Annotated in this window: 93 protein-coding genes, 1 tRNA gene and 6 pseudogenes (1 of these 100 cut by a window edge); 45 read left to right on the top strand and 55 right to left on the bottom strand. The window is 71.2% G+C overall.

The window, feature by feature from the left end:
* Positions 1-318: 318 nt before the first annotated feature.
* The gene (locus tag AB0C03_RS16635) at positions 319-1,668 is read right to left on the bottom strand and encodes a MurL-like N-terminal domain-containing (protein WP_030337759.1); all 1,350 of its coding nucleotides are present in this window, start codon (positions 1,666-1,668) and stop codon (positions 319-321) included.
* An 82-nt stretch (positions 1,669-1,750) separates the two neighbouring features.
* On the opposite strand from AB0C03_RS16635, the gene murD reads away from it, so the two are divergent.
* A complete protein-coding gene (gene murD, locus AB0C03_RS16640) occupies positions 1,751-3,097 on the top strand; it encodes a UDP-N-acetylmuramoyl-L-alanine--D-glutamate ligase (RefSeq protein ID WP_210865349.1) in 1,347 nt (448 codons plus the stop codon).
* 1 nt (position 3,098) lies between these two features.
* Here murD and AB0C03_RS16645 read toward each other — a convergent pair whose 3' ends face one another.
* The 3 genes from AB0C03_RS16645 to AB0C03_RS16655 all read right to left on the bottom strand — a co-directional run bounded on the left by AB0C03_RS16645 (position 3,099) and on the right by AB0C03_RS16655 (position 5,078).
* Positions 3,099-3,611 (bottom strand): DUF6114 domain-containing protein, encoded by a 513-nt coding sequence (locus AB0C03_RS16645; protein WP_247675225.1) that lies wholly within the window; start codon positions 3,609-3,611, stop codon positions 3,099-3,101.
* A gap of 1 nt (position 3,612) precedes the next feature.
* Positions 3,613-4,242, bottom strand: a complete 630-nt coding sequence (locus AB0C03_RS16650; protein WP_030337762.1) for a DUF6230 family protein — start codon at positions 4,240-4,242, stop codon at positions 3,613-3,615.
* Positions 4,243-4,427: 185 nt separating this feature from the next.
* Complete coding sequence (locus AB0C03_RS16655; RefSeq protein ID WP_357637528.1) at positions 4,428-5,078, bottom strand: TetR/AcrR family transcriptional regulator; 651 nt, start codon at positions 5,076-5,078, stop codon at positions 4,428-4,430.
* Positions 5,079-5,587: 509 nt separating this feature from the next.
* Between AB0C03_RS16655 and AB0C03_RS16660 the strand changes: the two genes are divergently transcribed.
* Positions 5,588-6,271, top strand: a complete 684-nt coding sequence (locus tag AB0C03_RS16660) for a hypothetical protein (RefSeq protein ID WP_030337764.1) — start codon at positions 5,588-5,590, stop codon at positions 6,269-6,271.
* A 63-nt stretch (positions 6,272-6,334) separates the two neighbouring features.
* On the opposite strand, the gene AB0C03_RS16665 is transcribed toward AB0C03_RS16660, so the two are convergent.
* The gene (locus AB0C03_RS16665; protein ID WP_357637531.1) at positions 6,335-7,303 is read right to left on the bottom strand and encodes a hypothetical protein; all 969 of its coding nucleotides are present in this window, start codon (positions 7,301-7,303) and stop codon (positions 6,335-6,337) included.
* Positions 7,304-7,391: 88 nt separating this feature from the next.
* Between AB0C03_RS16665 and AB0C03_RS16670 the strand changes: the two genes are divergently transcribed.
* Entirely contained in the window at positions 7,392-8,264 is an 873-nt protein-coding gene (locus AB0C03_RS16670; RefSeq protein ID WP_357637534.1) for a phospholipase D-like domain-containing protein, read from the top strand.
* 30 nt (positions 8,265-8,294) lie between these two features.
* Positions 8,295-9,290: a hypothetical protein gene (locus tag AB0C03_RS16675; protein WP_357637536.1), complete on the top strand. Its 996-nt coding sequence runs from the start codon at positions 8,295-8,297 to the stop codon at positions 9,288-9,290.
* A gap of 115 nt (positions 9,291-9,405) precedes the next feature.
* On the opposite strand, the gene AB0C03_RS16680 is transcribed toward AB0C03_RS16675, so the two are convergent.
* The gene (locus tag AB0C03_RS16680; protein WP_357637539.1) at positions 9,406-10,302 is read right to left on the bottom strand and encodes a glutamate cyclase domain-containing protein; all 897 of its coding nucleotides are present in this window, start codon (positions 10,300-10,302) and stop codon (positions 9,406-9,408) included.
* Between the two features lie 239 nt (positions 10,303-10,541).
* Here AB0C03_RS16680 and AB0C03_RS16685 point away from each other — a divergent pair, with 239 nt between their 5' ends.
* Both AB0C03_RS16685 and AB0C03_RS16690 read left to right on the top strand, forming a co-directional pair.
* On the top strand, positions 10,542-11,840 hold the full coding sequence (locus AB0C03_RS16685) for an aspartate aminotransferase family protein (RefSeq protein ID WP_030337768.1): 1,299 nt from the start codon (positions 10,542-10,544) through the stop codon (positions 11,838-11,840).
* Entirely contained in the window at positions 11,837-13,324 is a 1,488-nt protein-coding gene (locus AB0C03_RS16690; protein WP_030337769.1) for a CoA-acylating methylmalonate-semialdehyde dehydrogenase, read from the top strand. The genes AB0C03_RS16685 and AB0C03_RS16690 overlap by 4 nt, the downstream gene beginning before the upstream one ends.
* Here AB0C03_RS16690 and AB0C03_RS16695 read toward each other — a convergent pair.
* Positions 13,296-14,753: an acyltransferase family protein gene (locus AB0C03_RS16695; RefSeq protein WP_357637543.1), complete on the bottom strand. Its 1,458-nt coding sequence runs from the start codon at positions 14,751-14,753 to the stop codon at positions 13,296-13,298. The two genes, AB0C03_RS16690 and AB0C03_RS16695, sit on opposite strands and share 29 nt — an antisense overlap.
* A 190-nt stretch (positions 14,754-14,943) precedes the next feature.
* On the opposite strand from AB0C03_RS16695, the gene ngcE (AB0C03_RS16700) reads away from it, so the two are divergent.
* The 3 genes from ngcE (AB0C03_RS16700) (at position 14,944) to AB0C03_RS16710 (ending at position 18,228) form a co-directional block, all read left to right on the top strand.
* A complete protein-coding gene (gene ngcE, locus AB0C03_RS16700) occupies positions 14,944-16,359 on the top strand; it encodes an N-acetylglucosamine/diacetylchitobiose ABC transporter substrate-binding protein (protein WP_030337771.1) in 1,416 nt (471 codons plus the stop codon).
* A gap of 64 nt (positions 16,360-16,423) precedes the next feature.
* On the top strand, positions 16,424-17,332 hold the full coding sequence (locus tag AB0C03_RS16705) for a carbohydrate ABC transporter permease (protein WP_030337772.1): 909 nt from the start codon (positions 16,424-16,426) through the stop codon (positions 17,330-17,332).
* Positions 17,329-18,228, top strand: coding sequence for a carbohydrate ABC transporter permease (locus AB0C03_RS16710; RefSeq protein WP_030337773.1), 900 nt, complete (start codon positions 17,329-17,331; stop codon positions 18,226-18,228). Before AB0C03_RS16705 ends, AB0C03_RS16710 begins: the two co-directional genes overlap by 4 nt.
* Before the next feature lie 78 nt (positions 18,229-18,306).
* On the opposite strand, the gene AB0C03_RS16715 is transcribed toward AB0C03_RS16710, so the two are convergent.
* The gene (locus AB0C03_RS16715; protein WP_357637547.1) at positions 18,307-19,293 is read right to left on the bottom strand and encodes an N-acetylglucosamine kinase; all 987 of its coding nucleotides are present in this window, start codon (positions 19,291-19,293) and stop codon (positions 18,307-18,309) included.
* Between the two features lie 206 nt (positions 19,294-19,499).
* Here AB0C03_RS16715 and AB0C03_RS16720 point away from each other — a divergent pair.
* From AB0C03_RS16720 to AB0C03_RS16740, 5 genes and pseudogenes are all read left to right on the top strand, one after another.
* Positions 19,500-20,438: pseudogene (locus AB0C03_RS16720) on the top strand (MurR/RpiR family transcriptional regulator); the annotation flags it as partial.
* A gap of 68 nt (positions 20,439-20,506) precedes the next feature.
* Positions 20,507-21,256, top strand: coding sequence for a sugar isomerase domain-containing protein (locus AB0C03_RS16725; protein WP_030337776.1), 750 nt, complete (start codon positions 20,507-20,509; stop codon positions 21,254-21,256).
* Between the two features lie 26 nt (positions 21,257-21,282).
* Positions 21,283-22,719, top strand: coding sequence for an N-acetylglucosamine/diacetylchitobiose ABC transporter substrate-binding protein (ngcE, locus tag AB0C03_RS16730; RefSeq protein ID WP_210857892.1), 1,437 nt, complete (start codon positions 21,283-21,285; stop codon positions 22,717-22,719).
* 18 nt (positions 22,720-22,737) lie between these two features.
* Positions 22,738-23,646 (top strand): carbohydrate ABC transporter permease, encoded by a 909-nt coding sequence (locus tag AB0C03_RS16735; RefSeq protein ID WP_030337778.1) that lies wholly within the window; start codon positions 22,738-22,740, stop codon positions 23,644-23,646.
* Entirely contained in the window at positions 23,646-24,572 is a 927-nt protein-coding gene (locus tag AB0C03_RS16740; protein WP_030337779.1) for a carbohydrate ABC transporter permease, read from the top strand. Before AB0C03_RS16735 ends, AB0C03_RS16740 begins: the two co-directional genes overlap by 1 nt.
* Positions 24,573-24,578: 6 nt before the next feature.
* On the opposite strand, the gene AB0C03_RS16745 is transcribed toward AB0C03_RS16740, so the two are convergent.
* Together AB0C03_RS16745 and AB0C03_RS16750 are read right to left on the bottom strand one after the other, a co-directional pair.
* Positions 24,579-26,270 (bottom strand): ABC transporter ATP-binding protein, encoded by a 1,692-nt coding sequence (locus AB0C03_RS16745; protein ID WP_245233777.1) that lies wholly within the window; start codon positions 26,268-26,270, stop codon positions 24,579-24,581.
* Between the two features lie 50 nt (positions 26,271-26,320).
* Positions 26,321-28,150: an ABC transporter ATP-binding protein gene (locus tag AB0C03_RS16750; protein WP_357637552.1), complete on the bottom strand. Its 1,830-nt coding sequence runs from the start codon at positions 28,148-28,150 to the stop codon at positions 26,321-26,323.
* Between the two features lie 66 nt (positions 28,151-28,216).
* Here AB0C03_RS16750 and AB0C03_RS16755 point away from each other — a divergent pair, with 66 nt between their 5' ends.
* Both AB0C03_RS16755 and AB0C03_RS16760 read left to right on the top strand, forming a co-directional pair.
* Positions 28,217-29,926 carry a bifunctional 3'-5' exonuclease/DNA polymerase gene (locus AB0C03_RS16755; RefSeq protein ID WP_357637962.1) on the top strand — a complete coding sequence of 570 codons (1,710 nt, stop codon included), beginning with the start codon at positions 28,217-28,219 and terminating at the stop codon, positions 29,924-29,926.
* A 245-nt stretch (positions 29,927-30,171) separates the two neighbouring features.
* Positions 30,172-30,765: a nucleotidyltransferase family protein gene (locus AB0C03_RS16760; protein WP_030337783.1), complete on the top strand. Its 594-nt coding sequence runs from the start codon at positions 30,172-30,174 to the stop codon at positions 30,763-30,765.
* A gap of 145 nt (positions 30,766-30,910) precedes the next feature.
* Here AB0C03_RS16760 and AB0C03_RS16765 read toward each other — a convergent pair whose 3' ends face one another.
* From AB0C03_RS16765 to AB0C03_RS16820, 12 genes are all read right to left on the bottom strand, one after another.
* Positions 30,911-32,320: a GH1 family beta-glucosidase gene (locus AB0C03_RS16765; protein WP_030337784.1), complete on the bottom strand. Its 1,410-nt coding sequence runs from the start codon at positions 32,318-32,320 to the stop codon at positions 30,911-30,913.
* The gene (gene yicI, locus AB0C03_RS16770) at positions 32,317-34,548 is read right to left on the bottom strand and encodes an alpha-xylosidase (RefSeq protein WP_030337785.1); all 2,232 of its coding nucleotides are present in this window, start codon (positions 34,546-34,548) and stop codon (positions 32,317-32,319) included. The genes AB0C03_RS16765 and yicI overlap by 4 nt, the downstream gene beginning before the upstream one ends.
* Positions 34,545-35,432 carry a carbohydrate ABC transporter permease gene (locus tag AB0C03_RS16775; RefSeq protein WP_030337786.1) on the bottom strand — a complete coding sequence of 296 codons (888 nt, stop codon included), beginning with the start codon at positions 35,430-35,432 and terminating at the stop codon, positions 34,545-34,547. Before AB0C03_RS16775 ends, yicI begins: the two co-directional genes overlap by 4 nt.
* Before the next feature lies 1 nt (position 35,433).
* Positions 35,434-36,402, bottom strand: coding sequence for a carbohydrate ABC transporter permease (locus AB0C03_RS16780; protein WP_357637557.1), 969 nt, complete (start codon positions 36,400-36,402; stop codon positions 35,434-35,436).
* Positions 36,403-36,469: 67 nt separating this feature from the next.
* Positions 36,470-37,774, bottom strand: a complete 1,305-nt coding sequence (locus tag AB0C03_RS16785; RefSeq protein WP_030337788.1) for an ABC transporter substrate-binding protein — start codon at positions 37,772-37,774, stop codon at positions 36,470-36,472.
* 84 nt (positions 37,775-37,858) lie between these two features.
* Positions 37,859-38,908, bottom strand: a complete 1,050-nt coding sequence (locus tag AB0C03_RS16790; protein WP_245233779.1) for a LacI family DNA-binding transcriptional regulator — start codon at positions 38,906-38,908, stop codon at positions 37,859-37,861.
* A gap of 342 nt (positions 38,909-39,250) precedes the next feature.
* Positions 39,251-40,159 (bottom strand): amidohydrolase family protein, encoded by a 909-nt coding sequence (locus tag AB0C03_RS16795; protein WP_030328734.1) that lies wholly within the window; start codon positions 40,157-40,159, stop codon positions 39,251-39,253.
* Positions 40,156-40,965, bottom strand: a complete 810-nt coding sequence (locus tag AB0C03_RS16800) for a metal-dependent hydrolase (RefSeq protein WP_030328731.1) — start codon at positions 40,963-40,965, stop codon at positions 40,156-40,158. Before AB0C03_RS16800 ends, AB0C03_RS16795 begins: the two co-directional genes overlap by 4 nt.
* Before the next feature lie 103 nt (positions 40,966-41,068).
* Entirely contained in the window at positions 41,069-42,694 is a 1,626-nt protein-coding gene (locus AB0C03_RS16805) for a serine/threonine-protein kinase (RefSeq protein ID WP_357637562.1), read from the bottom strand.
* Positions 42,695-42,813: 119 nt separating this feature from the next.
* The gene (locus AB0C03_RS16810) at positions 42,814-44,472 is read right to left on the bottom strand and encodes a serine/threonine-protein kinase (RefSeq protein ID WP_357637565.1); all 1,659 of its coding nucleotides are present in this window, start codon (positions 44,470-44,472) and stop codon (positions 42,814-42,816) included.
* An 83-nt stretch (positions 44,473-44,555) separates the two neighbouring features.
* Positions 44,556-45,890 carry a glycosyltransferase family 4 protein gene (locus AB0C03_RS16815; RefSeq protein ID WP_036410767.1) on the bottom strand — a complete coding sequence of 445 codons (1,335 nt, stop codon included), beginning with the start codon at positions 45,888-45,890 and terminating at the stop codon, positions 44,556-44,558.
* A 137-nt stretch (positions 45,891-46,027) separates the two neighbouring features.
* Positions 46,028-47,971: an amylo-alpha-1,6-glucosidase gene (locus AB0C03_RS16820; RefSeq protein WP_357637568.1), complete on the bottom strand. Its 1,944-nt coding sequence runs from the start codon at positions 47,969-47,971 to the stop codon at positions 46,028-46,030.
* A 42-nt stretch (positions 47,972-48,013) separates the two neighbouring features.
* On the opposite strand from AB0C03_RS16820, the gene AB0C03_RS16825 reads away from it, so the two are divergent.
* The gene (locus AB0C03_RS16825) at positions 48,014-50,719 is read left to right on the top strand and encodes an MGH1-like glycoside hydrolase domain-containing protein (protein WP_030328720.1); all 2,706 of its coding nucleotides are present in this window, start codon (positions 48,014-48,016) and stop codon (positions 50,717-50,719) included.
* A gap of 407 nt (positions 50,720-51,126) precedes the next feature.
* Here AB0C03_RS16825 and AB0C03_RS16830 read toward each other — a convergent pair whose 3' ends face one another.
* From AB0C03_RS16830 to AB0C03_RS16840, 3 genes are all read right to left on the bottom strand, one after another.
* Positions 51,127-52,017: a hypothetical protein gene (locus tag AB0C03_RS16830; RefSeq protein WP_357637572.1), complete on the bottom strand. Its 891-nt coding sequence runs from the start codon at positions 52,015-52,017 to the stop codon at positions 51,127-51,129.
* A gap of 164 nt (positions 52,018-52,181) precedes the next feature.
* The gene (locus AB0C03_RS16835) at positions 52,182-52,571 is read right to left on the bottom strand and encodes a hypothetical protein (RefSeq protein WP_210865336.1); all 390 of its coding nucleotides are present in this window, start codon (positions 52,569-52,571) and stop codon (positions 52,182-52,184) included.
* A 27-nt stretch (positions 52,572-52,598) separates the two neighbouring features.
* The gene (locus tag AB0C03_RS16840; RefSeq protein WP_210865335.1) at positions 52,599-52,982 is read right to left on the bottom strand and encodes a DoxX family protein; all 384 of its coding nucleotides are present in this window, start codon (positions 52,980-52,982) and stop codon (positions 52,599-52,601) included.
* Between the two features lie 91 nt (positions 52,983-53,073).
* On the opposite strand from AB0C03_RS16840, the gene AB0C03_RS16845 reads away from it, so the two are divergent.
* Positions 53,074-54,057 carry an RNA polymerase sigma-70 factor gene (locus AB0C03_RS16845; RefSeq protein ID WP_374224260.1) on the top strand — a complete coding sequence of 328 codons (984 nt, stop codon included), beginning with the start codon at positions 53,074-53,076 and terminating at the stop codon, positions 54,055-54,057.
* A 12-nt stretch (positions 54,058-54,069) separates the two neighbouring features.
* Here the strand turns inward: AB0C03_RS16845 and AB0C03_RS16850 are convergent, their stop codons facing one another.
* On the bottom strand, positions 54,070-55,272 hold the full coding sequence (locus AB0C03_RS16850; RefSeq protein ID WP_357637576.1) for a low temperature requirement protein A: 1,203 nt from the start codon (positions 55,270-55,272) through the stop codon (positions 54,070-54,072).
* A gap of 179 nt (positions 55,273-55,451) precedes the next feature.
* On the opposite strand from AB0C03_RS16850, the gene AB0C03_RS16855 reads away from it, so the two are divergent.
* Both AB0C03_RS16855 and AB0C03_RS16860 read left to right on the top strand, forming a co-directional pair.
* Entirely contained in the window at positions 55,452-56,030 is a 579-nt protein-coding gene (locus AB0C03_RS16855) for a TetR/AcrR family transcriptional regulator (RefSeq protein ID WP_030328705.1), read from the top strand.
* A 97-nt stretch (positions 56,031-56,127) separates the two neighbouring features.
* A complete protein-coding gene (locus AB0C03_RS16860) occupies positions 56,128-56,838 on the top strand; it encodes an HAD family hydrolase (protein ID WP_030328703.1) in 711 nt (236 codons plus the stop codon).
* Positions 56,839-57,089: 251 nt separating this feature from the next.
* Here the strand turns inward: AB0C03_RS16860 and AB0C03_RS16865 are convergent, their stop codons facing one another.
* Positions 57,090-57,251: a hypothetical protein gene (locus tag AB0C03_RS16865; protein WP_156057313.1), complete on the bottom strand. Its 162-nt coding sequence runs from the start codon at positions 57,249-57,251 to the stop codon at positions 57,090-57,092.
* Between AB0C03_RS16865 and AB0C03_RS16870 the strand changes: the two genes are divergently transcribed.
* Entirely contained in the window at positions 57,250-58,035 is a 786-nt protein-coding gene (locus tag AB0C03_RS16870) for a L,D-transpeptidase family protein (protein ID WP_167337271.1), read from the top strand. The two genes, AB0C03_RS16865 and AB0C03_RS16870, sit on opposite strands and share 2 nt — an antisense overlap.
* Positions 58,036-58,049: 14 nt before the next feature.
* On the opposite strand, the gene AB0C03_RS16875 is transcribed toward AB0C03_RS16870, so the two are convergent.
* The 4 genes from AB0C03_RS16875 to AB0C03_RS16890 form a co-directional block, all read right to left on the bottom strand.
* Positions 58,050-58,325, bottom strand: coding sequence for a hypothetical protein (locus AB0C03_RS16875; protein WP_030328699.1), 276 nt, complete (start codon positions 58,323-58,325; stop codon positions 58,050-58,052).
* Between the two features lie 47 nt (positions 58,326-58,372).
* On the bottom strand, positions 58,373-58,804 hold the full coding sequence (locus AB0C03_RS16880) for a RusA family crossover junction endodeoxyribonuclease (protein WP_030328697.1): 432 nt from the start codon (positions 58,802-58,804) through the stop codon (positions 58,373-58,375).
* A 185-nt stretch (positions 58,805-58,989) separates the two neighbouring features.
* A complete protein-coding gene (locus AB0C03_RS16885; protein ID WP_210865332.1) occupies positions 58,990-59,694 on the bottom strand; it encodes a VOC family protein in 705 nt (234 codons plus the stop codon).
* Positions 59,695-59,811: 117 nt separating this feature from the next.
* Entirely contained in the window at positions 59,812-59,994 is a 183-nt protein-coding gene (locus AB0C03_RS16890) for a DUF397 domain-containing protein (RefSeq protein ID WP_030328693.1), read from the bottom strand.
* Between the two features lie 366 nt (positions 59,995-60,360).
* Between AB0C03_RS16890 and AB0C03_RS16895 the strand changes: the two genes are divergently transcribed.
* The 5 genes from AB0C03_RS16895 (at position 60,361) to malQ (ending at position 66,969) form a co-directional block, all read left to right on the top strand.
* On the top strand, positions 60,361-61,647 hold the full coding sequence (locus AB0C03_RS16895) for an ABC transporter substrate-binding protein (RefSeq protein WP_030328691.1): 1,287 nt from the start codon (positions 60,361-60,363) through the stop codon (positions 61,645-61,647).
* Positions 61,648-61,702: 55 nt separating this feature from the next.
* A complete protein-coding gene (locus AB0C03_RS16900; RefSeq protein ID WP_307857794.1) occupies positions 61,703-62,698 on the top strand; it encodes a carbohydrate ABC transporter permease in 996 nt (331 codons plus the stop codon).
* 1 nt (position 62,699) lies between these two features.
* Positions 62,700-63,536, top strand: a complete 837-nt coding sequence (locus AB0C03_RS16905) for a carbohydrate ABC transporter permease (RefSeq protein ID WP_030328686.1) — start codon at positions 62,700-62,702, stop codon at positions 63,534-63,536.
* A gap of 10 nt (positions 63,537-63,546) precedes the next feature.
* Positions 63,547-64,755, top strand: a complete 1,209-nt coding sequence (locus AB0C03_RS16910; protein WP_357637585.1) for an ABC transporter ATP-binding protein — start codon at positions 63,547-63,549, stop codon at positions 64,753-64,755.
* Between the two features lie 162 nt (positions 64,756-64,917).
* Positions 64,918-66,969: a 4-alpha-glucanotransferase gene (gene malQ / locus AB0C03_RS16915; protein WP_357637588.1), complete on the top strand. Its 2,052-nt coding sequence runs from the start codon at positions 64,918-64,920 to the stop codon at positions 66,967-66,969.
* On the opposite strand, the gene AB0C03_RS16920 is transcribed toward malQ, so the two are convergent.
* Complete coding sequence (locus tag AB0C03_RS16920) at positions 66,921-68,030, bottom strand: winged helix DNA-binding domain-containing protein (protein ID WP_357637591.1); 1,110 nt, start codon at positions 68,028-68,030, stop codon at positions 66,921-66,923. The two genes, malQ and AB0C03_RS16920, sit on opposite strands and share 49 nt — an antisense overlap.
* 138 nt (positions 68,031-68,168) lie before the next feature.
* On the opposite strand from AB0C03_RS16920, the gene AB0C03_RS16925 reads away from it, so the two are divergent.
* The 3 genes from AB0C03_RS16925 to AB0C03_RS16935 all read left to right on the top strand — a co-directional run bounded on the left by AB0C03_RS16925 (position 68,169) and on the right by AB0C03_RS16935 (position 69,749).
* Entirely contained in the window at positions 68,169-68,561 is a 393-nt protein-coding gene (locus AB0C03_RS16925; protein WP_030328678.1) for a hypothetical protein, read from the top strand.
* 64 nt (positions 68,562-68,625) lie between these two features.
* A complete protein-coding gene (locus tag AB0C03_RS16930; protein WP_030328676.1) occupies positions 68,626-69,384 on the top strand; it encodes a HipA family kinase in 759 nt (252 codons plus the stop codon).
* Positions 69,381-69,749 carry a DUF3037 domain-containing protein gene (locus AB0C03_RS16935; RefSeq protein WP_357637594.1) on the top strand — a complete coding sequence of 123 codons (369 nt, stop codon included), beginning with the start codon at positions 69,381-69,383 and terminating at the stop codon, positions 69,747-69,749. The genes AB0C03_RS16930 and AB0C03_RS16935 overlap by 4 nt, the downstream gene beginning before the upstream one ends.
* Positions 69,750-70,037: 288 nt before the next feature.
* Here AB0C03_RS16935 and AB0C03_RS16940 read toward each other — a convergent pair whose 3' ends face one another.
* On the bottom strand, positions 70,038-71,960 hold the full coding sequence (locus AB0C03_RS16940) for an anthranilate synthase family protein (RefSeq protein WP_210865328.1): 1,923 nt from the start codon (positions 71,958-71,960) through the stop codon (positions 70,038-70,040).
* Positions 71,961-72,164: 204 nt separating this feature from the next.
* Between AB0C03_RS16940 and AB0C03_RS16945 the strand changes: the two genes are divergently transcribed.
* The 3 genes from AB0C03_RS16945 to AB0C03_RS16955 all read left to right on the top strand — a co-directional run bounded on the left by AB0C03_RS16945 (position 72,165) and on the right by AB0C03_RS16955 (position 76,639).
* Entirely contained in the window at positions 72,165-73,577 is a 1,413-nt protein-coding gene (locus tag AB0C03_RS16945; protein ID WP_030328670.1) for an FGGY family carbohydrate kinase, read from the top strand.
* Between the two features lie 99 nt (positions 73,578-73,676).
* On the top strand, positions 73,677-76,220 hold the full coding sequence (locus AB0C03_RS16950; RefSeq protein ID WP_210865327.1) for a sensor histidine kinase: 2,544 nt from the start codon (positions 73,677-73,679) through the stop codon (positions 76,218-76,220).
* Positions 76,217-76,639, top strand: a complete 423-nt coding sequence (locus AB0C03_RS16955; RefSeq protein ID WP_030328666.1) for a roadblock/LC7 domain-containing protein — start codon at positions 76,217-76,219, stop codon at positions 76,637-76,639. Before AB0C03_RS16950 ends, AB0C03_RS16955 begins: the two co-directional genes overlap by 4 nt.
* 79 nt (positions 76,640-76,718) lie before the next feature.
* On the opposite strand, the gene AB0C03_RS16960 is transcribed toward AB0C03_RS16955, so the two are convergent.
* Complete coding sequence (locus AB0C03_RS16960) at positions 76,719-78,062, bottom strand: GH1 family beta-glucosidase (protein ID WP_030328664.1); 1,344 nt, start codon at positions 78,060-78,062, stop codon at positions 76,719-76,721.
* Positions 78,063-78,904: 842 nt separating this feature from the next.
* On the opposite strand from AB0C03_RS16960, the gene AB0C03_RS16965 reads away from it, so the two are divergent.
* Entirely contained in the window at positions 78,905-81,811 is a 2,907-nt protein-coding gene (locus AB0C03_RS16965) for a glycoside hydrolase family 48 protein (RefSeq protein WP_210865325.1), read from the top strand.
* Positions 81,812-82,144: 333 nt separating this feature from the next.
* On the opposite strand, the gene AB0C03_RS16970 is transcribed toward AB0C03_RS16965, so the two are convergent.
* Complete coding sequence (locus AB0C03_RS16970) at positions 82,145-82,753, bottom strand: DUF3159 domain-containing protein (protein WP_387217959.1); 609 nt, start codon at positions 82,751-82,753, stop codon at positions 82,145-82,147.
* A 230-nt stretch (positions 82,754-82,983) separates the two neighbouring features.
* On the opposite strand from AB0C03_RS16970, the gene AB0C03_RS16975 reads away from it, so the two are divergent.
* Entirely contained in the window at positions 82,984-83,871 is an 888-nt protein-coding gene (locus tag AB0C03_RS16975) for a phosphatase PAP2 family protein (RefSeq protein ID WP_030328658.1), read from the top strand.
* Between the two features lie 8 nt (positions 83,872-83,879).
* Positions 83,880-84,548: a maleylpyruvate isomerase N-terminal domain-containing protein gene (locus AB0C03_RS16980; protein WP_357637601.1), complete on the top strand. Its 669-nt coding sequence runs from the start codon at positions 83,880-83,882 to the stop codon at positions 84,546-84,548.
* A gap of 36 nt (positions 84,549-84,584) precedes the next feature.
* On the opposite strand, the gene AB0C03_RS16985 is transcribed toward AB0C03_RS16980, so the two are convergent.
* Positions 84,585-85,448 carry a DUF1028 domain-containing protein gene (locus AB0C03_RS16985; protein ID WP_357637604.1) on the bottom strand — a complete coding sequence of 288 codons (864 nt, stop codon included), beginning with the start codon at positions 85,446-85,448 and terminating at the stop codon, positions 84,585-84,587.
* 47 nt (positions 85,449-85,495) lie between these two features.
* Positions 85,496-86,716 carry a low temperature requirement protein A gene (locus AB0C03_RS16990; RefSeq protein ID WP_357637607.1) on the bottom strand — a complete coding sequence of 407 codons (1,221 nt, stop codon included), beginning with the start codon at positions 86,714-86,716 and terminating at the stop codon, positions 85,496-85,498.
* Between the two features lie 154 nt (positions 86,717-86,870).
* On the opposite strand from AB0C03_RS16990, the gene AB0C03_RS16995 reads away from it, so the two are divergent.
* Positions 86,871-87,854, top strand: coding sequence for an LLM class F420-dependent oxidoreductase (locus AB0C03_RS16995; RefSeq protein WP_030328654.1), 984 nt, complete (start codon positions 86,871-86,873; stop codon positions 87,852-87,854).
* Positions 87,851-88,645 (top strand): SDR family oxidoreductase, encoded by a 795-nt coding sequence (locus AB0C03_RS17000; RefSeq protein ID WP_357637610.1) that lies wholly within the window; start codon positions 87,851-87,853, stop codon positions 88,643-88,645. Before AB0C03_RS16995 ends, AB0C03_RS17000 begins: the two co-directional genes overlap by 4 nt.
* A gap of 16 nt (positions 88,646-88,661) precedes the next feature.
* Here AB0C03_RS17000 and AB0C03_RS17005 read toward each other — a convergent pair whose 3' ends face one another.
* The 5 genes from AB0C03_RS17005 to AB0C03_RS17025 all read right to left on the bottom strand — a co-directional run bounded on the left by AB0C03_RS17005 (position 88,662) and on the right by AB0C03_RS17025 (position 98,875).
* Entirely contained in the window at positions 88,662-90,950 is a 2,289-nt protein-coding gene (locus tag AB0C03_RS17005; protein ID WP_357637612.1) for a transglutaminaseTgpA domain-containing protein, read from the bottom strand.
* Entirely contained in the window at positions 90,944-92,116 is a 1,173-nt protein-coding gene (locus AB0C03_RS17010) for a DUF58 domain-containing protein (RefSeq protein WP_357637615.1), read from the bottom strand. The genes AB0C03_RS17005 and AB0C03_RS17010 overlap by 7 nt, the downstream gene beginning before the upstream one ends.
* Positions 92,117-92,130: 14 nt before the next feature.
* The gene (locus tag AB0C03_RS17015; protein ID WP_030328647.1) at positions 92,131-93,126 is read right to left on the bottom strand and encodes an AAA family ATPase; all 996 of its coding nucleotides are present in this window, start codon (positions 93,124-93,126) and stop codon (positions 92,131-92,133) included.
* A 27-nt stretch (positions 93,127-93,153) separates the two neighbouring features.
* Positions 93,154-95,778 (bottom strand): fibronectin type III domain-containing protein, encoded by a 2,625-nt coding sequence (locus AB0C03_RS17020; protein WP_357637618.1) that lies wholly within the window; start codon positions 95,776-95,778, stop codon positions 93,154-93,156.
* 241 nt (positions 95,779-96,019) lie between these two features.
* Positions 96,020-98,875, bottom strand: coding sequence for a tetratricopeptide repeat protein (locus tag AB0C03_RS17025; protein WP_357637621.1), 2,856 nt, complete (start codon positions 98,873-98,875; stop codon positions 96,020-96,022).
* Between the two features lie 231 nt (positions 98,876-99,106).
* Here AB0C03_RS17025 and AB0C03_RS17030 point away from each other — a divergent pair.
* The 3 genes from AB0C03_RS17030 to AB0C03_RS17040 all read left to right on the top strand — a co-directional run bounded on the left by AB0C03_RS17030 (position 99,107) and on the right by AB0C03_RS17040 (position 100,828).
* Positions 99,107-99,193: transfer RNA gene (locus AB0C03_RS17030), tRNA-Leu, on the top strand.
* A gap of 139 nt (positions 99,194-99,332) precedes the next feature.
* Positions 99,333-99,809, top strand: coding sequence for a hypothetical protein (locus tag AB0C03_RS17035; RefSeq protein WP_355030174.1), 477 nt, complete (start codon positions 99,333-99,335; stop codon positions 99,807-99,809).
* Positions 99,806-100,828: a tyrosine-type recombinase/integrase gene (locus AB0C03_RS17040; protein WP_357637626.1), complete on the top strand. Its 1,023-nt coding sequence runs from the start codon at positions 99,806-99,808 to the stop codon at positions 100,826-100,828. Before AB0C03_RS17035 ends, AB0C03_RS17040 begins: the two co-directional genes overlap by 4 nt.
* 9 nt (positions 100,829-100,837) lie before the next feature.
* Here AB0C03_RS17040 and AB0C03_RS17045 read toward each other — a convergent pair whose 3' ends face one another.
* From AB0C03_RS17045 to AB0C03_RS17065, 5 genes and pseudogenes are all read right to left on the bottom strand, one after another.
* On the bottom strand, positions 100,838-101,845 hold the full coding sequence (locus tag AB0C03_RS17045; protein ID WP_156057309.1) for an MmcQ/YjbR family DNA-binding protein: 1,008 nt from the start codon (positions 101,843-101,845) through the stop codon (positions 100,838-100,840).
* 2 nt (positions 101,846-101,847) lie between these two features.
* Positions 101,848-102,177 (bottom strand): PrgI family protein, encoded by a 330-nt coding sequence (locus tag AB0C03_RS17050; RefSeq protein ID WP_156057307.1) that lies wholly within the window; start codon positions 102,175-102,177, stop codon positions 101,848-101,850.
* 441 nt (positions 102,178-102,618) lie between these two features.
* Positions 102,619-103,479: a hypothetical protein gene (locus tag AB0C03_RS17055; RefSeq protein WP_210858167.1), complete on the bottom strand. Its 861-nt coding sequence runs from the start codon at positions 103,477-103,479 to the stop codon at positions 102,619-102,621.
* 319 nt (positions 103,480-103,798) lie between these two features.
* Positions 103,799-104,056: a transposase gene (locus tag AB0C03_RS17060; RefSeq protein WP_357637630.1), complete on the bottom strand. Its 258-nt coding sequence runs from the start codon at positions 104,054-104,056 to the stop codon at positions 103,799-103,801.
* 73 nt (positions 104,057-104,129) lie between these two features.
* Positions 104,130-104,525 (bottom strand): annotated as a pseudogene (locus tag AB0C03_RS17065) (IS701 family transposase); the annotation flags it as partial.
* A gap of 80 nt (positions 104,526-104,605) precedes the next feature.
* On the opposite strand from AB0C03_RS17065, the gene AB0C03_RS17070 reads away from it, so the two are divergent.
* A complete protein-coding gene (locus AB0C03_RS17070; RefSeq protein ID WP_167337270.1) occupies positions 104,606-105,064 on the top strand; it encodes a hypothetical protein in 459 nt (152 codons plus the stop codon).
* A 415-nt stretch (positions 105,065-105,479) separates the two neighbouring features.
* Here AB0C03_RS17070 and AB0C03_RS32335 read toward each other — a convergent pair.
* The 7 genes and pseudogenes from AB0C03_RS32335 to AB0C03_RS17100 all read right to left on the bottom strand — a co-directional run.
* Positions 105,480-105,608, bottom strand: a pseudogene (locus AB0C03_RS32335) (IS5/IS1182 family transposase); the annotation flags it as partial.
* A pseudogene (locus AB0C03_RS32340) lies at positions 105,601-105,807 on the bottom strand (IS5/IS1182 family transposase); the annotation flags it as partial. The pseudogenes AB0C03_RS32340 and AB0C03_RS32335, both read right to left, overlap by 8 nt.
* 910 nt (positions 105,808-106,717) lie before the next feature.
* Entirely contained in the window at positions 106,718-107,326 is a 609-nt protein-coding gene (locus AB0C03_RS17080) for a TetR family transcriptional regulator (protein WP_030328628.1), read from the bottom strand.
* Positions 107,327-107,573: 247 nt separating this feature from the next.
* On the bottom strand, positions 107,574-107,921 hold the full coding sequence (locus AB0C03_RS17085) for a hypothetical protein (RefSeq protein ID WP_156057305.1): 348 nt from the start codon (positions 107,919-107,921) through the stop codon (positions 107,574-107,576).
* Positions 107,922-108,272: 351 nt separating this feature from the next.
* A complete protein-coding gene (locus AB0C03_RS17090) occupies positions 108,273-108,509 on the bottom strand; it encodes a hypothetical protein (protein ID WP_030328623.1) in 237 nt (78 codons plus the stop codon).
* Positions 108,510-108,522: 13 nt separating this feature from the next.
* The gene (locus AB0C03_RS17095) at positions 108,523-109,200 is read right to left on the bottom strand and encodes a hypothetical protein (RefSeq protein WP_357637636.1); all 678 of its coding nucleotides are present in this window, start codon (positions 109,198-109,200) and stop codon (positions 108,523-108,525) included.
* Between the two features lie 817 nt (positions 109,201-110,017).
* A complete protein-coding gene (locus AB0C03_RS17100; RefSeq protein ID WP_357637639.1) occupies positions 110,018-110,353 on the bottom strand; it encodes a hypothetical protein in 336 nt (111 codons plus the stop codon).
* A 192-nt stretch (positions 110,354-110,545) separates the two neighbouring features.
* Between AB0C03_RS17100 and AB0C03_RS17105 the strand changes: the two are divergent.
* Together AB0C03_RS17105 and AB0C03_RS17110 are read left to right on the top strand one after the other, a co-directional pair.
* Positions 110,546-110,780, top strand: a pseudogene (locus tag AB0C03_RS17105) (hypothetical protein); the annotation flags it as partial.
* Between the two features lie 151 nt (positions 110,781-110,931).
* Entirely contained in the window at positions 110,932-111,831 is a 900-nt protein-coding gene (locus AB0C03_RS17110) for a 2-hydroxyacid dehydrogenase (protein WP_081883702.1), read from the top strand.
* 299 nt (positions 111,832-112,130) lie between these two features.
* Here the strand turns inward: AB0C03_RS17110 and AB0C03_RS32345 are convergent.
* Positions 112,131-112,410, bottom strand: a pseudogene (locus AB0C03_RS32345) (hypothetical protein); the annotation flags it as partial.
* A gap of 66 nt (positions 112,411-112,476) precedes the next feature.
* Between AB0C03_RS32345 and AB0C03_RS17120 the strand changes: the two are divergent.
* Complete coding sequence (locus AB0C03_RS17120) at positions 112,477-115,176, top strand: ATP-binding protein (RefSeq protein WP_357637643.1); 2,700 nt, start codon at positions 112,477-112,479, stop codon at positions 115,174-115,176.
* A gap of 3 nt (positions 115,177-115,179) precedes the next feature.
* Positions 115,180-115,343, top strand: partial view of an alpha/beta hydrolase gene (locus AB0C03_RS17125; protein WP_357637645.1) — the 5' end (the start) only. The gene runs 715 nt beyond the window's last position; the window shows 164 of its 879 coding nt (coding positions 1-164); the start codon lies at positions 115,180-115,182; its stop codon lies beyond the right edge, outside the window.

The raw sequence follows: 115,343 nt of genomic DNA on the forward strand, positions 1-115,343 counted from the left end.
CGGCCCTGGGTCCGGCCCGGCCCTGGGTCCGGCCCGGCCCTGGGTCCGGCCCGGCCCTGGGTCCGGCCCGGCCCTGGGTCCGGCCCGGCCCTGGGCCGGCCCTGGTCCGCTCGACCATGGGCCGCCCTGACGTGCTGGGCTTGGCGTGTCCCGGCCGGGGCTCGGCCTGCCTCGCTCGATTCGTTTACGACATCAGCTCCAAAGGCGCAGCGACACACACACTCCACCGGCCAGCCGCCGCGATCATGCGAACCACGGCGGGGGGAGGGCTCGCAACACCGGCGCGGGGCCGGAGCGCGGGCCTGAACGTCTAGCGCGTCACATAAGTTGGTTCAGGGCTTTTGCGTAGGTGGGGGGGATGTGGTTGGGGCCGCCGGGGGTGAAGACGTCGGACGTGGCCACCGCGGACCAGGCCGTCGCCGGCACCGCGTCCACCAGGGCCTGGATCACCGGGGCGTCGCGCCACTGGTCCTGCTCGGCGAGCAGGCCGAGGGCCACCACCGACTCCTCGACCTCGCCCACGCACTCGAACGGCTTGTGCCCGTCCACGCCCAGCAGCTCGCGGTAGCCGGGGATCTGCGACTCGTCGGCCAGCAGGTCACCGCCGAAGATGTGGGTGACCCGTTCCCGTGGCATGAACGGCGCCATGGCCAGGAAGACGAACCGGCACTTCGGGCAGTCACGGCACCAGCGCTCACTCGCGTCGCGTAGCTTGAACGCCTGGTTGCAGCTGGTCACCACGTCGTCGTACCGGGTGAACTCGGCGAACAGCCGGGCGATGTGCAGCTCGGACAGCGACCGCAGCAGCGAGAAGTACGGTTCGGTCAGGCCCGCGTGCTCGGCCAGCGACGCCCGCAGCAGCCCCTCCGCCTCGACGCCCTTGGACCACTGGTGGTTGATCTCATGGCCGTTCCAGACCAGGTTCGGGTCGGACGCCGAACGCTCGTTGGACATCACCACCGGGCCCAACCCGTGCAGCACGGCGGTGGCCACCGCGATCAGCGAGTTGATGGCGGTGACCGGGATGTGCCCGTTCAGCGCGCCCGCCGCGTTCAGGTCGAACAGCACCGGGTCGATGCGCCGCCGGGCGGCCAGCGGGACCAGCCCGGACGCCTCGTTGACGGCGACGATCACATGGTTCGGGTTGACCGAGAACGGCACCGGGTCCAGCTCGGCGCGGCGCAGCGCCTCCAGGCTGACGATCGAGTCCTTGCCGCCGCCGACCGCCGAGAGCGGGCGACGGTCCGAGTCGTCGTACACCCGGGGCGACTCCGGGGTGCCGGCCGGCACCTCCGGGCGCAGCTGGAGCACGTGCGGCAGCTGGTTGCGGTACGCGTACTCGGCGAGGCCCTTGGTGTAGATGGCCGTGACGTAGTCGACGGTGGCCGCGCCCAGCGGCGCCGGCAGCACGAGTCGGGGCGGCGCGGCGGCCTTGTAGTAACTGACCCCGGCGACGAGGTGCAGCACCTCCAGCACCCGGTTGAGGGTCGCCACCGTCTCGTCGGACGGCGGCTCCGCCGGCAGTGGAAGCGTGATCACCTCGGTGAACCGCTGCTCACCGGCCGGGCCGGTCAGGGCGTAGTCGAACAACACCTCGCCGGTGGCGAAGTCGATCGAGTAGGACGGGAAGGTGAAGGCGTCCATCCGCCGGAGCTGCTCGTTGGGCACACGCCATACTAGGCCCTGGTTCGTCCGGCCGTGTCCGGACCGGGCCCTGCCCGCCGCCGCCGTGACCCCCGAGGAGATCCTCGTGCGCCTTTCTGACCTGCGCGGTCGTTCCGTCGCCGTCTGGGGCACCGGCCGGGAGGGCCGGGCCGCTGTGACCGCCATCGCCGCGCACGGTCCGGCCGAGCTGGTCGCCGTCGACGACAGCGCGAACTTCCTGTCGCTGCCCTGGGACGGTCCGCTGGCCGAGGCGGCGCCGCTGGTCACCGGTGAGGCGGGCTTCGAACGGCTGGCCGCCGCGGACGTGGTGGTCCGTTCCCCGGGCGTGCCGCAGACCCACCCGTGGCTGGTCGAGCTGCGCCGACGCGGGATCATGGTGACCCAGGGCACCGCGCTGTGGATGGCCGACCACGCCGCGCGCACCGTGGGGGTCACCGGCAGCAAGGGCAAGAGCACCACCTCCAGCCTGATCAGTCACCTGCTCACCGCGATGGGCCGGCCCAACGTCTTCGGCGGCAACATCGGGGTGCCGACCCTGGACCTGCCGGAGGCGGAGCTGTACGTGCTGGAGCTGTCCAGCTACCAGTGCAGCGACCTCACCGACTCGCCCCGGGTGGCAGTGGTCACCGCGCTGTTCCCCGAGCACCTGGACGCGCACGGTGGGGAGCGGGAGTACTACCGGGACAAGCTGAACCTGCTGGCCCACGACCCGCAGACGATCGTGGTCAACGGTGCCGACCCCCGACTGGCCGCCGAGCTGGGTGAGCTGCCGGCGATCCGGGCCGGTCGCCCCGACACCTTCCACGTCGCCACCGGCGCCGACGGCACGCAGTGGTTCCACGTCGGCGACCAGCCGCTCTTCCCGCGCGCCGTGCTGCCGCTGGTCGGCCGGCACAACGAGGGCAACCTCTGCGTCGCGCTCGCCGTGCTGGACGCGCTCGGCGTGGACGTGCTGGCCGGCAAGGACCACCTCGCCGTCGCCGTCGCCGAGTTCCAGGGGTTGGCCCACCGGCTCACCGAGATCACCGACCCGTCCGGGTTGACGTTCGTCGACGACACCCTGGCCACCAGCCCGTACGCGGCCATGCACGCCATCGACGCGTACGACGGGCGGCCGTTGACGGTGATCGTCGGGGGCAACGACCGAGGTCTGGACTACACGCCGCTGGCCGAGCACCTGGCCGAGCGGGAGCTGACCGTGATCGGGATCCCGGACAGCGGCGCCCGCATCGTCGAGGTGCTCGCCGGCCTGCCGAAGGTGCGTACCGAACTGGTCGACGACCTGGTGGCGGCGGTCCGGCTGTCCCGCGAGGTGACACCGGCCGGCGGGGTGGTGCTGCTCTCCCCGGCCGCGCCCAGTTACGGACGGTTCCGCAACTACGAGCACCGCTCCGAGGTGTTCGCCCAGGCCGTCGCCGACACCGCCCGCTGACTCAGCCCCGGTCGACCGGGCTGGGGTCCGGTGACTGCATCCCGGGCAGCAGCACTGTGTCGGCGGCGTCCTCGTGCTCGTCCTCGTCCTCGTCCGACGCGGGTTTCGTCGCGGCGCCGGTGGGAGGGTGGTCCTTGTCCGGAGTCCAGGCGAAAGCGAGTGCCCCGCCGATCAGGGCCAGCAACATCCCGACCAGGAAGCCGCCCAGGTTCGAGGTCAACCAGGAGACCAGCCCGAGCACCAGCGAGATCACGGCGTAGAAGACCCGCTGCTGCGGGGTGGTGATCAGCAGGACGCCGCAGATCACGAGGATGGTGGGCACCAGGTATGCGGCGAGCCCCTGCGGTCCGATGTGCAGCAGCACCCCGAGCGGTGCGCGCAGGGTCGCCAGCATCTCGGCGCCCCCGAGGGCGATCAGCACTGCGGCGGTGAACGGGCGGGCCCGCCGCCAGCGGCGCCACCGCCCGCGGGTTTCGCGGACGGCCGGCGCCGTCTGGTGTTGTTCGGTGCTCATGTCAGCACCCGTCGGAGGTGAACGCCATGCGCAGGTTGGGCAGGTTGAAGACGGCAGCGGTGGTGGCGTAGTTGTTCTGCCGCAGGTTCTCGATGACGATCGAGTCCGCCTGCTGGGAGAAGACGCCGGGGTTACCCTTCACACCGGGCACCTTGTCCAGGGTGCTGGCGTCCTGCCCGATGTCGATGTTCCGGAAAGCGGCGTTGCCGGCGATCTCGTCGCCGTCGACCACAAGGGTCCGGGCGGTGACCGGTTTGTCGCCGTTGCCGGCGGTGATCTTGAGGAAGACACCGCCGAGGTTGATGCTCTGGCAGAGGTTGGTCAGCTCCGCCTTGTCGATCGCCGAGACCATCACCAGGACCTGTCCACCGGTGTCGCCCTGGTTGGGGCTGTCCGGGATCATCTGGTCGAGGGTGGCGAACTGCTCGAACCCGGTGCCGGTGAGCCTGTCGGCGGTGACCGTGAACGGCATGCCCGAGATGGCGAACTGCGCGCCCAGCACGCCCTGGGCGGTCAGCATGATCATGCCGGCGGCGCCCGCCACGACGATGCCGAACGTGGCGGCGAACCGACGCCAACGCGTGCCACTGCGCGGCGGCCCGGGTGCGACGGGTGTGGTTTCCTCCGACATGGCGGCTCCCCTTAAGATCGATTCATCGGCGACAATGGGAATTGCATCCCTGACCCGCGTTCTGTGGGCGCAGAGCCGAAGTTACCGCCGAGTAAAGGAGAGGTCAACGGCACGTGACGGCCATTTGGGCGGTATTTGTTAAATGTGGCCAAGGTGAGAAACCGCTGCGGTTTCCGACCGTGTGATCAGGAGGGGTGGGTCGGTGCGCATGGCGCGGTCGTACTCGGGCCGTCGTCCGGCCGTATCGGCCGGGTCGCCTGAATCGCGGCCTCGGTGCCCAGGAACGGCGCCATGGCCGCGTAGGTGAGCACCGGCAGCAGTTGCGGCAACTCCGCCGCCCGACCCCGCGCCACACGGCCGCGGACAGTGGCGTAGATGCCGCCGACCACTGTGGACACCAGCTCGTCGCGGCCCACCTCGGCGAGCGCCGGCCCCGGGCCGGCGTCGACGAAGAACCGACGGAAGCTGGTGAGCAGCGCGTCGCGCTCGCGGCGGGCGTCGGGGCCGGCCGCGTCCACCTCGACGAGCGCCATCCGGGCGAACGCCGGAACGCTCGCCAGCACCTCCAGCAGGGTGCGCAGCGCGGCGCGTGCCGCGTCCGGCCAGGTCGGGCCAGCCTCGCGGTAGGCGTTCTCCATCAGTTGTGACACCACGGCGATCCCGTGCCGGTACGCGGCGAGAAAGGCGTCCTCCTTGCCCGTGAACAGGGCGTAGAAGGCCGGCCGGGTCACGCCGGCGGCTTGGCAGATGTCGCTGACCCGGGCGTTGTCGTAGCCCTTCGTCGCCACCTCGTGCACGAGCCCGTCGAAGAGGCGGTCTCGCTGGGTCGCGGCCACGACCTCTGCGGAGACCCGTCGCGGGCCGCGCTTGATCGCGCGGTCCGGGTCGCGGCCCGGGCGTGCACCCGGCAGGGGCGCCGGCGCCGGCTGAGGGTGGCTCTGCGTGGTCAATTCATTGACCTCCGTTGATTCATTGACTTTGCGACCCTCCGGGGTTTATAACTTTCCTCACGCTCAGTTCGCTCCCCGTCACCTTTGGTGATCTCCCCGGATGGTCACCCTGACTCGTCGAAGGAGGGCTCGATGGCTGTCATTATCGCCGAACACGAACGCTCTCCCAATGCCGGAAAGGCGCAGGTGACGCGGCTACGCCGCAGTGCACCACGCCGACCCGCCCGCTGATCCGCGGCACCTCCGTCACCCGCGCCCGACCCGACGGTCGCCCGGCGCCTCCACCACCACCGCCGTCCACCTCGGACGGCCACAATCGCCGCCCGGCGTGCCCGCCCGGCGGTGACCGCCTGCGCGGTCCGCTCGTTCCCGTCCCGCCACCGGAAGGAAGCACCATGCTCAGGTACGGAAAAATCGGCGGGGGTCTCGTCGCCCTCGCGCTGCTGACCGGTCTCGTAGCCGCCCCGCCAGCCTCCGCCGACCCGTCAGCCGCGCTCGCCGGCAACGTCCTGACCTACCCCACGGCTGGCGGCACCGCCGTCGCCGTCAACGACGTCATCCAGGCCAGCCTCAAGACCGGCACCAACGCCACCTTCTACAGCTCCACCTCGGGCACCACCGGCATCAAGTGCGCCGCGTCCAGCTTCAGCGCCAAGGTGCTCACCAACCCGACCGCCCCGGGCACCGCCACCGAGAGCCTCACCGCCCAGAGCTTCGGCACCTGCACCACCAACGTGTTCGGCACCACCGGGGTGCAGAGCATCGCCCTCAACAACCTGCCGTACGCCACCTCCGTCACCAGCGCCGGCGTGGTCAAGATCTCCGGCACCACGGCGGCGCCGGTGCAGAGCACCGTCGTGCTGAACTCGTTGCTCGGCACGATCACCTGCGTCTACCGGACCAGCACCAACAGCCTCACCGGCACGGCGGCCAACGCCACCAACTCGATCACCTTCGCCAATCAGCCGTTCACCAAGTTCTCCGGCCCGTCCCTCTGCTTCGGCACCGCGTACTTCTCGGCGACGTACTCGCCGGTGCGTGACAGCACCAAGGGCAACGCCGCCGTCTACGTGAACTGACCATGCTCCACCGGGCCGGTGCGCGGGCGATCCGCCGTGCGCCGGCCCTCGACCATGCCCGGGTCAACCGGCGACCAGCGCCGCGTGCAGGGCCCGCATCGACCGGACGGCCGAGCGGATCTCCTGCAGGTAGCGGCCGGGGCTGAGCGTCTGCTCCGGCAGCCGGGCCAGGCCGGGCAGGGTGGGGTCCACCCCGACGGTGTCGATCCCGCAGCCGTACGGCAGGGCCAGGGTGCGCAGCGCGTCGCAGTGCTGGAACGGCACGTAGATCGGCGCGGTGAGCATCAGCACCTGATCGCCCGGGGCGACCTGGGCGTGCCCGGCCCAGAAACGCTGCGTGTCCGCGGTGTGCGCCCGCCGCAGGTGCGGTTCGCTCGACGGCGCCGCCAGCACCCGTACCGGCGGCAGGCCCCTGGGGTGGTAGGTCCGCGACGACCAGGAGTGGTGCGGGTGGCCTGCGTCGACCCCGTCGCGCTCCGCCGGGACGGCCACCCCGAACGCCCGCCGGACCGCCGTGTCCAGCACGTCCACCTCGGTGTCGTCGGCCGGCAGGCCAGCGTCGGCCAGCGTCGCGCGTTCCCACTCGGACAGCGGCCGGAAGCTGCCCAGCACGGCCACCTCGCCGCCCACCGCCAGCCCGGCACGCAGCAGGTGCGCGGCGTAGGTGACGCGGCGCACGCAGGCGTGTGCCAGGCCGCCGAGCACCACCAGGTGGGCGTACGCGCCACGGGTCGGCGGCACCGGATGGACCAGCCCGAGCGCGGCTGCCGCGTCGAGCACCAGCGCGGCGGTGGCCGGATCGAGGTCGGGTTCGCGTGCGTCGGGCCGTTCCCGGCCACCCCGGAAGTCCCAGTGTCGGGCGGAGAACTCGTCCAGGAATCGGAGCACCTCGGTGAGATCGCCGTCGGGCCAGGCGCCGCCGAAGCGGGCGACCAGGCCGCGGACCGGGGATGAGCAGACCCAGGCCCGGATCTCCGCCGTGATCTGCTCGTCGTCCGTTCCGGTCGACGACGCCGCGTCCGCGCTCTGCACCTGCCGGATGCTACCGGCCCGCTGCGGCGGGACCCGGCGGTTGTGGCAGCTGTCTACGCTGGCGGGAGCGGCTGATTGGGGGATGTCGATGGCCCGTGACATGGCCCGTGAGCGGATACGCGGGCAGGGCAGCTCCAGTGGAGGCTTCGTCCGTCTGGTGGCGCACACCGACCCGGTGGCGTTGGTCGGCATCACCCTGTCGATCACCCTGAGCATCACGCTCGACCTCAGCAACGCCGCATCGGGGGTGGAGTCGCTGCTGGCCGGCCTGATGGGCATCACCATCTCACTCCTGGTGGACTCGTTGGCCCGCGCGGAGCGCCGGTTCCACCTGCGAACCCTGCTGGATGGCCCGCCCTGGCTCGTCCGCACCACGACGGAGCTCGCCGGGGCGATGCGGGACGCGGCCGAGCAGCACGCCGGCACCCGGGTCGCGGCGGAGGCGCAGCGGCGGTATGAGCAGTTCCGGGTGGAGGCCGAGCAACTCGCGGAGGGTCGCATCATCCGGCGCGGCGACGAGGACGAGGACCTGATCGGCGCGACCCGCACCTGTACCCAACGACTGGACGCCCTGACCAACGTGATGCCCCGGGCGAGCGGGGAGCTGAGCTGGTGGCGCAGCGAGATCGGCCGGCGCTACTGGGAGGCCAACCTCGAAGCCCTGCAGCGGGGCGTCCAGATCACCCGGGTGTTCGTCTACGCCAGAATGAGCGACGAGCTTTCCGCCCTGGTGGAGAAGCAGCGTGCGGCGGGGGCACGGGTGGGGTTGCTGCCCTACGGTGTGGTCAGTCCCCAGCTACACGTCAATCTGGCACTCTGGGACGGGTCGAGCTGCTGGGAGGCCCACATGACCGCACACGGCGAGATCGGCGAGAACCAGTTCTCGGTCAACCGGACGGACGTCAACCGGCTCACCCGCGTGTTCGACCTCTGCTCGAATGCCGCGACCTTCCAGGGCTGACGGCCCCACCGGGGCGGAGACGGGTGAGCCATGACGTGGAGTGCGGTCCTGCTGGTGACGGCCGTGGTCTGGGCGGTCAGCGTGATCCGCTCCGTCCGGCTCCGAGCGCTGGTCTACAGTCTGCCGCTGCCGATGACGCTCGCCCTGCTCAGCACCGATTACCGGGTGGGCGGCGCGCAACTGCTCGGCGTGCTCGGGCTCAACCTCTTTTTCGTCACGGTGGCGGTCACCTACCACCGGCTGCGCTGGCCGATCCTGCTCGCCGACGCTGCGGGGATCGCCGTCTACGTGGCGCTCAGCGCCGGCCTGCTGGCCGTCGTCATCCCGTTCGAGGCGGCGCTCGTCGGCACGCTCGTGCTCTGGTCAGGGGCCATGCTGCTGCTGCACCGCCGCGCTCGCCCGAGCGTCGCCCCCGCTGATGCCCCGGCGGCCCCCACCGATGAGGGGGCCGCCGTCGCCGAGACCTCGGACGGAGGACGCCCGGACGGGCTGCCGGCGTTGCTCAAGTTGGTGGTGATCTTCCTCGGGGCGATTCTCACCGCGCTGCTCGGTGCCGTGCTGCGCGGCATGGTGGTGACCTTCCCGTACTCGGGGGTGCTGGTCGCCGTCGAGGCCCGCCACCAGTTGCGCGAATTCAGTCGTCACTTCGCCCGCAACAGTCTCGCGCTTGTCGGTTTCCTCACCGCGTACCACTACCTCCAGGACGTCTCGTCGGCCGTGGCGCTGGGTGCCGGTTGGGCCGCCTTCGCGGTGGTTGCTGTGGCCCTGCACCTGCCGTTGCGCCCACGACCGGCGGCCCCGGACCCTTCGACGGCGGACCCGACCATCGCGTCGCCGCCGCACCAGCCCTTGCCGGACCGGCGACCGGCCACGCCGCCCGCCGACGACGCGACCCCCGGTGAGTCGGCGCGCCGTCGCGATCCCGCCACGTTGACGGGCGGCGGCCCGCCGGTGGCGCGGAGGGCCGCGCAGGTACGCCCGCCGAGGCCACTCCGGCCGGCGACCGAACCCCCTTCCGTCCGATGAGGACACCTGGCGGGCGGTCTCGGAGGTGCGGGCCGGGCGACGCCCGGACTCCGGCGCGCTCGACCGACACGTCTTGGCCCGCACGTCATCGGCGACGAGCGGCCCGGAACACGTCCTAGCGGCTGGTTCCGACCAGTTCGGCGATGCGGGTGAGGGGTTCGGCGTACGCGGGCCAGTCGAGGCCATCGACACTGAGCGTGGGGCGGCGGCGTACGCCGTCCACCGCGCCCGCGCCCACTACCGCACTCAGCAGGTCGTACGACCAGGCCGGCTCCAGCAGCGTACGAAGCTCGGGCACCTCGGGGTGGAGCAGCGACAGCGCGCCGACCAGGGCGGCGGCAGCCCAGTTCGAGGTGCCACCGACGAGTAGGGCGTCCGCGCCCACCACGCACCGGATCCGCTCGCCCGCGGCGACCACCCGCCCGACCAGGTCCGCCGGCAGGCGGCCCATGCCGAGTTCGTTGCCGCCGTCGCCGATGCCGATCCGGAAGGCAGACCCGGAGGTGTAGAGCTGGTCAAGGGGTGCCGTGTGTGCGCCGATGTCCTCGCCGCGCATGTTCCGCGGCCGACCGTCCACCCCGGGCCCGACCCGTTCGCAGGCGATGAGGTGCGTCAGCTGGCCGTACGCGGGGATGCGGGCGGCGGCCCAGTCCTCGTACCCGCGCAGTGGCGCGACGTCCACCGGCAGGTTGGGCGCGGTGGCGGCGACGGCCGCCTCGAGCACGGGGGCGCAGGGCTCGTCGGTGACGAGCCGGCATCGGCCGCCGAGAAGGCGCAGCGCGACGGCGATCTGCACCGCGCCGAGCGGGCCGTCGGTCTCCGCGGCGGGTGGGTCGGCGCCGGGGATGAAGAACCCGGTGAAGACGGCGGCGTCGGGCGGCCCGGCGGTGGCGAGCGACCGGGCGGCGGCGAGCAGTCCACCGGCCGCCGGCGCGGCCAGCGCCTCGCTGCCCCGGCCCACCTCGCGCGCCGCGACGCGCTCCAGTTCGGCGATCGTCTCTTCGATGCGCACCGCGTGCCTCCCCGGTCACAGTGGACCGAACCAGGGTAGCGGTGTGCCACCACGCTGCGGATCGAGTGGAGCGAACGTAAGAAGACTGCCCAAATCGGTGGCCAAGGCGAAGCTTCGCCCCGGAAACCGTTGACGTGCTGTCAGGTCGGGGCAGCTATGGGCTACACGCTGGCAGTTGTTCGCCTCGGCTGGCGGTGGGAGCGTGCGGTATCCACGAACGCCGCTGAAGGGTTGCCACGATGACCGACGACCTGCTGGCCCGGCACCGGGCCGTGCTCCCGTCCTGGATGCCGCTGTACTACGCCGAGCCGATCGAGCTGGTGTCCGGCTCGGGCCGCCGGGTCACCGACGCGCAGGGTCGCAGCTACCTGGACTTCTTCGGCGGGGTGCTGACCAACATGATCGGGTACGACATCCCGGAGATCCGGGAGGCCGTCGAGCGGCAGTTGGCCACCGGCATCGTGCACACCTCGACGCTCTACCTGATCCGCCAACAGGTGGAGCTGGCCGAGAAGATCGCCCAGCGCTCCGGCATCCCGGACGCCCGGGTGTTCTTCACCAACTCCGGCACGGAGGCGAACGAGGCGGCGCTGCTGGTCGCCACCAACCACCGCCGATCGCACCAGGTCCTGGCCGTGCGCAACAGTTACCACGGCCGGTCGTACGCGGCGATGGGGGTCACCGGCAACCGCAACTGGTCGGCCAGCGGCCTCAACCCGCTCCAGGTGGCCTGGCTGCACTCGGGCGACCGGGTGCGCGGGCTGCTGGCCCGGCTCAGCGCCGACGAGCAGGTCGACGCGGCGGTGGAGGACCTGCGCGAGGTGCTGGCCACCCAGACCGCCGGTGACGTGGCCGCGCTGATCGCCGAGCCGATCCAGGGCGTGGGCGGGTTCGTGCACCCGCCGGACGGGCTCTTCGCCGGCTGGAAGAAGGTCCTCGACGAGCACGGCATCCTGTTCATCGCCGACGAGGTGCAGACCGGCTGGGGGCGTACCGGGGAGCACTTCTGGGGTTACCAGGCGCACGGCGTCACCCCGGACCTGCTCACCTTCGCCAAGGGCATCGGCAACGGCTTCGCCCTCGCCGGGGTGGTCGGTCGGGCCGAGGTGCTGGAGTCGGTGGCGGCCATCAGCTTCTCCACCTTCGGCGGCAACCCGATCTCCACGGCGGCCGGCAACGCGGTGCTCGACTATCTCCTGGAGCACGACCTCCAGGCGAACGCGGCCCGCGTCGGCGCGATCCTCGCCGACGGCCTGCGGTCCGCGGTGGGTGGGCTCGACTGCGTCGCCGAGGTACGCGGAAAGGGGCTGATGCTCGGCGTCGAGTTCGTCCGATCGGGCACCAGCGAACCGGACCCGGCGTTGACCAACCGGGTCTTCGAGGCCGCCCGGGAGGGTGGTCTGCTGGCCGGCAAGGGCGGCCTGCACGGCAACGTGCTGCGGATGGGTCCACCGTTGACGCTGACCGAGGCGGAGGCCCGGGAGGGCCTGGCGATCCTCGTCGACGCGATCCGCTCGTGCGCGGGGGTGGCGGCATGAGCATCGGTCACTTCATCGACGGCAAGCGGGTCGGCGGCACGTCGGCGCGGCGCGGCGACGTGTTCGATCCGGCGACCGGTCGGCGTACCGCCGAGGTCGAGCTGGCCTGCACCGCGGACGTCGACGTCGCGGTGCAGGCCGCCGCCCGCGCGGCGCGGGCCTGGCGGGACGCGTCGTTGGCGAAGCGCTCGGCGGTGCTGTTCGCCTTCCGGGAGTTGGTGCACGCCCGCCGGGACCGGCTTGCCGAGGTGATCACCGCCGAGCACGGCAAGGTGCTCGCCGACGCCGCGGGCGAGGTGCAGCGCGGCCTGGAGGTCATCGAGTACGCGTGTGGGCTGCCGTCGGCGCTGCGCGGCGCGTTCAGCGAGAACGTGTCGACCGAGGTCGACTCGTACACGATCCGGCAGCCGCTCGGGGTGGTGGCGGTGATCTCGCCGTTCAACTTCCCGGTGATGGTGCCGCTGTGGTTCGTGCCGGTGGCGGTGGCCTGCGGCAACGCGGTGGTTCTCAAGCCGAGCGAGAAGGACCCGAGCGCGTCGCTGCTGCTGGCGGAGTGGTTCGCCGAGGCGGGCCTGCCCGACGGGGTGCTGAACGTGGTGAACGGTGACAAGGAAGCGGTCGACGCGTTGCTGGAGCACCCGGAGGTGCGGTCGGTGTCGTTCGTCGGCTCCACCCCGATCGCCCGGTACGTCTACCAGCGCGGGACGGCCGCCGGTAAGCGGGTGCAGGCGCTCGGTGGGGCGAAGAACCACATGGTGGTGCTCCCGGACGCCGACCTGGACCTGGCCGCCGACGCGGCGGTCAACGCCGGGTTCGGTTCGGCGGGGGAGCGGTGCATGGCCATCTCGGTGCTGGTGGCGGTGGAGCCGGTGGCGGACGAGTTGGTCGAGCGGATCGCCGAGCGGATGGCCGGTCTGCGCACCGGCGACGGTCGACGGGGCTGCGACATGGGCCCGCTGGTGACCGCCGCGCACGCGGCGAAGGTGCGCTCCTACGTGGACGCGGGTGTGGCCGCCGGCGCGGTGCCGGTGGTGGACGGGCGGGACGTGACGCCGGACGGCGACCCGGACGGTTTCTGGCTCGGCCCGACGCTGTTCGACAGGGTGACCCCGGACATGTCGATCTACACCGACGAGGTCTTCGGGCCGGTGCTGAGTGTGGTCCGGGTCGGCTCGTACGACGAGGCGGTGGAACTGGTCAACGCCAGCCCGTACGGCAACGGCACGGCGATCTTCACCAACGACGGCGGCGCGGCCCGCCGCTACCAGCACGAGGTGGAGGTGGGCATGGTCGGGATCAACGTGCCGATTCCGGTGCCGATGGCGTACCACTCGTTCGGCGGCTGGAAGTCGTCGCTCTTCGGTGACCTGCACGCGCACGGTGAGGACGGGGTGCGGTTCTTCACCCGGGGCAAGGTCGTCACCAGTCGCTGGTTGGATCCCCGGCACGGCGGGGTCAACCTCGGGTTCCCCACCCAGACCTGAGCAGTCGCAGCACGCCCGCCCCGGCCAGGTACGCCACCAGCGCCGGGACGGGCGTGCCGAGCGGCTCCGGGGCCCGCTGCGGTGTGGCGCTGTTGATCAGCAACGCGGCCACCACGGCGGCGTAGCCGGCCACCGCCAACGCCGCCCGGGCGGGGCTGCCCCGGGTCCGGCGTCCGGTGCGGTGCCGGGCGCTGCGCGCCTCCACCGGGCCGAAGATGGCGACGAGCGCCACCAGGACGGCGCTGAGCAGCAGCAGCCAGGGCACCCGCCAGGCCCACCAGGCGGCAGTGTCGACCGCCGGGGCGGGCAGCGTCCCGACCGCGTCGAGCATCCCGATCAGCAGGATCGCGGCAGTGAGGTGCCAGAGGAAGACGGTCAGCACCACCAGGTTGACCCCGATCACCAGCTGCCACGGCCCGGTGCGCCGTAGCAGCCGCTCCGCCGGGCCGCGCAGCAGCAGGATCACCCCGAGCTGGCCGGCGGCGACGGCCAGCAACGCGAGGCTGGGCGGCGCGCTGTTGTCGAACCGTTCGTCGGGCACCTTGAGCATGACCACGGGCCACGGGCCGAGCACGGTGAGCAGCAGCGCCGCACCAATCCCAGCGGTCAGGAACACCAGGCCGGCCCGGCGGGAGGTGGGCAGCCGTCGTCGGCGTACCCCGGGACGGTCGGGTGTCGACCGCCCGGCGGCGTCGGTCTCGGCGGGTGGTGGCGCGGTCTGGCCGGGACTGCCGGTCGCCGGCTGCGGCGGCACGGCCCGATCGGCGGGTGGCACGGTGCGGGTGTCGTGCCAGGCGAAGCCGAGCTGGTGGACGGCGAGCCATCCGAACAGGTAGTTGCCGTAACTCAGCTCCTCCGGCCCGATCAGCCGGCCGAGGTCGCCGAGGCCGACCAGAACCACCAGGACCAGCGGCACGGCCAGGCCGAGACGGCGGTGCAGCGCGTACATCGCCGGGGTGAGCACGACCGCCGCCAGGTAGGCGACCAGGAACCAGAGCGGAATGGTGGCGAACCAGAAGACCTCGCGGATCCGGGTCGGCTCGGCACCACGCAGCCAGGCGGCCGCCGCCGCGGCGGTGAGCACCAGCAGCAGTGTGCTGGTGGGGCGGACCAGGCGGGCACTGCGGTCGATCAGCCAGCCGGGTGCGTCGCCGCCGCGGGCCCGCAGCCGGGTCAGTGAGGCCGCGTTGGCGTACCCCCCGACCAGGAAGAAGACCGGCATGACCTGGGCCAGCCAGGTCAGCGGGTACGCCCAGCGCAGGTCGCCGAGTGCGGAGTGACCGGTGGCCTGCCCGGCGGCGTCGCGCCCGATCACCGTGACGCTCCAGTGTCCGAAAACGACCATGGTGATGGCGAGCGCACGGAGCAGGTCGACGTACCGTTCCCGCCCAGCCGGGGTGTGCTCGGCCAGCTGGCGCAGACGGCGCATCGCCTCAGGTTAGGCGACCCGGCGACGGCTGGTGGTGATAACGGTTCGACAGTCAGGACTTGAAGTCCGGGCCCGGCTGTCGTAGAAATTCTTCAGCAACAGAGCATGAACTGAAGAGAATCACCGCGCCTCGCGCGGCGGACGCCTCCCCCCACACCGGCGGCCGCCCGACCCGACCCGAGGAGAACCCATGAACAGGCGTGACATCCTGCGGCGCAGCGCCGCCGCCGGCCTCCTGGCCACCCCCGCCGCCGGCCTGCTGTCCGGCTGCGCCACCAGCGGTGGCGGTGACAAGAACGATGCCGAGACCTACCAGGGCACCAAGAGCGCCCAGAACCCGCTCGGCGTGAAGGAGGACGCCCCACTCGAGGTGGTGATCTTCGGCGGCGGGTTCGGTGAGGAGTACGCCAAGGCCCACGAGGCCATGTACACCGAGAAGTACCCGAAGGCGAAGATCAAGCACTCCTCCACCCAGGAGATCAGCAAGACTCTCCAGCCACGCTTCGTCGACGGCACCCCGCCCGACGTGGTCAACAACTCCGGCTCCGGCCAGATCGACTTCAACGGGCTGGTCAGCCAGAACGCCCTCGCCGGCCTCGACGAGCTGCTGGCCGCCCCGAGCCTCGACATCCCCGGCAAGACGGTCAAGGAAACCCTGCTGCCCGGCGCCGTCGAGGTCGGCTCCTACGACGGCAAGTTCCTGGTGCTCAACTACACCTACACCGCCTACGGCATCTGGCACTCCGCCAAGCTTTTCGCCGACCGCGGCTGGTCGTACGCGAAGACCTGGGACGACCACATCGCGCTCTGCAAGCAGATCAAGGCCGCCGGCATCGCCCCCTGGACGTACGCCGGCCTGCACCCGCGCTACATGAGCTGGCCGCTGATCTCCACCGCCATCAAGCTCGGTGGCCCGTCGGTGGCGACCGCCATCGACAACCTGGAGCCGAACGCCTGGAAGTCCGACTCGATGCGGACCGCCGCCGACGCCTGGCACCAGATCGTGAAGGACAAGTACATCCTGGACGGCTCGTCCGGCCTGGACCACAAGCAGTCGCAGACCGCCTGGTGCCAGGGCAAGGCCGCCTTCATCTCCTGCGGCTCCTGGCTGGAGAGCGAACAGAAGGACGTCACCCCGGCCGGGTTCAACATGACCATTCAGCCGACGCCGAGCCTGGGCAGCGGTGACAAGCTGCCGTTCGAGGCGATCCGAGGCACTGCCGGGGAACCGTTCATGGTGCCCGCCAAGGCCCGCAACGTCGCCGGCGGCCTGGAGTACTTCCGGACCATGCTCTCCAAGAAGGGCGCCCAGGACTTCACGAAGAAGGTCGCCAGCCTCACCGTGGTCGCCGGCGCCACCGAGGGTGTCGAGCTGCCGTACGGGCTGAGCACCGTGGTCAAGGCCCTCGACGCGTCCGGCGCCAACGGCTTCAACTGGGTCTACAACAACTTCTACCGCAAGTTGGAGCGCAACCTCGTCGACGCCGCGTGCGGCGAGTTCTTCAGTGGCCGGATCGGCCCCGCGGAGTTCCTCGAGCAGTGCCAGAAGGGCGCCGACTCGATCGCCCAGGACAGCTCGATCAAGAAGTACAAGCGAGCGGCCTGACCGCCTGGCCGGTGGGGGAGACGCCCTTCCCCACCGGCCGTACCCCCTCGGAGAGGTCCACCTCGTGAAACATGGCAAGTGGCCGCTGATCGTCACGTTCCTGGTGCCGCCGGTGCTGCTGTACGTCTTCTTCGTCGTCTCGCCGTACCTCCAGGCGTTCCAGATCTCCACCACCGACTGGCTCGGCTACTCGGCCGACGCGAACCCGGTCGGCCTGGCCAACTTCAAGGCCCTCTGGCACGACGACTACGTGTGGAACGCGCTGAAGAACAACGTGATCCTGTTGGCTCTCGTGCCGGTGCTGACCATCGTGCTGGGGCTCTTCTTCGCCACCATGCTCGCCATGGGCGGGCGCAAGGGCAGCGCCGGCGTGACCGGCGTACGCGGTGGCGCGCTCTACCGCACCGTCTACTTCTTCCCGCAGGTGCTCTCCGTGGTGATCATCGCGCTGCTCTGGAAGGAGGTGTACCACCCCAACAAGGGGCTGCTGACCAGCGCACTGCACGGTCTCGGCCTGCCCTCGCCGACCTGGCTCGGCGACCCGGCGACCGCCTTCTGGTGCGTCCTGGCGGTGATGGTGTGGAGCAACGTCGGCTTCTACGTGGTGCTGTTCGGCGCGGCGATGTCGGCAGTGCCGAAGGAGATCTACGAGGCGGTGCTGCTCGATGGCGCGTCCCGGTTCACCACCCTGCGTCGGGTCACCCTGCCGCTGCTCTGGGACACCGTCCAGGTCGCCTGGGTCTACCTGGCCATCTTCGCCCTGGACGGGTTCATCCTGGTGCAGCTCATGACCAACGGCGGCCCGAACTTCTCCACCGACGTGATCGGCGTACGGATGTACGACACCGCCTTCGGCAGCGAGACCAAGTTCGGCTACGCCTCGGCGATCGGCGTGGTGATGTTCTTCCTGACCCTCTCGGTGGCGGTGCTGTCGCTGCGCATCGGCCGGCGCGAACGGATCGAGTACTCGTGACCACTCTGGATCAGCCCACCACGACCGCCCCGACCCCGGTCGTCCGCCGGGACCGCCCGGTGCGCCGGGAACTCGGCGTGGCCAACACCCTCTCGCACGGCTTCCTGCTGGTCTGGGGTCTGCTCACCGTCCTGCCACTGCTGTGGATGTTCATCAGCTCGTTCAAGACCAACGGTGAGATCCTCGCCGACCCGTGGAGTCTCCCCGGCGCGTTGCACCTGGACAACTGGGCGCGGGCCTGGACCGGCGCGCACATCGGCCGGTACTTCCTGAACAGCATGGTGGTGGTCGCCGGTTCGGTCAGCCTCACCATGCTGATGGGGGCGACCGCCGCGTACGTCTTCGCCCGCTACGAGTTCCGGGGCCGCCAGGTCGTCTACTACCTGTTCGTCGGCGGCCTCATGTTCCCGGTGTTCCTTGCCCTGGTGCCGCTCTTCTTCGTGGTCCGCAACGCCGGCCTCTTCAACACCTGGCTCGGGTTGATCCTCGTCTACGCGGCGTACTCGCTGCCGTTCACGGTGTTCTTCCTGACCGCGTTCTTCCGGACCCTGCCGACGTCGGTGGCGGAGGCCGCGCTGGTCGACGGCTGCGGCCACTTCCGGCTCTTCTTCCGGGTGATGCTGCCGATGGCACGTCCGGGACTGATCAGCGTGGCGATCTTCAACTTCCTCAGCCACTGGAACCAGTTCCTGCTGCCGCAGGTGCTGTTGCAGGGCGACGAGTCCAAGTGGATGCTGGCCCAGGGGCTGTTCGCGCTCTCGGTCAGTCAGGGCTACGCCGGTGACTACGCCCGGCTGTTCGCCGGACTGAGCATCGCGGTGCTCCCGGTGCTCGCCGTGTACGTGGCGTTCCAGCGTCAGGTGCAGGCTGGCCTGACCGCCGGCCAACTCAAGTAGCCAGCACCCGTCGCTGACCGATCCCGATCACCACACTCGCAGCCCGGCGCAGTCGCGCCGGGCTGCGGTCGTGGTGGGTCAGGGGGTGGGGAAGAGGCGGGCGTGCAGGGCTGCGGGGTCGGTGACCTCGGGTAGGCCGCGGGCGGCGAGCCAGGCCGCGGCGGCGGCCCCGTCTCCGGCGGTACGCACCGGCGCGTCCGGCCAGCGTCGGGCGATCTCGGCCCGGACGGCGGTGGCGAGCGGGGTGTCCGCGGTGAGCAGGCCACCGCCGAGCACGACGGGTGTCACCGCCCCGGCGGTGCGGATGCGACTCACGCTCTCGGTCAGGTGCGCGGCGGCTTCGGTGATCAGCGCGGTGGCGACCGGGTCGCCGTGGGTGGCGGCGTCGACGACCAGCGGTGCGAGCCGGGCGAGTTCGACGGGGGGTCGACGGGTCACCGTCTGGATGGTGGCGTCGACGGTGTCCCGGGGGCGGGCGGCGACGTCGGCGCTGCCCAGCAGTTCGGTGAGGACGGTCGTGGCCAGCGCGCCTGGGGCACGCCCCGCGTCGAGATCGGCGAGTAGCCGGCGTACCGCTTCCCGGCCGAGCCAGAAGCCGGAGCCGGCATCGCCGAGGAGCCAGCCGTGGCCGTCGGCGATCCGGTCGAGCCGCAGGTCGTGGACCTGCGCGGTGATTGCCCCCGTGCCGGCGATGAGGATGGTGCCGTCCGGGGCGGCGGTGCCGGAGGCGTAGGCGACCAGGGCGTCGCCGTGCACCTCGTACGGGCAGCGCAGGCCGGCGTCGCGCCAGGCCTGGTCGAAGGCGGCCCTTCCGGCCGGGTCGGCGAGCAGCCGGCCCGCTCCGGCGAGACCGATGGTGCCGGCGGCGGCCCGCGCCGGGTCGACGTCGGCGAGCGCCTCGCGCAGTGCGGTCAGCAGCTCGGCGGCGGCGCGTTCGGCGCCGTGACTGGTGGGGTTGCCGCCGCCGGCGCGGCCGGTGCCGACGCGGCGCCCGGTGAGGGTGAGGACGGTCGCCCGGGTGGACGTACCGCCGACGTCGAGCCCCACCACGACGGTGTCGGACATCGGCACGGGTCTCCTTGCGTGGAACGGCGATCTGGCTTGTTCATGCTGGTCGGCGGCGTGGTGCGGGGCAAGTGGTGGGGGCCGTGCGGGGCTGTGCGCCGGGTAACAGTTTGAAAACTTCGCCCACGGTCTTGACATAGAGGGGCGTCTAGTAAGAACTTTTACCACTAACGGTTAACAGTCTTTTCGGAAAGTTGAGGCGACTCATGGTTGATCACGAGGTGGACACCGCCGCTGGGACCGCGGTGGTCGACGCCGACGTGATCGACCGCAGAACCTCGCCCTCCGACGGGGTGCTGGCAAGGGTGCGCAACGGGCTCGGGGAGTTGACCGGCGCCCTGCACCGGGTCGCCGAGCACGTGCTCAGCGACCCGGAGGCCGCCGCCCGATCGACAATCGTCGAGCTGGCCGAACGCAGCGGCACCTCACCGGCGACCATCACCCGGTTCTGCCGGGCGATGGGCTTCGAGGGGTACGCCGACCTGCGACTGGGCATCGCCTCCGAGACCGGGCGGGCGCGCTCGGCCGGTTGGACGGTCGACATCGGACGGGAGATCCAGCCGAGCGACCCGCTCGCCCGGGTGCTCGACCAGATCATGGCCGCCGACACCCGAGCCATGCACGACACCGCCACCCTGCTCGACCTCGGCGAGGTGGAGCGGGCCGCCGTGGCGATCGCCGGCGCCAGCCGGGTCAACATCTTCGGCGCCAGCGGCAGCGCCCTGGTCGGCGAGGAGATGCAGTTCAGTCTGCACCGCATCGGGGTGGCGGCGTGGGCGTGGAACGACGTGCACGAGGGGCTGGCCAGCGCCGCCCTGCTGCGACCGGGGGATGTGGCGCTCGGCATCTCGCACACCGGGCAGACCCGGGAGACCATCGAGATGCTCGCCGAGGCGGGCAGCCGGGGCGCCACCACGCTCGCGCTCACCGGCTTCCCCCGCTCGCCACTGGCCGAGCTGGCCGACATCGTGCTGCTCACGGCCAGCCAGGCGACCACCTTCCGGCCGGACGCGCTCTCCGCCCGGCACCCCCAGCTGGTGGTGCTCGACCTGCTCTACATCGCCGTCGCCCAACGCACGCACGACCGCGCGCACGCGGCCTTCCGGCGGACCGCACAGGCCGTCGACGGACACAAGTCGGCGAAGCGGCCGCCGGGAAGCCACCCGCCGCAGCCGACACGAGGTTTCCCGACAGCATCCGAGGGAGCCGACTCATGATCAGCGCCCAGGGGTACGCGGACGCCGTCCGCCCGGTGCTCGACCGGCTGCTCGACTCGGAGGCCGACGGGATCACCCGGGCCGCCGACCTGATCGCCACCAGCCTGCGCGACGGCGGCGTGCTCCAGGCGTTCGGCGCCGGGCACTCGGAGGCGTTCGCCGCCGAACTGGTCGCCCGGGCCGGCGGGTTGGTCCCCACCAACCGGCTCTCGGTACGGGACCTCGTGATGCACGGTGACGCCCCGCGCGACGTGCTCGCCGACCCCAAACTGGAACGTGACCCCTCCATCGCCCACCAGATCTACGCGCTCGCGGCGCCCCAGCCGCGCGACGTGTTCGTGGTGGCGTCCCAGTCCGGCATCAACGGCTCGGTGGTCGAGCTGGCGGCGCTGGTCACCGAGCGCGGTCACCCGTTGATCGCGGTCACCTCGGTCGAGCACACCGCACGGGTGGCGCCACGGCACCCGTCCGGGCATCGGCTCGCCGACCTCGCCGACGTCGTGCTGGACAACGGCGCGCCGTACGGCGATGCACTGCTGCCGCTCGAGGGCGGCGGCGCGGTCTGTGCGGTCTCCTCGGTCACCACGGCGCTGCTGGCGCAGCTGCTGACCGCGGAGGTCGTACGACGGTTCCACCAGGCCGGAGAGGTACCCCCTATCTACCTCTCCGCCAACGTCCCCGGAGGGGACGAGCACAACCTCGCCCTCGAGTCGCGGTACGCCGGGCGTCTCCGGCGTACCGCATGACCCGAATTCCACAAGGAGAGACGACGATGTCGATTACCCCCGAACACCCGGCCGCACTCGACCGTCGCACGGTGCTGCGTCGCGCCGCCGCCGTGGGCATGCTCGCCACTCCGGCCATCGGCCTGCTCGGTGCCTGCGCCACCAGCAGCAACGACGGCGACAACGAGCAGGTCGCCGGCGGCACGAAGAGCGAGAAGAACCCGCTGGGCGTCAAGGAGGACGCCGCGATCGAGGTGGTCATCTTCAACGGTGGCTACGGCGAGAAGTACGCCACCGACGTGCACGAGCCGCTGTACAAGAAGGCGTTCCCCAAGGCGGAGGTCAAGCACCAGGCCACCCAGGCCGTCTCCACCGTGCTCCAGCCGCGGTTCGCCTCCGGTAACCCGCCGGAGTTCGTGAACAACTCGGGCGAGAAGCTGATGGACTTCGGCGCGCTCGTGGCCGACGGTCAGCTCCAGGACCTCACCGAGCTGTGGGACGCGCCGTCGGTCGACGACCCGGCGAAGAAGGTCCGCGACACGGTGGTGCCCGGCACCATCGAGGCGGGCTCGTTCAACGGCAAGCCGTACGTCCTGTACTACGTCTCCACGGTCTTCGGCATCTGGTACTCGGGCAAGCTGTTCAAGGACAACGGCTGGGCGCCGGCGAAGAACTGGGAAGAGTTCATCGCCCTGCTCACGGCCATCAAGGCCAAGGGCATCACCCCGTACGGCTACGCCGGTGCGAACGCGGCCTACTACCAGTGGAACGTGATCCTCACCCACGCCGCCAAGATCGGCGGCGTGGACGTGCTGAAGAACATCGACAACCTGGAGGACGGCGCCTGGCAGCAGGACGCCGTGAAGCAGGCGGCCACCGCGTGGGCCGAGGTCGGCGCGAAGTTCAGCGACAAGAGCTTCGAGGGCCTCAAGCACACCGACGTGCAGCTGCGGCAGAACCAGTACAAGGTGGCCCTCTACCCGAGCGGTGACTGGCTGGAGGGCGAGCAGAAGAAGGACACGCCGGCCGGCTTCGACTACCAGCTCATGCCGGTGCCGAGCATGTCCGCCTCGGACAAGCTGCCGGCCACCGCGCTGCGGGCCACCGCCGGTGAGGGCTACTTCGTCTCGGCGAAGAGCAAGAACCCCAAGGGTGGCCTGGAGTACATGCGCCAGATGCTGTCCAAGGAGGGCGCGAAGGGCTTCACCGAGGTCGTCAAGGCCCCGACCGTGGTCCCCGCCGGTTCGGAGGGCTTCGCCTTCCCGCCCGGTGTGGCCAGCTCGCAGGCCGCGCTCAAGGCGGCCGGTCAGGACGTGTTCAACCTGTACTTCGACGGCTGGTACAAGGAGCTCGACACGGAGGCGCGGACCGCCACCAACGAGCTGATGTTCGGCCGGATCAACGCGGACGCCTTCGTGGAGCGGATCCAGAAGCGTGCCGACGCGATCAAGAAGGACAGCTCCGTCGCCAAGTTCAAGCGCTGATCGATCGGAGCTAGGGTCATGCGGCACGGCAAGTATCCATTCGTGATCGGGTTCCTGTTCGCCCCGGTCGCGCTGTACGTGACATTCGTGATCTGGCCGTACGCGCAGGCGTTCCAGATCTCGATGACCAACTGGCGGGGGCTCTCCGCCCCGCAGTGGGTGGGCTTCGACAACTACCGGAGGTTGCTCGACGACGGGGCCTTCTGGAAGGCGGTCCAGCACCACGGCGTACTGCTGCTTGCCCTGCCGCTGATCACTATCGCCATCGCCCTGTTCTTCGCCTTCCTGCTCAACGTGGGCGGCAAGAGCAGCGGTGGTCAACGCCAGGGGGTCTGGGGGGCGAAGTTCTACCGGGTGGTGTTCTTCTTCCCCCAGGTCCTGGCGGTGGCCATCATCGCGGTGTTGTTCCAGATGGTGTACCGGCCGAACGAGTCCGGTCTGATCAACGGCGTACTGATGAAGTTCGGCCTGGAGCCGATCCTCTTCCTGGTGAAGCCGAACCTGGCCCTCTGGTCGATCATCGCGGTGCTGGTCTGGCAGGCGGTCGGCTTCTACGTGGTGCTCTTCTCGGCGGGGATGGCCTCCATTCCCGGTGAGATCTACGAGGCCGCCGAGATGGACGGGGCGTCGAAGGTGACCCTGTTCTTCCGGGTCACCCTGCCGCTGCTGTGGGACACCCTCCAGGTGGCCTGGGTCTACCTCGGGATCGCGGCGTTCGACGCGTTCGCCATCGTGGCGGTGCTCTCGGTGGACGGTGGCGGCCCGGACGGCGCCACCACAGTGCTGGCCATGGAGATCTACCGCAACGCGTTCGTCTACTCGAAGTACGGCTACGCCTCGGCGATGGGCGTGGCGTTGTTCTTCCTCACCCTCACGTTCGCGGCGCTGACGCTGCGGCTCACCAAGCGGGAAAGCGTGGAGTACTGATGAATCCGCAGTCGACGCTGCCGCCCCCGGCGGCGCTGCCGCCGAAGACCGGTGACCCGTCCGCCCCCGCCGGGCCGGGGCGCAAGGGCCCCCGCTCGGAGGTACGGTTCTTTGCCAGCCTGGGGCACGTCGCGCTCGCCGTCTGGGCGGTGATCGTGATCGTGCCGATCCTCTGGACCTTCCTCGCCGCGTTCAAGAACACCAGCGAGATCTTCAGCAGCCCGTGGACGCTGCCGGCGGAGCTGCGCTGGGAGAACTTCTCCCGGGCCTGGACCAAGGCGCACGTCGGGCGGTACTTCCTGAACAGCGTGATCGTGGTGTCGTGCAGCACCTTCCTCACCATGCTGCTCGGCTCGATGGCCGCGTACGTGCTGGCCCGCTACAAGTTCTGGGGCAACCGGGCGGTCTACTTCCTCTTCGTCTCGGGGTTGGCCTTCCCGGTCTTCCTGGCTCTGGTGCCGCTCTTCTTCGTGGTGAAGAACCTGGGTCTGCTGGACACCCACACCGGCGTGGTGCTGGTCTACACCGCGTACTCGTTGCCGTTCACCGTGTTCTTCCTGGCGGCGTTCTTCAAGACGCTGCCGTCGTCGGTGGCCGAGGCGGGGATGATCGACGGCTGTGGGCACAGCCGGCTGTTCTTCCAGGTGATGATGCCGATGGCGAAGCCGGGCCTGATCAGCGTCGCGATCTTCAACATCATCGGTCAGTGGGCGCAGTACCAGCTCCCGTTGGTGCTGCTCTCCAACGCCAAGGACAAGTGGGTGCTCACCCAGGGCATCGCCGACATCTCGGTCAACGCCGGCTACGAGGCGGACTGGTCCGGGTTGTTCGCCGCGCTGACCATCGCCATCCTCCCGATGATCCTCGTGTACGCGCTGTTCCAGCGTCAGATCCAGGCCGGCCTCACCTCCGGTGCGGTGAAGTAGGGCGTCTCACCGCTCGTCGACGCGGGTGTGCCAGGAGCGCCACAGGGCCGCGTACGCGCCACCGGCCGCCACCAGCTCGTCATGGCTGCCGATCTCGGTGATCCGGCCGTCCGCGAGCACGGCGACCCGGTCGGCGTCGTGCGCGGTGTTGAGCCGGTGCGCGATCGCGATGACGGTCCGTCCGGAGAGCACCGCGGCCAGCGCGCGCTCGGTCCGTCGGGCGGTGGACGGGTCGAGCGCCGCTGTCGCCTCGTCCAGGATCAGCGTGTGCGGGTCGGCGAGCACCAACCGGGCCAGCGCGAGCTGCTGGGCCTCGGCCGCACCGAGCTGACGGGCCCCGTCGCCGAGCGGGGTGTCCAGGTCGTCGGGGAGCGCGGCGAACCAGTCGGCGCCGACCGTGGCGAGCGCGGCGCGCATCTGGTCGTCGGAGGCGTCGGGCGCGGCGAACGAGAGGTTGTCGCGTACCGAACCGATGAAGACGTGGTGCTCCTGGGTGACCAGGGCGATCCGGCGGCGGCGCTCGGCCGGGTCGAGGTCGGTGACCGGGCAGCCGCCGATGCTGACGACACCCTGCCGTGGCGCGTCGATCCCGGCCAGCAGCCGGGCCAGTGTGGACTTGCCGGCGCCGGACGGGCCGACGACGGCCAGCCGCTCGCCGGGCTGCACCTCCAGGTCGATGCCGTGCAGCACGTCCGGCCCGTCGGAGTAGGAGAACCGTGCCCCCCGCACGACGAGCCGCTCACCTGGGGACGAGGCCGTCGTGCCGGGTGGTTCCGGCGGAACCATGCCGACACCGAGCACCCGGGCGTACGACGCGAAGCCGCGTTGCGCCTGCTCGGTCCACTGCAACAGGCGGTCCAACGGGTCGATCGCCTGTTGCAGGTAGAGCGCGGCGGCGACCACCGCGCCGAGCGACACCATGTCCCGGGCCAGCAGGTAGCCCCCGACGAGCAGGACCATGGCGACCGGCAGCGGGTAGCTGGCCTCGACGACCGAGAAGAACACGGTACGCAGCGCGAGGGTCGCCCGACGGGCCCGCCACACCAGCGTGACGCGGGTGGTGCCGTGGCGGACCCGCTCGTCGGCCAGCCGCAGCGCCTCCACCGTGCGGGCGCCCTCGGCGGTGGTGGTCAGCGTCTCGGTCAGCTCGGCGGCCGCCGCGCCCTCGGTGAGGTACGCGGAGCTGGCCCGGCGCAGATACCAACGGGTCACCGCCACGATCGACGGGAGCCCGGCCAGCGCGGCCAGCCCGAGCAGCGGGTGCAGCAGGAAGACCGCACCGAACAGCAACGTCAGCTGCACGGTGGCGATGACGATGGTGGGCACCACGTCGCGCACCGTGCTGCCGACCGTCGACACGTCGACGGAGCTGCGGGTGGCCAGGTCACCAGAGCCGGCGCGCTCGACGACCGAGACCGGCAGCCCGAGAGTCCGGGAGACGAACTGCTCGCGCAGCTCGGCGACGGCCCGTTCGCCGAAGCGGTGGCCGGCATACTGGGCGTATCGGGAGAGCAGGGCACTGACCAGGACGCAGCCGGCGATGGCCAGTGCCAGCCGGTCCACAGTGGCCACGCCCGCGCCCGCAGCGACCCGGTCGACGATGGTGCCCAGCAGCCACGGCGGGGCGAGCCCGGCGACCGCGGCGGCGCTGTGCAGCGCCAGCACCACCCCGACGGCGCGCCGGTGTCGGCTGATCATGTCGCGCAGGGCACGGCGTACGGTGGCGCGGTCGGCCACCGGCAGGCGGCTCACCGGTACGCCTCCTCGCTGCCCCGGGCCACCAGGTGCCGGTAGGCCGGGTCGCTGTCGAACAGGTCGGTGTGGCTGCCGGTGCCGGTGACCCGGCCGGCGCTCACATGCGCGACCAGGTCGGCCCGGCCGAGCAGCAGCGGTGACGTGGCGATCAGCACGGTGGTCCGCCCGGCCCGGGCGGTCCGCAGCCGCTCGGCGATCCGCGCCTCGGTGTGCGCGTCCACCGCCGACGTCGGGTCGATGAGGATCAGCACCTCCGGTTCGCGGTGCAGCGCCCGGGCCAGGCGCAGCCGTTGGCGCTGGCCGCCGGAGAGCGTCCGGGCGCGGGCGTCGATCGGGGTGTCCAGCCCGGCGCGCAGGGCGTCGACGACGTCCTGCGCGGAGGCGGTTCGCAGGGCCGCGCCGATCCGCTCGTCATCGTCGTCGGCCCCGGCGCCAAGGATGTCGCGCAGCGTGCCGGCGAACAGGTACGAGTCGTGGTCGGCGACGAGGATCCGGGCGCGGACCTCGTCCAGGGCCACGTCGCGCAGCGGCACACCGCCCCAGGTGACACCGCTGACCACGTACCGGCCGAGCCGGTCGGCCAACGCCACGGCCGTCGCCGGGTCGTCCACCGCCACGCCGGTCAGCGACCCGGCGCGCACTGTCAGCCCGGTCACCGGGTCGTGCAGGTCGGCCGGGCCGTCCGGCGCGGCCGGGCCAGGTGGCCGGCGTGCCTCGGGCACGGAGCCGGGCCGGCGTGCCTCGGGCCGGCGTGCCTCGGGCGTTTGATCGGGCCGGCGTGCCTCGGGCGTGGAATCGGGCCAGCGGCGACCAGGTCCACCGACGTCGTCAGGTGTCACGTTGAGCAGGTCGGCGATGCGCCGGGCGGCGACCCGACCCCGGATCAGCTGGTGACTGCCCTCCAGCAGAAACCAGACCGGCACGATCAGGGTCGCCACGTAGCCGTAGACGGCGACCAGTTCGCCGATCGTGACGTCACCGGTCACCGCCATCCGGGCGGTCAGCCACACCACCGCCGCCAGGAACAACCCGGGGATGGCGACCGTCGCCGCGTCGATCCAGCTGTTGACCGCGCCGACGCGGTAGCCCTCGGCGCGCAGCTCCTGGGACCGGGCCGCGTACCGTCGGGCGAACAGGTCCCGACCACCGACCCCGGCGAGCACCCGCAGCCCGGCCACGATGTCACCGGACCGAGCGGTGAGCGCGCCCTGTTGCCGCCGGTAGACCGATTCGGCCCGCTCCAGGCGACGCAGCAGCGGCCCCACGACCAGACCGACCACCGGCACCCCCACCAGCACGCAGAACGCGAGCATCGGGGAGATCGACCAGAGCACCACGGCGATCACCCCGTACGCGACGACCGCGCCGACGCCCGGCCCGGTCAGCGTCAGCACCTGCGCCGTCCAGTCGATGTCGGAGCCGCCGATGGTGGACACCTCGCCCGCGCCCACCCGGCGGGGCAGCACCGCGCCGATCCGGGACAGGTGGCGCAGCAGGACCTCCGCCGAGCGGGCCTTGGCGTCCTCCCGGATGAAGGTCATCGTGCGGTGCCGCATGATGCCCAGGTAGGACAGGCCCACGCCGGCGACCACGATCGCCGCGACCCAGAGCGCCAGCGCGCGGGTGTCGCCGGTGCGCAGCCCGTCGTCGACGGCCCGGGCGATCAGATAGGGCCGGGCCGAGAGCCCGATCATCCAGGCCGTGCCGAGCAGGCTGCCACGCAGCACCCGCCAGGGTTGGCAGCGGACCAGCCACCACAGGTAGCGCATCGGACCACGGGTGTCGGGGGTGCCAGGATCGGGATGCGGGATCTGCGGAGGCACCTGATCACGCTACCGACCGGCTCCGACACCGCACCGACCCGAATCCGGTGAGGTGCGCCTCCGTTTCTGTCGGACGAAAGAGGCAGAATCACGTTCGTGCTGGTGGCGGTGGTGTCCGACGAACGCGGCGGGGGAGTGCTGTGCCCGCTGGACGCCACCGGCCAGCCGTGCGGCCCGGCGGAGGCCGTCACCGATCTGGTCGCCGCGGTCGCCGCGCGCGAGGCCGCAGAGCGCCCCCGCTGGGTCTGGGCGACCGCCTCGGCGGTCTATCCGCCGCTGTTGCGCGCCGGCGTCCGGGTCGATCGGTGCCACGACGTGGAGTTGACCGAGGCGTTGCTGCTCGGCCACGCGGGCCGCTGGGGCGAGCCCCGCTCGCTGGCCGCCGCCTGGGCCCGGCTGACCGGCGCGGCGGTGCCGCCCGACCCGCCGCCGCGCGCCGCCGCACCACCCGGGCACGGGCAGGGCGCGCTCTTCGACACCCTTCCCGGTCCGCCGGGGCCGGGCATCGAGGCACTGACCCGGGTGTACGCGGACCAGCTCGCCCGGGTCGCCGGAACCGAGCACCCCGGCCGGTTCCGGTTGCTGGTGGCCGCCGAGTCGGCCGGCGCGCTGGTCGCCACGGAGATGGGCGTCGCCGGGCTGCCGTGGCGTGCCGACGTGCACAACGAGATCCTGCACGAGCTGCTCGGTGAGGCGTCCCCGGTCGGTGGGCCGCCCCGTCGACTTGCCGAGCTGGCCGCCCGGATCGCCGACGCCCTCGGCGTACGCGGCCTGCACGCCGACTCGCCGGCCGAGCTGCTGAAGGCGTTCGCCCGGGCCGGGGTGGAGCTGCCCAACACCCGGGCCTGGGTGCTGCGCGGGGTGGACCATCCGGCGGTGCCGCTGGTGTTGGAATACAAGGAGCTCTACCGGATCTGGACGGCGCACGGCTGGGCCTGGCTCGACCAGTGGGTGCGGGGCGGCCGGTTCCAACCGGAGTACGTGCCAGGTGGTGTCGTCTCCGGCCGGTGGGCCACCCGGGGTGGTGGCGCGTTGCAGATCCCCAAGGTGATCCGGCGGGCGGTGGTGGCCGATCCGGGTTGGCGGTTGGTGGTCGCCGACGCCGGCCAGTTGGAGCCCCGGGTGCTGGCAGCGGTCTCCGGCGACGCGCGGTTGGCGGCGGCGGGCGGTGCCGGCGACCTCTACGCCGCGTTGGCCCGGGATTCGTTCGGTGGCGACCGGGCGAAGGCCAAGGTGGCCCTGCTCGGCGCCATGTACGGGCAGACCGGCGGGGCCGCGGTGCCCGCGTTGGCGGTGCTGAAGCGCAGTTGCCCGACGGCGTTCGGTTACGTCGAGGCGGCGGCGCGCACCGGTGAGACAGGTGGGTTGGTGCGGTCGTGGCTGGGGCGGACGTGCCCGCCCGGCTCGGCCGGGTTCGGTGAGCTGGGCGACGAGACCGCCGATCCGGAGGGGCCTGCCGATCCGCAGAGTCCACGGGCGCGTGCCGCGCGGTCGCGGGGGCGTTTCACCCGCAACTTCGTCATTCAGGCCACCGCCGCGGAGTGGGCCTCGACGTTGCTGGCGACGCTGCGTACGGAGTTGTCCGGCACCGACGCCGAGTTGGTGTTCTTCCAGCATGACGAGGTGGTCGTGCACGCGCCGGCGGGCCAGGCCGACGCGGTCGCCGAGGCTGTCAGCCGCTGCGGCGAGCGGGCCTCGGCGCTGCTCTTCGGTGCGACGCCGGTCCGGTTTCCGCTGGATCTGTCCATCGTCGACTGCTACGCCGACGCCGCCTGACCCGCGAGCGTACGCCGACCGTCGGGACACCGGCCAGGTCCGCGCCGTCGGGCGACCGCCGCGCCCTCGACGACCGGCACCGTCCGCTGCGTCGGGAGATGCCGGGCGTGTAACGGTTGTGCTATTTCTCCTTTTCGCCCCGCCACCCTCGGCTGGCCGTCCTCGTTGCAGTGTCCGTAGGAGGGGACGGATCTGTCACGGTCCGTTCCGTGCTGGAGGGGGCGCAGCTGAACCGGATCGCAGGAATGATCATCGCCGCAGGCGGAGGACGACGGATCGGTGGTCCCGAGGCGCTGCTGCACCAGGGGGGAAAGCCCCTGGTCAATCAGATGATCGACACGATGACCGAGGCGGGCTGCGAGCGGATCGTGGTCGTCCTGGGTGCCGCCGCCGACCAGGTCCAGGAGACCGCTGACCTGGGCAAGGCCACCGTTGTGATCAACAAGGCGTGGGGCACCGGAGTCGGCTCGTCCATCCGGGCCGGTCTGGCCGCGATGGACGACGACGGGATCGAGGCGGTGGTGGTGGTCCCGGTCGACATGCCGGGCCTGACCGCGACGGCGGTCCGGCGGGTGGCCGCGCTGCCGTACCCGGACGTGCTGGTCTGCGCCACCTACGACGGGTTGCGCGGCTATCCGATGTTGTTCGGCCGCCGGCACTGGCCCGGCATCGCCACCCTGGCCAGCGCCGACGTGGGCGCCCGGCCATACCTGTTGGCGCACAAGGACCAGATTGTCGACATCGCCTGCGACTCGGTCGCCGACGGCAGCCGGATCGACACCCCGGAGCTGATGGATCTCTACGGCCTCACCGTCCCGCCGCAGCGCGTCGGGGTCTGAGGCGGCAGCAGCCGTGGAAGCCCGACGGTAGGCGGTGCGTCGCGCTTCCCGGAATGCGTGATGCCTGTGAGGCATCAAGATGACTCACAGGCATCACGCTCGTCAGGACATGGCCGCAAGATCGGTGCGGGCGTGGCGGGGTACTTCAGTCCTGCGCCGAGTCCAGCTTTCCGGTGGCGGCGAGGCGCTGGTACCAGTGGGCGCTGTCCTTCCAGGTGCGTACCTGGGTGTCGTAGTCGACCCGGATGATCCCGAAGCGACGGTCGTAGCCGTAGCCCCACTCGAAGTTGTCCAGCAACGACCAGACGAAGTAGCCGCGGACGTCAGCACCCTGGGCGCGGGCGTCGGCCATCGCGCCGATGTGCCGACGCAGGTAGTCGATCCGCCGCTCGTCGTGGATGCGGCCGTCGGCCGACACCACGTCGTCGAACGCCGCGCCGTTCTCGGTGATCATCATGGGCTGGTTCGGGTATTCGCGGTGCAGGCGCAGCAGCAGCTCGGTCAGCGCCGGCGGGTCGATGTTCCAACCCATCGCCGTGTACGGGCCGGGCTGCGGCAGGAAGTCGACGTCGTCGGCGGCGACCCACGGCGTGGAGGTCGACGCGCCGTGCCCGTCGGCGTCGGAGCGGGCCGACACCCCGTCCCAGGCCCGGACCAGGGTGCTGGAGTAGTAGTTGACCCCGAGCACGTCCAGCGGTACCGCGATCAGCTTCTCGTCACCCTCGCGGACGAACGACCAGTCGGTGACGGAGGCGGTGTCGGCCAGCAGGTCGGCCGGGTACGCCCCGTCCAGCATCGGGCCGAGGAACGCCCGGTTCGCCAACGCGTCGATCCGCCGGACCGCGTCCTGGTCGGCGGCCGAGTCGGAGGCACCCCGGACGACGTGCAGGTTCAGCGTCACCGACAGCTCGGCGGACGGGGCCAGCTCCCGGACCACCCGGCCGGCCAGGCCGTGCGCGAGGTTGAGGTGGTGCACCGCTGCCAGCGCCGCCGCCGGCTCGGTGCGACCCGGCGCGTGCACCCCGGAGGCGTAGCCCAGGTACGCGGAGCACCACGGCTCGTTCAGCGTCGTCCAGGTGTGCACCCGGTCGCCCAGCGCACCGACGATGCCCGCCGCGTACTCCTGGAAGCGCAACGCGGTCTCCCGTGCCGCCCACCCGCCGGTGTCCTCCAGCTCCTGCGGCAGGTCCCAGTGGTACATGGTGGCCACCGGGCGGATGCCCCGCTCCAGCAGCCCGTCCACCAGCCGCGAGTAGAAGTCGATGCCCGCCTGGTTGAACCGGCCCGAACCGCCCGGCTGCACCCGGGGCCAGGAGATGGAGAACCGGTACGCGCTGAGCCCGAGGTCGGCGATGTGCCCGAGGTCGTCGGCCCACCGGTGGTAGTGGTCGGCGGCCACGTCCCCGGTGTCGCCGTTGAGGGTCCGGCCGGGGGTGTGGCTGTAGGTGTCCCAGATGGACGGGCCCCGCCCGTCCTCGGTCGCCGCACCCTCGATCTGGTACGCCGCCGTCGCCGAGCCCCAGATGAAGCTCTCCGGGAAGTGGTGTCGCGTCATCGTTCCGTCCCCTGGATCTCGCAGATGTAGCCCGTCGAGGTGCCGGCGACCAGTTCGGCACTGGCCGTCCCGCCCTCGTAGCGCACGTCGAACTCGGCGCCCGGTCCGTCGCCGGGTGACGGTACCCGTACCCGGACCCGCTGCCCGTCGGTCGGTGCGTACAGCCGCAGCCGTACGTCGTCGGCCCACTCGTAGTCCGGTCGGTCGGTGCGCGAGCCGAACGGGATGACCGCGCCCGGTCGGGCCAGCACCGGCAGGCTGTCGAAGCCGTGCTTCTCGGTCACCCAGGTCGGGCCGGTGACCTGCGCGCCGGTGACCAGGTGCGTCCAGGTGCCGGCGGGTACGTAGTACGTGACGTCGCCGTCGGCGCTGAGCACCGGCGCGACGAGCACGTCCGGGCCGAGCATGTACTGCCGGTCCAGGTGCGCGGTCGCCGGGTCGTCCGGGAACTCCAGGAACATCGGCCGCATCATCGGCGTTCCGTCGCGGTGCGCGTCCTCGGCGGCGGCCGCCAGATACGGCATCAGGCCGAGCTTGAGCTGGGTGAAGTGCCGCAGCACGTCGACGGCCTCGTCGTCGAAGGCCCACGGCACCCGGTACGAGCCGGACCCGTGCAGCCGGGAGTGCGAGGAGAGCAACCCGAAGGCCACCCACCGCTTGAACACCGCCGGGTCGGGAGTGCCCTCGAAGCCGCCGATGTCGTGGCTCCAGTAGCCGAAGCCGGACGCCGCCAGGGACAGCCCGCCGCGCAGCGACTCGGCCATCGCGACGAACGTCGACTCGCAGTCGCCGCCCCAGTGCACCGGGAACTGCTGCCCGCCGGCGGTGGCCGAGCGGGCGAACAGCACCGCCTCGCCCTTGCCGCGCTCGGTCTCCAGCAGTTCGAAGACCGCCTTGTTGTAGAGGTACGAGTAGTAGTTGTGCATCCGCTGCGGGTCGGAGCCGTCGTGCCACACCACGTCGGTCGGGATGCGCTCGCCGAAGTCGGTCTTGAAGCAGTCGACGCCCATGTCCAGCAGCACCTTGAGCTTGCCGGTGAACCAGGCGACGGCGTCCGGGTTGGTGAAGTCGACCAGCGCCATGCCGGCCTGCCACTTGTCCCACTGCCAGACCGATCCGTCGGGGTTGCGCACCAGGTAACCGGCCTCGCGGCCCTCCTCGAAGAGGTACGACCGCTGCGCGATGTACGGGTTGATCCAGACGCACACCTTCAGGTCGCGTTCGTGCAGCCGGCGCAGCATCCCCTCCGGGTCGGGGAAGGTCGCCGGGTCCCAGACGAAGTCGACCCAGTGGAACTGGCGCATCCAGAAGCAGTCGAAGTGGAACACCGACAGCGGCAGCCCGCGCTCGGCCATCCCGTCGACGAACTCGGTCACCGTCTTCTCGTCGTACGAGGTGGTGAACGACGTGGACAGCCAGAGGCCGTACGACCACGCGGGGATCCGGGCCGGCCGGCCGGTGAGCGCTGTGTACCGGCGCAGCACGTCCTTCGGGTGGGGCCCGTCGATGACGTAGTAGGTCAGCGACTGGCCCTCGACGCTGAACTGGGTCTGCGTGACGACCTCGGAGCCGACCTCGAACGACACGTGCTCCGGGTGGTCCACGAAGACCCCGTAGCCGGCGCTGCTGAGGTAGAACGGCACGTTCTTGTACGCCTGCTCGCTGGCGGTGCCGCCGTCGGCGTTCCAGATGTCGACGGTCTGCCCGTTCTTGACGAACGGGCCGAAGCGCTCGCCCAGCCCGTACACCGTCTCACCGACGCCCAGGGCGAGCCGTTCGTGCACGTGCCGGCGGCCTTCGGCGTCGGTGACGACGCCGATGCTGCGCGCCGTGGACGAGGTGACCAGCCGGTCGCCGTGCAGGAAGTCGACCCGCCACCCGTCGATGAGCGAGACCCGTGCGGTCAGCTCACCGGTGGCCAGCGTCGCGCTGAGCCCGGTGACGTCGACGGTGACCGGGTGCGTCTCGTCGGTGCTCAGCCCGAAGTGCGGTTCGCGGGGCAGCCCTCCGGTGTGGTGGGCGATCGTCACCCCGATGACGCCGGGGGCGGGGGAGAAGAACCGAACGGTGACCAGGGGACGGTTGAGGGTGTCGCCGCGTCCGGTGATCTGACCGGTCGGCGCGAAGACGGTGAAGCCGCGCTCGTCCGGCTCGACCGACTCCACGGTGCCGGGGCGCAGGACGCTGACGCCGGGGCGCAGCTGCCAGTACCCGTCGGTGAACTTCACTTCTCGGCTCCTGCCGTGATACCGCGCGCAAGGGTGCGCTGGAAGATGAGGAAGAAGAGGATGGCCGGCACCAGGCTGATCAGCGCGCCGGCGTTGGTGGTCGGGGCGTCCATCAGCCGGTCGCCCTGCAACGACGCGAGCGCGACCGGGATGGTCTGCGTCTGGTTGTCGATCAGCATGACCAGCGGGATGAGGAACTCGTTCCACGTCCAGATGAAGAAGAAGATGAGCAGCACCGCGAGGGTGGGTCGCAGGTTGGGGAAGACCACCCGCCACAGCACCGTCCACTTGCCGGCGCCGTCCAACGCGGCGGCCTCCAGCAGCGAGCGCGGGAACGTGCTCATCACCGAGGCGAGCAGGTAGGTGCCGAACGCGCTCTGGATCACGGTGAAGATGATGATCACCGAGAGCTGGGTGTTGTAGAGGCCGACCTGCTTCGCCACGTAGTACAGCGGGTAGATCAGCGCCTCCTGCGGCAGCATGTTCGCCAGCAGGAAGAGACCGACGATCCACAGCCGGCCACGGACCCGGCCGATGCCCAGGGCGTACGCGTTGAGCAGCGACACGGCGACGCCGAGCACCGCCACCGAGCCGGCGATGATCGCCGAGTTCCAGAACTTGAGCGGGAAGTTCACAGTGGTCCAGTAGGTGCGCAGACCCTTGGTGTAGAACTCCGTCGGCCAGCTCAGCGGCCCGCTCGACGAGTAGTCGCCGGGCGACTTGAACGCGTTGAGCAGCATGAACGCGAACGGCACCAGCATGACGAGCGCGCCGAGGAGGACCAGGACGAGCACCACCCAGCGGCTGACGCCGCGGTGGTGTCGGTCGCGTACCGGCCGGGCCGGCTTCACCGGCGCGGCGCTCGGTGTGAGCATGACGGCCATGTCAGAACCCCCGGTCCCGGCGCTCGCTGCGGGCCTGCATCCAGATGAAGATCCCGGCCACCACCACGATGATCAGGGTCAGCACCATGGAGATCGCGGAGCCGTAGCCGACCTGCAGCTTCTTGAAGAACGTGTAGTAGGCGAAGTACGACGGCACGTTCGTGGCGTTGTCCGGGCCGCCCCGGGTCAGGGCGAAGATCGGCCCGAACACCTTCAACGCGGCGATGGTGCAGGTCAGGGCCACCACGAAGGTCTCCGGCCGGATCTGCGGGAGGGTGATCGCCCGGAACCGGTGCAGCCAGTTCGCGCCGTCGACCTCGGCCGCCTCGTACAGCTCGGGGTCGACCCGCTGCAACGCCGCCATGAACACGACGACGGGGTAGCCGATCTGCACCCAGATCATCACGGCCATCACGGCCGGCAGGGCGGTGCCCGGGTCGCCGAGCCAGTCATGGCGGAGCGCGCCGAGACCGACCGCGTCGAGGAGGCTGTTGAACGCCCCGTCGGGGCGCAGGATCCAGCCCCAGACGATGCCGGCCACCACGACGGGCAGCACCTGCGGCAGGTAGAACGCGGCCCGCAGCGCGGCGGCGGTGCGGGGCTTGAACCGGCGGCCGATGACGTCGAAGAGCACCGCGGCCAGCAGCAGACCGAGCACGGTGGGCACCACCACCATCGCGACGAGCATCCAGACGGTGTTGCGGAACGACGCCCAGAACACGTCGTCGTGCAGCAACTGCTGGTAGTTGTCCAGGCCGACCCACCGGGGGTCGCCGATGCCGGACCACTTGGTCAGCGACAGGTAGAGGGTGCCGAGAAGCGGCGCGCCGATGACGAGGAGGAAGAGCACCGCTCCGGGGAGCAGGTAGAGCCAGTACGCCGCGTTGCGGCCGCGGCGTCGGCGGCGGGGCACGGGCGGAGTGGGGGTCGCGGCCGGCGGTGTGGCGGCGACCGTCTCGGAGACTGCCATGGAAGATCCTTCCCGGCGGGGCGGGCGGGCGCGCCGGTCGTGCCGGTCACGCCCGCCGCTCGCCGTGTCACTTGCCGGTGATCTCCTTGACGCCATCGGCGTACGGCTTGGCGATCGTGTCGAGGACCTGGTCGGGCGACTTCGAGCCGTTGATCAGACCCTGGAAGCCGGAGACCAGCACGTCGTAGTAGCCGGGGACCGGCCAGTCCGGGTAGAAGGCGAGCCCGTCGGACTTGCTGACCGTGTTGAAGTCCTCGATCAGCTTGCGGTCCTTCGGGTCGGTGATCTTCGACGCGTCAGCGGCGACCGGAACACCACCGTTGTTGCCGATCAGATCCTGGATCTCCGGGCGCAGGGTGATGTCGATGAAGTCGTACGCCAGGCTCTTGGCCTTGCTGTTCTCCGGGACCACCCAGAGGTTGCCGGAGGAGCCGGCCTGAAGGGTGTTGCCGGGGAAGAGGAAGGTGTCCCAGTTGGCCTTCATCTCTGCCTTGAACCGGCCGTACCACCAGCTACCCGAGACGATCATCGGAACCTTGCCGCCGATGAAGGCGGTGCCCATGTCCTCGGCCTTGAGGCTGGCCGAGTTCTTGGCGACGTAGCCCTTCTGCACCCACTGGGCGAAGGTCTCCGCGCCGTACTTGAGCGGGTCGGCCTTGAAGTCGACAGGGTTCTTGTAGAGCTGGTAGTTGTCGACGAACTGCCGGTCGGCCTTGGAGAGGGCGAGCTGGTAGAAGAGCTGCCCGGCGGGGTACTCGGCGCCGGCCATTCCCAGCGGGGTGATCCCCTTGCCGACGAAGGTGTCCATGGCGGCGGTCATCTCGGCCATGGTGGTCGGGACCTTGACGCCGTTGCTCTGGAACAGGTCCTTGTTGTAGTAGACGGTGACGTACTCGCCGTAGTTCGGCACACCGAACCAGTTGCCGGAGCCCATCACGCCCTTGTCGCTGTACCGGGCGGTGGTCTGCAGGCTGGGGCTGAGCTTGCCGGCCCAGCCGCGCTTGTCGGCCTCGCTGCTCAGGTCGGCCAGCAGGCCCTGGGAGGAGAGCAGCCCGGCGGTCGCGTTGCCCTTGTTGTACTCCATGATGTCCGGGCCCTCGGACGAGTTGATGATCATGCCAGCGTTCTGCTGGATCTGCTCGAACGCCTTGCGCTCGAAGCGCACCTCGACGCCCGGGTGCTCGGACTTGAAGATCTCGATCGCCCGGTCCCAGCCGATCCCCATGGCGCTGTTCTCGCTCTCGTAGTGCCAGAGCTTCAGAACCTTGGCGTCGCTGCTGTCCCCGTTGTCACCACCGCCGCAGGCGGCCACGGTGGTCGTCGCGGTCGCCGCCAGGGCGATCGCGGCGACGAGCCGGTGGAATCGCTGCATTACTATCCTCCTCGTTGAGTACTAGCCGGTACTTCACGGGGCCCGTCGTCGCGTTGCAGCGCGATGGCGGGCCGTCTTAGCTGGTCAGCCGCCGTCGTTCGACGCCGGACCAGAGGTAGCCAGTGCCGGCCGCCGGGGTGCGGCGGTCGACCCCCGGATCTCCAACGTGCACGGCAGCAGTTGCTGGTGACGAAGGTCGGCGGGGCCGTCCAGGTGGCGCGTCAGCGCCTCGATCGCGATCCGGCCCAGCGCCGAACCGGGGGACGTCATCGCGGTCAGCGCGGGGGTGGCCAGTTCGGCGACCTGCGGCGAGGTGACCATCGAGACGACGGAGACGTCGTCGGGCACCGACAACCCCCGGCCGGTCAGCTCGCCGAGGATGCCGAAGATCGCCGTCTCGTTCATGGCCAGCACCGCGGTCAGCTCCGGGGCCTGCGCGAACGCGGCGGCCAGGGCGGCCCGCCCGCCGGCGGCGCTGTCCTCGGCGGCGATCATCACCGGATCCAGGCCGTGCCCGGTCATCGCCGAGGTGAAGGCGTCCCGGGTACGCAGCGCCGGCCCGTAACCGCTGGCCAGTGTGGCGGCCGAGTGGTTGACGTAGACGATCTGCCGGTGCCCGAGACCGACCAGGTGCGCGACGGCGTCCCGGACGGTCTGGTCGAAGTCGATGTCGACGTAGGAGAGCGTGCTGGTGTCGGCGGTGCGGCCGATCAGCACCAGCGGCACCCCCGCCTCCTGGAGCACGGTGACCCGCTCGTCGGCCAGCTGCACCTCCATCAGCACGACCCCGTCGAGCATCCGCTGGCTGGCCAGCCGGCGCAGGTCGTCGAGGTTGCCTCCGCCGACCGGCGAGAGCACCAGGTGGTAGCCGGCGACGCTGGCCGCGGCGGCGGCACCGGTGACGAAGGCGGTCTCGGTGGCACCGAGGCCCCGCTCGTCCATCGGCATCAGCAGGCCGAGGATCCGGCTGCGGCGACTGGCCAGCCCTCGGGCCATCGCGTTGGGCTGGTAGTCGAGCTGTGCCATCGCGGCGAGCACCTTGTTGCGGGTGGCCTGCGAGATCGGCCGGGCGCCGGTGAGCACGTACGAGACGGTGCTGACCGAGACGTGGGCGAGGCGGGCGACGTCGTGCATGGTGGCCACCGCGTACCTCCTTTGGCCTGCTGTGGAACCGCTCCCGGAGACTTCGTCGAAGCGCTTCGACGAAGCGGTTCGACAGGACGCTAGGCCACCTGTTACGGCGACGTCAATAGCCGATGTCGAAAAGAATTCAGTCCGTGTCCGGCCCTCGGGCCCCGGGGCTGCGCTCCTGGCACGCCTCAAGATCGCGCTCGATCCTGGTTGTAGTCCCCTCGGGTCGTCGCGGAAGCCACTACACCAAGGATCGAGCACGATCTTGAGGGCGCGGCGGGGGTGGCGGGAGGGTGCGGCGGGCGCGGCGGGGCGGCGGGCGCGGCGGCGGGAGGGTGCGGCGGGTCAGGCGAGGTCGAAGAGGGCGGCGGCGCTGTCCCAGCAGACCGCGCGCAGCCAGTCGTCGCCCAGGTCCAGCCGGGCCAGCCCGGCCACCTGATCGGCGTACGGGTACGGGATGTTCGGGAAGTCGCTGCCCAGCAGCACCTTGCCGGCCAGCCCCAGCTCCCGCAACCGGGGCAACTCGTCGGCGGGGAAGGGGACGAACTGGTCGAAGAAGGGCGTGAACGCCATTGTGGTGTCCAGCCGAACCCGCTCGTACGTCTCGGCGAGGTCCAGGAACGCCCGGTAGTCCGGGGCGCCCAGGTGCGCCACCACGGCGGTCAGCCGAGGGTGGCGGGCGAGCAGGGCGGCGAACGGGTCCGGGCCGGTGTGGGCGGTGCCCACCGGGGCGTGCCCGGCGTGCACCACCACCGGCACACCCGCGTCCGACAGCATTCCCCACACCTGGTCCAGTGCCGGATCGGTCGGTGCGAAACCGCCGACCTGCAGGTGCAGCTTGAACAGCCGGGCACCCTCGGCGAGGGCCGCCTCGACGTACGCGGGGGCCTCCGGCTCCGGGTAGAACGTGGCCGAGGCCAGGCAGCCCGGGGTGTCGCGGGCGAAGTCCAGCGTCCAGCGGTTGAGGTCGGCCGCCATGCCCGGCCGGTGCGCGTACGCCAGCGCGCTGAACGCCCGCACCCCGAGCCGGCGCAGGTGCGCGACCCGGTCGGCGTCGCTCCACCGGTAACGGATCGGCCACTCGGTGCCGACCAGCGGCCCGGCGGCGTCGAAGTAGGCCCACACCCGACGCAGCAGTCGCGGCGGCAGGAAGTGCACGTGCACGTCGGCGAGGCCCGGCAGCCCCAGCGCGCGGCAGAACTCCGGTACGCGCTCGTCGGCGACCGGCGGGACGACCGGCGCCGGACCGGTCATATCTCGATGTCGAATCGGCTCAGCACCGAGGGCGCGACCAGGCCGACGGTGGCGAGCGCCGAGACGGCGGTCAGCGCGATGCGCATGCCGACCACCTCGGCCTTGCTGCCGACGCGCAGGGCGATGCGGTTCGGCAGGCCGATCATCATCCACATGCGCCGCTTGATCGGGATCGGCCAGAGAATCGGCACGCCGGCACGGGTGATCATGTCGCCGAGGATGTGCACGAAGCAGCCCACGCCCAGCGCGGTGCCGATCAGCGGATAGCCGCGTCCGCCCGGCAGGTTGGCGTAGGTGAACCAGGCCGCCCCGGCCGACGCGAGAGTGATGATCACCCAGCCGGCCCGCTCGGCCCACTCATCGAACAGCCCGCGCAGCGCCAGGCCGAACATGAAGAACAGGATGGTGATGACGGCCCACTTGCCGTACGCGGCGCAGAGCGCGGTGGTGCCCCAGCCGACCAGCACGGTGAACGGCAGCGTGTGGGTCAGCGTCCGGTGCCCGTTGTTGCGGCGCGGATCCTTGCTGAGCTTCGTGGCGTAGTAGACCCCGAGGGAGACCTTCTCCATCACCTCGGCGGCGAAGAGCGAGAAGACCCCGAAGGTACGGGCCACGGTGGCCCCACCCTGGTTCTTGGTCACCTTGCCCGACATGTCGAGGTCGGGGAAGAGCGCGCCACCGGCGCACACCGCGGTGCCCACCGCCAACGCGAGCGGCGACTGGTGATAGTCGGCGAACTGCTCCAGTGCCCAGGAGCCAGCCAACCACACCGCCGCGCCGGACAGCGCGTGTTGCGGTCCCATCATCTCGGCTCACCCTCCCCAAGGATCTTGAGCGCCCAAAACTACGCCACTGTAGTCAGCCTCAGCGCCGCAGGGGCATCACCCGTCAGGTCCACATCGGACGGAGTTACGGGGTGGGGGTGAAGCTCTGCCGGATCATCGGCAAGTATGCCGCGTTGACCTGCCAGTCGAACTCTTCTGTCAACCAGGAGACGGTGTACGAGCGGCCCGCCGACGTGTTGATCAGCAGCCGGAAACTGTGCACCGCAACGCCGAGGGCGTTCAGCCAGCCGCACTCCCACACCGCGCCGCCCTCGAAGATGTCCATCGCGGAGATGTCCACCTTGCGATAACCCGGCAATGCCGCGCTCGTGGTCAACCGCGACTCCTCGGCCTTCCAGTACGCCACCGGGTCCGCGCGGGCCGGACCCGCCTCGACGCTGAGCACCCGGGACCCGCTGGACCTGCGAAAGCAGGTCACCGGACCTTCGGTCCAGCGCGCCCAGCCCACCGGCGCGGCGATCCGGAACCCGGTCGGGTCGTCGTGCCAGGTCCACCCCTCGGGCAGCCGGTATCTCGCGTCGGCCGGCGGGGACACCGACACCACCGGGGTGGCCGACGGTGGCGGGGACGACGCGCAGGCGAACGCCGCCGGCCGGTGGGTCGGTGCGCCGCCACCCGCGCCGGACGGTGGGGTCCGCTCATCGTGCCGATCGACCAGGGCCAGCGTGACGCCGCCCGCGACGAGCAGGGCCGCCGCCGCACCGCCCAGGGCGATCAGGCGGCGTCGCCAGACGGTCCGGCGCGGTGGGCGCGGGGTCTGCGTCGCCGGTTCGTCCGACGGAGGCGCCGGTTCGACCGGGTGGGGCGTGCTCGCCCGGCCGGCGCTGCGGACCGCCGCGACCGCCGCCGACCGGGCCGGCGCGGCGGGCTCGTCGGGGCTCGCCGCGGCGCTGCGCAACAGCGGCTCCACCTCGAGGGCGGTCAGCCGCCGCCAGGGGTCCCGCTGCAACAGGCCGGTGAGGACGGGACGCAACGGGCCGGCCCGACGCATCGGGTCAGGTGGTTCGGTGGCCAGTGCGCTGAGCGTCGCCATGGCGCTCGACCTCGCGTACGGTGACTGCCCCTCGACCGTCGCGTAGAGCGTCGCGCCCAGCGACCACATGTCGGTACGCGCGTCGGACACCCCTTCGCGGGCCCGCTCCGGCGCGACGAACTGCGGTGAGCCGAGCACCGTGCCGGGCCCGGTCATCGTGCCGTCGCCGCCGTCGAAGGTGGCCAACCCGAAGTCGGTGAGCATCACCCGCCCGTCGTCGGCCACGAGCACGTTGTGCGGCTTCACATCGCGGTGCAGCACCCCGGCGGCGTGCGCGGCCCGCAACGCGGCGAGCACCGCCAGCCCGATCCGGGCGGTGCGCGGCGGACTCAGTGGCCCTTCGGCGCTGATGATCTGCTGCACCGACCGGGATGGCACGTACTCCATCACGATCCAGGGGCTGTCCCGGTCGTGCACCACGTCGTAGAGGCGGACCACGTTGGGATGGTTGAGCCGGGCGGCGGTGCGTGCCTCCCGCAGGGTGCGCAGCCGCAACTCCGCACGTTCGGTCTCGGCCAGCCAGGACGGCGGCACGACCTCCTTCAGCGCCACGTCGCGGTGCAGCATCTCGTCGCGAGCAAGCCACACCCGGCCCATTCCGCCGGTGCCGACCAGGTCGAGCAGCCGGTACCGACCCGCGATCAGCAACTGATGCACGGTCGCTCCCCCTCGGTCACCCCGGGATCCACGATAGCCACCAATGTCGGCTTTCTCATCCACTGTGCGGCCTCGATCCAGACCGGACGGTGGTCCGGATCATGGCCATACGGTGCAGGTCAGCGGGGTGGTCGGAAACTCTTTCGCACCATTTCCCAGTCGGCGGCGGCCCCGGTCCAGTCCTCGTCGAAGGTGATCCAACCCAGCGTCCAGCGGTCGGCGCCGAGGGTCTGCTGGCGGGCGCGCAGCCACCGCCCGTGCGGTGTCTCCCAGCGACACTCCCACTCGGCGGCGCCGTCGCCGGTGGCGAGCCGGATCTCGTCGTACCCGGGCAGGGCCCCCGCCGCGGCTGCCTTGTCGCGGAGGGCGCGCACCCGCTGCAGCGGATCGACAGCGCCGCCCTCGGCGACGCTGAAGGCCCGGCCGGTCGCCGGGTCCTGGAAGCACACCACAGTGCCGTCGCGGGAGGTCCACCACGTCGCCGGTACGGAGACCCGGAATCCGGTGACGTCGGCGTACCAGATCCAGCCGGGCGGCGGTTGGAACCCGTCGCCCGCGCTCGGAGTGCCGGCCCGTACGGGCGTCCCGACGATGTCCGGGCGGACACACGCGAACGGGGGTGGGGGAACACCGCGTCCCCTCGGCAGCGGGCCGGGACCGAGCGGCCCGGCGCCCGGCGTCGGCGAGGACCAGCCGGTGACGTCGCCGGGCTTGTCACCGGTGACGGTCAGTGCGGTGCCGACGCCGGCCACCACGGCCACCAGCAGCGCCACGGCGACCACCGCCACCCGACGCGCGGTACGCCCGGCGGCGGACGGGTCCGGTGCGGGGGAGGCAGCACCGGCTTCCGTCGCGGCCGGGTCGGGCAGCGGAATGGTGGGGTCGAGGTCGTCGGCGGCGGTGCCCGGGTCGAGCGCCCCCGACGCCGGCCCGTCGGCCGAGGGGCGGTCGGTCACCGCTGGTGGGTCGGCCCGGCCGCCCGCTGCCGTCCTGAGCAACCGACGGGCCGCGTCGTGGCCGAGGCGGTCGTCCGGGTTGCGGCGGAGCAGCCCGTGCAGCACCGGCGCGAGCGCGCCGGCGTGCGGGGCCGGGTCCGGCGGACCGGCGGCCAGCGCGCTCAGGGTGGCCATCGCGGTGCTGCGGGCGTACGGGGACTGCCCCTCCACGGCGGCGTGCAGTGTCGCGCCGAGCGACCACAGGTCGGCGGCCACCGAGGACACCCCGTCGGAGGCCCGCTCCGGGGCCACGTACTGCGGAGAGCCGAGGACCATGCCGGGGCGGGTCATCGCGCCGTCGCCACCGTCGAAGGTGGCCAGCCCGAAGTCGGTGAGCATCACCCGCCCGTCGTGCGCCACGAGCACGTTCTGCGGTTTGATGTCGCGGTGCAGCACCCCGGCGCTGTGCGCGGCCTGCAATGCGTCGAGCACGGCCAGACCGATCCGGGCCGCGCGGGCGGGCTCCAGGGGCCCCTCGGCGTCCACGACGTCCTGGAGGGTGCGGGACGGGACGTACTCCATCACGATCCAGGGGCTGTCGTCGACCGCGACCACGTCGTAGAGCCGGACCACGGCGGGGTGGTTGAGCCGGGCCGCCGCCCGCGCCTCCCGCATGGTGCGCAGGCGCACCTCGGCCCGGCCACGATCGTCAAGCCAACTCGGTGGCACGATCTCCTTGACCGCCACCTCGCGGTGCAGCATCTCGTCGCGGGCGCGCCACACCCGACCCATGCCCCCGCGACCCACAAGGTCGAGCAGTCGGTACCGACCGGCGATCAGCACCTGTGCACGCTCCTCCTCAGCCGCTGTTCGGGCTACACCCTAACCAGCGGATCGGAAGTCACCTATAGGTCATCCGACGTACGTCAGCACGCGGCGGGGTCGGCCCGGGTCAGCAGATTCCCCTCCGGGATGGCGATCCGGGTCCGTCCGCCGGCCAGCCGGGCAGCGGCGCGGCGGGCCTGGACGGGGCCGTGTTCGCGCCGAGCGGTGGCGTAGCTGGCGGCGGTGCGGGCCGCGATGGTCGCCCAGCCGTACCGTTCGCCGACCATGGTGCGTGCCCGGCGGGCCAGCCGTCGGGCGAAGACCTCGTCGCCGAGCAGTTGGCCGACCGCGCCGGCGAGCGCGTCCGGGTCACTGTGCGGGAACGTCACCCCGGTCACGCCGGGTTCGACGATCTCGGCGAGACCCCCGGTCCGGGCCACGGCGAGGGGTGCTCCGGCGGCCGCCGCCTCCAGCGCCACCATGCCGAACGGCTCGTAGAGGCTGGGGACCACTGTCGCGTCGGTGGCGCCGAGCATCGCCGGCAGTTGGGTGGCGTCGAGAAAGCCGGTGAACCGGACCGTCGAACTCAGCGCCAGCCGCCGGGCCTCCGCCTCCAACTCGGTGCGGTACGGGCCGTCGCCGGCGATCACCACGCGCAGCCCCGGATGCCGCTCCCGCAGCCGGGGTACGGCGTGCACCAGGTGCTGGACACCCTTCTCGTAGACCAGCCGTCCGGCGTACCCGACCAGCGGGCCGTCCCCGGCGAAGCGCGCCCGGGCCGACGCGACAGCTCGGGGACGGGCCCGCCAGGCCCGGTCGTCGACCCCGTTGGGTACCACGTCGACCTGGCTGGCCGGCATGTCGAAGAGCGTGGTCACCTGCTCGCGCATGTACCCGGAACAGGTGATCACCCGGACGGAGGAATTGCTGAGCCAGTGCTCGACGCCGTGGATGGTGCGGTTCATCTCCTCCGGCAGCCAGCCCTGGTGCCGACCGGCCTCGGTGGCGTGCATGGTGGTGACCAGGGGCAGGTCCAGGTGCTCGGCGAGGGTGACGGCCGTGTGGGCGACGAGCCAGTCGTGGGCGTGGATGACGTCGTACGAGCCGGCTTCGGTGGCGCGCAGCGCGGTGCGGGTGAGGGTGTGGTTGAAGGCCATCGTCCAGGCCAGCAGCGAGCTGGTGGCGAGGGGGAAGGTGACCGGGTCCTCGGGAGCGCGCAGGATGCGTACGCCCTCGGCGTACTCCTCCAGGGGCGCGCCGTCGCTGTGCCGGGTGACGACGGTGACCTCGTGGCCGGCGGCGGCGAGGGCGACGGAGAGGGCGTGCACGTGTCGACCGAGACCGCCGACGAGCACCGGCGGGTACTCCCAGGAGAGCATCAGCACCCGCAGCTGTCGGGCGGGGTTGATGTCGATCACGTGGGCATCGAGTGACATGCGGCCCCCTTTGAGTTGTCCCCGGGCGCGCGCCGACCGACACCGGAATCGATGTCGCCGTCGCGTCTGGATCGGGGCCAATCCTGCCGGGATCGCGATAACCAGCGGCGACACCACCGTTGCGGTCGTGTAAAGCGCTACTGGCTCTTTCGCCGCACCCGCAGCAGCTCGGCCACCGACCATGCCTGGAACGGGCACCCGGTGGCGGTGTGCGGCGCGAGGCCATCGGCCGTCTCGCTCACCGATCCTATCCCATATTCCATCAAATGGGACTCAATGCCGACGAACACGTCATCGACGGACATCTTCCCCCGGCGGGCGGCATCCACGTACGGGCCGAGCAACCACGGCCACACAGTGCCCTGGTGGTAGCCCCCGTCCCGGTCGGCGGGGCCACCCCGGTGCCGGCCCACGAACTCCGCGGAGTCCGGTGCGAGACTGCGCGGCCCGAGCGGGGTGAGCAGCCCCGCCGCCACCCGGCGCAGCGTCTGCTCGTCCGGCTCCATCGGCGCGTACGGCAGCGACCAGGCCAGCAACTGGTTGGGGCGTAACGCGTCGTCGTCGTGCAGGGCCGCCCCACCCAACGGGTACGCCGGCGCGGGCGCGTCCAGCACGTCGTGCAACCACCCGGTCGGCGCCGGGAACCGCTCCCGGAACGAGGCGGTGGCCTGCGCGTGGAGTCGCCACAGCCCGTCGGCGTTCCGCCCGGCCAGCTCGGTCAGCTCCGCGAGCCCGGCCAGGCCATTGATCCACAACGCGTTGACCTCGACCGGCTTGCCGGTACGCGGGGTGACCGGCACCCCGTACACCCGGGCATCCATCCAGGTCAGCGCGGTGCCGGCGGCGCCCTGGGTGAGCAGGCCGTCGGTCGGGTCGACGCGGATCCCGTACCGGGTGCCGGCGACATGAGCGTCGATCACCGTGTGCAGGGCGGGCAGCAACGCGTCGCCGAGGTCGGTGTCGCCGGTGACGGTGACGTGCCGGCTCACCGCGTGCAGGAACCACAACGTGCCGTCGGCGGTGTTGTACTCCACCCGACCGGTGTCGGCGGTGTTGGCGAGCATCCCCTCGGACAGCGTCGCCGCGTACGCCCGCAGCAGGTCCCGCCCCTCGTCGGCGCGGCCGGTGCAGAGGAACAACCCCTCGTACGAGATCATCGTGTCCCTCGACCAGGCCCCGAACCACGGGTACCCGGCGACCACATCCACCGCCGCGTGTTCGGTGCGCACCACGAACGCGTCGGCGGCCAGCGTCAGGGTCGCCGCCACGTCGTCGGCCGGCTTCGCCGTCGCCACCACCTGCCGGTTGCGCCGTCGGGCCGTCGCCACGATCTCCGTCGCCGGCGGCGGCTCCTCGTCGAGTCGACCGGCCCAGGCCCGCACCGACACGGTGTCACCGGGGCGTTCCAGCTCACCGGAGAAACGGCCCGCGTACCAGACGTCCTCGTCCGGGTGCAGCCCCCGGTTGGCCTCCTCGCGATGGTGCACGCCCAGCCACCACTGCCCCTCGGGGGCCCAACCCGGGCCGGCGAGCCGGTACGCGCCCTCGACCACCGCGCCGTCGGCAACCGCCTCGACCTGGGGGATCGGGCCGTCGGCCCGCCGTTCGCCGTGCGCGTCCCGCCAGGTGCAGGCGGCCGACAGCTCCAGCCGGACGGGGCCACCGGCGACCAGCCGGTGCACCACCGCGACACAGGAGCGGCCGGGCAGCATCGCCAGCTCCCGTTCGATCACCACGTCGCCGATCCGCCACCGCCACCGGGGCAGCCCGTCGACCAGGTCGAAGCGCTCCAACAGCTCGAAGCCGCGCGGGTCGACGTCACCGGAGGCCCACTCGTGCGCGCCGAGGCGCACCCGCGTGCCGGACGGCAGTGTGACCGCCGGATCGAGACTGACCAGTCCCACCTGGCGGGACGCCGGCGTTTCGCCGGAAACCACCAACAGACCGTGGTAGCGACGGGTCCGCAGCCCGCCGACAGTGCCCATCGCGTAGCCGCCGAGACCGTCGGGGACCAGCCACTCCCGGCTCGCGGCGCTGGTCAGATCGCCGCAGACCTGCGGGCCGAAGTGAATGTCGATCAAGTTTCCTCCACCGGCGGCAAGGTGTAACACGCCACGACGAGAATGGCCGCTGTGGTCAAGTACCGCGGCGACGTCAAAGATGTGCACGTGATCACTGACCGATCGTCCTCCGACGCCTCGCCACCCGACGCTGAGCGGCTCCGGCTCGCCCAGGCCGACTCGGGGGAGCAGGACTGGCGTGCATGGGGTCCCTATCTGTCCGAACGGGCGTGGGGGACGGTACGGGAGGACTACAGCGAGCACGGTACGGCCTGGGACTACTTCCCGCACGACCACGCGCGGTCCAGAGCCTACCGGTGGAATGAAGACGGGATGGCCGGCGTCTGCGACGACCGACAGACCTTCGCCTTCGCCCTCGCCCTCTGGAACGGCAAGGACCCGATCCTCAAGGAGCGGATGTTCGGCCTCGGCGGCGACGGCGGCAACCACGGCGAGGACGTCAAGGAGTACTGGTGGTACGAGGACTCCACGCCCACGCACTCCTGGATGCGCTGGCGCTACCACTACCCGCAGGCCGCCTTCCCGTACGACGAACTCGTCGCGGTGAACGCGTTGCGCGGCCGCGACGACACCGAGTACGAGCTGGTCGACACCGGGATCTTCGACGACGACCGGTACTGGGCGGTGACCGTCGACTACGCCAAGGCGTCCCCGACCGACCTCTGCATGGTGGTGACCGTCGCCAACCGGGGCGACCAGGCGGCGACCCTGCACGTCCTGCCCACCCTGTGGTTCCGTAACACCTGGTCCTGGGGCCTGCCCGGTGGCGACCGGATCCCCCGGCTCACCGGCCAGGGCACCCGGCTCGTCGGCGAGCACCGGGTGCTCGGCCAACTGCTGCTGGAGGGCGACGGCGGCCCCGTGCCACTGCTCTGTGACAACGACACCAACGCCGAACGGCTGTGGGGCCTGCCCGGCCGGTCGAAGTACCCGAAGGACGGCATCAACGACCACGTCGTCAACGGCGCGGCCACCGTCAACCCGGCCCGGGAGGGCACCAAGGGTGCACTGCACTACGTGCTCGACGTGCCGGCCGGCGAGCAGCGCCAGATCCGGCTGCGGCTCACCCGTACCGCGTCGCCGCCGGCCGCCGCGCCGCCGCCCCCGGCCGACCTCAGCGAGGGCTTCGAGGCAGTGGTGTGGGCGCGACGGGCCGAGGCGAACCGGTTCTTCGCCGGGGTGATCCCGCCGGCCGCCACCCCCGACGAGGCGCTGGTCGCCCGGCAGGCCATCGCCGGGCTGATGTGGGGCAAGCAGTTCTACCACTTCGACGTCAAGCGGTGGCTGGAAGGCGACCCGGGTTCCACGCCGCCGGCCGGGCGTCGGCACGGGCGCAACAGCGCCTGGTGGCACATGACCAGCTTCGACGTCATCTCCATGCCCGACCCGTGGGAATACCCCTGGTACGCGGCCTGGGACCTGGCCTTCCACTGCGTGAGCATCGCCCGGGTCGACCCGAGCTTCGCCAAGGAGCAACTGCTGCTCCTGCTCCGCGAGTGGTACCTGCACCCCAACGGCCAGATCCCGGCGTACGAGTGGGCGTTCGGTGACGTGAACCCGCCGGTGCACGCCTGGGCGGCGCTGAAGGTGTTCGAGATCGACGGCAGCCGGGACCACGACTTCCTGGCCCGGGTGATGCACAAGCTGCTGATCAACTTCACCTGGTGGGTCAACCGCAAGGACACCGGCGGCAACAACGTCTTCGAGGGCGGTTTCCTCGGGCTCGACAACGTCGGGCCGTTCGACCGCTCGGCGGCGCTGCCGGTGGCCGGTGTGCTGGAGCAGTCCGACGGCACCGGCTGGATGGGCATGTACGCCCTCAACCTGCTGGACATCGCGATCGTGCTCGCCGAACACGACCGGACCTGGGTGGACACCGCCACCAAGTTCTTCGAGCACTTCGCCTACATCGCCGCCGCCGCGTACGAGCAGGGGTTGTGGGACGAGGAGGACGCCTTCTTCTACGACGTGCTGCGCCTCGCCGACGGCACGAAGGTGCCGCTGAAGGTCCGTTCGGTGGTCGGATTGCTGCCGTTGGCCGCCACCACCCGGCTCACCGCGAAGACCCTGCACCGTCTGCCGGAGCTGGGCGCGCGGTTGCGCTGGTTCCTGACCAACCGCCCGGAGTACGCCCAGGTGATCGGCACCCGCCGGCTGGGCCCCGACGGCCGGCAGCAGCGGCTGTTGTCAATGGTCGGCCCGGAGCAGGTGGTCCGGCTGCTCGCCCGGATGCTCGACCCCGACGAGTTCCTCTCCGAGTTCGGCCTCCGTACGCTGTCCCGCGCGCACCTGGACAAGCCGTTCTCGGTCACCCTCGGCGGGCAGGAGTTCTCCGTCGGCTACGAGCCGGCCGAGTCGACCAGCGGGCTGTTCGGAGGCAACTCGAACTGGCGTGGTCCGATCTGGATGCCGACGAACTTCCTGCTGATCAGCGCGTTGCGGGACTACGCGGCGTTCTTCGGCGACGACCTCCAGGTGGAGTACCCGACCCGCTCCGGTGTGAAGCGCACCCTGGACGAGATCGCCGACGACCTCTCGGCCCGGCTGATCGCGCTCTTCACCCAGGACGACTGGGGTCGACGCCCGATCTACGGCGCCGCGCAGCTGTTTCAGACCCACCCGGACTGGCGGGACCTGATCGCCTTCCCGGAGTACTTCCACGGCGACAACGGGGCCGGCCTGGGTGCCTGGCACCAGACCGGCTGGACCGCCCTGGTGGCCGACCTGATCCTCACGTTGCGCCGCTGAGATCCCCCGCACCCGCCCGGCCCGCCCGGCCCCCGCACCCGCCCGGCCCCGCCTGCCCGCCTGTCGCCTGTTCACCCCGCATCACCCACCTGCCGGCAAGATCTGCGCAACTTCTCGGATGTTGCTGTGTCAGGGGCTGCGGAGGCAGCAACATCAGGGATGTTGCACGGATCTTGCTGGGCCACCCGGCCTCAACCCCGCTGGCGTTGGGCATGATCGTGCTCGATCCATGATGTAGTGGTGTCGCTGGCGCAGGGAGGCCACTCGATCCTGGATCGAGCACGATCATGACGGGCGACCGGCGACCGGCGACCGGCGACCGGCGACCCGCGTCGGGGGCCGCCAGGCGACACGCCCAGCGACCCCCGGCCACGGGTGCGTGCGGGCGCACCCCGTTCAGCTTGGGCCTACTCGGTGAGCACCTTCACGGTGTCGGCCAGCCCGTCGTTGCGGTTGATGCCGACGAAGAACTCGCTGCCGACGTGGGTGACATCTTCGATCTCGTCGGTCAGGTTGTTGCCCGGGATGCCGATGTCGCTCTCCACGTCGCCCCCGGACCAGTTGTACTGGTACACCCAGTTCCACCCCGTGGTGGGCGTTGAGGTGTTGATCGACTTGGTGTTCCAGATGTAGTTCTCGGAGCAGTCGATGCCCTGGTCCGAACGATTGTCGTGACTCGTCAGGTTGCTCTTGACCAGCGTCCAACCACTGGTGAGCGCGCCAGCGCCGGGATGGGTCCACAGACTGCCCAACCGGCGGGCCGCGTACTTGCCGGCTCCACCGGCAGCCGTCGCGCTGTAGCAGAGGCCGCTGATGTTGCCGATCGGCAGCCGCACCTCGCTGGTTGTGCCGATGGTTCCGTTGGCGTTCAGGCGAATGATTGTCACCTTGTCGCTCAGGAACGCGGACTGGCTTCCCTGGGTGGCGATCAAGGCAGGACCCTGCCCCAGATAGTTCGCGTTGTAGGCGAGGTCGTTGCCGTGGCCGAGTGTCGGGATGGAGGTGGGGGCACCGGCGCAGACCCAGCTGGCGCCGTCCCAGGTCGAGCCGTCACGAAGCCACCGGGACAGGACCGGCTCCGCGCCGGCCGCCTTCGTGAAGATGATGTAGAGCTGACCGCCCGCCCCCGCCACCATGCCCTGCATGACAGTACGGCCGGCCTTGCACGCACTGCTGTTCGGGATGTTCAGCCGTTCCGCGCCGCTCCGGTCGGTAGCGGCGGAGGCAGTAGCCGCCGGGGCGATGGCGATACCTACGGAGAGGGCGAGCACGGACGCGACGCTCGATAGTTTCTTCACGTGGCTGTGTCTCCTTGAGAGGTGAGGCGAGGCAGCTGGAGTCCCGTCGTCCTCGGGCGAGGGATCGATCATGCGTGATGATCTCGCTTCTCGCAGCTCGGGCACAAGTGTCGCCGCACCGACCCGCGTGCCGGATCGTCAGCCGGCGCGTCCTGTCGCGGCGCTCACCGATAGCCGATGTGGACGATCAGCTCGCCGTCTTCCGGGTGGGCCCCCACGTAGACAGACGCGGGGTCGAAGAGGGTCGGCGGCAGGATCAGCTCCTTGGAGAGACCCATCTCCCGTGCCAGGTCCGCTGAGGACTGGCCCGCCGCTGGCACCACGGTGATCGTTCGCCAGCACCCACCGGAGGCGCATTCCATGCCCTCGTCGGTGACCTTTGCTCCGGCCGGCACCTGCGGCATCCGCGACGTCGGTGGCAACTCTCCCTCGGTCTTGAACATCTGCAACCACACGAAGGACAGAACCCACAGGCAGGACAGCAGGCCCAGCGTGACGGACACGGCCACCAGAGCGTGTTTCGTTCGTCTCCTCAGCGCGGTCCGCGAACTCATCGGGTGAGGGTAGCGGGACGAGGTCGGTCAGCCGCTGAAGGGCGAGGAGTCGAGACGGCCCCAGGCCACGAAGGCGGCGACCGCGAGGTAGGCCAGGTTCAGCACGATGAACCTGGCCTCGTCGTGACGCAGGTGGGTGATCATCGCGCCGACCATCAGCACCATCCAGCAGATGGCGGTCACCGGCACCAGCACCGGTGCGACGTCCAGCACGGCGGGCAGGATGAGACCGGCCGCGGCCAGGATTTCAAGGACCCCGAGGGTTTTGACGAAGCCGACGCTGGCACCGTCGGTCCACCCTCCGCCGTTGGCCGCCGCCAACTTCTCCTTGGGTACGAACGTCTTGGTGATGCCGCCGGCCAGGGCCAACGCGGCCAGCAGTCCGGCCGCGATCCACAGAGCCAGATTCATGAGATTTCCTCCTCGTCGGTTCGCACAGGAGACACCGCCGGCCGGTGCGCTGTGACAACCCGCCCCGAGTGACGAGGAGCACCGGCATCGGGTGTCACAGGAGGTGGGCGGCCGGTGTCTGGTGGGCGAGGCGGCCGAGATCGACGAGACTGGAGGACGCATGGATGCCGAGGGCGGAATCATCAGCGCGGACGGCAGCGGGCAGCCCGCTGTCGACGCGTTCGTTGCCCACCGAAACCTGCTCTTCACGGTCGCCTACGAGATGCTCGGCTCGGCCGCCGACGCGGAGGACGTACTCCAGGAGACCTGGCTGCGGTGGGCGGACGTGGATCTTCCGGCGGTGCGGGACCAGCGGTCCTACCTGGTCCGGATCACCACCCGGCTGTCGCTCAACCGGCTCCGGGCGGTCGGCCGGCGCAGGGAGTCCTACGTCGGCAGTTGGTTGCCGGAGCCACTGTTGACCGCGCCCGACGTCGCCGAGGACGTCGAACTCGCCGAGAGCGTCTCGATGGCGATGATGCTGGTGCTGGAGACACTCGCGCCGACCGAGCGTGCGGTGTTCGTCCTCCGCGAGGTCTTCGACCTGGCGTACGACGAGATCGCCGAGGCGGTCGACAAGAGCCCAGCCACCGTCCGTCAGATCGCGCACCGGGCACGAACGCACGTCGCCGCGCGCCGGCCCCGGGGGATGGTCTCCCCGGCGGACGCCCGGCGGGCGCTGGACGCGTTCCGACGGGCCGTCGAGGTCGGCGACGTGCAGGGCCTGCTCGACGTTCTCGCGCCGGATGTCGTGCTCCTCGGCGACGGAGGCGGGATCAAACAGGCGCTGCTGCGGCCGGTCAGCGGGGCCGACAAGGTGGCCCGGCTGCTGGCCAGCAGGAAGGTCCAGGTGGCCGCCATGTCGTTGCGACCCGCCGAGGTCAACGGCTACCCGGCGTTGGTCCTCCGGTTCGACGGCGAGATCGACTCGGTGGTCACGCTGCGCGTCGACGACGGTGTGATCACCGCGCTCTACGCGGTGCGTAACCCGGAGAAGCTGTCCCACATGCGGCGGGCGACCACGCTGTGCCGTTGACGGCCGTTGCGGCTAGTACGGGGGAGCGGGTGTCTCCGCGGGACGGCGGCGTGAGCGTCGGGTGTCCGCCGCGGCGACGCCGAGCAGCACCACGGCGGCGACCGCGCCGGCGGTGAGCGGTTGGAGGTGCGGTGCCGCCGGTGCCAGCAGGCCGAGGGCCAGCAGGCCGGCCAGCCGGGACCGGGACACCCGGGCGAAGACCTGGTATTCGAGGGTGGAACGCCCGGTGAGGAAGAGCGCCGGGCCGCCGAGGATGGCGATGAGCCAGGCCGTCGGGAGGTGCCCGAGCGGTTCGGTGATGAACAACTCGAAGCCGACGCCGGTCAGCACGATTCCCGCGATCATGACCATGTGGGCGAACGCCATGCCGGTCGCCAGCCGCGCCGGGTCGCGGGAGCTGTCGACGGCCGCGCCCAACACTCCGCCCGCCACGTGGAAGTAGATCCGCCAGAGCAGGACGGTGCTCGCCAGCGCCAGGACGAACCCACCCGTCTGGTCGGTGTGGAACTCGCTGCCGCTGAAGGCGAGCCCGATGACGAAGATCGCCTCGCCGAGAGCGATGAGAAGGAACTGCTGGTACCGCTCGGCCAGGTGCTCGGCCGCGATCATCTGGACGCCGATCCGTCGCGCGCCGAGTCGGGGGGTCGGCCAGCCGAGGAAGAGCCCGGTGTAGTCGATCAGCACGGCGAGCGTCCAGAGTGCCCCGCGGACGGTGCCGTCGGTGACCAGCCCGCCGCCGACCCAGAGCGGTGTGCTCAGGCCGAACCAGAACAGGATCCGGATGGACTGGTGGGGATCCGGCCGGCCGTGCCCGGCGAGGTGGAAAAACACCACCCGGCCGATCTGGAGGGTCACCAGGGTGATGGCGAAGAGGGAAGCCCGCGCGCCGAAGCCGTCGGGCACGGCGACGGCCATCGTCATGGCACCGACCAACGTCATGATGATGACGGTCTGGACGATCGGGGCGTCCGGGTCCAGCCAACTGGTCGACCAGACCGTCACCGACCAGACCGCCCACAGCGCCAGGAACAGCAGCAGAGCCTGGCCGAGGCCCGCGTACACGCCGCGGTGGCCGTCGGTGAAGTCGACGATCAGCCGCGCGGAGATCCGGGTGAGGGCGAAGACGAAGACCAGGTCGAGGAAGAGTTCCAGGAAGGTCGCGCGCTGCCGGGTGGCGTCGTCGCGGAGCAGCCGGACGTCGCTGGCGCTCCTCATCGTCGCGCCACGCGTCGGTGCCCCCGGACGACCACGTGCCCTCCCGTCGTGGTGATCTCCTCACCTAACGAGCCAGGACGGCGGCGGTGGCACGGGACGGGAGGCGTCCGGCCAACCACAACAGTCACCAATCCGTCACCCGACCGCTACGACGGGTGTGCGCCCTTACGCTCGGGTGCGTGCCCGGACCTGCCGAGAAGGCCGCTGAACAGGACCGGCGTGACCGCATCGTCACGGCCGCGCGGGAACTGGCCGAGTCGGAGGGCTGGTCGGGGGTGACCACCCGCCGGCTCGCCGAACGGACCGCGATCGACATGGGTGACATCTACCGGCACTTCGCCGACCTGGAGGCGCTGATCGCCGCCGTCGCCGTGTGTGCCTTCGCCGATCTGGCCGCCGATCTGGCCGAGGCGCACGCGGAGAGCGTCGGCAGCCCCGACGGGGTCTGGCCGGCCGTCGCTACCGCGTACCTCGACTTCGCGTACACGAATCCTGAGGTCTATGACGCGATGCTCGCGCTGACCCCCGACCTGGCCCTCGGCGCGGATGGTGTGCCGGCCGCGCCACGGGCGGTCTTCGCGGAGCTGCGGGCGGCCCTGACCCCGCTGGCCGAGGGCCGGGACCCGGACACCCTCGCCGAGGTGGGTTGGAGCCTGTTGCACGGCGTGGTGATGCTCACCCGTGGTGGCCGGCTCCGACCCGAGGGGCAGGAGGACCGCGAGGCGTTGATCGCCCAACGGTTGCTGCGGTGGCCGTGACCACGCCCGCCGGGCGGAAAACCATGGGCTCTGCCGGGTGTCGGCCGCCTACCCTGTCCCTCGGCCTGCCGGGCGGTGGGCGCGGGGAGGGGATGGCATGACGGTCGGTGCGGGGGCACGGCGGGACGCGCAGGTGCTGATCTTCGACGCGGACGACACGTTGTGGGAGAACAACGTGGTCTTCGAGCGGGTGATCGACGACTTCCTGGGCTGGCTGGACCATCCCACCCTGGACCGGGCCGAGCTGCGGGCCGTCCTCGACGACATCGAACGGGCCAACGCGGTGGCGCACGGGTACGGCAGCAAGGTCTTCCTGCGCAGTCTGGCCGAGTGTCTGGAGCGGCTGCGCGAGCGACCGGCCACCGAAAGCGAACGCCAGGAGATCGACCGGTTGGCGGTGGCCCTCGTCGAGCACCAGGTGGAGCTGATGCCCGGGGTGGCCGACGCGCTCGACGACCTGGCCGGCCGGCACGAGCTGTTGCTGCTGACCAAGGGTGACCAGGAGGAGCAGCAACGCAAGCTGGACGCCTGCGGCCTGCTGCACCACTTCGGGGCCGCGCACATCGTCGCCGAGAAGAACGTCGACACGTACCGGTGGCTCACTCGGGAGCACGGCTTCGCGCCGGCCGGCGCGTGGATGATCGGCAACTCCCCGAAGTCCGACATCCTGCCGGCGCGGGCGGCCGGATTGAACGCGGTGTTCATCCCGAACGCGAACACGTGGGTGCTGGAGGACGACGAGCTGGACCCGACCGACGACGGGGTGCTGCGGCTCGCCGCGTTCCGTGACCTGCTGCGGCACTTCTGACCGTCCGGGAATCCCAACAGCGTCCGCGATCATGGTCGTGTTACGCCGACCTGCCCGATTTTCACAGTGGGATAAGTCCTGCCCCCGGTCGTTCGACGCGGCTTGTCCGGCCGGTCGGAGCCCACCTAACCTGGTCCGGCGCTCACGGCCTTTCGGGGTGTGCCGGGGGCGCGTCGGCGTTCGGCGGGTGAGCACCGTGGAGCTGAGTGCGGAGTGGGCCGGCTCACCCCGTTGTGGCGCGCGGCGTCGTGTCACGCCCGCGCGGCGGGTGCCGGAGCTGTCCGCTCCCCTGTCGGACGGCCGGGGGTCAGGGCCGGGTAGTTGCGGACCCGGTCCTGACCGCCCGCGAATTCGTCGACAGTGGCGCGTGGGGGCGGGCCGCCGGTCCGTTCGACTGTCAGGATGGCGGGCATGAAGCGCAGATCTTTCCTCCTCGGTGTGGCGGCAGGTCTGGCCGCCCCGACCGTGCTCGCCCCGGCCGCGCCCGCGATCGGTGCGGGCGGGCCGCTGCGGCCGGGCTGGGGCACGGACCCGACGCAGCGACAGTGGCCGGGGCGGCAGCGCCAGAACCGGGCCAGCGCGCTGACCACGCTGCCGACGGAGACGAAGCAGGTGATCATCGTCGGCGCGAGCAGCTACACCACCACCTACGCCACAGTGGAGACGTTCGTGCGGGCCCGCATCGGTTGGCAGCCGGTCTCGGCGCCGTTGCCCGCCCGGATCGGCTCGAAGGGCTTCAGCGACAACCACGTGGAGGGGGTGCCGACCACGCCGACCGGCGTCTACTCGATCGGTCAGACCATGTACGGCATCGCCGCCAACCCGGGCGTGCGATACCCCTACCACCGGTTGGTCAGCGGCGACTGGTGGAACGAGAACCCGTCGTCGTCGCTCTACAACACCTTCCAGCACAGTGCGACCAACCCGGGCGGGGCCAGCGAGGCACTGTGGCAGGAGGTTCCCGCGTACACGCACTTCGCGGTGATCACCTACAACATGGCGCCGAACGTGCCGAAGCCGGTGCCGAACAAGGGCAGCGGGATCTTCCTGCACCAGTTCAGCACCAGCGCCGGCAACGCCACTGCTGGTTGCGTCTCGCTCGCGCACGGGCACCTGGTCGCCGTGCTCAACTGGCTGAACCCGGCGCTGTCACCGCGCATCGTGCTCAGCCCGTACGCCCAGCTCGGCCGGTACTGACCGGCGCTGAGGGCTCAGTCGGCCTCGCGCCGGACGATCGCCACCGCCACCCGGCAGAACTCGTCCATGTCCGGGTTGAACCCGGCGGCGATGTCGGGGTGCAACCCGGAGCGGGTCTCCTCCAGCAGTCGCTGGCAGACCTGTTCCACCGGTTCGCCCGCGTAGTCGGCGCGGACCCGGTCGGTGGCCGCCTGAAGCGCCGAGGTGAGCTGCTCTTCCAGCGGGCCGCGCAGCTTCTGCTGCACAGGGTCGAGCCCGCGGGGGTCGAGCGTGACATGTGGCTCCGACATCGGTGCTCCCTTCGTCGGCGTCCGCGGTACCCCACCGCGAACGCCGGTCAAACCCCGTTCGGTACGGCGGCGACCCGCACCTGGTATGAGAAGTCCTCCGCCGGCTCCTCGTGGTACGACAACCGGCGGATCTGCCGGTCGTCGTCGTAGAGGGCGACGTCCACCAGGACGCCGAGGTGGGTGAGGCCGATGCTCGACACCCGCTTCTTGTCCTGCAACACCGCGCAGACGCCGCCGAGCAGGGTGCTGGCGTCGGACGTACGGTGCCCGGGCGGGCAGCGCAACACCAGGTCCACCTCGATCGGCCCGGGCAACGGCGTCCAGCCGGTGCGCTGGGCCGCGCCGAGGGCGGCCTGGAGCAGGGTGCGGACCCTCGTCGCCTGCCGATGCCCGGCGGCGAAGATGGACAACGCTTCGGTCTTGACCGGTGGCAGGCCGCTCACCTCGAATGTCAGGGCGAGAGCGCGGGTGTCCTGCACGACGGCACCTCCTCGTTGGGACGATCCTGCCGAACCGGGGGAGCGGCGGTGGGACGTTCCCGCGATTACCAACCGATCGGGCAGGCGTGGGTCGGCCGGAGGCGTGTCGACGGCGGCGGCGAACGCGCCGGCTGCGGCGCTAGGAAAACGCTAGCCGACGACGCCCGCGCCCGGTAGTCGGTCGTTCACCCGGTGCGCTCTGGTGCGAAGGCGCAGAACTCGTTGCCCTCCGGGTCGGCCAGCACCCACCACCAGTGCGCCTCGTCGAGCGGCTCCCGCAACAGCGTCGCGCCCGCCGCGATCAGCGCCGTCGGCTCCGGGTCGGCCAACTCGACGTCCCAGTGCATGCGGTTCTTGACCGTCTTGGGCTCGCTCACCCCGTCGAAGACAAAGCGCTCCCAGGGCAGGCCCGCGGCCCCGAGCACCGCCGCTTCGGTCGACCCGTACTCGACGGTGCCGCCGAGCACGCCGGCCCACCACATCGCCTGGGCGGCCGGGTCGAGCGCGTCCACCACCAGCTGGAACGGGCCCGGGTGGCTGTTGGCGTCGGCAGCGAGGGCGCAGAACTCGTTCCCGTCGGGGTCGGCCAGCACCCACCGGCCGGCGTCGTCGTCCGGCTCGCGCACCAGTCGGGCGCCCTCCGCGAGCAGCGCCGCCGGGTCCGCGTCGGCCAACCGCAGATCCAGGTGTACGCGGGTCCGGCCGACCCGGGGCTCGGGCACCCTGTTCACCCAGATCGACTCGGCGTCCGAGCGCGCGGAGCGCGGGTCCACCCGGGTGTCGCCGTCACCGGCGTCCGCCACGTCACCGTCGAGCATCCGGGCCCAGAAGGCGCCGAGCGCCAGCGCGTCGTTGGCGTCCAGACAGAGATCCTTGAAACGGGCCAGCATGGTTCCAGCATGCCTGGTCCGGGCGCGACTGCCGCGGTCGCGAGACCTTTCAGAGTAGATCTTGGACAGTTTCCGTTCTGCCCGGACGGAAACTGTCCAAGATCTCCGAGTTCGCGTTCAGTGCTGCCTGGCGTAGGCGACGAACGCCTTCCAGGCTGCCGGGTCGACGTGCAGAGTGCCGCCGTCGCGGTCCTTGGTGTCGCGCACCAGCACCACGTTCGGCAGATTGTCGGCGACTTCGACGCAGGACCCGCCGTTGCCGCCGGACCGGGTCGACTTGCGCCATTGGGGGGTCAGCATGCCCATGACTTCGCCGCTTCCTTGATCAGCTCGGTTGACTGCCGGCGGGGGAGCACCTCGTTCCGCACGGGAGCGCTGTCCCCGCGCGTGATCGACTCGGCTTTCAGAAAAGCGGGGCTTCCCTGGTGCGGTGACGGCCCGACTTTCAGGAAGTCGAGTTGATCACGCACCTGGTGGCGGCGCCGGCAGAGGCGGCCGGGCTCTCGCTCTGACAGCCAGGTTTCGCGGCTTCACAGCTGGGGCAGAGTAGCCGCTACAGAGCCTCCGCGCCGGCGTTTCCGCAGCTTGCCGGCTCGGAGTCGGCTCGCCGTGCGCCGGGGCACGGATGCCCTTCCCCGGTCTTTCGCCGAGGAGAGGGGGAGGGCGATGACGGACCCCGACACGGCTCGACACCGACGCCGGCCGGTTGTTCGGCTGGGCGCGGCGGCTGCCGCGCTGGCACTCGTCGCGCCGCTGGCCGCGTGCGGCGCCGACGACGCGGGTGGCCCACCGACGATCAACCTGTACTACCCGCCCGAGCAGAACCTGCAGAAGGTCGTCGACGACTGCAACGCGCAGGCCCAGGGGCGGTACGAGATCGCCTACCGGGTGCTGCCCCGGCAGGCCGACGACCAGCGGGTGCAGATGGTGCGCCGGCTCGCCGCCGAGGACAGCGGGATGGATCTGCTCGGGCTGGACGTCACCTGGACCCAGGAGTTCGCCAGCGCCGACTGGATCCGCGAGTGGACCGGCCAGGACAAGGCCGAGGTCGAGCAGGGCACCCTCGCCGGACCGCTGGCCACCGCCCGGTACGAGGACAAGCTGTACGCGGCACCGAAGAACACCAACGTCCAGCTGCTCTGGTACCGCAAGGACCTGGTGCCGCAGCCGCCGACCACCTGGGACCAGATGATCAGCGCCGCCCAGCAGCTCAAGGAGCAGGGCAAGCCGTACCAGGTGCTCACCATGGGCGCCCAGTACGAGGGCCTGGTCGTTCTCTACAACACCCTCGCCGAGAGCGCCGGCGGGAAGATCCTCAACGACGACGGTACGAAGGCCGTGATGGACCAGGGCACCGTCCGGGCGTTGGAGCAGCTGAAGAAGTTCGCCACGTCGGGCGTGACGTCGCCGTCGTTCAGCAACGCCACTGAGGACCCGGTCCGGCTGGAGTTCCAGTCCGGCGCCGGCGCGTTCCAGGTGAACTGGCCGTTCGTCTACCCGGCTTTGCAGGAGGCGAACCCGGAGCTGGCCAAGCAGGTCGGCTGGGCTCGGATCCCGGGCATCGACGAGGGCACCCCCAGCAAGGTCACCATCGGTGGGGTCAACCTGGCGGTCAGCTCCTACTCCAAGCACCCCGAGCAGTCCTTCGAGGCGGCCCGGTGCATCCGCAGCGCCGAGCACCAGAAGTTCTCCGCCATCAACGACGGCGTACCGCCCACCATCGAGGCGGTCTTCGACGACCCGGAGATGACCGAGGCGTACCCGATGAAGGACACCATCCTGGAGGAGCTGAAAGAGCCGGCGACGCGTCCGCTGACCCCCGCCTACCAGAGCATCTCCACGGTGATGTCGGCGATCCTGTCGCCGCCGTCCGGGATCAGCCCGCAGCAGACCGCCGACGAGCTGCGCGACGCCATCGCCGACGCCCTCCAGTCGAAGGGGGTCCTGCCGTGAGCGCTCGGAGTGAGCCGGTTTTGCGAGCCCCGCAGTCGCGAGAAGAGGTGACGCCGTGAGCATCAACGCCACGCCCACCGGCGCCGATGTCGCCGCCGACGAGACCAGTGGCGCCACCGGCCGGCGCGCCACAGTGCCCGCCCAACGTGGCGGCCGTCGCAAGCCCCCACTGAGCGAGAACAAGAAAGCCGAACGCCGGCTCGGCCTGCTGCTCTGCGCGCCCGCCGCGCTGGTCATGATCGCGGTGACCGCGTACCCGATCATCTACTCGGTCTGGCTGTCGTTGCAGCGCTTCGACCTGCGCTTCCCCGATCAGCGTGAGTTCATCGGGTTGGAGAACTACGTCACGGTGCTCACCAACGAGTTCTGGTGGACCGCGTTCGGGGTGACCATGCTGATCACGGTGGTCACCGTGGCCGTCGAGCTGGTGCTCGGCATGGGCCTGGCGATCATCATGCACCGCACCCTGATCGGGCGCGGCCTGGTCCGGACCTCGGCGCTGATCCCGTACGGGATCGTCACGGTGGTCGCCGCGTTCTCCTGGCGGTACGCCTGGACGCCCGGCACCGGCTACCTGGCCAACCTGTTCAGCGACGGCGCGCCGCTGACCGAGCGGGCCAGCTCGCTGGCGATCATCATGCTCGCGGAGATCTGGAAGACCACCCCGTTCATGGCGCTGCTGTTGATGGCCGGGTTGGCGCTGGTGCCGGAGGACCTGCTCAAGGCGGCCTCCACCGACGGCGCGACCGCCTGGCAGAAGTTCACCAAGGTGATGCTGCCGGTGATGAAGCCGGCGATCCTTGTCGCGTTGCTGTTCCGCACCCTGGACGCGTTCCGGGTCTTCGACAACATCTTCGTGTTGACCGCCGGAGGCAACGAGACGTCGTCGGTGTCGATGCTCGCCTACAACAACCTGATCCGGGGCCTCAACCTCGGCATCGGCTCGACGATGTCGGTGCTGATCTTCATCACCGTGGCGATCATCGCATTCGTCTTCGTGAAGCTGTTCGGCACCGCTGCCCCGGGTAGCGACGACGGAGAGAGGCGCTGACATGGCTGTCGAAACCACCACCCGGGCGAAGCTGCGCTGGGGTCTGCTCGACGTCCTCGTGGTCGTCTTCGCGTTGGTCCCGGTGCTGTGGATCGCGTCGCTGTCGTTCAAGACGCCGGCCACCCTCACCGACGGGAACTTCATCCCCCGGGAATGGACGCTCGACAACTACCGGACCATCTTCGACACCGACCAGTTCGTCCGGGCACTGATCAACTCGATCGGCATCGCGTTGATCGCCACGCTGATCGCTGTGGTGCTCGGTGCGATGGCCGCGTACGCGATCAGCCGGTTGGACTTCCCCGGCAAGAAGCTGCTGGTCGGCGTCTCCCTGCTGATCGCGATGTTCCCGCAGGTGTCACTGGTGTCGCCGCTGTTCGAGATCGAGCGGCAGCTGGGCCTGTTCGACACCTGGCCCGGGCTGATCCTGCCGTACATCACCTTCGCGCTGCCGCTGGCGATCTACACGCTGTCGGCGTTCTTCAAGCAGATCCCCTGGGACCTGGAGAAGGCCGCGAAGATGGACGGCGCCACCCAGGGGCAGGCGTTCCGGCGGGTGATCGCGCCGCTGGCCGCGCCCGGGTTGTTCACCACGGCGATCCTGGTCTTCATCTTCTGCTGGAACGACTTCCTGTTCGCCATCACGCTGACCTCCACCGAACGTGCCCGTACGGTGCCGGTCGCGCTGTCGTTCTTCACCGGCGAGTCGCAGTTCGAGGACCCCACCGGGGCGATCTGCGCCGCCGCCGTGGTGATCACCGTTCCGATCATCCTGTTCGTCCTCTTCTTCCAGCGTCGCATCGTGTCCGGTCTGACCTCCGGCGCAGTCAAGGGATAGGTGGAAAGTCATGGCTGACATCGTGCTGGACAACGTGAGCAAGAGCTTCCCGGACGGGACCGTCGCCGTGCAGGACGTCGACCTGGAGATCGCCGACGGCGAGTTCGTGATCCTGGTCGGGCCGTCCGGCTGCGGGAAGTCCACCACCCTCAACATGATCGCCGGGCTGGAGGACATCAGCTCCGGTGAGCTGCGCATCGGCGGGCAGCGGGTCAACGACAAGGCTCCCCGGGACCGGGACATCGCCATGGTGTTCCAGTCGTACGCGCTCTACCCGAACATGACGGTGCGGGAGAACATGGCGTTCCCGCTGCGGCTGGCGAAGCTGGACAAGGAGACCATCAACCAGAAGGTCGACGAAGCGGCGAAGGTGCTGGAGCTGACCTCGCTGCTGGACCGCAAGCCGGCCAACCTCTCCGGTGGTCAGCGCCAGCGGGTGGCGATGGGCCGCGCCATCGTCCGCCAGCCGAAGGCGTTCCTGATGGACGAACCGTTGTCCAACCTCGACGCCAAGCTGCGGGTGCAGATGCGCACGGTGGTGTCCCGCCTGCAGAAGCAGCTCGGCACCACCACCGTCTACGTCACCCACGACCAGACCGAGGCGATGACCCTCGGCGACCGCGTGGTGATCATGCGGGGTGGCGCGGTACAGCAGGTCGGGCCACCGCAGGAGCTGTACGACCACCCCCGCAACCTCTTCGTGGCCGGCTTCATCGGCTCACCGTCGATGAACTTCCTGCACGCCGCCGTGCAGGACGGCGAGTTGCACACCGCCCTGGGGCAGGTGCCGCTCGGCGACCGTGTTCGCCGGGAGTTGGAGGCGGCCGACGCGCCCCGTGAGCTGATCCTCGGCATCCGGCCGGAGCACTTCGAGGACGCCGAACTGGTCGACGACGACACGCGTCGGCGGGGCATGGAGTTCGAGGCGCCGGTGGACATCGTCGAGTCGATGGGCTCGGACAAGTACGTCTACTTCACCGTCGAGGGTGAGAAGGCCAGCGCCGCCGAGTTGGAGGAGTTGGCCGCCGACGCGGGCGCCGCCGACTTCGCCGGTGCCGGCGGCAACCTGGTGACCCGGCTGTCCGCCGAGTCCCCGGTCGCCGAGGGGCAGACGCGGCGGGTCTGGTTCAACCTGGAGAAGATCCACCTGTTCGACCCGACCAACGGCCGCAACCTGACCCTGCACGAGGGTCGGGCCGCCGGCGCGCTCGCCGACTAGCCAGCTAGCCAGCTAGCGCCGATCTTGCAGTAACAGTTGTCGACATAGGTCGAACGCCCCTTATGTCGGGACAGAAAGTGCAAGATCGGCGCTGCCGGTGAGCGGGTGGGGCGCGGGGGTGGGAGGGTGGTTGCAGGTCACGTTTCGGGGCGGGGGATGGGGATGAACCGACGATTGGCCGCGCTGGCCAACGCGCACGGTGTTTCCACCTGGTACGAGGATTGGCGGCACCGCCGCGTCGCGGTCGCACCGGAAACCGTGGTGGGTGTGCTGGGGCTGCTCGGCGTGGACGCCACCAGCCCGGCGGCGATCGCCGACGCCCTCGCCGCCGTCCGCGCTGTCGACCGGGGCGCCCTGCCGGAGACGGTCGTGCTCACCCACGGCCGCAGCCGGGCGCTGCCCGGCCCAGGGGTGCTCACCCTGGAGGACGGTGGTCGGCGGGCGGTCGACGGTGAGTTGCCGGCCAACCTGCCGCTGGGTTGGCACCGGCTGGCCTGCGCCGACCGGGAGGTCACAGTGGTGGTGGTGCCGCGCCGGCTCCCGGTGCCACCCCGGGCCTGGGGCTGGATGCTTCAGCTCTACGCGCTCACCTCGGAGCGCTCCTGGGGCATGGGCGATCTCGGTGACCTCGCCGACTTCACCGAGTGGGCCGGGGCGACCGGGGCGGGGCTGGTGCTGCTCAACCCGCTGCACGCGGTGGGGCCGGCGCACCCGGTGGCCACCTCACCGTATTCGCCCGCCAGCCGACGCTTCGTCAACCCGCTGTACCTGCGGGTCAGCGACACCGCCGCGTACCGCGCGGCGGACCCGGCGACCCGTGCGGTGGTCGACGCGTTGCGCCCCGACCGGGGACCGCTGATCGACTACGACGAGGTGTGGTCCGCCAAGCGGCACGCCCTGGAGTTGCTGCACCCTCACGCCCGGCCGGTGGACCTCACCGCGGACCCGGCACTGACCAGCTTCGCCACCTGGTGCGCGCTCGCCGAGCGGCACGGCAACGACTGGCGGGCCTGGCCGGCGCAGCTGCGCCACCCGGACGCCCCGGCGGTCGCCGAGCAGCGTCGGCAGCTCGCCGACCGGGTCGCCTTTTACGCCTGGCTGCAACAGCTGTGCGACGAGCAGCTCGACGCCGTCACCGCGGCGGCCCGCGCGGCGGGGATGCCGGTCGGTGTCGTGCACGACCTGGCCGTCGGCATCGACCCGGGCGGCGCGGACGGCTGGCAGCTCGCCGACGTGCTGGCCCAGGGCGTGCGGGTCGGTGCCCCACCGGACGACTTCAACCAGCTCGGCCAGGACTGGGGCCTCGCCGCGTGGCGTCCGGACCGGCTCGCCGCCACCGGCTACGCCGCCTACCGGGACATGCTGCGCCGGGCCCTGCGGCACGCCGGTGGCCTGCGGGTCGATCACGTCGCCGGCCTGTGGCGACTGTGGTGGGTGCCGCCGGGCGGCGGCGCGGCCGAGGGCACCTACGTGCGCTACGACGCCGAGGCGATGCTCGGCATCCTCGCGCTGGAGGCGCACCGGGCCGGCGCGGTGGTGGTCGGCGAGGATCTCGGCACCGTCCAACCGGCGGTGACCCGAGGGTTGCGGGGGCGCAACATGCTCGGCTCGACAGTGCTGTGGTTCGCCCGCGACGACAACGGTGACTTCGTCCCACCGGCCCGGTGGCCGCGCAACGCCCTCGCCACGATCTCCACCCACGACCTGCCCACCGCACCGGGCTTCCTCACCGGCGAGCACGTGCGGGTGCGCGACGAGTTGAAACTGCTCGGCACCGACGTGGCGGTGGAGCGGGCCCGCGCCGCCGCCGACCGCGACCGGCTGCTCACGATGCTGCGCACCGAGAACCTGCTGCCGACACCGACCGTCGACCCGGCACGGCCCGACGCGACAGCGACACCCGACGACGGCGAGGTGGTGGTGTCGATGCACGCCGCGCTCGCGGCCAGCCCGACCCGGCTGCTCGGCGTCTCCCTCTACGACGTGCTGGGCGAGGTGCGCCAACCCAACATGCCGGGCACGGTGGACGAGTACCCGAACTGGCGGCTGCCGCTGCCGGCCAGCGTGGCGCAGATCCGCGAAGACCCCCGGGTGAGGCGGATCGCCGACCTGCTCAGCGCCGCCCGCCCACGAGCGGCCGACCCGCCGCCGCGTGACGCCGTCGGTCAGGTCAGCCAGTCGAAGCGGGCCGGCAGCCCGAGGAAGTCGGCGTAGCGCCCGAGCGCCTGCTCCACCCGGGCCCGCGCGGCGACGTCCAGCGGCGTGAGCGGCCGGACGGTCACGGTGACCCCGGTGCGGGTGATCTTGCGCTTCCACACGCCGACCACCCGACCGGCGCGCACCACTGTGGCCTGGAAGATGCCGTTGTTGCCCGGCACCACCGCCGCCTGGTGGGCGGGGTCGAGCATCAACGTGCGGTCCCGGAAGCCGAGCAGGTACTCGTCGAAACCGGGCAACGCCAGCACGTCGTCCGCCGTGGTGCGCGGGGCGTCTGGCACTGCCGCGTCGACGTACATCGGTGTGCCGTCGACCCGTACGGTGCTCAGCGCGTCGTCGGCGGCGGTCAGGCCGCGCCGGGCGTCGGTGAGGGTGAGCCCGCTCCACCCGGCGAACTCGCGGTCGGTGACCGGGCCGTGCGAGCGAACGTAGCGGTGGGCGAGCACGGCCAGCGCCTCGTCCCGCTCCAACCGGCGAGATTCGGGTGCCCACTCGTCGAGCAGGGCGAAGGTCTGCTCGGTGCCGACGTTGGGCGCCACGCAGGTCACCCCGCGAACGCTCGCATACCACAGCAGGTGGTAGCCGCGCTGCCCGTCGGTGCTCAGGCCGGCGGCCCGCAGGGCGGCCAGGCACTGCGCGCGGGTGAGCCGACCACCGCCGGCCAACGCGGCACCCAGGACGTCCACCGCCCGGTCCGCGTCGGCCTCGCTGAGCCCGAGCTGCGCCCGCCGGGTCGCCACGGCGGCCAGCGATCGGACACCGGTCAGCTCCAGCATCCAACGGGCGTCGGCGGACGGCACGAGGTGCACGGTGCCCCGCATCGGCCAGGTGCGCAGCGCCTCACGCCGCTCCAACGCCGCCTGCACGTCGGTCACCCGGCAACCGGGCAGTCGGGCCCCCAGCGACCACAACCCGCTGGCCAGATCCTGTGCCTGCATCGCGCCGAACCACTCGACCACCTCGGCGACGGTGCCGGGTCGGGTGCTCGGCTGCGGGCGCAGCAACAAGCTGGTCATCCGCAGCGCGAGCGCCTCGGCCGCGCTGAGGTCGACAGGCATCGGGCGCTCCTTTTCGTGGCCGGGCGGCCAGCCTAGGCCCGACCACCGACACTCCTGCTGGTGGGAGGCGTAACCGGGGTCTTCGGGGGAATGCGGCTCGCCGGAAGTGCGCGCGCCGCGCGTACGGAAGGGATTCTCATGACTGCCGCAAGCGAGCCGGCCCGGGGTGCCGGCGTAACGGCCGGGTCCCGCGGCCACCGGGGGGACGCCCGCGCCAAGACCAGCGCCGCAGCGACCTTCGCCCTGGTGTTCGGAGTGGCCGGCCTGTTCAGCGTGTTGACGGCGATCCTCGCCTGGCTGGGGCTGGTGCTGGGCATCATCGGGATCATCCTCGGCATCGTCGGGCTCAAGATGGCGCGCCGACCCGGGGTCACCGGTCGTGGCGTGTCCATCGGCGGCCTGGTGCTCAGCATCCTGGCCGTGCTGATCGGGCTCGGCCTGGCCGCGGGGATCACCACGTTCGTCAACAACGAGAACGCGGTGAACCGCCTGCAGACCCAGGTCGACAAGCTGCGCGACAAGCTCGACTGACCCACGTGTGCCGGTCCGGGCCGGCCCGCCCACCCGTCCCGGGCAGCACAGTAGGGTGGGCGGCGTGCTCCGCCAGGTCACCGCGATCCGCTACGTCACCCCGCTCCGCGAGGGTGGGTCGCTGCCGGGCGTGGTGGAGGCCGACGACCTGGGCACCTACGTGGCGAAGTTCCGCGGCGCCGGGCAGGGGCCCAAGGCGCTCATCGCCGAGGTGATCTGCGGCGAGCTGGCCCGCCGGCTGGGGCTGCGGGTGCCGCCGCTGGTGGTCCTCGACATCGACCCGGTCATCGGGCGGGCCGAACCCGACCAGGAGGTGCAGGAGCTGCTGCGCGGCAGCGGTGGCGCCAACCTCGGGATGGACTTCCTGCCCGGGGCGCTGGGCTTCGACCCGGTGGCGCACCCCGTCGACCCGGCGCTGGCCTCCCGGGTGCTCTGGTTCGACGCGTACGTGGAGAACGTCGACCGCAGTTGGCGCAATCCGAACCTGCTCGTCTGGCACCGGGAGCTGTGGCTGATCGACCACGGCGCCTCGCTGTACTTCCACCACAACTGGCCGCGCGCCGACGCCGCCGTGCACCGCGCCTACCGCGCGGACGACCACGTGCTGGCGCCGTACGCGTCGCGGCTGGCCGAGGCCGACGCCGAGTTGGCCCCCCAGGTCACCCCGGAGCTGCTCAGCGAGGTGCTGGCCCTGGTGCCGGGGGAGTGGCTGACCGCCGCCGACTTCGACACGGCCGACGCGGCGCGCGAGGCGTACCTGCACCACCTGACCCGCCGGGTCGCCCGCACGGCCGACTGGCTGCCACCGGGGAGCGGGGCATGAGGCAACCCTTCGAGTACGCGGTGATCCGGCTCGTACCCCGCATCGAGCGCGGCGAGCAGATCAACGTCGGGGTGTTGCTCTACTGCCAGCAGCGCGACTACCTGGCCGCGCGGACGCACCTGGACGCCGACCGGGTTCGCGCGCTGGCACCCGACGTCGACCTGCCGGCGGTGGAGGCGGTGCTCGACTCCTGGGACCGGACCTGCTCCGGTGACGGGCCGGCGACCCGGATGCGCCTCGGTGAGCGGTTCCACTGGCTGGCCGCGCCGCGCAGCACGATGATCCAGACGGGGCCGGTGCACACCGGCCTCACCGCCGACCCGGCGGCCGAACTGGACCGGCTGATGGCGACCCTGGTCCACTGAGCGCGGGCGGGGCGGACCCGGTCCCCTGATCGCGCTACGCCAGCTCCGTTGCCGGCGGAGCGCGATCCCCCGTTCAGGCGCCCGGTGCGGGGCGACGGCTCGATCCCGCCGGCACCGATGGCATCAGGATCGTCGTCCGCGCGCGGCGCCGGGCCGGAACGACCCGGAAGTTGCGGAAAAATTGAGCCGGCGGCCGGCTGACGGACGAGGGTGACCGGTGGCGCGGGCGGGGGCTCTCGGCCCGTCCGCGCCACCGGTCCATCCAGCCCTACCCCCGGGGCACTGTGACTATGCGCCGTCGCGCGTCGCGGACAGCGCCTGCGTACGCGCCGCCGGCAGCAGATCGGCCAACAGCTCGCTCAGCACGGCGAGCCCGTCCGGGCTGAGCACCGACTCCGCGTGGAACTGCACCCCGGCGAAGCCGCGCCCCCGCAGGGCGTGCACGGCACCGTCGCCCGGGTCCCGGGCCAGCTCCACCGGCCCGTACGCGGTGGCCAACCGGTCGGCCTCGGCGCGGGCGGTGAACGTCGAGTAGAACCCGACCCGGCGGGTCCGCCCGAACACCGGCACCTCCCGCTGCAACCCCTGGTAGGGCGCCTCCCGGCGGTGCAGCGTCAGCCCCAGCAGCCCGGCCAGCACCTGATGGCCGAGACAGACCGCGAGGGTGGGACGACCGGTTGCCAGCAGCCCGGTCAGCAGCGAGCGCAGCGCCACCATCTTCGGCGCGTCCGCGCTGCCCGGGTCACCCGGCCCGGGACCGGCCACCACCAGGTCGTAGTCGTCGACCGGGCCGCTCGCGTGCCACGGCCGGGTGGTCACCGCGAGGCCCAACGCGCTCAGCTGGTGGGCCAGCATGGCGGTGAAGGTGTCCTCGGCGTCCACGATCAACGCCCGGCGGCCGACCAGTGCGGGCAGTCCGGGCGCGTCCGGTGACCGCTGGTCCAGCCAGAACCGCGCCAGCGGTGCGTTACGCGCGGCCAGCGCGTCGCGTACCGCCGGGTCGTCGGCCAGCCGCGCGACCGGCCCGCGGTCGCCGACGGACGCCGCCGGACCGAGGCCGAGCGCGGCCAGCACACCGGCGGCCTTGGCGTGCGTCTCGGCCACCTCGCCGGCCGTCGTCGAGTGCCGGACCAGGGTCGCGCCGACCGGCACCCGCAGTCGGCCGGTGGGGGAGATCTCGGCGGTCCGGATCAGGATCGGGGCATCGAGCGTCTGCCGGCCGGCCTCGTCGTGACCGAGCAACGCCAGCACACCGCCGTAGTAGCCCCGACCCCGGCGCTCGTGCCGGGCGATCACCCGGCAGGCGTTCTCGATCGGGCTGCCCGTCACGGTGGGGGCGAACATCGTCTCGCGCAGCACCTCCCGCACGTCCCGGGTGCCCCGCCCGGCGAGCAGGTACTCGGTGTGCGCCAGGTGCGACATCTCCTTCAGGTACGGCCCGATCACCTGCCCACCGTGTTCGGCGACGGTGGCCATCATCTTCAGCTCCTCGTCGAGCACCATGTACAGCTCCTCGACCTCCTTCGGGTCGGCGAGGAAACGCAGCAGGGCCGTCCGGTCCGCGACGCCGCCCGGGCAGCGGAAGGTGCCGCTGATCGGGTTCATCATCACCAACCCGTCGTCGACGCTGACGTGCCGCTCCGGGCTGGCGCCGACCAGCGTGCGGGTGCCGGTGTGCACCACGAACGTCCAGTACGCGCCGCGCTCGCCGACCAGCAACCGGCGCAGTGCGGCCAACGCGGCCCGCAGCGGCGGACCCTGCACGGTGGCGTGCAGGGCGCGGTGGATCACGAAGTTCGCGCCCTCGCCCCGACCGATCTCCTCGGACAGCACGCGCTGCACGGTCCGCGCGTACTCCTCGTCGCTGACGTCGAAGCCGGCGTCGGTGGTGTGGACCGGCTCGTCGGGCAGCGCGGCGAGGGCGTCGGCCAGTGCGATCCGCTGGTGGGCGCTGACCTGGAGGAACTCCAGCGGGGCACCGTCGTCGACGCAGGCGAAACCACGTTCGGTGATCTGCCGGTACGGCACGAGGGCCAGCGTCCGGGCCCCGGGTGGGCCCGGCGGCAGCGGAATGTCGGTGAGCCCCTCGGCGGTGTCGACCGGGCCGGTGAACAGGTCCAGTTCGTCAGCGCCGTCGCGGCGCAGCAGCGCGAAGGGGCCGGGGTCGACGCCGTGCGTGACGGCGGCGAGCAGGTCGGTCAGCTGGGTCATCGGAATCTCCGTCGGGCCGGGTGCCGCCCTCGGGCGGCCCTGGAACCGGGAGATCCGGCGACCGCCTCGATGGCGGCCGCGTGGATGGAGCTACGCGCGGGGGATGGCCGCCGGGTCGGCGGGCCACCAACTGGTCAGGTGCGCGAGCATGTGATCCACCCTACGCGCCCGTCGCCCCGCTGGCACGGGGTAACTTGACCGGCGATGAACATTCTCGCGCTCGACCTGGGCACCTCCTCGGTACGCGGGCTGGTGCTGGACGCGGACACGCAGCCGCTGCCCGGCGCACTGGCCCGCCGCAAGGTCGACCTCGCCATCGGCGACGACGGCACCGGCACGCTGTCCGGCCGGGACTACCTGGCGAGCCTGGTCGAGTGCCTGGACGAGCTGGCCGAGTCGGGGCACCTGCACGACGTCGACCTGGTGGCGGTCTCCGCCCAGTGGCACTCGGTGCTTCCGCTGGACCGCGACGGCGCTCCGCTGGGCCCGGTGGTCACCTGGCTGGACACCCGGCCCGCCCCGGTCGGCCGCACCGCCGGACCGGCGGACCCGGACGGCTTCCACCAGCGCACCGGCTGCTGGTGGCACCGGTCGTACTGGTCGATGCGGTTGCCCTGGTTGCGCGAGCAGTCCGGCACCCCGATCGCCCGGTTCGTCGGTCTGCCCGAGTACGTGCTGGGTGAGCTGCTCGACACCGCGCCCATGTCGATCTCCCAGGCCTCCGGGACCGGTCTGCTGGATCTGCGCACCCTGCGCTGGGACGATGAGGCGCTGGCGCTGGCCGAGGCGACACCGGCGCAGCTGCCGCCCCTCGGCGAGCTGGACTGGCACGGCCGGCTCCGGGTCGACCTGGCTCGTCGGTGGCCGCAGCTGGCGCAGGCCCGCTGGTCACCGCCGGTCGGTGACGGAGGGGCGTCGAACGTCGGCTCGGGCTGCGTCGACCCGAGCCGGGCCGCCGTCACAGTGGGCACCTCCGCAGCCGTACGGCTGATGCAGCGGATCCCGGCCGGCGAACCGATGCCCCGCCTGCCGGAACGGTTGTGGCGTTACCGGGTCGACCACGACCACGTGGTGACCGGTGCCGCGTACGCCAACGGCGGCAACCTCTTCGCCTGGGCGAACCGGGAGTTGCGGTTGCCCCAGGGCGCGGAGTTGGACGCGGCGCTGGCGCTGGTGCCGGCGGGCGGTGGTCGACCGGCGGATCCCCGCTTCGGCGGCGACCGGGCACCCGGGCTGGCCCCGGCGGGCAGCGGAGCGCTGCGCGGGCTCAGCTTCAGCACCACATCTGTCGACATCCTGGCCGGGCTGATGCAGGGGCTGTGTGAGCTCGTCGCCGACGACCTCGGGGTGTTGGAGTCCACCATCGACAAACCGGTCGGCGTGGTGCTGGGCGGCGGCGCGGTTGCCGCCTCGGTGTGGTGGCGGCAGGCCTTCGCCACCGCGCTCGCACCGCGACCGGTATCGCATCAACGCAACCCGGAAATCGGCGCCACCGGTGCCGCGTTGGTCGCGCTGGGGCGCTTCGGTGACGCGATCGAGCTCGCCGACATCGGCCGGACGGACGAGCTGGTTTTACCGACCACGGCAGGACGGTCCCACCCGCAGTATCCTTCCTGAACCTCGGCCTCGCCCGGGCCGTTGACAGCGGTACCGAGCCTGGTTGGATGGACTGCGCTCCCCCGACCGCGGTGGACGCGGTAGGACGGAGGAGGCAGGGTGGCGGCAGGTCCCGACCCGGCGAACGGTGCGGTGTCGAACCATCGCCGCCGCCGCTTCGACGTCCGAGTCGTTCCGCATCGACGGCGGTCACCGTTCCGGCTGCGCGACTGGCGGATGAGCACGAAGCTCGCCACCGTGCTGGTGGTGCCGTCGATGGCGTTCCTCCTGCTCGCCGGGGTGCAGACCAGCACGCTGGTGGGGCGGACGACGGCGTTGAACGACTTCTCCAGTCAGGTCGGCATCGGCCGCCAGATCACCGCCGCGGTGCACCACCTCCAGCAGGAGCGCGACCGCTCGGCGGGGGAGCTGGGTGAGCTGCGTAAGGGTGGTGACCGGCAGGCCGCCGCGAACGACCTGAAGCCGTTGCAGGCGGCCACCGACAAGGCCATCGTGGACCTCAGCCGGGCCGCCGAGCCACTGGCGGACGCGGACGCCTCCTGGCGGGTGGCCTTCTCGGAGGCGTTGGAGGCGTACGACCAGGTGGTCGACATCCGCGCGGCGATCCCACCGGCGGTGCTCAGCAGCGAGACCATCCTGAGCAACTACCACCGGGCGGTCGGGGCGTTGCTCGACCTGCTCGCCGAACCGACGCCGGGTCAGAACCAGCCGGCGCTGAACGACGCGGTGCTGCGCTACGTCCAGCTGGCCCGGGTCAAGGAGCTGTCCTCCCGGGTGCGGGGCCAGCTCTACGCCGCCGCCCGCGCCGGTGCGTACGGCACCGAGGACCGGGTGATCCTCGCCGACCTGCGCGGCCAGCAACTCACCGCGCTCGGCGCGTTCCGGGTGGCCGCGACCAGTGCGCAGATCCGCCGCTACGACGAGACATCGGTGTCGCCGATGTTTCTGGTCGCCACCGATCTGGAGGAGCGCAGCCTGTCCTCCGGTGGCGCGTCGCCGCAGGTGCTCCCGTCGGAGCAGTGGTGGTCGGCCAGCCAGCAACGCCAGGAGTCGCTGCGCCAGCTCGAGGCGGGCGTGCTCGACGACGCCGTGCGGCAGGCCGAGGAGGCCAGCGCCGACCAGCTGCGGGCGACCCTGCTGGTGGTCGGCGGGGTCGTGACGGTCCTGCTGGCCGCCCTGCTGATCTCGTTGCTCATCGGCCGGTCGGTCGCCCGGTCGATGCGGCTGCTGCGCAGCCAGGCGCTGCGGATCGCCCAGGTCGAGTTGCCCGACGCCCTGGACCGGCTGAAGACCGTCACCGGCGGGGTGCCCCGCATCGAGGTCGCGCCGGCGGTGGTGCGTTCGCTCGACGAGATCGGCGAGCTGGCCGAGGCGTTCGTGGCGGTGCACCGCAGCGCGGTCACTGTCGCCGTCGAGCAGGCGCTCATGCGGCGTAACGTCAACGCGATGTTCGTCAACCTGGCCCGGCGCAGTCAGGTGCTGGTGGAGCGCCAGTTGGAGCTGCTCGACGACCTGGAGCGCGAGGAGAGCGACCCGGACCAGCTGGAGAACCTGTTCAAGCTCGATCACCTGGCCGCCCGGATGCGCCGTAACGACGAGAGCCTGTTGGTGCTCGCCGGCACCGACTCCACCCGCCGGTGGAACCGGCCGGTCGGTCTCGGTGCGGTGCTGCTGGCCGCCGCCGCCGAGATCGAGCAGTACCAGCGGGTCCGGATCGAGTCGGTGGCGGACGTGCACGTGGTCGGGCACGCCGTCGGCGAGCTGGTGCACCTGCTGGCCGAGTTGCTGGAGAACGCCACGGCCTTCTCCCGCCCGGACACCGTCGTGGTGGTGACCGCCCGGGTCGGAGCGGGCGGTCCGCTGATCGAGATCGTCGACCGTGGTCTGGGCATGAGCCCGGCCGCGCTGGTGCAGGCGAACGAGGTGCTGGCCAGCCCGCCGGCCGCGGACGTGGCGGCGGTGGAGCGGATGGGGCTCTTCGTGGTCAGCCACCTGGCGGCCCGGTTGGGCCTCCGCGTGCGGTTGGAGGGCGGCGAGGATGGCCTGGTCGCCCGGCTCGTCCTGCCCGCCGAGTTGCTGGCTGCCCCGGGCAACGTGGAGCTGGACGCGCCCCCGTCGGCGCGGATGCTGGCGGCGAGCGCGGCGCGAGGGCTGGCTGCGCAGCCCGGGGCGGGCTGGCCGGGCGCTGCCGCCGCACCGGGCAACGCGGTGCGGGACCTGCCGGTCGCCGGCCGCCCGCCGGGCGTCGGCGTGCCGCGTCAGGGCCGCCCGATGCCGGTGCGCGCCGAGGACGTGCTGGCCCCGGCCACTGCCAACGGCAACGGCAACGGTGGGGGCTGGTATTCGCGGCAGGGCCCGACCTCGCCGGTGGTGCCCGCACCGGCGGCGCCACCGACCATCCCGGTGACCGCAGGCACCAACGAGCGGGGACTGCCGGTGCGGGTGCCCATGGCGCAGTTGAGCGCTGTCACCCGTTCGGCCCAACCGATGACGGCACCGACCCGCACCGACCCGGACCCGGAGGCGGTCGGCGGCATGCTCTCGCGGCTCTACAGCGGAGTACGGCGCGCCGAGGCTGAGGACACCACCGAGATACCCGTGCCACCGTCCGGGGGGCACGACGAAGGGGGACGACGACAGTGACGACGTTGAGCCAGGAGGCGCGTGACCTGAGCTGGCTGGTGAGCGCGTTCGCGGAGCGGGTGCCGGGTGTGGCGCACGCGGTGGTGGTCTCCTCCGACGGGCTGCTGGTGGCGATCTCCGATCACCTGCCGCGTGACAACGCGGACAAGCTCGCCGCGGTGACCTCCGGGCTGATGAGCATCACCGCGGGCGCGGCCCAGATGTTCGACGGCGATGTCGTCAAGCAGACGGTGGTCGAGATGGGCCGTGGCTACTTCCTGGTGATGCAGATCCGCGACGGTTCGATTCTGGCGACCTTGGCGGCCGGTGACGCGGACATCGGCGTGGTGGGCTACGAGATGGCCCGGCTGGCGAAGCAGGCGGGGGAGATGCTCACCCCGGCCCTGCGGGCGGAGTTGCAGCAGGCGCTGCCCCGCTGAGTGAGCCGGCCGAGCCCGGACGGTCACCGGCTCACCCGAGCCGAGCCGTCCGGGCCCGGCGGTCCGGGTGGCGGCGCGTTCAGAAGCCGCCGTCGGCGATGACGGAGCGGTACCAGGTGGCGCTGCTCTTGAGCACCCGCCGCTGGGTGGGGTAGTCGACGTAGACCAGGCCCCAGCGCTGGTCGTAGCCCTGGTCCCACTCGAAGTTGTCGAGCAGTGACCAGACGTGGAAGCTCTCCAGCGGCACCCCGTCGGCGATGGCCCGGTGCGCCGCGGTGAGGTGGTCGCGCAGGAAGCTGATCCGGCCGGTGTCCTGGACGGTGTCGTCCGCGTCCAGAGTGTCCGGGGTGGGCAGCCCGTTCTCGGTGATGGTGAGCGGGATCGGGCCGTAGTCGCGGGTGATCCGGGTGAGCAGGTCGTACATCCCCTCGGGGTAGATCTGCTGCCACTCGGCCTCGGAGGTCGCCCACCGGTGCGCGGTGCCGCCGTCGGCGGTGACGTAGATCGGGGTGTAGTACTGCACGGCCAGCAGGTCGACCGGCGCGGAGATGACCTTCAGGTCGCCGTCGCGGATGCCCTGGACCATCCGGCTCTGGGGGCCCAGGTCGGCCAGCAGGTCCTCCGGGTAGCTGCCCTTGAACAGCGAGTCGAGGTAGAGGCGGTTCTCGTAGGCGTCGTAGAGGTGGGCGGCAGCGGCCGCCTGCGGGGAGTCGTCGGCGGGGTAGCAGGGGTGCAGGTTGAGCGCGGGGCCGATCCGGCTGTCGCTGCCGGTGGCCCGCAGCGCGCCGACGGCGAACCCGTGCGCGAGTTGCAGGTGGTGGGCGACCAGGTAGGCGGCGTCCGGGTCCTGCCGGCCCGGGGCGTGGTGGCCGGTGAGGTAGCCGTTCTGCACCACGGTCTTGGGCTCGTTGATGGTGAGCCAGGACGGCACCCGGTCGCCGAGGGCGCGGAAGACCACGTCGGCGTAGTCGGCGAAGCGGTGGGCGGTGTCGCGCGACTCCCAGCCGCCGGCGTCCTGGAGCGCCTGGGGCAGATCCCAGTGGAAGAGGGTGGCCATCGGGGTGATGCCGCGCTCGTGCAGACCGTCGAGGAGGCGGCGGTAGAAGTCGAGGCCGCGCTGATTGGGCGTGCCGGTGCCGTCGGGTTGGATTCGGGGCCAGGAGATGGAGAAGCGGTAGCTGCGCAACCCGAGGTCGCGCATGAGGTCGAGGTCCTCGGCGTACCGGTGGTAATGGTCGATGGCCACGTCGCCGGTGTCTCCGTTGCGGGTGCGCCCCGGGACGCGGCTGAAGGTGTCCCAGACCGACTCGCCGCGCCCGTCCTCCTTGGTGGCGCCCTCGATCTGGTACGCGGAGGTGGCCGCGCCCCAGCCGAAGTTGTCCGGGAAGCGCAGCGGGCCGGCGGGCCCAATAGGTATCGACATGGATTCTCCTCATGGATACGGGGCCACCGCCGAAAGATTCGGGAGCGCTCCCATGATAGGGCAGGCGCTGCCGGCTGGTCAGCCGGCCGTCATGGCGGCCGGCGCTGGCGAGTGGGAGACGGATGTGGCCCCGAGCAGCGAACGAGGCCGTCCGGGCGGCGCGGCGCGCCTGTCCCGTCGGCCTCTTTTCCTATCGTGTACGGGGGTTTAGTGTGGGGACGGGGGAGGGCAACCCCCGTCCCCACCGTAACTGCACACACACGGGCGGAATTTGGGTCCTGCCGTGCGTGTCGCGCGGGAGCCGGGCCACGCGAGTGGCTCTGGTTCCACCTCCCTCCCTGTGGCGGGACGATGGCTGACGACGGCGTCCGGGCTGGCCCGTCGTCGGCCCTCGGTCTGGTTCCCTGAGCTCGTCAGAGACGATCCCAGCGATCTTCTTGTTGGAACCTTGTCGATGGAAGCGCTCCCATCGACCGATGTTGCGACTGTAACGCCCGTCACGCCTTTGTGAAAGCCCCAAAACGAGATCGAAACAAGGAGCTGATCCGAGGCTCCGTGCGCTTGTTGTGGGAGCGCTTCCATGGCACACTGTCGATTCGACGCGACAGGAGCCACATCGCGTGAGTGCGGGTCCACCGAGGGCAGCCGGCAGCACCAGCTCCGGTCACGGTCACCCGATCAGCCGGCGGGACCCCTCCCGTGCGGGCTCGCACCGCCGAACCCCGGCCGGGCCCGGGGGAGACCACCTTCCCGGCGCCTCGACATCCCCGCGGACCACCACCCACGCGGGCAGGCGCCTCGCCGGGGACCGTCCCGGCCCGGTCCGAGGAGACACCGCGCACATGAGACAACTGGCACGACGCCGTCGAGTGGCGATCATCGCCGCCGCCGCGCTCGCCATCGGCGGGGTGACCCTGCCCGCTGGCGCCGCACAGGCCGCACCCGCCTGCGACGTGGTCTACGCGACCAACGACTGGAACACCGGCTTCACCGCCAATGTCACCATCAAGAACCTGGGCGACCCGATCACCAACTGGACGCTCAAGTGGACCTTCCCGAACAGCGGTCAACGGGTCACCCAGGGCTGGTCGGCCCGGTACAGCCAGACCGGCAGTGAGGTCACCGCGACCAACGAGTCGTACAACGGCAACCTCGGCACCGGGGCCTCCACCACCATCGGCTTCAACGGCGCCCACACCGGGAGCAACCCGAAGCCCACCGCGTTCACCATCAACGGCACCCCGTGCAACGGCACCCCGGCCAACCAGCCGCCGACGGTTTCGCTCGGCCTGCCGAGCGGGCCGTTCACCGCGCCGGCCGACGTGCCGCTGACCGCCACCGCCAGCGACCCGGACGGGACGATCAGCAAGGTCGAGTTCTACCGCAACGGCCTGCTGATCAACACCGACACCAGCGCCCCGTACGCCTACACCCAGGAGGACCTGCCGGCCGGCAGCTACACCGTGCAGGCCAAGGCGTACGACAACGCCAACGGCATCGGGGTCGACGAGAAGGCGTTCACCGTCGGCGCCGCCAGCGGCCCGACGCTGGTCGCCACGCCGTCCGCGGTGAGCGTCGCCGAGGGTGGCACCGCCACCTTCAACCTGAAGCTCAGCGCCGCGCCGACGGCCAACGTGCCGGTCACCCTCACCCGCACCGGTGACACCGATGTCACGGTCTCGCCGAGCACCGTCACGCTGACCCCGAGCAACTGGAACACCGGGGCCACCGTCACGGTCGCCGCGGCCGAGGACGCCGACACCGTCGGCGGCGCCGCCACCATCACCGCCACCGCCACGGGTCTGGCCTCGCTGGCGGTCACCGCCACCGAGATCGACAACGACACCCCCGGCGGCGACAACACCTACATCGCGAAGTTCCTCGAGCAGTACGGCAAGATCAAGAACTCGGGTTACTTCAGCCCCGAGGGCGTGCCGTACCACTCGGTGGAGACGCTGATCGTGGAAGCCCCCGACCACGGTCACGAGACCACCTCCGAGGCGTTCAGCTTTTGGCTCTGGCTGGAGGCGAACTACGGGCGGGTCACCCAGAACTGGGCCCCGTTCAACAACGCGTGGACCGTGATGGAGAAGTACATCATCCCGACGCACGCCGACCAGCCGACCGCCGGCTCCGCGGGCACCCCGCAGTACGCCGCGGAGTACAACCTGCCCAGCCAGTACCCCTCGGCGCTGGACCCGAACGTCCCGGTCGGCCAGGACCCGCTCCGCTCGGAGTTGCAGTCCACCTACGGCACCGGCGACATCTACGGCATGCACTGGCTGATGGACGTCGACAACACCTACGGCTTCGGCCGCTGCGGTGACGGCACCACCAAGCCGGCGTACATCAACACCTTCCAGCGGGGCACCCAGGAGTCGGTGTGGGAGACCGTCCCGCAGCCGTCCTGCGACACCTTCAAGCACGGCGGTCAGTACGGCTACCTCGACCTGTTCGTCAAGGACACCGGGGCCCCCGCCAAGCAGTGGAAGTACACCAACGCCCCGGACGCCGACGCCCGCGCCGTGCAGGCCGCGTACTGGGCGCTGACCTGGGCCAAGGCGCAGAACAAGCAGGCCGACGTCGCGGCCACCATCACCAAGGCCGCCAAGATGGGCGACTACCTGCGGTACGCGATGTTCGACAAGTACTTCAAGAAGATCGGCAACTGCGTCGGGGCCAGCACCTGCCCCGCAGGCAGCGGCAAGGACTCGGCGCACTACCTGCTGTCCTGGTACTACGCCTGGGGCGGCGCGTACGACACCAGCCAGAACTGGTCCTGGCGGATCGGCTCCAGCCACAACCACTTCGGCTACCAGAACCCGTTCGCGGCCTGGGCGCTGACCAACACCCCGGAGCTGGCGCCGAAGTCGCCGACCGCCGCCAGCGACTGGACCAAGAGCCTCGACCGGCAGCTGGAGTTCTACACCTGGCTGCAGTCCGCCGAGGGCGGCATCGCCGGTGGTGCCACCAACAGCTGGGACGGCAGCTACGCCCAGCCGCCGGCCGGCACCAGCACCTTCTACGGCATGTTCTACGACGTCGACCCGGTCTACAACGACCCGCCGTCGAACCAGTGGTTCGGCATGCAGGCCTGGTCGATGCAGCGCATCGCCGAGCTGTACCTGCAGACCGGCAACGCGAAGGCCAAGGCGCTGCTGGACAAGTGGGTGCCGTGGGCGATCGCCAACACCACCCTCGGCACCAACTGGTCCATCCCGTCGGACATGGCGTGGACCGGTCAGCCGACCACCTGGAACCCGTCCAACCCGCAGCCCAACACCAACCTGCACGTCGAGGTCACGGTGAAGGGCCAGGACGTCGGCGTCACCGCCGCCTACGCCCGGACCCTGATCGCGTACGCGGCCAAGTCGGGCAACGTCGCGGCGAAGGACACCGCCAAGGGGCTGCTCGACGCGCTGTCGTCCGCCAGCGACGCCAAGGGCGTGTCCACCACCGAGAAGCGTGGCGACTACCGGCGCTTCGACGACGTCTACAACGCGTCCACCGGACAGGGCCTCTACGTCCCGTCGGGCTGGACCGGGAAGATGCCGAACGGCGACGCCATCGCCGCCGGCAAGAGCTTCCTGGACATCCGGTCCTTCTACAAGAACGACCCGGACTGGCCCAAGGTGCAGGCGTACCTGGACGGTGGTCCGGAGCCCGAGTTCAACTACCACCGGTTCTGGGCGCAGGCTGACGTCGCCATGGCGTACGCCGACTACGGCAGCCTGTTCCCGAACGGCTGATACGACCCGGGGTGGGTGGCGTGGACCGCCCACCCCGGGGTCCGGCCCGGTCCGCGGAACGACGGACCAGGGCTGGCGGACGGCCTGACACCCACGGTCAGGCCGGGGTGGGCCGGCCATCTGGCCGACGCAGCGGATCGGCTGGCCCGCCCCACCGCCCGGACTGAAGCTAGCCGCGAAAAAGCCCAGAAATTCGGGCCGTCGCGGGATCACACCGAGGTCCGTGACGGAGTAACGTACGTCACCGGAGAGGCCGCTCCCCCCGTGGCGGCCTCTCCACTTTTGCAGCGAGTCCGCGCCGCCCCGCCGCACCGGCGAGGCGGCGCGACCGGTTCAGCGAGGCGGCGCGACCGGGTGACGCAGCCCCGGGTGCCCGGCCGGCAGCGAGCGCCGCAGCACCACCCAACTCAGTGCCAGCGCCGCCGCCACCAGCGGCCAGGTCAGCGCCACCCGGGCCACCACCAGAGCGAGCACCTGCCCGCCCAGGTAGAGCGGCACGAACACGGCGACCCGCAGCAGGTACGTCGCCGTCCACACCCAACTCGCCCGGCCGTACCCGCGCAGCAGCACCGGGTCGCGCCGCCATCGGGCGCGCTGGCCCAGCACCGCGCCGACCAGCACACCGAGCAGTGGCCACCGCACCACGATGCTGACCGTCCACGCCAGAGCGCTCGCGGCGTTTGACAACACCTGGATCAGAAAGAAGTTCTCGGCCCGACCGGTGCGCACCGCGATCAGCGCCGCGACACAGACGGCCAGCAGCCCGATCAGGACCGAACGCGGCCGGTCACCCCGACGCAGGCGTACGCCGGCCACCACCGCGCCCACTGCCAGCGCCGCGCCGACCCCGCCCCACAGCGACTCGCCGCCCCACAACCACCCCGCGGCGAACGCCAGCGGCGGCAGTGTGGCGTCGATGGCGCCGCGTCGCCCGCCCAGCAGATCCGTCAGCGACTCGGCCCGCGCTGGCTCTCCCGGACCGGTGTCGGCGCCGGCCCGCGCCGGCCCTTCCAGCCCCGGATCGCCGCCTCCGCGCTGCTCCGGACCGGGCTCGGCCGGGCAGCTGTCGCGCTCCGGTGTTCCGCTCACCACCGCCTCCTCACCTCCGGCACAACCTAACCGGCGATTGGTGGCGGGCCACCGCTCGGACCGCCGACACCTGCCGCTACGGTGTGCGGATGCGCGCGACGGCACGGGGTTGGACCGCGGTCTGGTTGGTCGTACTGGCCCTTGTCCAGGCGGCTGCCTTCCTCGCCGTGTGGCGGGTGGCCGTGCACCTCGAGATCGGTCAGTGGGTGGACACCGTCGCCCTCACCGGCAACCGGATCGGACAGGACACCATCGATGGTCCGGTCGACCGGATCCTCAACGCGATGTCGGTCGTCTCGCTGCTGGCCGCCACCGCGATGATCGGCTTCATCGCGTTGATCCGGGGGCGGATCGCCCTGGCGATCACCGCGACCCTGCTGATCGCCGGAGCGAACGTCACCACCCAACTGCTCAAGTACGGGCTGAACCGCCCCGACTTCGGCCTCGACCCGGAACGCGCGGCGGTGGGCAACAGCCTGCCCAGCGGGCACACCACGGTGGCCGCCTCGGTGGCGGTCGCGCTGATGCTCGTGCTGCCGCGCAAGGTCCGGGCGGTCGGCGCGTTCGTGGGTGCCGGCTACGCCGCCGTCGCCGGAGTCGCCACCCTCTCCGCCGGCTGGCACCGGCCCAGCGACGCCGTCGCCGCGTACCTGGTGGTGGGTGTCTGGGCGGCGTTGGCCGGGTTGCTCCTGCTGATCACCCAGCGGGAGCAGGCCGAGGTCGCCCCCGGCGACGCGCACCGGGTCGCCGCGCTGGTGCTCGGGGTGGTCGGCCTGCTCGCCCTGGTCGCCAGCGGACTGTCCCTGTCCTGGCTGATCGAGCTACGCGGCACCGGGCCGCAGGAGTTGTCCCGCCGGCCGTTGTTCGTCGGGTACGCGGGCAGCGCCGCCGGGATCGCCGGCACGATGGCCGTGGTGATGGCGCTGGTGCTCACCGTCGTGCACCGGCTGGTGCCCCGGGTCAAGGGCTGAGCCGCCCGGTGGAGCCGACCCGGGCGGCGTTCTCCGCCGAGTGCGCGCGGTTCACCGAGGTCCTGACCGAGCTGACCGACGATGATCTCGGCCGGCCCACCGACTGCCCGCCGTGGACCGTCGGGGAGCTGATCGCGCACACCCGCACCGGGGTCGGCCGACTGACCGACATGCTCGCCGCGCCCGCCCCGCCACACGCCGAGGTGGACGCCGCAGGCTACTTCGGCGCGGCGAAGTTCACCGCCGAGGTCGACGCCGACCGGATCGCCGGCGGGCAGCGGGACGCGCTACCGGTGGACCGGGCGGCGCTGGCGACCGAGTTCGACCGGGCCTGGCGGGCCACCGAGGCGGCCGTCGCCGCCGCCGCGCCCGACCGGGTGGTGCGAACCCGCCACGGCGACGCGATGCGCCTCGGCGAGTTCCTGCGGACCCGGGTCGTCGAGGTGGGCGTGCACGGGTTGGACCTGGCCGCCGCGCTGGGCCGGTCGCCGTGGCTCACCCCACCGGCGGCGGCGGTCATCGCCGAGCTGCTCACCGGCGGACGACCGACGCCGGCTGGGTTGGGCTGGGACCGGTTGACGCTGATCCGCAAGGCCACCGGCCGGACGGCAGTGACCGTCCCGGAACGGGCAGCGGTCGACGCCGCCGGCTTCCGCTGGCTGGCCTTCGGCCGCTGACGGCCGGCCCTGCGGTCCGGCGCCGGTGTCGCTGAATCAGCTCGCCGAGCGGGGCGCGGGGACGTGCGGGGCGACGCCGCGCAGGTGCGTCAGCACCACCGGGTCGATCCGCCCCGGCACCAGCCGTTCCTCCAGGTTCTCCAACCCGGCCCAGGAGATCAACGCCGCTTCCGGGTCGTCCTCCCGCGCCGGATGACCGAGCGCGGCGAGCAACGCCGCCACCTCGGCGGCGACCGCGCCGGTGAGGTCGAGCAGGGTGGCCGGGTCCGGCCGGCCGAACAGCATGGTGTGCACCGACAGCAGACGACCCAGCTCGGCCACCGGGTCGGGGTGGTCGTCCACCCGAAGGTCCACCACCACATCGCTGGTGCCGCCGTACCCGCCGCCGCGCTCGACCACCAGCAGGCCGGCGCTCTGCCGCCCACGCCGGTCGCCGCCGGCCTCGTCGCCGGCCCGCAACGCGGCCACCAGCCGCTCGGCGAACGGCAGCGCCGCTCCCGCCTCCCAGGCCGCACCGAGGGCGTCGACGACCTCCGGCCCGGTGAGCACGTTGCCCTGCGCGGCCCAGCCGTCGCCGGTCCGCCCGCCGGCCCACGGGTGGCAGGCCGGCCCCGTCCAACTGGCCCCCGTTCCGGTGGCCCCCACGACGCCGAGTTGACGATGGTCCCGCTCGGGGTCGGCGGCGATCAGCCCGGTCACCACGTCGGCGGCAGCCACCCCGGTGCGTAGCAGGGTGAGACCCTGCGGGCGGTAGGCGAGGTTCACGTGCGCCTGGGTGGCCAGCGCACCCACCTCGGCGGCGGCGGCCGGCACCAACGCCCCGGCGGCGAGGAACTTGCTGGCGACGGCCACGCCGTGCAGGCGGCCGTCGGCGGAGCGGGCGACGAGCGAGAAGGTCACCGGCCGAGAGTAACCCTCCGGTCCGGCACGGCATTCGCGCGCAACGCTCAGAACGGTGGCGTGGCGGCCTCCGGTGGGGCGCCGTGCGCCCGCCGGGCGTCGGCCACCGCGACCGCCGCCAACACCAGCGCCCCGAGCGCTGTCGCGAGCACACCGGGCAGGTGCAGCAACGGCACCGACGACACCACCAGCACCGTGAGGGCGATCCACCGGGACGGGGAGACCCGCGCGAACACCTCGTACTCCAGGCGGGCCCGGCCGGCCAGGAACAGGGCCGGGCCACCGAGCACCATGGCCAACCACGAGCCCGGGATCCGCTCCAACGGAGCCTCGATGATCAGCTCGTAGCCGATCGCGGTGCACGCGAGACCGATCACCATCACCAGGTGGGTGTCGGCCGCGGACCGGCCGATATTGGCGGGGTGCCAGGCCTTCATCACCGCCTCGCCCAGGATCCGCCCGGCCCGCTGCACATAGATCCGCCACAACATGATCGAGGTGGCCAACGCCAGCGCGAACGCCCAGGCGTGCCCCTTCTCGTACGGCCCCTTGCTGTACGAGAAACCGGCCACCAGGATCGTCTCGCCCAGCGCGACGAGGAAGAACTGCTGGTACCGCTCGGCCAGGTGCTCCCCGGCGATCTCCCACTTGGAGATCGTCGAACGACCCAGGCCGGGCACCGGCCAGCCGCAGCGGGCGGCCAGGTACTCGAAGCCCAGCGCCACCGACCAGAGCACCACCTGCGCGTTGGTGCTCAGCATCGCGCCGCCGATCCACAGCACCCCGCTGACGGCGTAGATCACCGCCATCCGCACCTTCAACCGGCGGTACGGGTGCGCGCCCAGCGCGACCGACAGGATCACCGGCCGGGTCACCTGCGCGATCACGTACGCCACCGCGAACATCAGCGCGGTCTCGCTGAACGCCCGGGGGATCGCCACCCCCATCACCATGCTGCACACCAGCGCGGTGATCACCACGGTCTGCAACGGCACCCGGTACGGGTCGTACCGGCTGGTCGTCCACGCGGTGCCCTGCCAAACCGCCCACAGCGCCAGCAGCAACAGCAGCGTCTTGCCGCTGCCGGTGATCGTCCCCCAGCCGTGCTCCCGGCCCGGGTCCTGAGTCAGATCCTCGAACGCGCGTGCCGAGATCCGGGTGAGCGCGAAGACGTACACCAGGTCGAAGAAGAGTTCCAGGAACGTCGCCCGGCCGGGCGCGGCCGCGGCCGGGACCGGCTCCAGGCGTCCCGCCGCCCTGGAACCCATGGTCAGCGGCCTGCGCCGTCGGTCCGGTCCACCTCGAAGTGGTAGCACCTCCCACTGGGCCGCACGGCCGGAAACCGGCGATTCTGCCCAACCCGGGGATCTTGCCCGGGCCGTCGTCAACGGGCACGATCGATCGGTGACGAATCGATGGGGCATGACCGTGCCGCTGGGCGGGATCGCGCTGGCGCAGCACGACGCGGCCTACGCGGCCCTGGACCGGGCCGGGTTCACCGACGTCTGGTCGTCCGAGGTCGCCGGGGCCGACGCGTTCACCCCGCTGGCCCTCGCCGCCGCCTGGCAGCCCGGGCTGCGGCTGGGCACCGCGATCACCCCGGTCTACACCAGGGGTCCCGGGCTGCTCGCGATGAGCGCGGCGGCGCTGGCCGAGGCCGCGCCGGGCCGGTTCTCGCTCGGCATCGGGGCGTCCTCACCGGTGCTCGTCCGGGACTGGAACGCCGTGCCGTTCGACCAACCGTTCCGGCGTACCCGCGACGTGCTGCGTTTCCTGCGCGCCGCGCTGCGCGGCGAGACCGTCGACGAGGTCTACGACACGTTCGCCGTCCGCCGGTTCACGCTGGAACGACCGCCGGCGGTGCCGCCACAGATCCTGCTCGCCGCGCTGCGCCCGGGAATGCTCCGGCTGGCCGCCGCGGAGGCCGACGGGGTCATCCTCAACTGGCTCAGCGCCGACGACGTACCGCGTGCCCTCGCCGAGCTGGGCGAGCGCCGCGCCGACTTCGACGTCGCCGCCCGGATCTTCGTCTGCCCCACCGAGGACACCGCGTACGCCCGGGCACTGGGCCGCCGGCTCATCACCAGCTACCTCACCGTCGGCGCGTACGCCGACTTCCACCGCTGGCTCGGCCGCGACGAGGCGCTCGCACCGATGTGGGCGGCCTGGGCCGCCGGTGACCGACGCGGTGCCAACGCGGCGGTGCCCGACGAGGTGGTCGACGCGCTGGTGCTGCACGGCTCACCGGAGCGGTGCCGCGCCGAGGTGCGCCGCTACGCCGACAACGGGGTGGACGTGCCGATCATCGCGCTGCTGCCGACCCCCGAGGTCACCGCCGGTGGCGCGACCGCGCTCCTGGGCCTCATCGCCCGACTGGGCACCAACCTCGTGGAGGCGTCCGCGTGAACCTCACCGACCGGATCGTCGTGGTCACCGGCGGGGCCGGCGGCATCGGCGCGGCGCTGTCCCGCCGGTTCGCCGCCGAGGGAGCCGCGGCCGTGGTGGTCGCCGACCTGGACGCCGACGCGGCCCGCGCGGTCGCCGAGGGCATCGGCCCGGTCGCGCACGCCCACGCCGTCGACGTCACCGACGAGGAGCAGGTCCGCGCGCTGGTCGCCGACACCGAGCAGCGGTACGGCCGGATCGACCTGTTCTGCGCCAACGCGGGAGTGACCACCGGCGGGGGAGTGGAGGTCGACGACACCGGTTGGGACCAGGCCTGGCGGGTCAACGTGCTGGCACACGTCTACTCGGCCCGCGCGGTGCTGCCCGGCATGCTCGCCCGGGGCGGCGGGCACCTGCTGCACACCTGCTCCGCCGCGGGTGTGCTGACCGCGGTGGGCGACGCCGCGTACACCGCGACGAAACACGCCTCGGTGGGCTTCGCGGAGTGGTTGGCCATCACCTACCGGGACCGGGGCATCCGGGTCAGCGCCCTCTGCCCCCAGGGGGTGGACACCCCGATGCTCGCCGACGGGCTCGCCGACGGCCACCTCGGCGCCCGGGTGGTCGCCGCGTCCGGCGCGGTGCTCACCCCGGACCAGGTCGCCGAGGCGGCGATCGCCGGGCTGGCCGAGGAACGTTTCCTGATCCTTCCGCACCCCGAGGTCGCCGACTACGCGCGCCGGCGCGCCGAGGACCCGGACGGTTGGCAGGCCGGCATGCGCAAACTCGTCCGCCGGTTGCAGCGGCCATGACCCGCTACGTTTTCGATCACCGTGGGGAGCGGCGGGCGCGGCGGAGCGGGGCGGGATGCACCGACCACAGCAGACGGCGCCACCAGGGGCGCGCCGAGCGCAGGGTGGTCACGTACGCGGTGGCGACCTCGGCGGCCCGGGCGGCCTGGTCCGCTGTTGCGGCACCCGGTGCGAAACCCACCCGGTTGAGCAGGGCCGCCAGCTCGTCGACGGCCGGCCCGTCGGTGCCGCCGCCGAACCCGCCCGCCCCGGTGTCGGTGAGTGCCCGACGGGCGTGCCCGGCGACCTCGGTCGCGGCCAGGTCCTCGCCGACCGGCCTGCCGGCCAGCCGGAGCGCGTCGGTGACCTCCCGCCAGGCGCCGGCGATGCGCTGACCGGGGTCGCCCCGCACGAGCCGACCGCGGGTGAGGGAGCGGCGCATCGCCAACAGGGTGAGCAGGAACGCCCCCACCACCAGCAGCACACCACCGCTGCCGGCGGCGACCAGCACCGGCGTGGAGACCCCGTCCCGGCCGGGCGGGACATCGGCGGCGGCCACCGGCTCCGGCGAGGCGCTCGGCTCCGCTGTCGGCGCGGGCGCCTCCGACGGCGGCGGGTCCTCCGGCGTCGGGCGGAAATCCTCCTCCACCGGCCTCGGCTCGTCGTTCGGGCGGGGCAGCGGGTCGAACGACACCCAGCCCAACCCGTCGAAGAGCACCTCCGGCCAGGCGTACGCGTCACCGGCCAGCACCGGCCCCTGCCCGCTGGTCCGGAAACCCACCACCACCCGGGTAGGCAGCCCGCAGAGCCGGCCGAGGACCGCGAACGCCGCCGCGAACTGCTCCGAGGTGCCCTCCTGCCCGCCGCCGTTGCGCGGCCCGAACAGGAAGAAACCCAGATTCGGGTACGCGTGCCCGCTCGGCGCGTCCGCCACCACCCGGTAGTGCTCGGCCAGGAACTGCTCGATCGCCGACGCCCGCGCGAACGGTGCGCCGTTCTCCTCAGCCAGCTGCCCGGCCAGCCGGCGCATCGGGTCCGGCACCCCGTCCGCGACCCGCAGCACCCGGGCCACCTCACCACCGGCGGGCACGTTCGCGGTAGCCAACAGGTTCAGGTCCGGGCGCTCCTCGGCGGAGGTCACCGTGTACCGCAGCCCCGGCGCCAGCCCCTCCGGCCGGATCAGCGTCCCGCTCGCCGGGTCGTACGCCACCCGCGCCCCGCTGACCTCCCGGGGCGTCGCCACGGCCGGCAGCAACCGGCCGGTCAGCTCGGCCACGCTGATCCGCTGCCGGACCGTGCGCACCGTGCTGTCGCGGGCGGCGGTCGCGGCCGGCAGGATCCGGCCGGCGTTGCGGTACGTCGCGCCGACGCGCCAGGTCACCCCGTCGTAGTCACTGAGCACCGCCAACCGGATCCGCACACCGGGCGAGGTGTCCGCCGCTGGGTCGGTGTCGGGCGGCGCGTCAGGGCGTTCCGTGCTCACGTCGAGGAGCTTCTGCTCCGGGTGCAGCGCCCAGCCGGAGATCCGGATCAACGGGTTCTCGTCGAGCGTCTGTACCTGCGGCGGCTCCACGTACCGGCGCGGGTCCACCGGCCGACCGTCGACCTGCCCGGCGACGACCGGGCCGAGCAGCGCCACCGACCCGACCACCAGAGCCACCCCGAGCGCCGCGCTGGCGGCCAGCCGCAACCGCACCGCCGCCCGTACCCGGGGGGTCAGGTCGGCGGTCGGATCGCCGCCCGACGCCGCCGCCCGGCTCGGGGTCGCCAGGCCCACCGCCGCGACCGCGACGAACGCCACCGTCGACCCCACCGCCGGTTCGGCGTTCGGGCCCACCACGTACAGGGCGGCGGCGTAGAGTCCCGCCGCCGGCAGATAACCCAGCAGCACCCGGCCCGTGCGCAGCGCCACCTCCGCGCCGGCCAGCCCGGCCAGCCAGGCGGCCACGACGGGAACCAGCACCGTGTCCGGTGTGGGCTCCACCGGGATCATCGCGGTGAGCAGCCGGGGAATGCCGTTGCGGGCGGCGTCCGCGGTGACCTCCAGCAGGCCGCCCGGCACGTCGGCGCGCGTGGCGGCCAGTCGCAGCGACCACAGTGTCCAACCGGCCATCGCGGCCACCGACACCGGCGCCACCAGCCAGGACGGCAGCCGTCGCGCGGCCACACTGACCAGCACCGACCCCGCCGCCGCGCCGACGACCAGCCAGGTCAGCAGGCCACCGGCGTACACCCGGCCGAGCACCACCCCGGCGAGCGCGGTCAGCCCGATCAGCGCCAGCGGCAGAACCGCCGCCCGCAGCACCCGCGCGGCACCCGTCACCACCGCCGTACCCCGTCCCACTCGGCGGCGAACTGCGCGCCGTCCGCCGCATCGACGACCACCAGGCCGGCGGTGCCCGGCGGCGTCGGCTCGGCCGCGCCGAACACCCCGACCACCACCGACGGGTACGCCCCCCGCAGCGCCCCGACGTGCCCCAACTCCTCCCGGCCACCCGGCCCGGTCAGGAAGATCAGCGTGTCGCCCAGCCGGTCCTGCCGCAGCCGGGTGGTGGCCGCGCGCACCGCCGCACCATCGCCGGACAGCTCGGCGGCGGCCAGCCGGTCCAGCGGCCCGAGCGCGCCGTCGCCCTCGCCGTCGGGCGCAGTGACCTGCGCCGGCTCCGCCGCGACCAGCAGCAACAGCACCGGCAGGTCGGCGCGGTGCGCGGCGGTCACGATCGACGCCGCCGCCTCACAGGCCGACTCGAACGACTCCGCCACCCCACCGACCCGCCCCGGATGCGCGGCCACGCGGTTGTCCAGCAGGACGACCAGGCGCGGCAGACTCGTGTCCACGTTCTCCCGCACCATCAGCTCACCCACCCGGGCGCTGGTGCGCCAGTGCACCCGGCGCAGCTCGTCACCGACCACGTACTCCCGCAACGAGTCGAACGTGATCGACCCGTGCGGGACCCCGTCCACCCGACCGTCGAGGCTGCGCCCCGCGCCGGTGGGCACCGCCGCCAGCGGATGAACCCGGGGGTGCACCCAGACCGGCACCGTCGCACCGTACGGGCGGGCCAGCGCCACCAACCCCAGCGGGTCGCGCCGGGTCACCCGCAACGGGCCGACCGGCACCACCCCACGACGGTCGGTCGGCACGTCGTAGCGGACCTCGGTGTCCCGGCCGGGCCGTAGCCGCAACACCGGCACCGGCACGGTCCGCTCACCGCACCGGTCCTCGGCCAGCAGGTTCGCCGATCGCAGGCGGCCGGTGTTACGCACTGTCAACGTCATGCTCGCCGGCTCGCCACGGGCCACCCGGTCCGGGTCCGCACGGCGGGTCACCGCCAGCCGGGGCCGCCACGCCGCGACCAGCGCGGCGTAGCCCACGGCCGCTCCGGCCGCCGCGCCGAGCAACGTCAACTCGGGGTACGCGAACCGGAAACCCGCCCCCAGCAGCACCACGGCGGCGACGAGCAGCCCGACCCCACGGGCGGTGATCCCCATCGCGCTGCTGCCGGTCAGCCCTGCACCGGAGCGGGTTGCCCCGACGGCAGCGGCACCGGCACCGAGGCCACGGCCTGGCGCAGCACCTCCGCGGCGGTCATCCCGCGCACCTGGGCGTCCGGGGTGAGCAACAGCCGGTGCGCGAACACCGCCTCGGCGAGCGCCTTGAGGTCCTCCGGCATGATCCAGCCCCGCCCGTCGATCAACGCGTACGCGCACGCCGCCCGGGTCAACGCGATCACGCCCCGAGGGCTGACCCCGACGCGCACCTGCGGGTGGGTGCGGGTGGCGGCGGCCAGCCGGACCGCGTACGCGTAGAGCGGCTCGGCGATGTGCACCCGACGGGCCATCCGCACCATCTCGCCGACGGTGGCGGTGTCGGTGACCGGGGCGAGCGCCTCCGGGGACCGCACGGTAGCCCCGCGCAGCACCTCGACCTCGACCGCCTCGTCCGGGTACCCCACGGAGAGCTTCACCAGGAAACGGTCCAGTTGCGCCTCGGGCAGCCGATAGGTGCCGTCCATCTCCACCGGGTTCTGCGTGGCCACCACCAGGAACGGCGACGGCACCGGGTGCCGGACCCCGTCCACTGTGACGGTGCGTTCCTCCATCACCTCCAGCAGCGCCGACTGCGTCTTCGGCGACGCCCGGTTGATCTCGTCGGCGATGACGATGTTGGCGAAGACCGGCCCCGGATGGAACTCGAAGTCCCGGGTCGCCTGGTTGAAGATCGTCACACCGGACACGTCGGAGGGGAGCAGGTCGGGGGTGAACTGGATGCGCCGCCACTCACCCTTCACGGTGGCGGCGATGGCCCGTGCCAGGGTCGTCTTACCGACCCCGGGCACGTCCTCCAGCAGCACGTGACCCTGGGCGAACAAAGCGGTCAGCGCCAGCCGCACCACCTGCGGCTTGCCGAGCACCACCGCGTTGACGTTCTCGGCCAGCCGGGCGGCCAGGGCGGCGAAACCCTGCACCTCCGGTTGGGTGAGCGGCTCGTGGGTGTTCACGGTCGGTGGTGCTCCTCGCCTGGTGGTTCAGCAGGTGGGCAGGACGTTGATGGTGTCGCCGCCCTCCAGGTTGAGCCAGGCCCACGGGATGTAGTTCTTCCCCTTGAACTCGACCTGCACCCACCAGTTGCTCTGCTTCTGGTTGTTGTAGATCCACGAGTCGACGTTCTCGCCCGACTTCTTGCAGTACGCCTTCAACCGGGTGCCGGGTTTCGCCCAGCCGGCCTGCTGGTCGTTGTCCTGCCGGGTGACCTTGAAGACCTCGTTGCCGTTGCGGCCGTCGACCTCCTTGTCGCAGTAGGTCCGCTGGTCACCGTCCGGCCCGTTGTTGCAGGTAGCGATTCCGTACAGCGGCTGCGTGTTCTGGGCCTTCTGCGCCGTGCCCTTACCGGCGGCGTTGGTGGCCGTCACCGTGAACGTGTACTTCGTGCCCGGCGTCAGGCCCGCCATCGTGATGCTGGAGCAGGCCCCGGCCTTCGCCGGCTCGCCCGCCGTGCTCAGCGAGCAGGTGGCCTGACCACCGCCCGCGTCCACTGTGAACGTCACAGTCGCCCCGGTGGCGGTCGACGACGAGCCGGTCACCGTGACCCGTGGCTCGGCCACCGTCCGGGCGGTGGCGGTGGCCTCCGGCCCCGGCCCGGCCTGGTTGACCGCCTTCACCTTCACTGTGACGTTCTGGCCGTTGCCCAGCCCGGTCACCGTGGTGCGGGTGTCGGTCACCTCACTGACCCGCCCACCGACGTCCACCAGGTACTTCGTCACCGGCCGACCGTTGGCTTCGGCCGGCGCCCACTGCACCGTCACCGCACCCGGCTGGTTGGCGACAGTGCCGGCGCGCAGGTTGAGCGGCCGACCGGGCGCGGCGAAGGGCACCACCGTGTTGCTGACCGGGGCCGCCGCCGACCCGGCGCCCTTGCTGTTGACCGCCACCACTGTGAACGCGTACTGGGTGCCGTACTCCAGCTCACCGGCGGGCACCACCAGCTCCGTCCTGGTCGACTCGCCAGCCGGCGCGTTCGCCCCCGCCGAACTGGCCGTCACCGCGTACCTCGCGATGGTGTTGCCCTGCCCGTTCGCCGCCGGCCACTTCACCAGCACCGTGCCATCGGGCCGTTCCTGCGCGGTGACGCTCGCCGGCGGGTCGGGGACCGCGGCGGTCGGCGTCACCGGGTTGCTGGTGCGCGCCGGGCCGTCGCCCTTCGCGTTGACGGCGTGCACCGCGAACCGGTACGTCTCGCCGTTGGTCAGACCCTTGACCTCCACCGCCCGCTGGTTGGCGCCCACCTGCAGGCGTTGGCCGGCGCCCTCCACCACGTACTTGATGATCTCGGCGCCGTTGGCGGCGGCCGGCCGCCAACTCACCCGCGCCTGGGCGTTACCGGCGGCGGCCGTGACGCTGCGCGGCGCACTCGGCTTGCCCACCCGCGGCTTCTTCGGTGGGGGCGGCGGCGGTGGGACCGGCGGCGGGTCGCCGCCGAGCACATCGTTGGCGTACTTGTTGACCTCGCGCACCTGGTGCTTGTCGTCCACCACCCGGGCGGTCGCCGAGTCGGGGGAGTTGATGAACAGGTGATTCTCCCGGACCTCCAGCTCCAGTGGCCCGTTGGCCCGCCCCCGGATGGTCTCGACCAGCTGACCCGCCGCGTCGAAGGAGTAGATCATGCCGGTGGCCTCGTCGGCGCAGTAGAACCGGTCCGCCCAGGCCACCGCCGGGCTGAGCCGACCCCCCTCACCCGGCACTGTGAACGCGCTCTCCTGCCCACCGTCACCCACCAGCAGCACCCGCCGGTCGGCGGTCACCGTGACCGGCACCCGTGAACCGCTGGTACGCGCGGGAAGCGCCGCCGGGCCGGACAGCGTCAGCGGCATCGGGTGCACCTCACCGTGCTGCACCCGCACCAGCTTGCCGGCCGTCCGGTCGAGCACCGCCACCCCGTCGTCCAGGGTGGAGACCACCAGCTCGTGGCTGGCGTCGGCGACGTCGTACGACTCGACCCGCTGCGGGCTGAGCCCGGTGCCCGCCGGCGCGGCCGACGCCGGCGCGGACGGCAGCTTGGCAGCGGTGATCGCCGAGACGGTGCCCTCGCTGGGCACCGCGATCCAGAGCCGACCCGCACCGTCGAAGGTGCCACCGGCGATGCCCGGCGGATAGCGCACCGGCTCACCGACCGGGGTCAACGATCGCGGGTCGAGCTGCCGGACGATGCCCTGCACGGCATCGACGACGAACGCCGCGTCCTCGTGCAGGGCCACACTCACCCCCAGGCCAGGAGTGGTCCGGGTGGTCGCGCTGAGCTGGAGGGTGGCCAGATCCAGTGAGCTGACCTGCCCCGTCTGCAGGTCACGCAGGATCAGCAGCCGGTCGGTCTGGGTGATCTGCATCGGATGTTGCCGGGCACCGGGGATCTCGGTGCGGGTGTCCACCCGGGCGGTGACCCCGTTGACCCGGGCCAGCTCGCTGCGCGCCGCACTCCACAACCAGGAGCTCGCGTCGTAGTTGGCCACCGCGTTGTCCGCCGCGCCCAACCCGAGGACTGTCAACCCCATGGCAGCCAGCAGCGCGGCCACCGTGCCGACGGTCACCAGCCCGCCGCGCAGCCGGGACCGGGGGCGGGGGGCCTCGGTCCGTACGGCGTCGTCGATGCTGGCCACAGCCGGCTGCCTCCCGTGAGTCGTGGCAGGTGGCGTGCGCCTCGCGGCGACCCCTCCCCTGAGCCGGGTGCCATCATATGGCGCTGGTGGTGGCGGGGGAACCCGCACTGTCACCCCTGTGGATACCGAGCGTGTGCGTTGTGGACGTCCAGCTCAGCCGGGTTCCCGGCGCGACTCGGGCCCGGTTCACGCTCGGCTCAGCGCGGTTTCCCGCTCGGCTCAGCGCGGTTCGCTGCTCGACTCAGCGCGGCGACGGCCGGCCGGAGGGCGACCCGGTCGGCGTGGGTCGCCGCTCCCGCGCCGTGCAGACCTGCCCGGAAGTCGCAAAGCTGTCAGTGGAGTAGACAGCCAACACGGTGAAACAGTGATCCACCCGGGAGTTCAGCCCGTTGACCGTGTAGCTGGTCCGGCCCGGGTCCACGGTGGCGATCACCCCCAACGCCTGCCCGGCCCGACCGGCGGCGACCATGAACGGCACCGCACCACCGGTCGGGTCCGTCCAGGTCAACGTGATCGTGGTCGAATCGTCCCGTAGCTTCAGGTCACCCGGTGCCGGCCCGGCCGCCGTCGGCGCCTGCGTCGCCGCCGTCGTCGGGGTCGCGGCCGGCGGCGGGTCGTCACGGGTCAGCACCACCGCGCCCAGACCCGCCACCGCCACGACGGCCACCCCGGCCGCCACCACCGCACCGATCAGCGCCGCCCGGTTGCGGCCCGTCGACCCACCATCATCGGCGTACGCCGGCGGGTGGTACTGCTGACCCGGGTGCGGCGCCTGGTACTGGTCCTGGATCGGGTACGGCGCCTGGGCCGGCTGATGGTGGTACTGCTGCACCGGTGGCGGCGCGGCCGGCGGCCTCGGGCCGGCGCTCGGTGACCAGGCCGGCTGTGCGACAGGGCTTGCCTGAGCGATGCTCGGGTCTGCTGGGGAGGCTCCGGTGACGTTCGTCGGCCCGGCGGTGGGCTTCGTCTGCGCGGCCACCGGGGCGGGCGGGCCGGCGGCGGGCCATCCCGGAACGGCCGACCCGTCAGGCGACGGGAACACCACGGTCTGGTCGGACAGCGCACCCCCGGTCTGCCGGCTCGACACCGCCGGCGCGTCGAGGATGCCCAGCCCGGGGTCACCGTCCGCACCGGTGCCACCCGCGTCCATCATGGTCTGTCCGGCCGCCGTGCCCGGTCCGGCGGTCGTGCCCGGTCCGGCGGTCGCGGGTTGTCCGACGGTCATGGCCTGTCCGACGGTCATGCCCCGTGCGGCGGTCGTGGCCTGTGCGGCGGTCGCGGGCTGATTGCGCGTCGCGGGCTGGGCGGTGGGGTCGGCAGCGGGAGTCGGCAGAGGCTGCGGTGGGGCGCTGCTGCTCCAGGGAGGTGCGGTCAACCCCCAGGGCGGCACGGGTGGCGCGCTCACCGGAGGCGCGGAGACGGGTGGCCCGTAAGGCGGCCCGGAGACAGGCTGCCCGAACCCGGGTTGCCCGTAACGGGGTGGTGCGGAGACCGGGTAGGTGTGTCCGGGTGGTGCGGAGACGGGTTGGCCGTAGCCGGGTGGTGCGGAGGCCGGGTATGGGTGGGCCGGCGGCCCGGAGACCGGGTAGGTGTGTCCGGGTGGTGCGGAGACGGGTTGGCCGTAGCCGGGGGGTGCGGAGACCGGGTAGGTGTGTCCGGGTGGTGCGGAGACGGGCTGGTCGTAGCCGGGGGGTGCGGAGACCGGGTATGGGTGGGCCGGCGGCCCGGAGACCGGGTGCGGCTGGCTGGGTGGCGCGGAGATCGGATGCGGGGTCACCGGCGGTGCGCTGACAGGCTGGGTAGGTGGTCCGCTCGGCGGGTAGGCCGGCCCCGGATGGTCGACGGCCGGGGCGGCCCTACCCGGCAGCGTCGCCTCGGTGTCGGACACCTTGTGCGAATCGCCCGGTGCGGTTGGCCCGGCGGCGACTCGGGCGGCCTCCTCGGCGAGCAGCGGTTCGATCTGCCGTACCTGGATCGTGGGGTTGTCCCAGCGAGGTGCCGGCACCGCCGGTGCGGCGGGCGGCGGTGGTGGCGCGTCGGCTACCGGCGGAGTCGCCTGGTCACCCACCCGCTGACGTGGTGCCACGGTTGGCCCGGCTGGCGGTCCGTGTGGTGGTCGCTGCCCGGCCGGCGTTGTCGACGGGCCCTCAGCCCTGGGCCGGGGCGTCGGGTCGACCGTTGACCGGGACGGTGCGGACGGATACTCGTCGGCGCGTTGAACCGGTGGTGGCGCATTCGTGGGTGACTGCCCGCTGGAGCGTGAGCCAAGCGACATCGCGGTCGCTGACTGTTGCTCGTCAGCGGGTGGAATTGGCGTCGCCACAGGTCTGGGTGCGGCCGTCGGCGGGCCGGGCTGCGTCGGCCGGGTCGAGGAGGCTGCCGGCTGAACGGGCATCGCCCGAGGCGCTGGGACGGCGTTGCGGGGCGACGACGGTGCGGCGGGTGCGCGTACCGCCGGAGGAGGGGTTGGTGGGGGTGCAGCCGGCGGTTGCGGCGGCGCCCAGGGTGAGACGGCCGGCGGCGGACCGCCCGCCGAGGGCCGCATCGCGGCGAGGGTCGCCAGCGACAGGGTCGGGCCGGTGAGCGCCGACCGGGCACCCGGCTCGTTCGCCGGGGCGACCGGAACCGGGCCGGACGTTCGCGCGGGGTGCTGCTCGCCCGACGTCGACGCGGGCGGGCCGAGATAGTCGCGGGCCGCGCGTACCGCCGGATGGTTCTCACCGAGCGCGGCGGGCCCGGCGGTGGCCACGCGCGTGTAGTTACGGCGGGCCTCGTGCCGGTTACCCAACTCCTCCGCCACCTCCGCCAGCTCGAAAGCGAGCGCGAGCATCAGCGGATCCGAGTGCTCCCAGCGCCGCTCGCCCGCCGCGAACGCCTCCTCCAACACCCGGCGGGCGGCCGGCGGGTCGTCCCCCTCCCGGTGCAGCCGCGCCAGCAGGTGCGCGGTGTGCAGCACCTCCGGATGATCGTCACCGTACGGCGGAGGAGCGGATTCGACGGCCTCCGCGAGCAGGTGCCGGGCGGCGCTGAGGTCGCCCGCGGCGCGCAGGGCGAGGGCTCGGTGCTGGGCGGCTGCCAAGGGGGAGGGATGGGGCACGTGGCAATGCTGCCGTCAGAGGGCTGCCGGACGCTACCCGGACACGCCTCGACCGTGTGTCGCCGCGCCGTTTGAGGCGGCTTGAGCAGCGGCGGAAGGGCCGGGGGAGAGGTGCCGGAAGGCGATGTGCATGATCCACGAGCGGCGTGTACAGTAACTCCCCGTGCGGCCCGCCGTGCCGACCACCGGATGGAAAGATCATCTGGTCGGCGAGGTAGGCTGAACGTGTAGGTCCGGGTGGCGGAATGGCAGACGCGCTAGCTTGAGGTGCTAGTGCCCGTATAGGGCGTGGGGGTTCAAGTCCCCCCTCGGACACCAGAGTTCGTGGATATCCGCGCGAGATCAACTTCCTCTCGCGCGGGGAACGCGACCTGCGACGGATTATATGTGCGCACCGTCTCCCGGGAGTCGGTGCTACCTGCGCTGACACCCTTGCCGCCCCGCTGGCGGGGGTCGGGTGAGTCGTGATCGCCCGCGCCCTCGTTGGCGCGACGAGCAGCTCGTCGAGGCGCTCGTTCCCACCCCACTGCCGGTCGCATCGCCGGAGCCGGCGCCGCTGCCGACACTGCCCGCGCCCGCCGCCCGCACGGGCGATGGCGTGCTGTTCGACGTGGCCCGACCCGACGCCGCCGGCCGGGTCACCGCTCGCGCGCTGCTGCGGGCCTTGGACTGGATACCGGGCCTCACGCTGCACGTCGACGTCGTGACCGGCGCAATCCTGATCACCCCGGCCGTCGATGGCGCGCACGTCGTTGGTGCTCGCAAGGAGCTGCCCCTACCGGCCGCCGCCCGACATTTGTGCGGCATCGCCACCGGCGAACCCGTGCTGCTGGCCGCCCTGCCCCGCCAGAACCGCATCGTCGTGCACCCCTCAAACACCATCACTGCGGTCCTGGCCGACCTGCACGCCCGCATCCTCGCAAAGCCCTCATGACCACCGGTCCCGATCGTGTCGCCACCGCCCGAGCGCTCCTCGAGCACCTCGGCCTCACCGCCGCCGACCTCACCGGCAGTAACCGGCCTGCCATGCCGACAGTCGCCGAGTACCTTCCTGCTGTGGTCGCCGCGGCGAGCCCGGGCACCCGACGTACCTACGGCAGCTCCTGGCGACGCATGGCCGCTGCCCTCGGCGAGTGGCGTATCGATGCGGTGCGGGCCAGCGACATCGAAGCCCTCATGCGACAGGCCGCCGCAGACGCCCGCCCTCGCCGCAACTCCCGAAACGGCCGGCACGCCGGCGAGCACCTCATCGCCGCCGCCCGCGCCTTCTACAATCGCGCCATTGCCGACGGCTACCTCACCGTCGTGGACAGCCCTGCCCACCGGGTTCGCAAACCCCGTCGGCTGCCCAACACACGCCGCGCCCTCACCCCCGACGAACTGGCCGACATCAACGCCGCCGCCCGCAGCGGCGGTAACGACATCGTGCTCGACGCCCTACTGCTGCGCCTGCACACCGAAACTGCCTGCCGGCGCGGCGACGCCCTGGCGCTGCGCCTGATCGACCTGGACACCGACCACGCGCTGATCCGCCTGTCGGAGAAGGGTGGCACGCAGCGGTGGCAGCCCATCACGCCGATGCTCGCCGCTCGTCTCAGCGAGCACGCCCAGGCCCGCGGCGCCGTCACGCCCACCGACGCGCTGCTTCGCTACCGTAACGGCCAACCCGCCACCTACCGGCGCTACGACCTACTGTGGGCCCGCATCGGCCGGCGGCTACCGTGGGTCGCCGCCCAGGGAATCACCATGCACTGGCTGCGCCACACCACCCTGACCTGGGTCGAGCGGCACTTCGGCTACGGTGTGGCCCGCGCCTACGCCGGACACACGGACCGCCGAGGACCCGCCACCACCACCTATATCAAGGCCGACCTGCACGCTGTCGCTACCGCCCTGGCAGCCTTCACCGGTCAGCCACACCCACTGGCCGTAGGTGAGAGCGTCCTAAGATGATGATCAGACCTAGACGGTGGTCGCGTCCTTGATCTGGAGCACGACAGGCCCTGCCGCTGTTGGAGCGATCCAAGCCTCATAGGTGGGATTCCGGGTGTCGGTCTTCGTGGTTCCGAGCCAGGTGTAGCGGACGGCCAGCTCGTACGTGCCCTTGACGCGGTAGATCGCAAACTTCGGATCGAAGGTGGCACGCGCGGTCAGAAGTGGATCACCCGTGGAAGACCACTTGACCTTCTCGGCGCCCGACGGCGGACTCCATTCGGGGCATCCAGCCGGCATAGCCGACTTGGCGTCTCGCACGCATCGTGTGAAAGCCTCGCTCAGCTTCGCGGCGACCAGTTCCCAAGGCACCTTGGGATCCTGCTTCACTACACCGGGGTCGCCTATGGCCGAGTGCTCCTTGATCTCCTGGACGTCAAGTCTCCCATCGACCCACTTCACCTTGGCCCAGTACTTCGCCGGCGTCACGACGCGGCGTAGCTCCTTTGAAGCGTTGTAGTCCGCCGTCACCATGACGGTCCCGAGCATGTCGAAGCGGCTCTCCGCTTCGGTGTAGTGAATGACCGCAGCTTCCAGAGGGTTGCCGTAGAAGGCCCATCGGACCTTGGAGACGTCCGAGGTCTCGACGATGGATTGCGGGCAATTGGCGGGGGTCGCAGACGGTGACTTCGCGCATTTGTCGAGCCAGCTACCTGCAGCCGCGACCACGGCCTCCTGCTTCACCTCAGCCGGCCAGGGATCTGACGTCGCAGGGAACGGCTCATCTCCGCCGAAGATGAAGTAGCCCAAGACAGCAAGAACGACGACGACGCCCAGTCCGCCACCACCCGCGGCTGCTGCCGCGCCACCTCCGGAGCCAGACTCTGTTGCCTCATCTTCTCTGAGGTCGACATTCGCTCTGGTTCCATAGTGACGATGGTGATGCGTGTGGGTGCTCTTATCGACGTTCCCTTCGTAGTAGGACCCCTTGACGTTGGCCTGACGTTCGCCACCAACGCCAGTTTGCCGATCTACCATGCTTACCTGCCCTCGCGGTCATCATGGCCTCGCTCGAAGTAGTCGCCCGCGACGTTGGCCTGACGCCCGCTACTGAACCCGACCTGGTTGACCACGGGGCTAGCTCTGCCCGACTTCGCCGGACCGCTCAAGCTGTCCCGATGCTGAGCGCCAGACGAGGGTGCCGAGCCGCTGGCGCTTCGAATCGTCAAGATCATGCCGACGATCGCTACCGGTAACGCGATGATGTTTGCCCAGGCCGCCGCGCCGTCGAGGCTCCCACTAAAGATCATTACTAGCGAGACAACGATCATCAGAAGGAGCGCGCAGGCGATCATCTGTCGTTTGGACACGACGTCCATCATGGGCGATGCACGCAAACTTGCGAAGCTCTGACGATAAGGAGTGTCCTTGATCTGCCACGTTGGCGACGTGCATCTTCCTGGTGCGGCTTGCCCGTGGTCCAAGGGGCGCAAGGCCATTCGTGAGCAGCAGTCGGTGTGGCACTTGGCAACGCGGTGGCCGACTCATCGGCTGCTGGTCGCAGCATCGGTCGGTCGTGAGCTGCCTACCGTGGCTGGGTGACATCCTGGATCCCGTCGCCGCCAAGGCGACCGTCACCGCCGAAGCCGAGGTCAGTGACGCATGACGACGATGGTCCGGGGCTGGCTCGTTGCCACCGCTCTTGCAGGCATTAGCGGACAGCTGCACCCCTTTCAATTAACTCCGGAAAACGTCGGCATCCGAAGTTGATCAACGACGCGTTGAAGCCGACGCGCGACCGCCTGATGGAGTCAGCGCAGACCGCGCTGCGCGGCGACGCTCTCGGCTATCTTCCGGTGAGTGCCGGCCAGTCCCTGGGTGTCGAGCGCGCCGGCGAAGGGCTTGCTGCTGTCTGGTTTGACGAGCGCGCCCCGGCGGACCCAGACGTCGGTGTGGCGGATCAAATAGTTGGTGGTCAGGATTGTGGCCCTGTGCGCGAGGAGGAATTCGAGGATGCGGTGCAGTTTCTCGCTGTTGCGCGAGTACCGGCTCAGCGCCGATGTGCACAGTACGAGATCGCCTTCGGTGGCCTTCCTGAGCAGGTTCACCAGACCTTGGTCGAAGCGCGGGTCGATCGCGCTGAACAGGGTCACCGTGTCGTCGCCGGACGGTGGTGCCGTGACTACCTCGTCGCCAGAAGGCAGGCTGGGTGTGGGTGCCGAGGGCAGGCGCAGTGGACCGCGACCGCCGTCGGCGAAGGTGTCGGTCAGCGCGTCCAGACACGCCCACGCACGCGGATAGCGCCCGGCCAGCTCGGCGAAATGGTTCGGCTTTTGATCGGCGATGGGCTGGCGGCGGCGCGCGGCCAGCAGATGCGATAGCGGGCCGGCCGCGTACTCCGTCGCCGGGATGATCCCGCTGTCGAGCGGACCGTCGTGGTGTGCCTGCTCGAGCAGGCTGTTTCGCACCACGAGGGTGACCTTGGCCTTCAGGTCCAGCGGTGCCGCCAGCGGCTTGTGGTCGAACACCTCCTCGACGAACGGTGCGATCAGCACGTCCTGCGCACGCTGCGGCAGGGCCGCCAGCGCCTCGGCCCGCTGCAACACGTCGTCGCCGATACGGTGGGCCAGGTCCTCGTCTACGTCGCAGACTTCAGTCAGCAGGCCGGGCAAGCGCCCCCTTTTGGCGTGGCGTGGCGTGGGCGGCGGTGACGGCGAGGTCGGCGTGGGTACACAGAACGAGCGTTATATGGCGGTACCAGGCGTCGTAGCGACGCACCTGATAATGGTCCAGGCCGACCTCGGTCTTCGCGGTTTGGAAGCATTTCTCGATCGCCCACTGGGTCCCAGCGACCCGGCTCAGATCCTCGTCGTGCGTCCCGGCCGGGCCGAAGCGCAGGTAGTAGGCCAGGTCCGTGGGCTTGACGATATTGCGGCGGATTAGCCGCCAGTGGCCGTATTCGTCGACCGTGCCGGGTAGGGAGGCTACGGCTCAGTTGTAGAGTCGTGGCCCTTTGGGGCCGGTGCCGCAGCTGCGCCGCTTCCATGCCAGGGCCGGTGCGTTCGCGGCGAGGACGTCCGGGCGGGAGTTGCCCGCTGTGGTCGGGAGCCGCTGGTTGCGGGGCACGGCAAGCACGTAGCCCACTCTGTGCTGCTGCAGCCAGGTTCGGAACTTGGAATCCTGCCCGTATGCCTCGTCGGCGGTGACCCACTTCGCAGGCAGGCTGGCGGTGATAGCGCGCTCGATCATTCGCAGGTCCAGTGCGGTTTTTCGTGGCGAACCCGGCACCGGCTGCGATGCCGGCTTCCTCGCGGCGGGCGGGGTCGTCGCACCAGCGGCGAGGCAGATACAGCTCCCGGTCGATCAGCGTGCGCCCGGCTGGGCTGGCGTAGGCCAGGAACACCCCGAGTTGGCAGTTCTCCGTCCGCCCGGCAGTGCCCGAGTACTGACGCTGCACCCCCGCCGACTTGATGCCCTTCTTCAGGAAGCCGGTCTCCTTGACGATCAGCACCCCGTCGTCATGGCCGAGGTGCTCGGTCACGTAGGCAAACAGGTCGTCGCGAACAGCGTCCGGGTCCCACGCTGACTTGTTGAGCAGCCGTTGCATCCGGTCCGGTGTCGCATCGCCGGCGGCCTTGGTCAAAGTCCGAGTCCCTGGCGGACCACCGACCGCACCATTGTGGAAGGACGATGCGAAAGTGAGGCATTCCCTGACCATCCGTCCAGTACATAGCGTCCTCAGCAGGTCGCGGCAGCAACGCCGCAACTCGACGAGGGGAAGCACCTATGCAGAAGCTCATGAGGACGATCCTGGCGACGATGATCGTCGCCGCGGGAGTCGTCGCACCTCAGGCCTCGAGCGCCGCAGCCGCGGCGCCGGCCGGCAACATCACCGCGAGCCACGTGGCAACCACCAGCACGGCCCCGGCTCCTTCGGCCCCGTTGGCGATCCAGACCGGGGAGTACGAATACAACTGCATCGGAACCGATGGCAGTAGCTTCTGGATCGGCCCTGGAAGGCCGACCACCGACTGTCACGGTAGCTACCTGCAGAAGTACCTCGACGGAAACCTGCTTGCGACCTACAACCTCGCCTACGGCGGCGGAGCAGCACAGAATCCCCCGTGGAACACCGGATGCGTCCTGGCGATCGCCGGCGGGGTTGCGCTCTTCGTCTTCCCTCCGACCGGCGTCGCGGCGTGGGTCACATTGAGCGGCCTGGCGGCCGCTAGCCTTCTCGACTCGTGCATTGTCTAGCGCGTCGCGCCGGAAATTCGCCTACAAAATGGTGTGAGTGATCCGAGGATCTCCTCGGCGATCTTGGTTCAGATGACTGGTCGTGGATCGCAGCTCCAGTCGGCGATCCACGACCGGAGAGGTCGGCTTCGAGGGACTGCACCGATTTGTGGACGCCGCGGCGGATCTTTTGTTCAGTGAGGAACCCGTATCAGCGTTCGACCGGGTAGATCTAGGAGGATCCGGTCGGATTCAGCGTGTCGGCTCGGTGCTGGCCCGGCCGCTGCTCATCGATCAGCCCATCGAGAGGCTCGACCAGGACCTGAGACGTCATCTACCCACAGTGCAAAGATGGCACCCAGAGTGATCGCCACGTCGGTGTTCGAGGCGCCCCTCAGTGAGCCTTTCCGCGCAACGTTCTGATCACCGGTGGTGATCATGTTCTGCGGTCGTGTTGCGTGTAGAGCAGGACGAGTGCGGCGGCCAAGATCTTGCCGATGTGCCAGGGGTCGAGGCTGATGTTGCGTAGTGCTTTGAATGTGGTCTCGAGCAGGGAGCTTCCGCGTGGGTCCCGGAGTGCGGCACCGGTCAGTTTCGACCAGCGTGCCGTCGATGATGACATGTGAGTAGCCGGCGGTCTTGGCGGCGAGGAGGGAGCCGTGCAGACCGGGCAGCTGCGCGGCGAGCGCGCGGCTGCCACGGCGGGTGCGTTCGGCGTCCAGCAGCCCGGTCAGACGGTTCACCGTCTCCTCGCCTACCGGCAGTACAGCGGTTTATGTGACACTCATGTCGACGCAGGGCCGCTATGAAGTTGATCTTTGGAAGGACCACTTCGTATCGAGGTCTTGCGTATTTTCTCTGCACCCTCGCCTGATCTGGCGCGTCCGACACCTTCCCGGCATTCCGGACAGCTACTGACTGCTACCCCCAGCTTGCGAGGATGGCTCAGTGCACGCCAAACCATCTTCGCGCGCATCACCAGGGCCTGATCCGCACCACTCGTCCGGATCCTGAAAATCTTGACACAAAATGGAGCGAGGTGTTGACTTGTGGCCATGGGCCCGGCTTCAGCAGGAGACCAAGGATCGTTCGCCAGTTCGGATGCGGCTGACCGCCAGCTTGTCGTTCCGGGGTGGTATTACGCGACACTCGGAGTAATCGCGGGCGCTGCGGTCGTGGCATTTGCGCTTCTGCCGCAGGCGATCGCGGGCCCCACTCTCGTCGTCGCAGCCCTGCTTGTGGCAGTGACGAGCCGTACCGCGGCGAGAGCCTCGGGAACTCGTCTGCCCATTCCGGCTAGCGCTATCGGCGTCGGTTATCTGGTAGCCCTGGCGGTCGCCCTGGTCGGGTCCTTGATCGTTGTATGGACCGTGGTGCGTCCTGACGGTCCTTCCGGGCTCGCCTGGATGCTTGGCGCTCTAGTGTTCGTGGTCGCACTCAGCGGGACCTGGGTGGCCAGGACGGGGCGTTCGGCATAGGCCTCAGTGGTCCTTGGCCGTAACGGGTCAGCACGCACCAATCGCATCTGCGGGTGCCCTCTGATCTGGGATGACGGAACCCTGGAGGGCTCCCGTCATCCCAGATCAGAGGGCATTTCCCAGATGAGGCGTGGACGCAGCGACAAGCCGTCTCAGAGGTCACATGTCGGTGCAGCGGACCCGACTCACCCGACCGCTACGCCCCCATTCGTGAAAAGTCCGTCGTGCGGAGGAACGTAAGACGATCGCGAGTGATCTGGGCGGCGTCATCGATCAGCGAGAGACGAGACCCCGTCTCCATCGCCACGGCAACGAGGCCCACTATGCCGCAGAGGAGGAATTTTGCTTCTACAGTCGGATCGACGCTCGGCGAGATCAGACGCTTCTGCTGAGCCTCTTCGAGGTAGTCGGTAAGCCTGACATACCACCCGGACAAGCGACCGCCGAAACCCTTGTCGCCGGAAACCTCATCACCGAGTTTGATCGCCACCCGAGCCAGAGGGCTGTAGAGCACGTTCGTGGTCACATGCTCGGCAACCCACACGATCGCGTCGAGCGGATCGCCGGCGGGGCGAGGGGACCCCATGAATACGCCCCCCGGGTACGCGAGATTGATCACGGCAGACGCGAGCGTCTGCTTGGTGGGGAAGTAATAGGTGACTAACGACTTGGAGGTGCCGGCCAGCTCTGCGATGTGTTGGATGCTCGCCCGCTCGTACCCCGACTCATCAAAGGCCCGAACCGCGGCCTCAAGGATCTCAGGCGCGGCATTTTCCTCGCGATTGTCACTCAGACTGACCTCCACCGCTCGCAGAGCGGTATGCCTAGGTGACTCATTATCGGTGACGCTCATAAATCCCCCGTTCATCTCCGGTGGAACGAAGTGCGGGCAGGTCCCACGCCTCCACCACGGCGACGCCGTCGATGAGGGCGAATGTATCGATCTTAAACCCTGAACGAGCGGTCAGGGCAACACCTCCTGGCACTGCAGCCTCTAGTCAGGGGTCTGCTGTGCTCGAATGCGTGGCGAGACCGGCCCAACTGGGCGAGCTTCACGCTGCGTGACCTTCGGGATCCTGGTTGGGCTGCCAGGTCACGTTGCAGCTACTCGCAACGTGGAGGCCAGGCTTATTCGATGAAAGGTCATTAATGGAAGAAGTCATTTCGATCCGGAGTTCCGCGCCGGCGGTGACCCCGGAGTACCGGGCGTCGATCGTGTCGCCTTTCACGCTCACGGTGGTCTCGGCGAGGCGGTCGGTGTCGAACAGTTTGCCGTCGAGGATGACGTGTGACCAGCCGTCGGCGGCGTCCCGGCGCAGGGCGTCATGCAGGGTGGGCGTCTGCGCCGCCAGGACCCGCACGGCCTCGGCGACGTACCGGTACGCGGTCGCCCTCGACACCCCGAGCCAGGCCCCGAGGATGGTCTTGTCCTCACCCTTGCGGAACCACCAACACCAGAAGCGCCTGGTAGAAGCAGGTCAACGTCCGGCCGGGTACCCACCACCCGGCGCGCGACAGCCGCGCCACGTGCCGCACGAGTTCCCTCGGGACGTCGAGCCTGGCAGCCTATGTGAACACGTGGAGCCCTCTCGGAGACTGGTCTTGTCGCAAAGACCTGCCTACTGATGGCTCTACGCCCACATCCAGCACTGTCCGCTATGGAGAAGATGCCCGTGTCGTCCCGATCGGCGTCCCCAGCCTTGTTGAGACCACCTCAGTGACCGGTATAGCTTGCCGGTCTCTTTTGCAGGTCACGGAACCGGTTGGGTCTCGTCGCGAGTCTGGACGTACTTGTATCCGCGTACGGTGGGTCCGGCGTCGCGGCCGGGAAGTTGCATGCGGACCACGGCCTGCTCCTGCTGCGGGCTGAAGGTGATTTCTGCACCACAGAGGGAAATCGCCTGGCAGCGATAGGTCGCGCCGGGGCTGGTGTTCTTCCCCGCCGCGTTGAAGCTCGTCAGCTTCTGGGACGCGGACTCCTCCAGCACCTCACCGCAGCAGCTAGATTTGCGTGAGCTTCAGAGTTGCGCTGAGCGTCATCGGTGGTGGGGCAATGGGTCGTGTCGCCCCTCGGACACAACCCATAACCCCACGGTGCGCGTTGAGATCTACTTCAGCGCGCACCGTTTGCGTTTCCGGCTGGTAGTTCAGCCGAAGTCCGAGTTGCCGGTAGACCTCGGCTTTGGGCCTCGACACGACCCCGATGCCGACCGTGTTCACGCAGATCCGCCGCCGGCTGCGCCGGGCTGCACCACGCACCGCCACAGCCGCTACCACCGGCCAACGGCACGACCTCCACTCGTCCCCAGACCCCATCACGGGAATACCGGCCCGGACGCGGCCGCCCTCGACGGCGAAGACCACACCGACGGCGACCAGATCCCTGTGCCGCGCCCGGCGGTGCCGTCCCTGGCGCACCCGCTGGCCGAGGCCTGGCCGTCCGCAGGCCTCGGGCTCATCGGCCCGGGCGCCGACGCCGCTGCCCGCGGTTTCCTGACCGCCGCGCTCGCCGCCGGCGGCCTCGACGCCCCACACGAACGCACCCAGGTGGTGATGCCAGCGGCAACCGCGACGACCCTCCTCGGCACGGATACCGCGACCCTGCCCCACACTCCGCGCCTGACGGTCACCACCACCGTCGAGGAGGCCCTCGATCTCATCGAAGCGCAGATCCTGCACCGCAGCCGCCTCGTCGACGCAAGCGACGCTGACACGGTGGCCGACCTGCGCACGCTCGATCCGGCGGGGGAGCCGCTGCCGTCGTCGTCGCCAGCATCAGCCTCGTCGAGATCACCGGAAGGATCCGCGCCGACACCAGCCGACCCACACCCAGGCCCACGCAGCAACCAACGGCCCCTCAGGACCGGCCAGGACACCACGCCCCGAGGACCGGCGCCGACCGGACCACCAGGCGGCGAACGCCCCGCCTCACCGAAGGGGTCACCGAGACCAAACCAATGGCCACCTTCGCGTCGCCGGGCGCCGTGTCTACTCCGGCTTCACCGCGAGGACAGGCCGCGAGCACACCAAGCGCCGGGTCGCCAGGCCGCCCAACCCGGCCCGACCGCGAGGACGTCCGTGGCGGTTCCGAGGAGTCCCGTGCAGCGGGCGGCCGCGCCGGAAGGACGCCAGCCGGCCATGGGAGGACCGCAGCGACGACGATCCCCGCGGACCAGGACAGCGCCGCCCAGGTCGCTGCGGCCACTCCGGCCGCCGTGGCGTACTGGTACCAGCAGGATCCGTCGATGCACCCCCGCAGATCGCCGAGCGGATCGGCAGATCCGAGCGCACCGTGCGTCGATACTGGCCGCCGGCCAAACTGCAGCGGGCGAACGCCCACCACCACGGCCCGCAACCGACCGTCCCCGGAGCGTCCTAACCCTGACCCGCTCTCGACCTTGTAGAGACTCTGGTGTCTGTTCCCTCCTTGATGAGGGTGCCGACGGGCCTATGGAGGGTGTGCGCAGTGAGCCCAGGCCATATCCTGTCGATCTTGTTATGCGGGAGTCAGGCAGGTTCTGGTGGTGCGGGCGACGTCGGGACTTGCGAGCTGCTTGTCGGTGACCTCGGTGTGCAGCGAGGCCGGGATTCGCCCCTGCTGGTAGATGTGCAGGGTGTAGAGGTACGGGCTCGCCGCGTCGTACCCCGAGTACTCGATCTTCACCTGGCCCCTGCGCAGCAGGGTCCGCAACGTCTCCGCCTCGCCCGGCGCGATGGCCGCGTACGGGATGTCCGGCACCTCCTGCGCGTTGTACCACCAGTCCGGGTCGACCGGCAGCGAGCAGACCGTGGTCGGCCAGATCCCGCCGGAGGAGACCGGTTCGATCAGCACCCCGACCGCGCCGGCGGCGCGTGCGCGGGCGAGTTGCGCCGCGCCGATCCGGCAGATGCCGCCGACCGGTTTGTCTGCGTCGATGCTGAGCAGCACGAGTTTGCCCCGGGCGTCGACCCGGTCGTAGTCCGCCGCTCTGCCGCGCCCGCCGTCGACCACCGCGACGTTCCGCCGGCCATCGAACCGGACCACCTGACCGGCGGCAACCGCCACGACGTCACCCAACTGCTGCCCCTGGTCGACAAGGTCCCACGGATCAAGGGCATCCGCGGTAGGCGTCGAGGAGACCATCGCCCTGCTGCACCGGTTCCGCCGCCTGCGCATCCGCTGGGAGATCCGCGACGACATCCACGAAGCCTTCCTCACCCTTGCCTGCGCCATCATCTGCTGGCGCCGCCTCCATTACTCAAAGAGTTGGGAGTTGTAGACGTGCCATCGGGCATGCGCGTCGACCGCAGGGCTGTTGCAACCGTTCGCGTGACCCGGCTCAGTGATCCTGCGCACGTTCGTGCCGATGGACGGATGTCGGCCGCTGTGCTCCCGGACATCCGACTGTCCGCCGAGGCATGATGATCGACATGCGTTACCTGCTGCCTCACCCCGACGCCGTGGCCGATCTCAGCGATCTCGACGTCGGGCTTTACGACGGCACGCAACCCCTCCCAGAGAACCTGGACGACGTCGAGTTGTACGCAGTGCCGTACGGGATCATCGATCCGCGCCTGTGTGAGCCGATCACTCGGATGCCTCGGCTCAACGTTGTGCAGACAGTGACCGCTGGTTACGACCACGTCCTGCCGTTCCTGCGGCCTGGTCTGACCCTGGCCAACGGCCGGGGCGTTCACGATGCGGCTACCGCCGAACTCGCCGTGGCGCTTACGCTCGCCGCCCGGCGCGGACTGCCGCAACTTGTTCGGGCGGGCGACGAGGGCCGCTGGGACCCGTACTGGTCGCGTGGACTAGCTGACGCCCGGGTCCTCATCGTCGGCTACGGCTCGATCGGCGCCGCGATCGAACGCCGGCTCGCCGGGTTCGAGGTAGCCGTCAGCCGGGTGGCCCGGACTGCCCGCCCCGGGGTCCGGCCGATCTCGGAGATCGCGGACATGCTGCCGCACGCGGACGTCGTCATCCTTTCCGCACCGCTAACCCCGGAAACCGAAGGCATGGTGAACTCGGACTTCCTAGCCAAGATGGCCGACGGGGCCCTGCTGGTAAACGTGTCAAGGGGCCGAGTGGTGGACACCGACGCGCTGCTCACCGAACTCAGCAAAGGCCGGATGCACGCCGCCTTGGACGTTACAGAGCCCGAGCCGCTGCCTGCTGGTCACCCGCTGTGGTCCGCGCCGAATGCCCTTATCAGCCCGCACGTCGGCGGCCTGACCGCTGCGTTGTCACCCCGGGCTCGTCGCTTGTTGGTCAACCAGGTCCGGCGGCACGCAGCGGGCGAACCACTCGCGAACGTTGTCGTCGCGCCATGATCGCCCACTGCAGACGTCCGACAACCGGATGATCTATAGCGGCCCGCCGACAAGACACGCTGGAACTTGACAGGGAAGTGAGATGCCCCGTTCCCCGACGACCGCTTCTGGGCCGACCAGAGCCCACAGTCCAGCCGAGTGGGCGGACACCGTCGCCTTCGACCACGCGATCCGAGACGGCTCCGCGCGGGCCACCGCCGACGGTGGTCTTTACAAGAATTCGGGGCGGTTCAGCGTCGGTTCGACCTGAGGATCGGCTTATGCGCGATCTGTGATTGCGGATCTTCGACTGTGCCCGGGTTCACGGCCTTCTGTGGGCGTGACAGCTTCGGTCGGAAGCAGCCGGGGGGAACCGAGCCGGCTGCGACCTGCCGGGCTGCGGTGCCCCGCTTGATCGGGGTGCCACGCTGCCGTGGGCTCCCTAGGTGGCCCCTTGCCGGCGAAAGTCATCGCGTCTGTCCTGGTCAATGCCTCGATGATGCCGTGTGTGCGGGCTGCGGTCGGGTCGTGGACCACATCTCGGTGAAGCCGGACGAGGCGGCCGGTGGCGGCGGTCATGACCTGCACGTTCACGCCGTGTCACTGTTTGTGAGAAGTGACTCTGTGGGGATGGGACGGCGTGGAAGTCTCCTAGAGTGGTTGTTCGTGCTTTACGGCAGGTCGGCGGAGGTCAGCGCACTCGACGAGGTGATCGCGCGGGCTCGCGACGGCGTTGGTGGTGCGGTGGTGTTGCGGGGCGAGGCAGGCGTGGGCAAGACGGCCCTGCTCGACGCGGTGGCCGTGCGTGGCGGCGCGATGCGTGTGCTGCGGACCACCGGCGTCGAGGCTGAGACCGACCTCGCGTTCGCCGCGCTGCACCAGGTGTTGTGGCCGGTGACCGGCATGCTCGACGCGCTGCCCGAACCGCAGCACGACGCTGTGTGCGCGGCGCTGGGGCTCGCCGCGGACACTGCCGGCGACCGGTACCTGCTGGGCGCTGGCGTGCTCTCGCTGCTGGTCGAAGCCGCCGCGCCGGACGGGCTGATCTGTGTGGTCGACGACTTCCAGTGGATCGACCAGGCCTCGGCCGACGCACTGCTGTTCGCCGCCAGGCGGCTGGAGACCGAAAAGATCGCGATGTTGTTCGCCGTGCGCGGGGACGCTCCGGTCAAGGGTGTGCCTCTGACGGTGGAGGTGCGTGGCCTCCCCGGAGCCGCCGCAGCCGAGATGCTGGAGTCCCGCTGCGGTGTGCAGCCCTGTGTGGCGCGGGAACTCGTCACGCTGACCCGCGCGAACCCGCTCGCGCTGGGCGAGATAGCCGCTCGCCTGACACCCGCGCAACTCGCCGGCAGCGAACCGCTGCCCGACCCGCTGCCCGGTGGGACCCGACTGTTCGGCGACCGGGTGGCCGCGTTGTCCGCCTCCGCCCGGCTGCTCGCGCTGGTTGCCGCCGTGGAGGCTGACCTCGACCTGGTCCTGCGCGCCACCGACCGGTTGTCCGCCGAGCGGACGGTACTGCCCGGAGAGCACATGGGGGCGTGGACCGGGCGGATGGCGCTGGCCGAGCTGGAGGAGTCCGGGCTGGCCGAGCTTTCGGGTACGCGCGTGCGCTTCTGCCATCCGCTCATCCGGTCGGCGGTGCACGAGGCGGACACCCCGGCCAGGATCCGCCGGGTGCATGCCGTACTGGCGGAACTCACCGAGGGTGAGCGTCGCGCCTGGCACCTGGCCGGAGCCGCCATGGGCCAGGACGAGCGGGCCGCCACCGAGTTGGTGACCGCCGCGGAGCTGGCGCGCGACCGCGGTGGGTACGGCACCGCTGCCGCAGCCCTGGCCCGGGCCGCCGAGCTGACCCCCGAGCCGCGCACCCGTGCTGCCCGCCTGAAGGACGCCGCCGTCGCGGCCTGGCTTGGTGGTCGCCCCGGGCAGGCGGAGTCGCTGCTGGCCGAGGCCCGTGACCAGGCTGGCGCGGATGCCGGCCTCGCCGTGGAGATCGCCCAGCTCAGGGGCAGGTTTGAGTTGAACTCCGGCAACGCCGCCGAGGCCGTGCGGATCCTGGCGGCGGGCGACAGCCTGGAGATGCTGGCCGATGCCGCGGAGGCCGCTTCGTACGTCGGCGACACGGCGGCCATCATCGAGCTCGGGCGGAGGGCGGCAGGGCACCGCGAGGGATTCTTGCGGGACACGGTTGCCGGGATCGGTCTGGCGCTGGATGGCGACGCTGCCGGGCCGGGTCTGCTGCGGCGGGCGCTGGCGCGGGTCGGCGAGCTGGGGGAGGCGGCGGAGTACCTGTGGGCGGCGGCCGCGGCCAGCCATCTGGGCGAGTCGGATCTGGCGACCGAGATGGCCGAGCGGGCCGGACGGGTGGCCAGGATGTCGGGGATGACCGGGCAGCTGCCGGTCGTGCTGGAGTTCGTGGCGACGGCCGAGCGCATCGCCGGGCGGCTGGCAAGCAGCCAGGCCATCTCCGAGGAGGGCCTGGAACTGGCCCGCGAGGCCGGCTATGAGAACACCGTGGCCGCGCACTTGGCCAACCTGGCGGTCCTGGCGGCGCTGCGAGGCGAGGAGGAGATTTGTGAACGGCAGGCCCGCGAGGCGCTGGCCATCGCCATACCGCACCGGGTAGGTCTGCGGGCAGGGGTCGCCGCGTACGCGCTGGCGCTGCTCGACCTGTGCCTGGGACGCTACGCGACGGCGCATGACCGCTTCACGGCCATCGCCGAGGCGGGACCGGGTGTCGGGCATCCCACCGTGGTGTGGCGGACGGCGCCGGATCGCGTCGAGGCCGCACTGGGCGCGGGCGACGAGGTGGGTGCGCGGGCGGCGCTCGAGGCGTACGAGCGATGGTCGGCGTACGCCGCGACGTCCGAGTCGCGCGCCCTGCTGGCCCGTTGCCGGGGCTTGGCCGAGTCGTCCGAGGACGCCTTCGGCGAGGCGTTGCGGCTGCACACCAACCCGTTCGAGGAGGCCAGGACGGCTCTACTGCTGGGCGAGCGCCTGCGCCGAGCGCAGCGGCCGGGCGACGCGCGGGCGCATCTGCGGATGGCGTGGGAGACGTTCGAGCGGGCAGGCGCGAAGCCGTGGGCGAGGCGCGCACAAGGTGAGCTGCGGGCGGCGGGCGAGAGCGGGCCGGCCCCGGGCTCGGCCGTGCTGGACGCGCTGACCCCGCAGGAGTTGCGCATCGCGGGCCTGGTCGCCGACGGGTTGTCGAGCAAGCAGATCGCCGCCCAGCTGTTCCTGAGCCCTCGCACGGTCGAGTACCACCTGTACAAGATCTACCCGAAGCTGGGCATCGGCTCCCGCACGGAACTGGCGCGACTAGTAGTTCTACAGAAGGCGCCCGCAGCGGAAGAGGACATGCTCTGAGACATGACTGAGGTGAACATCTGGAGTGAAGAGTTCGGCGCCGTCACAGATGCGCCGATCCTGTTGATCATGGGGTCGATGTCGCAGGGCGTTCTGTGGCCGGACGAGTTCGTCGGCCGCCTTGTCGCCGGAGGCCGCCGGGTGATCCGGTACGACCACCGTGACAC

The organism is Micromonospora parva, assembly GCF_040649675.1.
GTDB classification, from domain to species: Bacteria; Actinomycetota; Actinomycetes; order Mycobacteriales; family Micromonosporaceae; genus Micromonospora; species Micromonospora parva.

What these genes read in the sequence shown, in the direction of transcription:
- AB0C03_RS16645 (WP_247675225.1), bottom strand. Translation starts at nt 3,611, where the DNA reads ATGAGCACCGAACAACACCAGACGGCGCCGGCCGTCCGCGAAACCCGC.
- AB0C03_RS16650 (WP_030337762.1), bottom strand. Translation starts at nt 4,242, where the DNA reads ATGTCGGAGGAAACCACACCCGTCGCACCCGGGCCGCCGCGCAGTGGC.
- AB0C03_RS16660 (WP_030337764.1), top strand. Translation starts at nt 5,588, where the DNA reads ATGCTCAGGTACGGAAAAATCGGCGGGGGTCTCGTCGCCCTCGCGCTG.
- AB0C03_RS16670 (WP_357637534.1), top strand. Translation starts at nt 7,392, where the DNA reads ATGGCCCGTGACATGGCCCGTGAGCGGATACGCGGGCAGGGCAGCTCC.
- AB0C03_RS16675 (WP_357637536.1), top strand. Translation starts at nt 8,295, where the DNA reads ATGACGTGGAGTGCGGTCCTGCTGGTGACGGCCGTGGTCTGGGCGGTC.
- AB0C03_RS16685 (WP_030337768.1), top strand. Translation starts at nt 10,542, where the DNA reads ATGACCGACGACCTGCTGGCCCGGCACCGGGCCGTGCTCCCGTCCTGG.
- AB0C03_RS16690 (WP_030337769.1), top strand. Translation starts at nt 11,837, where the DNA reads ATGAGCATCGGTCACTTCATCGACGGCAAGCGGGTCGGCGGCACGTCG.
- AB0C03_RS16695 (WP_357637543.1), bottom strand. Translation starts at nt 14,753, where the DNA reads ATGCGCCGTCTGCGCCAGCTGGCCGAGCACACCCCGGCTGGGCGGGAA.
- ngcE (WP_030337771.1), top strand. Translation starts at nt 14,944, where the DNA reads ATGAACAGGCGTGACATCCTGCGGCGCAGCGCCGCCGCCGGCCTCCTG.
- AB0C03_RS16715 (WP_357637547.1), bottom strand. Translation starts at nt 19,293, where the DNA reads ATGTCCGACACCGTCGTGGTGGGGCTCGACGTCGGCGGTACGTCCACC.
- AB0C03_RS16725 (WP_030337776.1), top strand. Translation starts at nt 20,507, where the DNA reads ATGATCAGCGCCCAGGGGTACGCGGACGCCGTCCGCCCGGTGCTCGAC.
- ngcE (WP_210857892.1), top strand. Translation starts at nt 21,283, where the DNA reads ATGTCGATTACCCCCGAACACCCGGCCGCACTCGACCGTCGCACGGTG.
- AB0C03_RS16735 (WP_030337778.1), top strand. Translation starts at nt 22,738, where the DNA reads ATGCGGCACGGCAAGTATCCATTCGTGATCGGGTTCCTGTTCGCCCCG.
- AB0C03_RS16740 (WP_030337779.1), top strand. Translation starts at nt 23,646, where the DNA reads ATGAATCCGCAGTCGACGCTGCCGCCCCCGGCGGCGCTGCCGCCGAAG.
- AB0C03_RS16745 (WP_245233777.1), bottom strand. Translation starts at nt 26,270, where the DNA reads ATGATCAGCCGACACCGGCGCGCCGTCGGGGTGGTGCTGGCGCTGCAC.
- AB0C03_RS16760 (WP_030337783.1), top strand. Translation starts at nt 30,172, where the DNA reads ATGATCATCGCCGCAGGCGGAGGACGACGGATCGGTGGTCCCGAGGCG.
- AB0C03_RS16765 (WP_030337784.1), bottom strand. Translation starts at nt 32,320, where the DNA reads ATGACGCGACACCACTTCCCGGAGAGCTTCATCTGGGGCTCGGCGACG.
- AB0C03_RS16775 (WP_030337786.1), bottom strand. Translation starts at nt 35,432, where the DNA reads ATGGCCGTCATGCTCACACCGAGCGCCGCGCCGGTGAAGCCGGCCCGG.
- AB0C03_RS16780 (WP_357637557.1), bottom strand. Translation starts at nt 36,402, where the DNA reads ATGGCAGTCTCCGAGACGGTCGCCGCCACACCGCCGGCCGCGACCCCC.
- AB0C03_RS16785 (WP_030337788.1), bottom strand. Translation starts at nt 37,774, where the DNA reads ATGCAGCGATTCCACCGGCTCGTCGCCGCGATCGCCCTGGCGGCGACC.
- AB0C03_RS16790 (WP_245233779.1), bottom strand. Translation starts at nt 38,908, where the DNA reads ATGCACGACGTCGCCCGCCTCGCCCACGTCTCGGTCAGCACCGTCTCG.
- AB0C03_RS16795 (WP_030328734.1), bottom strand. Translation starts at nt 40,159, where the DNA reads ATGACCGGTCCGGCGCCGGTCGTCCCGCCGGTCGCCGACGAGCGCGTA.
- AB0C03_RS16800 (WP_030328731.1), bottom strand. Translation starts at nt 40,965, where the DNA reads ATGATGGGACCGCAACACGCGCTGTCCGGCGCGGCGGTGTGGTTGGCT.
- AB0C03_RS16815 (WP_036410767.1), bottom strand. Translation starts at nt 45,890, where the DNA reads ATGTCACTCGATGCCCACGTGATCGACATCAACCCCGCCCGACAGCTG.
- AB0C03_RS16825 (WP_030328720.1), top strand. Translation starts at nt 48,014, where the DNA reads ATGGCCGCTGTGGTCAAGTACCGCGGCGACGTCAAAGATGTGCACGTG.
- AB0C03_RS16835 (WP_210865336.1), bottom strand. Translation starts at nt 52,571, where the DNA reads ATGAGTTCGCGGACCGCGCTGAGGAGACGAACGAAACACGCTCTGGTG.
- AB0C03_RS16840 (WP_210865335.1), bottom strand. Translation starts at nt 52,982, where the DNA reads ATGAATCTGGCTCTGTGGATCGCGGCCGGACTGCTGGCCGCGTTGGCC.
- AB0C03_RS16850 (WP_357637576.1), bottom strand. Translation starts at nt 55,272, where the DNA reads ATGAGGAGCGCCAGCGACGTCCGGCTGCTCCGCGACGACGCCACCCGG.
- AB0C03_RS16860 (WP_030328703.1), top strand. Translation starts at nt 56,128, where the DNA reads ATGACGGTCGGTGCGGGGGCACGGCGGGACGCGCAGGTGCTGATCTTC.
- AB0C03_RS16870 (WP_167337271.1), top strand. Translation starts at nt 57,250, where the DNA reads ATGAAGCGCAGATCTTTCCTCCTCGGTGTGGCGGCAGGTCTGGCCGCC.
- AB0C03_RS16865 (WP_156057313.1), bottom strand. Translation starts at nt 57,251, where the DNA reads ATGCCCGCCATCCTGACAGTCGAACGGACCGGCGGCCCGCCCCCACGC.
- AB0C03_RS16875 (WP_030328699.1), bottom strand. Translation starts at nt 58,325, where the DNA reads ATGTCGGAGCCACATGTCACGCTCGACCCCCGCGGGCTCGACCCTGTG.
- AB0C03_RS16885 (WP_210865332.1), bottom strand. Translation starts at nt 59,694, where the DNA reads ATGCTGGCCCGTTTCAAGGATCTCTGTCTGGACGCCAACGACGCGCTG.
- AB0C03_RS16890 (WP_030328693.1), bottom strand. Translation starts at nt 59,994, where the DNA reads ATGCTGACCCCCCAATGGCGCAAGTCGACCCGGTCCGGCGGCAACGGC.
- AB0C03_RS16895 (WP_030328691.1), top strand. Translation starts at nt 60,361, where the DNA reads ATGACGGACCCCGACACGGCTCGACACCGACGCCGGCCGGTTGTTCGG.
- AB0C03_RS16905 (WP_030328686.1), top strand. Translation starts at nt 62,700, where the DNA reads ATGGCTGTCGAAACCACCACCCGGGCGAAGCTGCGCTGGGGTCTGCTC.
- AB0C03_RS16910 (WP_357637585.1), top strand. Translation starts at nt 63,547, where the DNA reads ATGGCTGACATCGTGCTGGACAACGTGAGCAAGAGCTTCCCGGACGGG.
- malQ (WP_357637588.1), top strand. Translation starts at nt 64,918, where the DNA reads ATGAACCGACGATTGGCCGCGCTGGCCAACGCGCACGGTGTTTCCACC.
- AB0C03_RS16920 (WP_357637591.1), bottom strand. Translation starts at nt 68,030, where the DNA reads ATGCCTGTCGACCTCAGCGCGGCCGAGGCGCTCGCGCTGCGGATGACC.
- AB0C03_RS16925 (WP_030328678.1), top strand. Translation starts at nt 68,169, where the DNA reads ATGACTGCCGCAAGCGAGCCGGCCCGGGGTGCCGGCGTAACGGCCGGG.
- AB0C03_RS16935 (WP_357637594.1), top strand. Translation starts at nt 69,381, where the DNA reads ATGAGGCAACCCTTCGAGTACGCGGTGATCCGGCTCGTACCCCGCATC.
- AB0C03_RS16940 (WP_210865328.1), bottom strand. Translation starts at nt 71,960, where the DNA reads ATGACCCAGCTGACCGACCTGCTCGCCGCCGTCACGCACGGCGTCGAC.
- AB0C03_RS16945 (WP_030328670.1), top strand. Translation starts at nt 72,165, where the DNA reads ATGAACATTCTCGCGCTCGACCTGGGCACCTCCTCGGTACGCGGGCTG.
- AB0C03_RS16960 (WP_030328664.1), bottom strand. Translation starts at nt 78,062, where the DNA reads ATGTCGATACCTATTGGGCCCGCCGGCCCGCTGCGCTTCCCGGACAAC.
- AB0C03_RS16965 (WP_210865325.1), top strand. Translation starts at nt 78,905, where the DNA reads ATGAGACAACTGGCACGACGCCGTCGAGTGGCGATCATCGCCGCCGCC.
- AB0C03_RS16990 (WP_357637607.1), bottom strand. Translation starts at nt 86,716, where the DNA reads ATGGGTTCCAGGGCGGCGGGACGCCTGGAGCCGGTCCCGGCCGCGGCC.
- AB0C03_RS16995 (WP_030328654.1), top strand. Translation starts at nt 86,871, where the DNA reads ATGACCGTGCCGCTGGGCGGGATCGCGCTGGCGCAGCACGACGCGGCC.
- AB0C03_RS17010 (WP_357637615.1), bottom strand. Translation starts at nt 92,116, where the DNA reads ATGGGGATCACCGCCCGTGGGGTCGGGCTGCTCGTCGCCGCCGTGGTG.
- AB0C03_RS17040 (WP_357637626.1), top strand. Translation starts at nt 99,806, where the DNA reads ATGACCACCGGTCCCGATCGTGTCGCCACCGCCCGAGCGCTCCTCGAG.
- AB0C03_RS17045 (WP_156057309.1), bottom strand. Translation starts at nt 101,845, where the DNA reads ATGGTAGATCGGCAAACTGGCGTTGGTGGCGAACGTCAGGCCAACGTC.
- AB0C03_RS17060 (WP_357637630.1), bottom strand. Translation starts at nt 104,056, where the DNA reads ATGATCGAGCGCGCTATCACCGCCAGCCTGCCTGCGAAGTGGGTCACC.
- AB0C03_RS17070 (WP_167337270.1), top strand. Translation starts at nt 104,606, where the DNA reads ATGAGGACGATCCTGGCGACGATGATCGTCGCCGCGGGAGTCGTCGCA.
- AB0C03_RS17110 (WP_081883702.1), top strand. Translation starts at nt 110,932, where the DNA reads ATGCGTTACCTGCTGCCTCACCCCGACGCCGTGGCCGATCTCAGCGAT.